This is a genomic window from Amycolatopsis sp. MEPSY49, from assembly GCF_051337345.1.
GTDB lineage: Bacteria > Actinomycetota > Actinomycetes > Mycobacteriales > Pseudonocardiaceae > Amycolatopsis.
Genome location: NZ_JBDLYJ010000008.1, coordinates 229,635 through 340,210 on the forward strand (window position 1 = coordinate 229,635; position 110,576 = coordinate 340,210).

Consider the following 110,576-nt stretch of genomic DNA (forward strand, 5'->3'; position numbering starts at 1 on the left):
GCCGCGTACTTCGTCGTCGCCGAGATGCTCGCCAATGTCACGAAGCACGCCGACGCGTCCACTGTGGACATCACTCTCGGCGGCACGGCTGCCCTGCTGTCCCTGGAGATCCGCGACGACGGCCGCGGCGGCGCCGACGAGCGGCGCGGCAGCGGGCTCGCCGGGATCCGGCGCCGTGCCGAGGCCTTCGACGGAACCCTCACCCTGACCAGCCCACCCGGTGGGCCGACCGTGCTGCGAGTGGAGCTGCCATGCGGGTCGTGATCGCCGAGGACGACGCCTTGCTGCGCGAAGGCCTGGCCCTGCTGCTGAAGACGGCGGGCATCGAGGTGGCCGCCACCTTCGACAACGCCGAGGGCTTCCTCGAGTTCGTCGAAGGCGACCGGCCGGACGCCGTCGTGATGGACGTCCGGATGCCGCCGACCCACCGCGACGAGGGCCTGCGCGCGGCCGTGCGCGCCCGCGAGATCCACCCCGGGCTGCCGGTGCTGGTGCTGTCGGCGCACGTCGAGACGAGCTACGCGGTCGAGCTGCTCGCCGACGGTGTCGGCGCGGTCGGCTACCTGCTCAAGGAGCGCGTCGGGAAGGTCGAGCGGTTCCTCGACGCGCTCGAGCGGGTCGCCAACGGCGGCACGGCGATGGACCCGGAGGTCATCGGCCAGCTGATGTCCCGCCGCCGCGCGAAGGACCCCCTCGAGGCGTTGACCGCGCGGGAACGCGAAGTGCTGGCGCTGATGGCCGAGGGCTACAACAACGGCACGATCGCCGAGCTGCTCGTCGTCAGCGACGGCGCGGTGCTCAAGCACATCCGCAACATCTTCGCGAAGCTCGGCCTGCCGTCCGACGAGGGTGGCGGGCACCGCCGGGTGCTGGCGGTGCTCGCCTACCTCGGCCGGGACGCGGGGTAGCGCTGGCACTACCCCGGATCCGGGTGCGCACGGCATCGATCCGGGCGCGGGGCGTTCGTAGTGTTCCCGGCATGACGAACACGAACGCACCCACCCGCACCGCCACCCCCGCCCTCCTCTGGGTGGTCCTCGCCGTCAGCGCCGCGGTCAACGCCGGCGGTTCGGTGACCGGCCTCGACTTCACGCTCCGGATGATCGCCGGCGGGATCGCGCTCGCCGCGACCGCCGGGTTGATCACCTACTACGTCCGGCGACGGCGACAGCGGTGCACACCGCGGCGACCCAGAACGGGTTCAGCCCGCCGGCGAGGATCGGGCCCGCCGTCGCGCCGACGTTCAGGGCCGCCGTCGCGTAGGAGCCCGCCATGGTCGGGGCGCCGGTGGCCGCACGGAGGATCCGCGTGATCACCGTGCCGCCGACCGCGAAGGCCAGCGCGCCCTGCGGGAACGCGAGGAACACGAGCGCCGCCGGAACCAGGGCGAGCACGACCCAGCCCCCGAGCAGCAACGACCCACCGAGGGCGACGACCCGGCCGGGCCACCGGTCCGCGAGCCGCCCTGCCGCGGTGATGCCGGCGAAGCACCCGGCACCGAAGAGGCCGAGCACCACCGGCGCGGGCGCGACGCCTTCGCTCAGCGGCGCCAAGTAGGCGAAGACACCGAAGGTGGCGGCGTTGACCAGCGCCGCCCGGAGCAGGACCGGGGCGAGCGGGCGGAGTTCGGCGAACTCGCTCCGCAGGTCGGCCACCCCGCCGGCGGGGGTGTCGGGGACGCGCGACACCGCGGCGAAGGCGGGCAGGCACAGCGCGGCGACGGTCCAGGTGGCCGTGGGCCAGCCGAGCAGCGCCCCGCCGGGGATGCCGGCGGCGCAGGCCAAGGTCGTCCCGCCGAGCAGGACGGCGAGCGCGCGTCCCGTGCGGTCCGGCGGCACGAGCGAGGTGGCCGCGGTCAGCGCGACGGCGAGGAACCCGGCGTAGGCGACGGCGGCGACCCACCGCGTGGCAAGCAGGACGCCGAACGACGAGGTCAGCCCACCGAGGACGTGCATCGCGACGAAGAGGGCGAGAAAGGCCCGCAGCGCGGTCCGGCGTCGCCAGCGCCGGGCGAGGGCGGCCATGAGCGGCGCGCCGGCCACCATCCCGAGGGCGAACGCGCTGGTCAGGTAACCGGCCTGCGCCGGCGTGACGTCGAACGCGGCGGCGATGCCGGGGACGAGCCCGGCGAGCATGAATTCGGACGTGCCCATGGCGAACACGCCGAGGGCGAGGAAGTACAGGGACACAGCGAAACTCCAGGGAACACGAAGGCAAGGGACGCTTTCGTGGTCACCCGGGAGCCCGGGGAAGGTGTGGGAGTTACCGGGCTGCCGGAGTGACCGGCAGCCCCGCCCTGGACGCTTCGGGGCTCGACATGGGACCGACCTTACCGGTTACGGTGAGCCGTGGCGGAACTCGAGGAGCTGGCGGAGACGGCCGCGGTGCTGGATCTGTGCCTGAAGCCGATCGCCGAGCGGCCGATCGACCTATCCGACCCGGGCTGGCAGGAGAAGCTGCGCACCGCCGAGCCACTGGACGAAGCCGGCGTCCGTGCCGAAGCAGAGGAAGCGCTGCGAGCGCTGCTCGGCCACTACGAGCACGGCGACGCCGGGACGCGAGCCGCCGTCCGCGCGGTGTTCGACCGCTGCCCGTCGTTCTCCTGGGCCGCCCACCTGCCGGGAGCGGGCTTCCGCACGCGGCTCCTGCACCTGTCGGCCCGCGACCACGGCCGGGACACCCGCGACGAAATCCTGGCACTGAGGGACATCCGCGCCGAGGCGACGGCGGCCGGGGTGGACCTCCGGCCGTTGCTGCGCGAAATCGCCGAACTCTCCAGCACGGTGGACAAGTACGGCATGGGCTCGATGCGCGACCTCCTGCTCCGCGCGGCGGACTGACGCAGGCCGGCTCGCCTGCCTGTGCCCCCAGCCCGGTCGTGAGCGTCCTCAGAGTGCGCGGAAGCTCGCCCGATAAGCCTGTGGACTGGTCCCCACCACCCGCTTGAACCGCTCCCGGAACGCCCCCGGCGACCCGAACCCCACCAACCCCGCGATCCGGTCCACCGGCTCGCCCGTCGACTCCAGCAGGTGCTGCGCCCGCCGGACGCGCGCCCGCAGCAGCCACTGCAACGGCGTCGTCCCCGTCTGCTCGCGGAAGCGGCGGTTCAACGTTCGCGTGCTCATCCCGACCTGCGCCGCCACCCCCGGCAGCGTCAGCTCCGACGCGCAGTTCTCCTCCAGCCACGCCAGCACCGGCTCCAGCTCCGACCCGCGCGGCGTCGGCGGCACGTCGTGCGCGATGAACTGGGACTGGCCGCCCTCGCGCTCCAGCGGCATCACCGACAGCCGGGCCGCGTCGGCCGCCACCGCCGATCCGTGGTCGCGGCGGATCAGGTGCAGGCACAGGTCCAGCCCCGCCGCCGCGCCCGCCGAACTCAGGAGCTGCCCGTTGTCCACGTACAGCACGTCCGGGTCCACCTCGACCGCCGGGAACAAGCGCGCCAGCTCGGGTGCCGCCGCCCAGTGGGTCGTCGCGCGCAGGCCGTCCAGCAGTCCCGTCTCGGCCAGCACGAACGCCCCCGAGCAGATCGACGCGATCCGCGCTCCGCGCGCCGCCGCCGACCGCAACGCCGAGATCACGTCCGCAGGCAGCGGCGGGTTCGCCGCCCGCCCCGGCACGATGATCGTGTCGGCGTCGGCCAGCCCCGACAGGTCCCACGGCGGGCGCAAGGTGAACATCCCCGCGTCCAGCTCCGGCGCGGGACCGCAGATCCGGACCTCGTACGCGGGCCGGCCACGCAGGAGGGTCCGCGAGAAGACCTCGATGGGCGTCGCCAGGTCGAACGGGACGACCTGGTCGAGCGCGAGGACCGCCACGATGTGCATGCCCCCACGATAGATCGTCCACTATGGACGGAGGCTGCGCAGCATCAGGTTCGCGAAGTGCTCGCCCACCTGCTCCCCCGACAGCTCGCCGTCGGCGTGGTACCACATGCCGAGCCGGTGGATGGCCCCGAAGTGGTAGTTGATCACCAGGTCGGCGGGCACGTCGGCGCGGAAGACCCCGGCCAGCTGGCCTTCGGCGACCAGGTCCCGCACGCGCTCGTGGTAGGTGCGCCGCTCGGCGCGCACCTGGACCTGCTTGGACTTCTCCAGCAGCGGGAACGACTGGAAGAACACCGTCGCCGCGTCGAGGTCGGCGATGCTCGTCACGACGACGTCCGCGACGATCGCGTGCAGCCGCTCCGGCAGCGGCAGGTCCGACTCCGCGATCGTCACCATCCGGCGCGTCTGCATCCGCAGCATCGCCGTGTAGATCTCGAAGAGCAGGTCGTCCTTGGACTCGAAGTAGTGGTACAGCCCGCCTTTGGTGACGCCGGCCTCCTCGACGATCTCGCGGACCGTCGTGGCCTCGAAGCCCTTCTCGGCGAACAGGCGCACCGCCGCCCGCACCACCTTGTCCCGCACGTTCATGTCGCCACCCTATGTGAGCGGGCGGGCCGGCCCGTGGCGCCCACGGACCGGCCCGGTCCTCACTTGCCCAGCAGGTTCACCTGCTCCGGAGTGGCGCGTTCACCGGTGTAGGCCGTGATGGCCCCGGTACCCCGGTCGGTGACCGACGGTGGCTGGATCACCGTCGTCGTGGTGTCCGGGTTGATCTTGAACACGTACGCGCCGGTGTAGCCGGCGTGCGAGTCCTTCGAGAACCCGAACGGCGTCAGCCCCGGCCCCTTCAGCTGCCCGGAGCTCATCGCGTCGACGACCTTCTGCCGCGTCGGGTCCGGCCCGGCGGCCTTCAGCGCCTGCGCGAACGTGTAGGCCTGCACCATCCCGTAGAACAGCGTGTTGGTGAGCGGCTCCTTCGGGATGTACTTGTCGTGGATGCCCTTGAAGTACGTGACCCACGGGTCGGACGTCTGCGCGACGTCGGGCAGGTAGCCGGTGCCGATCAGCCCGTCGAGCAGCTGCGCGCTCGACACGCTGGCGCCGCCGCGCTTGGCGAAGTCCTGCAGCAGCCCGGACAGCGTCGCCGGGTCCGCGCCGATGCTGCTGACGACGAACTGCGGCTTGTACCCGATCTTCGCCGCGGCCAGGATCGACAGCGCGGTGAACGCCGGGATGCACTCGCAGACGACGACCTCGGCGCCCGCGGCCTTCAGCGCGGACAGCTGCGGCGTGACGTCGGTGTTCGCGCTGTCGTAGCCCTGCCGGACGACGGTCTGGTCCTTGACGAACTGGTCGAGCCCGGCCTGGGTGTCGCGGCCGACGTCGTCGTTCTGCGTGAAGTACCCGATCTTCTTGCCCGCGAAGGTGTCCTTGATGAACTTGCCCTGGATCTTGCCCTCGCGCGTGTAGTCCACTTGGTAGCCGAAGGTCATCGGCGCCTTCTGCGGGTTGTCCCACGCCAGCGCGCCCGAGGACACCAGCAGGTCCGGCACGCCTTCGGTGTTGAGGTAGTCGACGACCTTCGAGTGCGTCGGCGTCCCGAGCCCGCCGACGATCGCGAACACCTTGTCCTGCAGCACGAGCTTCTTGACGACCTCGACGGTCTTCGTCGGGTTGTAGCCGTCGTCCTCGACCTTGTAGTCGATCTTGCGGCCGTTGATCCCGCCGCCGTCGTTGATCGCCTGGTACACCGCGCGGGCGCCGACGGAGATCTTGCTGTACCCGGGGGCGGCCGGGCCGGTGAGCGGCTGGTGCGTGCCGATGGTGACGGTGTCCTTCGTGACGCCGACGGCCGAGTCGGCCGCCTGCTGGCCACCGCCGTCGCTCTCCCCCGCGCCGCCGCACGCGGTCAGCGCCAGTGCGAGGGCGACGAACCCCGCGCCGTACCTAGTCGTTCTCATGGTTCTCCTTCTTTTCGGCGGGTCGACGGAGAAGTCCGCGCAGCTTTTGGAAACCACCCTGGATACCTCGGGGGAACGCGAGCACGACGACGATCAGGATCACGCCGTACACCGCCAGCGGGAGGTTGTTGGCCACGTCGGTGTTCAGGTGCAGGACGTCGGCGAGGTCCTCGGACCAGGCCTGGAAGTAGACGAGCGCGACCGCGCCCCACAGCGCGCCCCAGAGGGACCCGAGCCCGCCCAGCACGACCGCGGCCAGCAGGCTCAGCGACAGCGCGGGCGTGAACGAGCCGGGCGCGGCCGTGCCGAGCAGGAACGCCTGCAGGCCGCCGGCGAGCCCGCCGCAGACCGCGCTGATGAGGAACGCGAGGATCTTCGTGCGCCCGACGGCGATCCCGCTCAGCGACGCGGCGACCTCGTCGTCGCGCACCGCGCGGAAGTCGCGCCCGAGCCGGCCGCGCACGACGTTCACCACGAGCACCAGCGCGATGAGCACGCTGAGCCAGACGATCCAGGTCTGCCAGCGCAGCTCCGGGACCGCCACGCCGGACGGTCTGCTGTGGACGGTGAAGCTCAACCCGTTGCTGCCGCCCAGGAAGTCCTGGAACCGGCGGGTCAGCGCGGGCAGCCCGACGGCCAGCGCGAGCGTCGCGCCGGCGAGGTACGGGCCGCGCAGCCGGGCCGCGGCGGCCCCGGCCAGCAGCCCGGCGAGCCCGCCGGCGACCGACGCGAGCAGCAGGTCGGCCCACAGCGGGAACGACGGCACGTGCTTCACCAGCAAGGCGACCGTGTACGCGCCGATGAACATGAACGCGCCGTGCCCCAGGGAAACCTGGCCGGTGAGGCCGGTCAGCAGGGTCAGCCCGGCCACCGCGATCAGGTAGTAGCCGATGGTCGCGATCCGCAGGTTGGTGAACTCGTCGGTGACCAGGGTCAGCAGCACGACGGCGGCGAACGCGGCCAGCGCGAACAGGGTGTGGCGCAGCAGCGGCGGTAACGTCCGCTTCTTCGCCGCCGGTTCCACGCGGGTTTCCGGAAGACTCGTGCGCACCGTCATACCCGCCTCACCTTCGCCCGGCCGAACAACCCGCTGGGCCGCACGATCAGCACGACGACGAGGATCGCCAGTGCCGCGATCGTCACCATCTCCGGCCCCAGGTAACCGGACACATAGGACAGTCCGACGCCGAGCACGAACCCGCCGGCGATGGTGCCCAACGGGTTGTCGAGCCCGCCGAGCACGGCGGCGGTGAGGGCGTAGACGAAGACGCCGTCCAGGACGTTCGGGAAGAGGAACGGCGGGGTGGCGAGCAGCCCGGCCAGCGAGCCGACCGCCGCGGCCAGCCCCCAGCCGACGGTGAGCATCAGCCCGACCCGGACGCCGAGCGCGCGGGCGACGTCCGGGGCGAACGCGGCGGCCCGCATCCGCAGGCCCAGCGGCGTGTACTTGAACACCACCAGCACCAGCGCGGCGATGGCGAGCACCACCAGCACGACGAACAGGTCGTTGGCGGAGAACCGGCCGCGGAAGTCGAAGGCGTACGGGAACGCCAGCGGCTCGTTGGACCAGATCATGCCCGCGATCGCCTGCAGCACCAGCAGAAGCCCGAGCGTCACGATGATCGAGCTCAGCTCGGAGCGGTGCCGCAGCGGCCGGATCAGCAGCCGTTCGGTGGCGACGCCCAGCACGGTCCCGGCCACGATCGCGACGGCGAAGCCGAGCCAGTAGCTGCCCGTCGCCTTCGTCACCGAGTACGCGAGGTACGTCGAGATGAGGGCGAGGGCGGGCTGCGCGAAGTTCACCACCCGGGTGGCCCGGTAGATGATGACCAGCGCGAGCCCGAGCGCCGCGTAGACCGCGCCGGCGGAGATCCCGCCGAGGGTCAGGTCGAGGAATTCCTGCATACCGGACCGTTCTCTCCCTGGTGGTTGCTCAGAAACCGAGGTAGGCGTGGCGGAGGCCGTCGTCGGCCAGGAGTGCGGCCGCGGTGTCGACGGCGACGACCCGGCCCAGCGCCAGGACGTAGCCGCGGTCGGCGATGGACAGCGCGGAGTGCGCGTTCTGCTCGACGAGCACGACGGTGAGCCCGGTCGAGGCCCGCAGGTCGCGCAGGATCCCCATGATCCGGGCGGTGATCAGCGGCGCGAGGCCGAGCGAGGGTTCGTCGAGCAGCAGCAGGGACGGCCGGCTCATCAGCGCGCGGCCGATGGCCAGCATCTGCCGCTCGCCGCCGGACAGCGTCGACGCGGGTTTCGCCGAACGTTCTTCCAGCGGCGGGAAGAGCTCGTAGACCTCCTTGCGGGCGGCCGCGCGGTCGGCTCGGTCCCGCCGCCACAGCGCGCCCAGCCGGAGGTTCTCGTCGACGGTCAGCTCGGTGATGACGCCGCCGCCCTCGGGCACGTGCGCGACCCCGCCGCGCGCGATCCGGTCGGGGGCGAGCCCGGTCAGTTCCCGGCCGTCCCAGGCGATCCGGCCGCCGCGGGCGGGCTGCAGGCCGCTGATCGTGCGCAGCAGCGTCGTCTTGCCGGCGCCGTTCGCCCCGAGCACGGCGGTGATCCCGCCCCGCTCGACCTCGATGCCGACGCCGTCGAGCGCGCGGACGGCGCCGTAGGCCACGGAAAGCTCGTCGATCTCAAGCACTCGGTGCCTCCTCGGCGGGGTCGCCGAGGTAGGCCTCGGCCACGCGGGGATCGGCCTGGATCTCGGCCGGCGTGCCCGCCGCGATCACCTCGCCGAAGTTGAGCACCACGACCCGGTCGCACACCTCCATCACGAGGTCCATGTGGTGCTCGACGAGCACGACCGCCATCTGCCGCCGCAGCGACCGGATCAGCGTCGACAGCTCGGCGAGCTCGGCCGACGACAGCCCGCTCGCGGGTTCGTCGAGCAGCAGCAGGTCGGGCTCGGCCACCAGCGCCCGGGCGAGGGCGACGCGTTTTCGCACGCCGTAGGGCAGGACGCCGGGCAGCCGGTCGGCGAGGTCGGCGATCCCGAGCTCGCCGAGCGTGGCGCGGGCCCGGGCGGCCAGGCCTGCTTCGTCGCGCGCCGAGCGGCCGGCGCCGACGAGCGCGGGGAGGGCGCCGGTGCGGGCGTGGCGGCCCGCGCCGGCCATCACGTTCTCGAGCACGGTCAGCCCGGCGAACAGGCCGAGGCCCTGCAGGGTCCGGACGATCCCGAGGCCCGCGAGGTGTTCGGGGCGGTGCCGCACGAGGGGCTCGCCGCGCCAGACCACGCGGCCGGACTGCGGCCGGACGAACCCGCAGATGACGTTGAAGAGCGTGGTCTTCCCGGCGCCGTTGGGCCCGATGACGCCGACGACCGTGCCGGCCTCGACGCTCAGCCGGACGTCGTGGAGCGCGGTGAGCCCGCCGAACCGGACGGTGAGGCCGTCGACCACGAGCAGGTCCTCGCCGGGAAGGGTCTTCATCGACTCTCCTGTCTTCGTCCCACTATGTGGACTGTGCCGTACCGCGCGGTCGGTATGAAGAGGGTGGAGGGCGGCGCCGGTCGTGTCAAGGCACGAATCCACACGAAAAGGGCGGGAGCGCTCTTCAGCGCACCCGCCCTTTGCTTCCGGTCGTGCCGGGATCAGCCCGTGCTGGCCTGCGGCGTGATCATCGAGGAGGCGTCGAGCTTCGTCTGGACGACGCCCAGCTGCTGCAGCAGGTCCGGCACGCGCTGGATGCGGCGGGCATCCAGAGTGGACCCGAACGCCGGCATCACCATCAGGCTCGCGATGTCCTGGTCCACGTGGGCGTTGCGGACGACGAGCGGCTCGATCCGGCCCCGGTCGACCGCCGCGCGCGTGGCGTTGAGCATCGCGCGCTGGAACGCGAGCATCGTCTTCGGGTGGTCCTGGACCCACTTGCCGGTGGCGCCGAAGCCGGTGAGCGGGAAGGCCTGCGTGCTGCCGCTCGCGGCGTCGATGACCGGGAACGCCCCGGCCGTCTTGGCGGCCTGGGTGAGGAACGGCTCCGGCTGGTAGGCGGCGTCGACGCGGCCCTGCGCCAGCGCGGCCCCCATCTCCGGCAGCGGCATCGGGACCCACTGCACCTTGTCGAACGCGACGCCGTGGTCGCGCATCACCGACCGGGTCAGCACGTCCGACGCGGCGTTCTTCGAGCTGATGGCGATCCGCTTGCCGTTCAGGTCGCCCACCGACTTCACCGGCGAGTTGGGCACGGTGACCAGCTCGTTGCTGCGCGGGCTGGCCGAGGTCGCGTCGGTGACCAGCTTGACGTCGGTGCCGTTGTTCTTCGCCAGGAAAAACAGGGTGTAGGTCGACAGCGCGAGGTCGGCCTGGCCGCCCGTCATGCGGGTGAGGGACTCCTGCCCGCTGGCGGCGGTGTCGGCCTGCACGTCGAGGCCCTCCGCCTTGAAGTAGCCACCTTCCTGTGCCAGCCAGAACGTGGCGAGGTCGACGGTGGCGAAGACCGCGACCCGGATCGACGACTTCTCGACGGCGCCGCCGGAGGCGGTCCGCTGGCTGCACGCACTCACGAGTGCGAGGACGAGCGCGAGCACGGCGAACCGGCGGGTCGAGGCGCGTTTGCGCATGACACTCCTCGGAAAAGAACCACGGGGACCACGGATTCCGGCGTGAAAGCCGTTGATCGCCGGACTGTAGATGACGATTTCCCGGACCGCAAACACGTTGCCGAGAAATACCGCGCCGATGATCACCATCGGAAACAAACCAACGAAAAACCGGCACACAGCGTGATCGATGTCCGCCATCCGGCCCAGCCCACTGCAACGGATGATCGTCAGCGGCGTTCCTCCCGGCCGAGCCATCCGAAAACGGATAACCGGCCGCGGCGCGAATAACGGAAATCGAATCCGTCGTAACAGAAGGGGCCACCACGGAGACTCTGGGCGCGAAAAAAGAGGGGTGGAAACGATGAACGAATCCTGGAAGTACCGGCCGCCGATGCTCTCGCCCCGGTTCGCCCACGAGGTGGCGACCGTCGGCGACGACGTCTTCGTGCTCGGCGGCACGGACGGGAACGTCGGCTACAGCTCGGTGGAGACCCGCAAGCTGACCGGCAGCGGCGAGTGGCACTACGTCAGCCCGATGCCGTTCCCGCGGGGCAACCACGCGGCCGGCGTGGTGGACGGCTTCGTCTACGTCGCGGGCGGGATCGGGCCGGGCGACGCGAGCGTCGACGCGGTCGACCGCTACGACCCGGAACTCGACGAGTGGAGCCCGGCGCCGGCCCTGCCGGTGCCGCTGGCGGCGGCCGCCGCGGCCGGGCTCGGCCACCGGCTCTACCTCGCGGGCGGCGTGGTCGGGGACACCGACGCGGAAGAGCACGCCACGGACGCCGTCCTCGTCCTCGACCCGCGGGACGACCGGCCGCACTGGGTGCCGGTGGCCCCGATGCTCACGCCGCGGGCCCGCTTCCGGCTCGTCGCCGCCGGCGGCGGGCTGTACGCCATCGGCGGGCTGTCCAGCCGGCTGCAGGACGTGCTCGACTCGGTCGAGCGGTACTCGCCGGAAACGGACACCTGGGAGCCGGTGGCCTCGATGCACAAGCGGCGCGCGCTGCCGGGCGTGGCGGCCCTCGGCGACCGGATCGTGGTCGTCGGCGGCGGCCCGGCGGCCGGGGACCCGACCGCGCGCGACCGCACGACCGAGATCCTCGACCTGGGCACCGGGTTCTGGCACCTGCCGGGCACCCTGCTCCCCTACGGCCGGTCGTCGCTGGTCTGCGCGGCCGGCGCCCCGCACCGGGTCCTCGCGATCGGCGGCAGCGCGAACCTCTACGGCCAGCGCGTCACGGTGCCGGACGTGCTGTCGCTCAAGGTGCCCTGAGCGGTCAGCAGAACCAGCCGGCCTGGATCCAGCCGCGCTGGTTCACGTGGCCCATGGCGTAGCCCTCGGCCCAGTCGCCGCTGGGCGAGTACCGCGACAGCTCGAAGTGGTCGCCGCGGTAGAGGGTGCCGATGATGACGCCGGCGGGCTGCGTCCGGACGTAGAGGTCCTGGGCGCAGATCTCGTGCACGGTCCCGGCGCTCGCGGCGGGCGTGAAGGTGATCGCCGCCGCGGCGGCGAGGGCGGTGGTCAGCAGGGCGCGTTTCATCCGTTTCCCTTTCAGTTCAAGGTGAAGCAGTCGCGGAGGAGGAAGCCCCACTTGCTCGTGCCGTGCCAGAAGACGTCGGCCGAGTAGTGGTCGGCGGTGATGTACCGGACGCCGATGTAGTTGCCCTGGACGAGCGTCGCGATCGGGTCGGAGTGGCCCTGGCCGGGGGTGTAGTTGCCGAAGAGGGTGGCGGTCTGGCAGGTGATGTGCGCGGCCCGGGTCGGCACCCAGGGGTCGCCGATCGTGCCGCTTCCACTTTGGACGGTCGCGTGCGCGGGAGCGGCGGTGACGGCGGCAGCGGCGATGGCCAGCAGTGCCGCCGCGCGGATGCGTTTGAGCATTTCGGTCCTTTCCGGACAGAGGAAAGCGTTGTCGGGAAAGGACTACCTGGCGGCGGGGCGCGGCGGAAGACCACGGCGTGACCGCGCGTGCACAGTTCGGGTCCGGCTGTGCACCCGCTACTCCACGGCCGCCTTCGCCGGCGTCGCGAACCGGCGCAGCCCCGGCGTTCCCGCGCCCACCAGCGTCACCGCCACCACGCACAAGAGGCCGCCGCTGACCAGCGCGGCCGTTCCCGACGTCACCCCCGCCACCAGGCCGCCCCGCAGGTTGCCGAGGTCCGGGCCGGCCTGGCCGACGATCTGCTCCGCCGCCGCGACCCGGCCCAGCAGCTCGTCCGGCGTGTTGAGCTGCACCAGCGCCCCGCGCGACACCACCGAAACCGTGTCCGCCGCGCCCGCCAGCACCAGGCACGCCAAGCCCACCCACGGGTCCGGCGCGAGCCCGAACACCACCAGCGCCCCGCCCCACGCGGCCGAGCCGGCGAGCATCACCAGACCCGGCCGGGGCAGCCGGGTGAACGTCCCCGAAAACACCGACGCCGCCACCCCGCCGACCGCGATCGCCGACAGGAACAGGCCGAGCGTCCGCGGGTCGCCGGCGAAGCGTTCGGCGTTCACCAGCGGGAAGAGGCTGATCGGCATCGACAGGACCGTCGCCGCGAGGTCGGTCAGCAGCGCGCCCCGGACGACCGGCGTGCGCACCAGGAACGCCAGCCCGTCCAGCACCCCGCGCAGCCCGGGCCGCGAGGGCTCGCCGCCGGGCCGCATCGGCGGGAGGCCGAAGACGCCGTAGAACGCCATGGCGAACGTCAGCGCGTCGACGACGTAGCAGCCGCCGACCCCGAACCGGCCCAGCAGCAGCCCGCCCAGCGCCGGGCCGAGCAGCATCGCGCCCTGGAACGCGATCCGGTTCAGCGCCAGCCCGGCCGGCAGCTGCTCCGGCGTCAGGAGCCGCGGGACGAACGTGCGCGCCACCGGCCCGCCGCCCGCGACGAAGCACGACTGCACGGCCACCAGGCCCAGGACGAGCAGCACCGGCACGTCCCCCAGAAACCCCTGCACGGCAAGAAGGACCGAGCAGACCGCCTGCCCGGCGGTGGTGACCAGCGCGAACTTCCGCCGGTCGACGCGGTCCGCGAGCGAGCCCGCGAGCAGCCCGAACACCACCACGGGCAGGGCCTGCGCGAGCCCGACCACCCCGGTCCAGACCGTGCTCCGGGTCTGCTCCCAGACCTGGAACATCACGGCGACGAGCGTCATCTGCGAGCCGAAGCCGGAGAAGACGCGGCCCAGCCAGAGCCGCCGGAAGGCCGGCGAGACGCGCAGCGGAGTCAGGTCGACGAAGGCACGGGACAGCGACACCGCAAAACTGTAACAGTGCTTATGTAATTCGGAACTCCAGGATCGACCGGCCACCCGCGTCGGTCACGGAGTCCAGCGCCAGCCCGTGGTCCGACGCGAGGGCTTCGAACTCTTCAACGCGGCGTTCCCGCCCGCCGAAGATCACGAGCATGGCCAGGTCCATGTCAGTCCTGGCCTGCCGCCCGCCGACGGGCTCCACTACGACGATCCGCCCGTCCGGCGCGGCCGCCTCTACGCAGCGGGCCAGGATGCGGTGGGCGTGCTCGTCGTCCCAGTCGTGCAGGATGTCGACCAGCAGGTAGGCGTCCGCCCCGGCCGGGAGCGGGTCGAAGAAGCTCCCTTCCAGCACCGAAGCCCGTTCCTCGAGCCCGTGCTCGGCGAAGGTCGCGGCGGCCGCGGTGACGTCGAGGTCGACCAGCCGGCCCCGCGTCGACGGGTGCGCCGCGAGGATGCCCGCGAGCGCGGTGCCGGGACCACCGCCGACGTCGACGAACGTGGCGAACCGGCCCCAGTCGCACCCGGCCGCGAGGTGCGGGACACCGGCCCGCAGCCGGTGCGCCATCTGCCGGTCGAAGGACTCCCGCAGCGGCGGGTGCGCGGCGAGGTCGGACCAGAAGTCCCGCCCGTACCGGCGGTCGTAGCCGGCTTGCCCGGTGGTGACGCTGTGCAGGAGTTCGGTGAACGCCAGCTCGGCGCGCCCGCCGGCGGTGTCCAGGTTCAGCAGGACGGTCGTCAGGCTGTCACCGCAGAGGTTTTCGCCGAACTCCGTGGTTCGGTAGCCGGCGGGTGTCCGTTCGAAGAACCCGAGCGTCGCGAGGTGTCCGAGCAACAGCCCGAGCGGAATCGACGCCACTCCGAGGTCTTCCGCCAGCCGGTCGACGTTCTCCGGCCGGCGCAACCGGTCCGGTAGCCCGAGGGTCACCGCCACCCGCACCGCCATCGGTGTCGCGAGGCTCGCCATGCGCAGAATCGTGTTCGCGTCGTCACTCCCCATGACGACGCATGGTCGCAGCCCGGCGATTCCCTCCACAAGGGACGGCCGGTGAGCGGACGACCACCGGGAGCAAAGGGAAGCGGATTGGAAGTTCCCTCGGGCAAGATCGACCCGCATCCCGAAGCGTGAGGAGTCGAAACATGAAAGCCCGTGTTCTCCAGGCCGTCATCGGTACGGCCTTCCTGGCCGTCCTCGTCCTCGCGCCCGCCGCGCAGGCGGCCGAGACCCCGCCGCAGCCCGGCCCCTCGATCGGCGTCGGTCCCTACATCGGCGACTCGCCCAAGCCCGGGACGGCCAACGCGGAAACCAAGTAGGCCGCGCGCAGGACGGCGTCGCGCAGCAGCGCGCCGCTGTCCCGCTCGCGCGCGGGGGCGAGCACGAACCCCGCTTCCGTGTGCTCGCCCCAGCCCGCCATCGCGTGCGGCTCGCCGAAGCCGCGGATCGGGCACGGCAGCGGCGGCGCCACCGGCACGTGGGCGTCGCTGGCCAGCAGGCTGACGTCCGCGCGGGCCGCCTGCTCCGGCACCACCCGCGCGGCCCGGTCCGGCGGCGCCTGGTGCGCCACGACGAGTGCCCGCGGGACCCCCAGTCCCGCGGCCACCCGCCGCTGCGCCAGCCGGTAGGCCACCAGCGCGCCCAGCCCCGCGCCGAACAGCACGTGCGGGCGGGCGAGGACCGCCGCCAGCTCCGCCGCGAGGGCCTCGACGAGCAGCCACATGTCCCGGTAGGGGTGTTCCCCGCTGCGCTCGCCGCGGCCGGGCAGCTCGACGACGTGCACGGCGATCCGCGGATCGCGCCACGCCCGGTACCGGCCGGCTGCCTCCCCCGCGTCCGGGAAGCAGACGAACAGCAGCCGCTCGGCCTCGTCGGTGTCCACCCACGGCCTCCTTTTCCCTTCCCCCGCCGTTGCCGATCCGACCAAAGCAGGCCGCCCCGCGGCGGCGCGCGACCGTTGCTGCGGAGCGATGGCCGTGACTGCGGTCGGATCGGCAACGAGCTGCACAGTAGGGTCAGATATGGCACTTCCGTTCCGCTTCGGTCGGCCTTCTGGGGGCTACTCGTGCGCTACCGCCTGCTCGGACCGGTCACGGTCCTCGGCGACACGGGCGCCGTCCGGCCCGGTGGCCAGAAGCAGACGTCCGTGCTGGCCGCTCTCCTGCTGAACCCGAACCGCGTGGTCAGCGAAGACCGGCTCATCGACCTGACCTGGGGCGAGAACGCGCCGCCGAGCGTCCGCGGGCGGCTGCAGGTGCACATCTCGGAGCTGCGGAAGCTCCTCGGCCGCGACGCGATCGTCCGCCGCGCGCCCGGTTACGTCCTGGAGGTCGCGCCTGGCGACCGCGACCTCGACGTGTTCGACGACGAGGTCGCCCTGGCCAGGGCGACGTCCGGGCCGGCCGCCGTCACGCACTTGCGCGCCGCGCTCGCGCTGTGGGACGGCAGCCCGCTCGGCGGGGTGAGCGAAGCGCTGGCCGCGCACGAAGGCCCGGCGCTGGCCGAACGCCGGCTCGTCGTCCTCGAGGAGCTGTACGAGCAGGAACTGGCTTCCGGCCGGCACGGCGAAGTCGTCGGGGAGCTGCGCCGGCTCGTCGAGGAGCACCCGTTCCGCGAGCGGCTGCGGGCCGCGTTGATGCTCGCGCTGCACCGCTGCGGCCGCACGCCGGAAGCCCTCGACACCTACGCGCGGGCGCACGAGCTGCTCGTCGACGAGCTCGGCATCGAACCCGGCCAGGCCCTGCAGGACCTGCGCCTGCGGATCCTGCGCGGCGAAGGCGAGCCGGCGCCCGCCGCGGCCCCGGTCGTGCCGCGGCCCGCCGAGCTGCCGCTGGACGTCCGCGGGTTCACCGGCCGGGCGCCGGAGCTGGCCGCGCTCGACGAGCCCGGGGACGTCTGGGTGATCACCGGCACCGCCGGCGTCGGCAAGACCGCGCTGGCCGTGCACTGGGCGCACACCGCGCGGGCGCGCTTCCCCGACGGCCAGCTGTACGTCAACCTGCGCGGCTTCGACGCCGACGACGAGCCGCTCACCCCCGCCGCCGCGCTCGCCCAGCTGCTGCGCACCCTCGGCGTCGACCTGCGGGACGTGCCGCCGGGCATCGACGACCAGAGCAAGCTCTACCGCTCGCTGCTGGCCGACCGGCAGGCGCTCGTCGTGCTGGACAACGCCCGCGACGCCGCGCAGGTGCTGCCGTTGCTGCCGTCGTCGGGCCGGGTGCTGGTGACCAGCCGCCACCGGCTCGACGAGTTCGTCGCGCGCACCGGCGCCCGGGCGCTGGGCCTCGCGCAGCTGCCCGAGGACGACTCGCGCGCGCTGCTCACCGCGCTGCTCGGCGAGCGGGCCACGGCCGAGCCGGACGCGGCGGACGAGCTGGCCCGGCTCTGCGGGCACCACCCGCTCGCGCTGCGGATCGCGGCGGCGAACACCGGGGTCGCGAGCCTCGGCGAACTGGTCGACGAGCTGCGCGGCGACCCCCTGGCCCAGCTCGGCTTCGACGGCGACGAGGAAAGCGCCGTCGCGAAGGCGTTCTCGGTGTCCTACCAGGCATTGCCGCCCGGGCTGCGGCAGGCGTTCCGGCTGCTGGCGCTGGTGCCCGGAGCCGACTTCACGGCGATCGCCGCGGCGGCCCTGCTGGACGTCCCGGCCGAGGAGGCGGCCCGGCGGCTGCGCGGGCTGACCGCGGCGAACCTCATCGAGGCGCACGCGCCCCGCCGCTACCGGTTCCACGACCTCGCCCGGCGCTACGCCGAGCGGTGCGTCGGCGCCGACGAAGACGAGATCGCGCGGGAAAAGGCGTGGGAGCGGCTGTTCACCGGCTACTGCGCGGCCGCCGACGCCGCCGTCGCCCTGCTGGGCGCGCGGATCGTCACGCTGCCTCGCGAAGACGCCCCGGCGGTGCCGAGCCCGGTCGCGTTCGCCGACGCCGCGGCCGCCGTGGCCTGGCTGGACGTCGAGGCGACGAACCTGGCGGCGGCGCTGCGGCTGGCGGCGACGCGCGGGCCGTACCCGGCGGCGTGGTACCTCGCCGACGCGCTGCGGCGCTTCTTCCACGACCACGGCCGCCGCGCGGAGTGGCTGGAGCTGGCGCCGATCGTGCTGCGCGCGGCGCGCGACCACGGCGCCCAGCCCGCCGAAGCGCTGGTGCACCTGAGCGTCGGCGGCGCGTACTTCCGCGAGGGCCAGCACGAGGCCGGCATCCGGCATTCGGAGAAGGCGGTGCTGGCCAGCCGGGCCTGCGGCTGGCGCGAGTGCGAAGCGACGGCGGTCGCGAACCTGGGCTCGATGCTGGAGTGGACGGGCCGGCTGTCGGAGGCCGTCGAACACAGCCGGCGCGCGATCCAGCTGTTCCGCGAGCTGGCGAACTCCTCGGGCGAGGCGCTCGCGCTGAACTCGCTGAGCTGCCACTACCGCCAGCTGGGCCGGCTGGAGCAGGCGGAAGACTGCCTGTGCGAGGCGGTCGCGCTGTGCCGCCGGAAGGAATTGCGGTTCTGGGAAGCCGCGAACCTCGCCGACCTCGCGTGGGTGCTGCTGGAAACGGGCCGGTTCGACGAGGCGGGCGACGCGGCCGAGCGGTCCCTGACGGCGTTCCGCGAACTGGGTTCGAGCTTCGGCGAGGCGACCGCGCTCAACGCGTTGAGCGCGTTGCAGGGCGCCCGCGGCGACCACGCGGCGGCGACCCGGACGGCGCAGGATGCCCTGGACCACGTCCGCCGCGACGGCGACCGCCAGGTGGAGGCGGCGGCGCTGATCGCCCTCGGCCGCGCCTCGGAAGCCGGCGGCGACCTGGAGCTGGCGGAGCGGGTGCTTTCGGAGGCCCGCCAGCTGGCGGTGGAGTCGGGGCTGCGGGGCCAGCTGGCGGAGGCGTCGGCGACGCTGGCGTGGGTGCTGGCGGCGGCCGGCCGGGTCCCGGAGGCGGGCGAGCACGCGCGAACGGCGTTGGACGCGGCCCGCGCGGGCGGGTACCGGCTGCTGGAGGCCCAGGCCCTGCTCGGGCTGGCGGCGGTCGAGGGCGCGGCCGGCCGCTCGATGCTGGCCGCCGGGACGGCCCGCGAGGCCCGCGGGCTTTACCGGTCGGTCGGGCACGTCACGGGCGAGGCGCTGGCCGAACGGTTCCTGGCGGACCTCGCCCGCCGGGCAACGGGCTGAGCCGGTTCCCCCTCCCGGCGGCGGCCGGGCTGCTCCGGCCGGGAACTCCGGGCACGGCGCCACCGGATGAGCGGTGTTACCCACCGGCCGATGGCGCGACATACTGAACCCATGCCCCGTCCCAAACACGTCCCCGCGAGCGATCTCCGGCTCCCGGACGCGCTGCAGCCGGGGCGGCCCAAGGGCGACCAGCTGCGCGAGATCCTGGAAAGCGTCGCGACCGAGGCGGGGCCCGGGCGGCTGATGCCGTCCGAACGGTTCCTCGCCGAGCACTTCGGCGTCGCCCGCGGCACCGTGCGGCAGGAGATCAACCGCCTGGTCTCCGACGGCGTCCTCTACCGCCAGCACGGGACCGCCACGTTCACGGCCGAACGCCAGGTCGCGCACATCGACATGCTGACCTCGTTCACCGAGGACATGAAGGCACGCGGCGTCGTCCCGAAGACGAAGGTGCTGCACGCCGAGGTCGAGTCCGCGCTCCCCCGCCTCGCCGGCCGGCTCAACGTCCCCCCGGGCGCGCGCGTGTTCCACCTGGAACGGCTTCGGTACGTCGACGACGAGCCGTTCGCCGTCGAGCGCACCAACCTCTCGGTCGACCGGTTCCCGGGCATCGAGCTGTTCGACTGGGAGACGCAGTCCCTGCACCGCACGATCGAGGAGCGCTGGGGCGTCCAGGCGGAGTGGAACGACACGGCGATTTCGGCGGTCCTCCCGGACACCGGCGACGCCGAACTCCTCGGCATCGAGCCGAGCCAGCCGTGCCTGATCATCGAAGGCACGCTGCACGATCAGAGCGGTGGTGTTATCGAGGCCGGTCGGTCGTTGTACCGCGCGGACCGGTACACCGTCTTCACGCAGGCGCGGCGCAGCCCGGTCTGAGCGAGGTTCTTGTATCCCTTCCGGCACCCCGAAGCCGTCATTGTGACTACGGCTTCGGATCGGGGTGCGCGGGGGTCTGGGTCCTCGTCGGTGCCTGTTCTCGTGTCAGCTCGCTTGATGAGCTCGCAGCAGCTTGACGCAGTGCTCCACCAGCTTGTCGCCCGCGTCGGGCTCGAACAGCGTCACGTACGACTCGTACACGCCGTTGCGGTGGCCGTCCGCGTCGGGCAGGTAGCCCAGGTAACCGTCGGAGTAGCCGATCACCCGCGTGTGGCGGAACGGGCTGCCCTTGCGGATCCGCAGGCCCAGCGACGCGAACAGCTCGAACGGCGTGTGCAGCCAGGCGATCTCCCCCAGCGATACCACGCTGACCGGGACCTCCGCGCAGCCCGTCGGCCGGTCGGTGGCCGCCATCGCCGCCAGCATCGCGCAGCCCTCGTAGCGCGTCTGCGCGATCCGGACGGCCGGGTGGTCCTCGCCGTGGTGCGCCAGCTCTCGCTGCCACTCCCGCTCGGCCGACTCCCGCAGCTCCAGGCTGTCTTCCAGCGACGGCACATCGCGGTAGGGCAGGTGCAGTGCCGACCGCGTCAGCCGGACCGGGCCGGTCTCCGCGCCCGATGAGGCCGCCGCCAGTGTCCGGGCGATCGACGTCGCCAGGTGGCCGCCGAGCGTGCGGACTTCGTCGTGGTCGCGCCCGCGCCGGACGAACCGGGAGCTCGCGTCGCCCGCCGCGCCCTGCAGGAACGCCGAGACCGGCTGGCCGATCAGCGCCGCCAGCTCGCGCCGCGTCGCGCCCGGCCAGTCGGCCGACCACGTGAGGTTGTCGGGCCCGAGCACGGTCGGGTGGCTCGCGTAGTCGAACAGCAGCGCGGCCGGCGTACCGTCGTCGCGGCGCAGCTCCAGCACGCCGAACGACGTGTCGTGCGGGCCGTCGCGCCGGTAGCGGTTGCTGCCGACGGCTTCGGTCGACCCCGCGTGCCAGCGGGCCCGGACGCGGCCCCGGCACGCGCGCAGCCGCAGCGCCGCCCCGGTGACCGTCTCCGCCATGCGGCCGACCAGCCCGGCGTCGCGCCGCCCCGGCAGCCCCGGGTGCAGCGGGCCGGTCCAGCCCTCGGGCCCGGAATGCGTGTGCGACGCGCAGAGGACCACGCGCGCGGGGTCGATGCCGACCGCCGCGGCGACGGCGTCGGCCAGGGTGCGGGTGAGGCCGGCGTCGACCGCGAGCGCGTCGAGCGCCACCCACAGCACGCCCGGGTCGTCCTCGGTGGACAGCCAGATCAGCGACGCCTCGAGGTCGTCGTGCGTGCCGGTGGCGACGCCGTGCCGGGCCAGGTAGCCGCCGAGCGGGTGCCCGGGCCCCGGCGTGATCCGGACGTCCTGCGCGGCCAGCAGGAGCGCGGCGGTCACCAGGTCGATTCCAGGACGTCGACGACGCCGTCGCGGCCGGCGGCGCGGGCCACCCCGGCGAGCTCGGTGACGTCGTCGGTCGTGTGCAGCAGGACTTCCAGCAGCATCGGCAGGTTGAGCCCGGACACCAGCTGGAGGCGCGGGTGCACGGCGGCGAGCGCGCGGACGGCGTTGAACGGCGAGCCGCCGTGCAGGTCGGCGAGCACGAGCGCCTCTCCTGCCCCGCCGAGCAGCGCGAGCAGCCGGACGCCGAACTCCTCCGGGCTGTCGTGCGGGCTCAGCTCGCAGACCTTCAGCCGCGACTGCGGCCCCAGGATCATTTCGGCGGCTTCCCCCACGCCGGAGGGCAGCCGCCCGTGTCCGGCGAGGACGATCGGGACGGACATGGCGGTGTCTCCTAACCCTTTGCCGGGGCCGACGGCGCGAACCAGCCGAGCCACCCCAGGATGACCCCGGCGACGACGACGATGGCGATGATCCAGACGGGCCGCAGGCGGGCCTTGGCCGTGAGCAGGTACACCCCGGCGGTGACGAGGACCGGCAGCAGGAACGGGACGAGCTCGTCGAGCCGGTCCTGGATCGCGACGGCCTGCGTCACCGGCTGCCCCTGGACCGTCGTGGTCTGGCGGTAGGTCAGCGTGGTGACGACCTTGACGATCGACGGGATGAAGCCGCCGAGCACGACGAACCCGAGCACGGTCGCCCCCTGCGCCACGCGCGCGAGCGCGCCGGCGGCGAGGCGGCCGGCCAGCCGTTTCCCTTCGCGGTAGGCGAACCCGAACTGCCAGCGCCGGATCAGCGCGTAGGGCACGAGCACCATCACCGCGGCGAAGGCGGGGCCGAGCCAGTTGCCCTGCAGCGCCCAGGACGCGCCCATGGTGAAGACGATGCTGTTGTACAGCGCGAAGACGACGGTGTCGCCGATGCCCGCCATCGGGCCCATCAGCGCGACCTTGGTGCTCGCCGCAGACTTCGGCGTGCCGGCCTCTTCGAGGGCGACGCTGGAGCCGAGGATCAGCGGGCCGCCGACGAGCACGGAGGTGTTGAAGAACTGGAGGTGCCGCTGCAGGCCGGCGACGTAGTCGGCCTTCTCCGGGTAGAGCCGGCGCAGCGCCGGTTCCATCGAGTACGCGAACCCGAGGGCCTGCATCCGTTCGTAGTTCCAGGAGATCTGGCTCGACCAGAAGTACCGGCGGAAGACCCGCCGCAGGTCCTGCTTGGTCAGCCGGGCGTCCACAGTGGACTCTTCGGCGGCGCTTTCCGGGACCTCGATCGCCGGTTCATCGCGCTTGAGCGTCACGAACAGCATCGCGACCGCGACGCCGATCAGCGCGATGCCCAGCAGCGGCACGTGGAGGTAGGCGAACGCGACGAACCCGATGAGCAGCAGGTACCAGTACCGCGAGAGCTCCATCATGCCCAGCAGCAGCGCGAACCCGACGGCGGGCAGCAGCGACCCGGCGAGCGTCATGCCCTGCACGAACCCGGCGGGGATGCTCGCGGTGATGTCCTTGACGAGGCCGCCGGACGCGGCGAGCGCGGCGAGGAACGTCGGGATCGCGCGCACCGCCGCCCACGGCACCAGGCTGACCCAGTGGATCACCGCGAGGCCGCGGGCGTTGCCGTCGGCGGCGTACCCGTCGGCCCGGTGGACCAGTGCGGTGGTGATGATCTTGCCGACCGGGTCCAGCGCGGAGAGCAGGATGGCGGCGGGCAGCCCGACGCCGAGCCCGATGGCGACCTGCGCGGACGTGTCGCCGGCGGCGCCCGCGGCCAGCGCGGTGCCGACGATGGCGCCGGTCTGGTAGTCCGGAATGGTCGCGCCGCCGTAGGTGTAGACACCGAGGGCGGCCAGCTCCAGCGTGGCGCCGATCAGCAGGCCGAGCAGCGGGTGCCCGACGATCAGCCCGGCGACCGAGCCGGCGATGAGCGGGCGCTGGGCGTAGATGAGGAACGGGCCGAGCCCGTCGTAGGTGCAGTAGATCGCCCAGAGGGTCAGGGCCAGCGCGACGAGCATGCGGGGCTAAAGCCCTTTCCGGTCGAGCAGCGGGACGAATTCGGCGGGCTTGTCCTGCGGCATGAGCTGCGTGACGAGCGGGACGCCGGCGGCGGCGAGCTTGCGGTAGGCGTCGGCCTCGTCCGCGGTGACCGCGATCGAGCGCGTGACCATGGTGTAGGCGGTGCCCGGGCGCGGCGCGACGTTCCCGACGTTGACGGTTTCGGGCTTCAGGCCGCCCTCGACCAGCCGGAACGCGTCTTCGGGATCCTTGGCGAGGATCATGACGTCGGTCTCGAGCGTTGCTTCAAGGGTTTCGGCGACGGTGAGGACGTCGGTGGGCAGCCCGCGAGCAGCCTGCGGAAGCAGCATCCGCTGCAGGTCGTCCGCGGCGACGTCGTCGTTGCAGACGACCAGCCGGCGCACGCCGAGCCGCCGCGTCCACGCGACGGTGACCTGCCCGTGGACCAGCCGGTTGTCGATCCGGACGTGTACCCCCGCCATGCGTCTCCTCCCGGCCGGCAGCGTCCATACTGGTTCGTACCAGTAGTTGTGTCAACGCTGTCCGTGACCGGCAGTGTCGAACGACGGCTTCGCGCGGCCGACGGAAGGACCCCTCAGACCTTCCGTCGGCCCGCGAGCGCGAAGCCCCCCTCGGATTTACCCGGACCCTCCCATAAAGGTATATACCAGTATGGGCGTACGAGATCGACTGTCAAGACCTGCACCGATGATCGGTACGAAGATCATTTTCAATCGGTCGACCGAAATGCCGCAGAGGCCGGGTCGCCAGACGACGTGAATGACTCATTCATGTCGCCTGGCGACATGAATGAGTCATTCACTACGTCCAGCGGGCGGCGGCCGTGGGCGATTCACCCCAAGCTGTCCGCTCTTGTCAGTGACAGCCCATTCACGCCCCGCCTATCATCCTCAGTGGTCTAGACCGCACTTCTCGTCCCCTGCCGTACCGGGAAAGGCGGAACTCCCCCATGACCGCGAGATCCCTGCGTCTCGCCGCGCTCAGCGGCGCCCTCCTCATCGCCACCTCGCTGCTCCCCTCGGCCGCCGCCGCGGGTGACGGCACCGAGCAGCTCCCCGACCACCTGCGTCACCAGTCAGCCGCCGCAAAAATGTCCACCGTTTGCGACGGCGACGGCACCAGCGGCAAGCGCGTCCAAGCCCTCTACGTCCGCGGCAGCACCCAGGCCGACCGCTACAGCCAGTTCGTCGGCCAGTTCCAGACTTTCGCGAGCCAGATCGACGACGGTTTCGTCGAAGCCGCGTACCGGCTCGGCGGCGGCGTGCGGCACGTCCGGTACGTCACCGACTCCAGCTGCCGCGCCACCGTGAACAACGTGACCATCGCCCAGTCGGACATGGCCACCGTCGACACCATCACCAACGCCATCAAGGCGCAGGGCTACAACCGCGCCGACCGCAAGTACATCGTCTGGTACGACAAGGACGGCTGCGGCCTCGCCTTCGGCAACGGCGGCAACGACAGCCCCGGCTCGGGCAACCCCTACAACGCCGGCCCGCACTACGCCACCGTCGGCACCGGGTGCTGGTCCTGGCAGGCGACCGGGCACGAACTGCTGCACACCCTCGGCGCCGTCCAGGGCAGCGCGCCGCACTCCAGCGCCTTCGGCCACTGCTGGGACGACGAGGACATCATGTGCTACGACGACGGCGGCCTGCCGAACCCGCCCGGCACCCTCGTGAAGGTCTGCCCCGGCGCGCCGGAGAACCAGTTCGACTGCCTCGGTGACGACTACTTCAACACCAGCCCCGCGCCCGGCAGCTACCTGGCGACGCACTGGAACGTCGCGACGAGCGCCGTACCTCATCGCGAGCGGCACGCCCTACCCCGCCGGCACGATCACCGGGATCGGCGGCAAGTGCGTCGACGTGTCCAACAGCGGCACCGCCAACGGCACGGCCGTGCAGCTCTGGACCTGCAACACCACCCCCGCCCAGCGCTGGACCAGGCAGAACGGCACCATCCGCGCCCTCGGCAAGTGCCTCGACGTCTCGAACAGCGGCACCGCGGACGGTACGCTCGTCCAGCTCTGGGACTGCAACGCCACGGGCGCGCAGACCTGGCAGGCCCGCTCCGACGGGACGCTGCTGAACCCGCAGTCGGGCAAGTGCCTCGACGCGACCGGGAGCGCCTCGGCCGACGGCACCCGCCTGCAGATCTGGTCGTGCTCGGCGGCGGCCGGCCAGCGCTGGGTTATCTCGGGGTAAAACCCCGCAACCTGCCCGCGCTCCCGTCGTTATCCGCTTCGTCAGTCCAGGGGAGGAACCATGCCGGCCGTCACTTCGAACATCGTCCCGCTCCGGCACGCGCGCCCGGGCGTGGTCGCGTACGTGAAGAGCCCGGCCGAATGGTTCGTCTCCAACAGCGGGTGGATCCAGGGCAGCGAGGGTGTCGTGCTGGTCGACACCTGCGGCACCGAGCAGGCGACGCTGGAGCTGGTGCGCGACGTCCGCAAGTACGCGGGAGAGCAGGAACTGACCGTCGTCGTCACGCACGCGCACGGTGAGCACCACAACGGCGTCGGGGTCGCGCTGCGCGAGGGCGGGACGGCACTGGCCGCCCCCGGCAGCGTCGAGGAGGTCAAGGCCGGGCCGCAGACCTACGGCAACGTCTTCACCTACACCCAGTGGGGCGTGCTCGAACCGCCGGAGCCGGCCGTGGTCCGGCCGGTGCCCGGCTGGCAGCGGCTCGACCTCGGCGACGCGGTCGCCGACGTGGTCGCGGTGCCCGGCGTCGCGCACACCGCGGGCGACCTCGTGGTGCACGAGCCGCGCTCGGGCACGCTCTTCACCGGCGACCTCGTCTCCATCGGCGACACGCCGATGGCGGTGCACGGCTCGGTCCCGGGCTGGCTCAGCGCCCTCGACTGGCTGCAGGACACGTTCCGCCCGCGGACGCTCGTGCCCGGCCACGGCCCGGTGGCGACCCCGGGCCACAGCGCGCTGCACGCGATGCGCGTCTACCTCGAGTGGCTGCTCGAGGTGACCGAGCGCCAGACGGACTTCACGCGGCTGGCGAACCAGGCGTCGCTGCGCTGGCCGCACTGGCGCAACCCCGAACGGCACATCGGCAACCTGATGCGCGCGTACGCCGACCAGCACGGCCGCAAGCTCGACGTCGACCTCGCGGTGGACGCGGTTCTCGCCGCGGCCGGCGGCCGGATCGACCTGGACTGCGTGCTGGGCGGCGAACCGGTCCGCCGGATTTCCTAGAGCCGCACCACTTCCGGCGCCACCGGCGTGTCCCCGAGCCACGTGCAGGCGGGTACGCCGGTGCTCGTGGGCACCGGCACCGCCTTGCCCACCTTCACCACGGCCACCGGCCGCCCGCAGGCGACCAGGTCCAGCACCAGCAACGGCACGACGAGCAGTATTTTCCGGATCCGCATATCGGCTCACCCCGGTGTTGTCTCCACACTCCCACTCCGGCACACGGCGCCCGCGGCGGCGCGGTTCAGCGCGATCGGGTGTATTTCCGCCGGTGTCCGCGGCTCGGGTGAACGGGGGGACGACGGAAGGAATCCCCCGATGGAGTACCGGCTGGTGGCTACGCTGAGCAGGTCGATCGGAGGTGCGGTGGACACCACGACCCTGCTCGAAACGGCCGCTCGCGGCGACCAGGCGGCCTGGGACACCCTGGTGGACCGGTACGCGAGCCTGCTCTGGGCGATCGCGCGCGGCCACCGGCTCTCGGACGCCGACGCGGCCGACGTCGTCCAGACGACGTGGCTGAAGCTCGTCGAGAACCTCGGCAAGATCAAGGACCCGGACCGCCTGCCCGGCTGGCTCGCGACGACCGCGCGGCACGAGTGCCTCCGCCAGCTGCGCCGCGCCGGTCGCGAACGGCCGGCCGACGACCGGGACTGGCCGGACGAGCCGGCCGGCCACGCGGGCGTCGACGCGGCCTTGCTGCTCGACGAGCGCAACGCGACGCTGTGGCGCGCGCTGGCCACGCTGTCGGAGCAGTGCCGGCAGCTGCTCCGGGTGCTGATGGCGACACCGCCGCCGTCGTACACGGACGTGGCGGCCGCCCTCGACATGCCGGTCGGCAGCATCGGCCCGACGCGGCAGCGCTGCCTGGCCCGGCTGCGGGAGCGGGCCGGCGCGGCCGGGCTCGGAACGGAGGACCGGACATGACCGACGACGAGCTCATGGACGAGCTGCGCGCGGCCGCCGAGCAGGCGGACCCGGTGCCGGACCTCGTGCTGCGCCAGGCCCGCGCGGCGCTCGCCACCCGCGACCTCGACGCGGAGCTGGCCGAGCTCGCCTTCGACTCCGACCTCGAAGCGGCGGGCGCGGTCCGCGGCGGCGACGTCCGCCTGCTGTCGTTCGACTCGGCCCGGGTGTCGCTGGAGCTGCAGGCCGAGTACGAAGACGGCCGCGTCACGCTGCGCGGCCTGGTGACGGGCGCGACCGGCGACGCGGTGATCGAGGTGGCGGGCGAGCGGCACGTCCGGCCGATCGACCCGGACGGCTGGTTCACCGCGACGGGCCTGCCCCGCGGGGCGACGCGGGTGAAGGTGACGGCGGCGGACGGCACGACGGTCACCACCGGCTGGGCCGGCCTCTGACCCACCCGCGCGAGGCATCATGGAAGCGTGCGGATCACGGCCTGGTGGCGCGGAATCAGCCCGCGGCGGCGGCTGCTCATGGGCGGCGTCGGCGTGGCCGTGGTGGCCGTGCTCGTCGCGTCCGTCCTCGCCGCCACCGGGACGAGCGCCGCGCCGCAGTCCGGCGTCCCCGACCAGGGCAGGCCCGGGCCCGTGCTGCTCGTTCCCGGCTACGGCGGCGGCCAAGGCGCGCTGACCGAGCTCGCCGCCCGCATCCGGCAGACCACCGGGCGCTCCACCGAGGTCCTCACCCTGGCCGGCGACGGCACCGGTGACCTGCTCGAACAGGCCGGCGTCCTGGCCGAAGCCGTCGAGAACGCCTACGCGCGCGGAGCCCCTTCGGTGGACGTCATCGGCTACTCGGCCGGCGGGGTCGTGGCCCGGCTGTGGGTCAGCCGCGACGGCGGCGACCACCAGGCCCGCCGCGTCGTCACGCTCGGCGCGCCGATGCACGGCACCGGCCTGGCCGCGGCCGGCGGCGCGCTGGTCCCCGGCGCCTGCCCGACCGCGTGCGTCCAGCTGGCCCCGGGCAGCACGCTCATGCAGGAGCTGGCGAAGGAGCCGATCCCGGCGACGCTGCCGTGGCTTTCGGTGTGGACCGAACGTGACGAGACCGTCACGCCACCCGACTCCGCCCGCCTCGACGGCGCCGTCAACGTGGCCATCCAGCAGGTCTGCCCCGGCAACGCGGCCGGCCACGGCGACCTCCCGACCGACCCCGCCGTCACCGAGCTCGTCCTCCAGGCCCTCGGCACCGGCCCGCTCGAAGCGCCGACGGAGTGCCTCAGCTCGTGACGTCCTTCGTCGCGAAGTTCGCCCACGCGGCCCCGAAGAACACGACGATGTAGCCGGCCTGCAGCAGCAGCCCGTGGTCGATGTTGCGCCACAGCACGGGATCCCGGAAGAAGTCGATCCAGGACAGCCAGTAGTGCGTCGGCAGGTACGGCTTCACCGACGCGGCCGCGTCCAGGGTTTCCAGCACCGAGCTGGTGATCAGCACGGCCAGCCCGCCCAGCGCGGCCCCCAGCGCCGAGTCGCTCAACGTCGAGAGGAACACCGTGATCGCGGCGAACCCCAGCATCGACGTGACGATGTAGGAAACCGCGCCCAGCAACCGCAACCCGAGCCCGGACGAGCTGAGCGACTGCCCCGACAACGACGTCACGCCGGTCGGCTGCCCGCCCGGCCCGGCGACGCCCGGCGTCCCGCCGGTGCCGAACAGGATCACGCCGAGCACCAGCGACGTCAGCACGACGATCACGATCGCCGCGGTCACGTACACGGCCAGCGCGACCATCTTCGCGCCGAGCAGCCGCGTCCGCCCGACCGGGCGCACCAGCAGGTACCGCAGCGTGCCGCCCGACGCCTCCCCCGCGATCGAGTCGCCGGCCACCACCGCGACGGCGATCGGCAGGAACAGCGGCAGGACGAGCGCGAGCGCGGCCGCCGGGAACAGTGCGCCGTCGTTGACCACCGCCGACAGGAACGCCCCGCCCTGCCCGGGCGGCGGCGCGAAGTCGGCTGTCGCCAGGAAGACGCCGACGATCGCCGGCAGCAGGCAGAGCAGCAGCACGCTGACCCAGACCCGCGGGCGCAGCGCGAGCTTGCGCAGTTCGACGCCGATCACCCGGCGGCTCCGAACCGGTCCGAGCCCGGACCCGTCACGTCGAGGACGACGTCTTCGAGCGTCCGCTGCTCGGCGTGGATCGACGTCACGCGCACCCCCGCTTCGACCAGCAGCGCGTTCAGCGCGGCCGGGTCGCCGTGCCGGATGACCAGGCGGTCGCCGTCGCGGGCTTCGAGCTGACCGTCGAGCACCGCGGCCGCCGCGGCGGCGTCCGGCGTGCCGACCAGCACCCGGCCGGTCGCCGCCCGCAGCGTCGCCAGGTCCTCTTCGAGCACGAGCCGCCCGCGGTCGACGACGCCGACGCGCGTGCAGAGCTGCTCGACCTCGGCCAGCAGGTGGCTCGACAGGAACACCGTGGTGCCGGCCGCGTTCAGCTCGACGAGCAGCTCGCGGATCTCCTTGATGCCCTGCGGGTCGAGACCGTTGGTCGGCTCGTCGAGGATCAGCAGGCGCGGCTTGCGCAGCAGCGCGCCGGCGAGGCCGAGGCGTTGCCGCATGCCGAGCGAATACGCCTTGACCGGCCGCTGGTCCACTCCACCGAGGCCGACCTGCTCCAGTGCTTCGTCGATGCGACGCCGTCGAGTGCGCCGCCCGCCGCCGCGCCCGGCGGCGTCGAGCAGCGCGAGGTTCCGCCGTCCGGACAGGTGCGGGTACGCGGCCGGGCCTTCGACGAGCGCGCCGACCTCCGGCAGCACCTCGGCGACCCGCTTCGGGACGGGCTTCCCGAGCACCTCGATCTCGCCGCTGGTCGCGTACACGAGACCGAGCAGCATCCGGACGAGCGTGGTCTTGCCCGAGCCGTTCGGGCCGAGGAAGCCGTATCGGTCGCCTTCGCGGACGGCCAAGTCGACGGCGTCGACCGCGAGGGTGCTCCCGTACCGCTTGGTCAGCGCGCGCGTGACAATCATCGGCCGCTCCGGCGCAGCCTGGTCAGTTCCTCCGCGACGGTCTTCAGCACGTCCGGCGTCACCGTCCCGGCCAGCAGGTAGGAGCGGCGGAAGGTGGTCGATCGGACGATGGCCAGCGACAACGGCGTGATCGACAGCTGCACCACCGTCCCGGCGGCCAGCTTGGCCTGCACCGCGCCGGCCTTCCCGGCGGCGTCGGCGGCCGCGTTCCCGACCGCGCGCGGCACGGCGATGACCGCGAAGGCCGCGAGCCCGGTGCCGTAGAGCGCGGCGCCCTCGACGCCACCGAAGTCCGACGACACCACCGGGCGCCCGGCGAGCGTCGCCGGCAGCGGCACCTGGCCCAGCGCGCCGAGCGCGTTCGTGACGTCCGGGGCGCTCGCCACGGTGAACCCCGAACCGAGCACCGGCCGCGGCGCCTCGACGACCGGCGTCGTCTGCTCGAGCTGCTGGAACTCGGTGACCAGGATCGGCGCCTGCTGGCCGCGGGCGGTGACTTCGACGCGCACGGCCACGCCGGTCGCCGGGTCCGCCCAGACGTCGACGCGCCCGATCGTCGTGGCCGGGTCGGCGGGCACGAGCCGCAGCCCGGACGCGGCGACGCCGGCGACGTTGCGGCCCGGCAGCGCGCTCACCGGGTCGCCCTTCGCCGCCTTCAGGACCCGCCGCGCGAGTTCGGGCGGCAGCAGGTCCCCGGCCCGCGGCAGCCGGACGCTCGGTTCGCCGATCAGCTCGGTCAGCGTGTTGTCGCCGTAGTCCCAGGTGTATTCGCCGTCGGGCAGGCGGTAGACGTCGTGCTCGCCGGCCATGCCGAGGATGTCGACGCGGTACCGGTCGGGCCCGGCGTACCAGGCGCGCATGGGCGTCCGCATCGAGAAGAGCGCGGTGACGGGAGCGAGGTTCGGCAGTTCCGGCAGGGCCAGCGAACCGGCGCTTTCGGCGTAGCCCTGGTACGGCTTTCCGGCGGAGGCCAGCACGAGGTCGCGCAGCCGGGCGGGATCGACGCTCGCGCCGGCCGGGGCGAGCGCGGCGACGACCGACGGCACGGACACGAGCACCGCGGCCACGGCGGCGACGACCGCCCACCGGCGCCGCTTCGCGTGCCGCACCACCGAGGGCGTCATCCGGCATCACCTCTTCGTCCTTTGTACGCCATGGCCGCTACTGTCGAGGGGTGACGAATCCCGTTCATGCTGCGGTCCTGAGCTAGTCCCGCGCCGGACTCCCGCACACCCGCCCGTCTCGCGGGTGCTTCACCGTGCCCGCAGCAAGAACGGAAACCCCCTTTCCCGTGGCTCAGCTCGTCGTGCCCGGCGAACCCCCTCGCCGGCTCTTTTCCCCGCCATCCCGCCAGGCGGTCGTCGCCGACGACCGCCTCTCCGCCGACGCCGCCCTGCGTTCGGCGTCGGCCCTGCTCTGGCGCGGGGACTACCCCGCCGCCCGGCGGTTGCTCGACGCCGTGAACCGGCGGATCCCATCGCCACCACCGGACGACTACGCCCGCTACCGGGCTTGGCGCACCCGGCGGGCGCAACGGCTCTCACTCCTCTACGTGCCCTTGGACCCCGGCCACGTGCTCCCGCTGCGCCGGGCACCGGACGTCTCGGCCGCGTGCACCGCGGTCCACGGCCCGCTCGACGTCCCCGCGGCGATACCGCTGCGTGAGCTGCTCGGGGTCGTCGGCGCGGCGGAATGGCGGCGCCGGGGCATCGCGGTCACGGCCCTCGGCGCGCGGATCCACCCGCACTACGGCGTCTTCGCGCCGGTCCGCCAGGAGTACGTCGACCTGGTCGCGGCGGCGCCCTTGCCTTCGCGCACGCTGGCGTTCGACATCGGGACCGGCACGGGCGTGCTGGCCGCGGTGCTCGCCCACCGCGGCGTCGCCCGGGTGGTGGCGACGGACGCGGATCCCCGCGCCGTCGCGTGCGCGACCGAGAACCTGGCGCGACTCGGCTTCGGCGCCCGCACGGAAGTCGTGTGCACGGACCTGTTCCCGCCCGGCCGGGCGCCGCTGGTGGTGGCCAACCCGCCGTGGTTGCCGGGCCGCCCGCGCACGCCGCTGGATCACGCGGTTTACGACCCGGGCAGCCGGATGCTGCGCGGGTTCCTCGACCGGGCGCGCCGGCACCTGACGCCGGAGGGCGAGGCATGGCTGGTGCTGTCGGATCTCGCGGAGCACCTCGGGTTGCGGACGCGCGAGGAGCTGCTCGGCTGGATCGCGGCGGCGGGGTTGCGGGTGATCGGGCGGACGGAGACGCCGGCGCGGCACCCGCGTGCGTTGGATTCCGCGGATCCGCTGCACCGGGCGCGGGTCAACGAGGTCACGTCGCTCTGGCGGCTTGGTCCATAGTGGACACCGCGAGGGCCGGGGCGGGTGGCCGGACGACGTGAATGACTCATTCCTGTCGTCTGGTGACAGGAATGAGTCATTCACTACACCAGGAGGCCCGCGACCGCCTCCACGGCTTCCCGCGTCTCCCGGACGTTGTGGGCGCGGAAAACGGCCGCCCCCGCGTGCGCCGCGATAGCCGTCGCCGCGAGGGTGCCAGCCAAGCGGTCGTGGGCCTCCACGCCGAGGGTCTCGCCGATCAGGTCCTTGTTCGACAGCGCGACGAGCACCGGCCAGCCGGTCGCCACCAGGCGGTCGAAGTGCCGGAGCAGCGACAGGCCGTGGCGGGTGCTCTTGCCGAAGTCGAACGTCGGGTCGACGAGCACGCCGCCGCGCGGGACGCCGGCCGCGACCGTCCGCTCGGCCGCCGCGGTCAGCTCGGCGACCACGTCCGCGACGACGTCGTCGTAGCGGGGCCAGAACGGGCGGGCGGGCGTCGGCTCGGGGTACGGGTCCGTCCGCACCGGCATGCCCCCGACGTGGGAGCAGACGTAGCCCGTGCCGAACTCGGCGGCCACCTCGACCAGCTTCGGGTCGGCGCCGGCCCAGGTGTCGTTGAGCAGGTCGGCGCCGGCCTCGCAGACCCGGCGGCCGACCTCGTGGCGCCAGGTGTCGACGCTGATGACCAGGTCCGGGTGGCGTTCCCGCACCTCGGCGACGAACGGCACGACCCGGGCGCTCTCCTCGTCGACGTCGACCTCGGGGCCCTCGCCCGCTTTCACCCCGCCGATGTCGACGATGTCGGCGCCCGCCGCGACCGCGCGGTCGACGGCGTCGCGCGCGGCGTTCTGCGCGAACGTCGCCCCCTTGTCGTAGAAGGAGTCGGGCGTGCGGTTGACGATGGCCATGACCAGCGCGCGGTCGCCGGGCATGCGGCGGCCGCGGAAGACCGTCTCCGGCCGGGGTGACGTCATGCCCCCAACCCTGCCAGGTCACGGCTCGGTCCGGAACGCCGCGTCCGGGGCCGCTGTCCGGTTATCCTCGGCGCACACCGAGCAGGGGGAACGACATGACGAGCGGCGAGGGACCGGCCCGCAGCGAAGCCGAGACGATGATCGCCGAGGCCAAGAAGGCCTTGTGGGTGATGGTCGGCCTGCTGGCCTTCCTGTGGGTCGTCCAGCTGATCAACGCGCCGACCGGCTACGACCTGAGCCGCGAGTTCGGCATCGAAGCGCGCGACCCGGCGTCGCTGCCGGAAATCTTCAGCGCCCCGTTCTTGCACGGCAGCTGGGGTCACATCGAGGGCAACTCGGGGCCGCTGTTCGTGTTCGGCTTCCTCGCCGCCTACCGCGGCGTGAAGAAGTGGCTCGGCGTGAGCGTGCTGATCATCGTCGCCAGCGGTCTCGGCGTCTGGTTCATCTCGCCGTCGAACTCGGTCACGGTCGGCGCCAGCGGCCTGGTGTTCGGCTACTTCGGCTACATCATCGTGCGCGGCCTGTTCGACCGGCACCCGATCGACATCGTGATCGGGCTGGTGATGGCGTTGTGCTTCGCCTACCAGTTCGCGTCCCTGCTGCCGAGCGAAGAAGGCGTCAGCTGGCAGGGCCACCTGTTCGGCTTCGCCGGCGGCATCATCGGCGGCTGGCTGTTCCGCGACAAGCGCCCGAAGGCGGTCGCCTCCCCCGACCCGGCGACGACGCTGCTGCCCAAGAACTTCGGCTAGCCGAGGTCCGCGAGATCCAGGACGAAGCGGTAGCGGACGTCGTTGCGGGACAGGCGATCCAGGACCTCGTTCACCTGGGCCGACGGGACCACTTCGACGTCCGCGGCGACGCCGTGGCGAGCGCAGAAATCGAGCATCGCCGCGGTCGCGGGCCGGCCGCCGCTGCCCGCCGACGTCAGTTTCTTGCGGCCCACCAGCAGGTCCATCGCCTCGACCGTGAGCGTGCCGAGGTGCCCGACCTGGCTGAGGGTGCCGTCGAGCGCGACCAGGCGCAGGTACGGGCCGAGGTCGTGGGGCACCGCGATGGTGTCGATGACGACGTCGAAGCGGTCCTTGGCCGCCGCGAGCTGCCGGGGGTCGGTCGACACCAGCAGCTCACGCGCCCCCAGGCGGCTCGCGTCGGCGGCCTTCGCGGCGGAACGGCTGACGACGGTCGTCTCGGCGCCCAAGGCGACCGCCAGCTTGACGGCCAGGTGACCGAGACCGCCGAGCCCGACCACCGCGACCCGGGTGCCGGGCCCGGCGCCGAGCGCGCGCAGCGGCTCCCAGACGGTGATGCCCGCACACAGCAGCGGCGCGGCGGCCGCCGGGTCGAGGCCCACGGGGAGCCGGTAGGCGAAGTCCTCCCGCACGACGTACTCGCGGGAGAACGCGCCCAGCGTGGGGGAGCCGTCGTGGCGGTCGGTTCCGCCGTAGGTGAGCGTCGGGAATTCGGCGCAGAAGTTCTCCTGGCCGCGGCGGCACATCGCGCACGTCCCGCAGGAGTCGACGATGTTGCCGACCGCCACCGGGTCGCCGGGCGCGAACCGCGTCACCGCGGGCCCGGCGGCGGTCACGACGCCGGTGAACTCGTGGCCCGGCACCAGCGCCGTGTCCCGGGGGCCGCGCACCGCGTGCAGGTCCGTGTGGCAGACCCCGCAGTGGTCCACGCGGATCGCGATGTCGTCGTCGCGCAGGTCGCGCCGCTCGAGGGTGACGCGCCGGAGGGCCGGTTCGGTCGCGCCGGCCAGCCAGCCGGTCGTGGTTCGCATCGCAGCTCCTGACAACAGAACAGTCGGTTTGTTTCTTCGAAGCTAGCGCGCCCGGACCCGCAAAGCAAACCGACTGTTCTGTTGTAAGCTGCGTCGCATGGCCGACAAGCTGCTGACCGCCCGCGGAGCCGCCACGAAGCAGCGCATCGTGGACGCGGCGACCGAGGAGTTCGCCCGGTACGGCATCGCCGGGGCCCGCGTCGAGCGCATCGTCGAAGCGGCCCGGACCAACCGGGCCCAGCTGTACGCCTACTTCGGCAGCAAGGACGGGCTGTTCGACGCGATCTTCTTCGCCTCGCTGGAGCGGATCGTGAACGTGGTGCCGATCGACGGCGCCGACCTCGCCGGCTGGGCGGTCCGCCTCTACGACGAGTACCTGCGGCGCCCGGACCTCATCCGCCTCGCCACCTGGACCCGCCTCGAGCGCCGGCCGGCCGGTCACCTGGTGGCCGACACCGACCGGCTGGACGACCCCAAGCTGCGCGCCATCGCCGACGCGCAGGCCGCCGGGCTGGTCCGGCCGGGCGACCCGTTCGACCTGATGGCGGTCGTGATCGCGATGTCGATGGCGTGGTCGCCGGTCAGCAACGTCTACGCCGCCACGGAAGCGGAGCCCGCCGAGGTCCACGACCGGCGCCGGCAGCTGCTGCGGGAGTGCGTCCGAAGCGCCATCGCGCCCGCTTAGGCCCCGAAGGCGAACACCGCCGCGACGAACTGGTCCGGGTCGAAGTCCATCGCCTGGTGCGCCTGGCCAGGCAGCGGCACGACGTCGGCGCCGGGGACGCGCGCGGCCACGGCGTCGGCGGCCAGCCGCAGGTACTCCGGGCTCTCGGTGCCGGCGAACAGCCGGACCGGGATCGCGATCTCCCCCAAGCCCTCGCCGAACTCCATCGCCTCGACGACGTCCAGCTCCCGCGGGATCGTGTGCGCGGCGGCCACCCGCGCCCGCCAGACCGGCGTGCCGCGCATCGCTTCGACGTCTGCCTCGCCGAGCCGCAGCGCCTCCCGCAGGAAGATCCGCAGGATTTCCTCGGGGTCCTCGGCCGCTCGCATGCGGTCGCGCGCGTCCGCGCCGACGACGTGCTCGCCCGGCTTCGGCCGGGGTGGTTCGTAGGCCACGAGCCGCGTCACGGCGTCGGTCTTCCGGACGGCTTCCAGGGCGCACAAGGCGCCGTAGGAGTGCGCCAGGAGGTAGACGTCTCCCCCGGCGGCTTCGGCCACGGCGGCGATGTCCTCGCCTTCGCGCCCGATGGCGTACCCGGACGCCTCGTCCCGGCTCAGCCCGCGGCCGCGGCGGTCGACGAGGTGCAGGCGGTAGCGCTCGGCGAGCCGCTCGCGGACCGCCGACCAGCGGGTGTGGTCCGCGCCGGTGCCGTGCACGAGGACCATCGGCGGACCGGCACCCAGGGTTTCGAACCCGATGACCGTGCCGTCGGGCGACCTGACCGAACTCGACATGCGTCCGAGGCTAACGGCCGCTGTGAAGTCGCTGTGCATCCAGCTCGTTGCGCTGCCGAGCCGGCGCCCGTGTGGTGATCTGGGAGGGTGGCGATCACCTTCCTGAGGCCCGTGCTCGTGGGCGCGGCGACCGTGCTGGCGCTCGGCGCCGGCCTGGTCGCCGGCACGGACACGACCGCCGACGACGCCTACGCCGCGGGCACCACGCCGGCTCCCGTCACCACTTCCGCGCCGGCGAAAACCGTTTCCCCGGTCGGCGCGTTGTTCGCGAACGGGAGCCATTTCTGCACGGCGAGCGTCGTGCATTCCGGCGGTGGCGACCTGGTGCTGACGGCCGCGCACTGCGTCAAGGAAGGAATGGCGTTCGCACCGTCCTATCACGACGGTGTGGCGCCACTGGGAATGTGGACGGTCACCGGTGTCGCCGTCGCGGACGGCTGGACGTCTTCGGCCGATCCGGATCTGGATTTCGCGTTCCTGACCGTTCAGCAGCCCGGTAATCCGGCTTCGCTGGAAAGCCTCACCGGCGCGAACGTCCTCGGCACCGACCCCGGATTCGACCACACGATCACCCTCACGGGGTACCCCGACACGACGGATTCTCCGGTGGTGTGCACCGGAACGACGACGCGGTTCGACACTTATCAACTGCGCGTGGCGTGCCCTGGTTACCCGGACGGCACCAGCGGCGGCCCCTGGGTCACCGACGGCGCGGTCATCGGCGTCATCGGCGGCTACCAGCTCGGCGGCGACACCACGGACGTCTCCTACAGCGCGTACTTCGACGACGACATCGCGAAGCTGTACGCCTCGGTGGCCGGCTGAAACGCGAACCGGGCCCGCGTCCCTGGCGGAGGACACGAGCCCGGTTCACCTCTCGCGAACCCTCAGCAGGTCACGATGAGCCCGGTGAGCGCCGAGCACGTCTTCGACGCGCTGTCGTTGGCGCTGTTGGGATCCTGCGGCGAGCTGGCGGTGCGAACCGCCGTCGTGGTGTACGAGCCGAGCGCCAGCAGGCCGCCGTTGACGGAGAACTTCGCGGTCGCCGAGGCACCGGACGCCAGCGACGCGACGTCGCAGTTCACGTTCCGGGTGGTGCCGACGCGGGCGCAGCCGGTGCCGTTCGCGTACGACAGGCCCGACGCATACGTTGCCACCACGCGGATCCCCGACGCGGCCGACGGGCCGAGGTTCGTCACGGTCACCGTGTAGTCGATGCGCGCGTTCAGGCCGCCGTGGCCGGTGGCGCTGAGCCCGACCTTGACGTCGGCCACGGTGACCGGCTGGGCGATCGTGACGACCGGGCCGTCCGTGGATTCGAACGCGTAGTTGTCGCCGGCGAACTGGTGCCGCAGCGTGAACTCGCCGGGAGCCGCGGTTTCCTTGACGCGCAACGTGAAGGTCACGGTCCTGGTGCCACCCGGTTCCACATCCCCGACCGGCCCGCGGTAGCTGCCGTCGTACACGTAGCAATCGGCGGTCACGCCGGCGCACGACACCAGGTCGGCGACGTCGGTGAGCGCGACCGGTCTGGCGGAAATCGCCGCTTTCCCACCGGTGACCGGGAAATCGAGACCGTTGTGGATGGTCTCCGTGACGGTGAATGTCTGTCCCGGGAGCACGGTGGTGGGACTGACTTCGACAGAACTGGAGGGCAGGTCCGCGTGCGCGGCGGGCGCAATCGCGATGAACGCCGTGGCCATTGCGGCCACCGAGGACAGAATCGTGGTCCGTCGCCAGCTTCGTTGCATAGTCGTGATCTCGCTGTTCCAGTACGGGGAATGCCGCTCTGACAGATGCTGCGTGGTCTTGGTGGACAGTCGACGCTGATCAGTCGTCGCGATCCCGGCATTCGTTACCGCCATCCGGACGCGCCGCGGCACGGCCGTCAGGACGGACGCCAGCGGCCGTTCATCTCACCCGGGCGCGGCGGCGGGCCGGGCAGCGCGCGTTCTTTTCCCGCCTCCAGCCCCTCGATGAGCATCGCCAGGTACCGGCGGCGCAGCTGGGTGGTGCGCTCCGGGTCGTCGACGCGGATGGCCGCGCAGCACTCCAGGATCATGCCGAGGTCTTCGGTGACGGCGTCTTCGCGGAGCCGCCCGGTCCCGCGCGCCCGCGCGAAGAGGGCGGCCGACAGCTCGTTGGCGCGGCGCGCGTCGGCACCCATCTCCTCGGTCGGGGTGAACGTGCCGGCGAGGTGGACGGTCAGCGAGTGGACGTCGGCGTCCACGACCCGTTCGAGGAAGCCGGTGAGCGCCGTCCAGGCGTCCGGCTCTTCATCGGCGGCCTCGGCCTCGGCGATGTAGGTGCGCAAGCCGTCGTGGCAGAGCCGGCAGAGCAGGAGCTCCTTGCTCGGGTACCGCCGGTAGAGGGCGCTGATGCCGACGCCGGCGCGCTCGGCGACCTGCGAGATCGGCGCCTTCGGGTCCGCGAGGAAGACGTGGCGGGCGGCGTCGAGGATGACGACGTTGTTGCGGGCGGCCTGGCCGCGGCGGCCGGGCAGGGCTGTCTCGGGCATGCCCCGGAGATTAGCACTGGAACGGATCATTCCGGTCTGCTACAGTTCGGAACGAAGCATTCCGTTCCAGCAGGCCGACCCGAGGAGCCAGTCATGACCGTTCGCCCGTTCCGCGCCGAGGTCCCCCAGTCCGCCCTGGACGACCTGCGGGGCCGTCTCCAGCGGGCGCTGTGGCCGGACGACCTGCCCGCCGAGTACGGCGTCACGAACGAGCGGGTCCGCGCGCTGGCCGAGCACTGGCTGGAGAAGTTCGACTGGCGGGCGTTCGAGGCGAAGCTCAACGCGTACCCGCAGTTCGTGACGGAGATCGACGGCGAGACGATCCACTTCCTGCACGTCCGGTCGTCGCGGGCGGACGCGACGCCGCTGGTGCTGACGCACGGCTGGCCGGGCTCGATCGTCGAGTACCTCGACGTGATCGGCCCGCTGACCGAGCCGGAGTCGGCCGACGAGCCGGCGTTCCACCTGGTGATCCCGTCGCTGCCGGGCTTCGGGTTCTCGGGCCCGACGAAGGCGGCGGGCTGGGGCACGCACCGCACGGCGGCGGCGTGGGCGGAGCTGATGAGCCGCCTGGGCTACGAGTCGTACGGCGCGGCGGGCAACGACGCGGGTTCGATGATCTCGCCGGAGATCGGCCGGCTGGCGCCGGAGAAGGTCGTCGGCGTGCACGTCACGCAGCTGTTCTCGTTCCCGTCGGGCGACCCGGCGGAGATGGCGGACCTGAGCGAGGCCGACCAGGCGGCGCTGGCGCACCTGCAGTGGTTCTACGAGAACATGTTCTCCTTCAACACGTTGCACAGCCAGCAGCCGCACACGCTCGCGTTCGCGCTGGCCGACTCCCCGCTGGCGCTGCTGGCGTGGAACGCCCAGCTGTTCGGCGAGCACCTCGACGCGGACTTCGTGCTCGCGAACGTGGCGCTGTACTGGCTGACGGGCACGGGCGGCTCGTCGATCCGCTTCTACTTCGAGGACGCGCACTCGACGGTCCACCCGGAGGGCCCGACGACGGTCCCGACGGCCCTGGCGATGTTCGCGGGCGACTTCCAGTCGATCCGCCGCTTCGCCGAGAGAGACCACGCGAACATCGTCAGCTGGAACGCGTACGACGCGCGTTCCGGAAGCGGCGGCCCCCGCGACGCGGCCGGCCACTACGCGGCGCACGAGGCGCCGGATGTCCTGGTGTCGGACATCCGCGGGTTCTTCGCGAGCCTGAACCGCTGGCCGGTGCTGACGGCGGCGCACAACGCCCTGCGCACGGCGGTGGCGGGAGTGACGGACGGCGGGCTTCCGACCCCGTGCGCGGAGTGGACGGTGAACCAGGTGATCCACCACGCGGGCGGCGACCAGCAGGGCTACGCGGCGTTCATCACGGGAGAGCCGGGCCCGAACTTCAACCCGTTCGCCCCGTCGGGCGCGCTGGAAGACGCGCTGGGCTTCCTGGAGCCGACGCTGGCCGCGTCGTCGGCAGCGTTCGCAACGGTTCCCCGATCGGCAACGGAAGTCCCGACGCCCCTCCCCCAGGGCGCGCTCCCGGCCCCGGTGGCCGTGGGAGCGGCAGCGTTGGACGCGGCGGTCCACGCGTGGGACATCGCGGTGGCGACGGGTCAGGAGTCCCCGCTGACGCCGTTCTTGGCGGAGTCGCTGCTCCCGGTGGCTCGGGAGTTGGCCGAGCCGTTGCGAGGGTTCGCGTACGCGCCGGCGCTGGAGGGGTCAGCGGAGGACGACGCGGCTTCGCAGCTGCTGCGGTATCTGGGCCGCGATCCTCAGTGGACGGTGTGAAGGGCTGACGGCTGGGGCCGGGGAACCGCGAAGGGCGGCTCCCCGGCATGGCCGTTCCCCGGCCGCCGATGTTCGCAGGTGGGCCAAGGGTCGGCCTGCGGCAGCTTCCGGTCAGCTGGCCCAGGATGGCAGCGGCAACCACTCCCAGCCGCCCGGCTTAGGGCTCCCAGGAGAAACCCTTCTCAGCACCCGGTTCAGGGCCTCCCGCAGCAATCCCCCGCCAGCTGGCTCTGGGTCTCCTGGCAACAATCGTTCCCAGCCCGGCAATCCCACGAGCCGCGGCCGCACCGCCGCCGGCGCACCAAGCCTTTGGCCAGCAACAGCTTTCCTCCGCCCACTCCACCGAACCCGCCGCCGGTCAGCGCCGCGGTTCAAAGCCGTCCGACTCACCATCGCCGACCGACCACAAAACACCACCCCTCCGCAACCGAATACTCCCTCCAAAACCCTTTGCTCCCAGCCAAATCCCCTCCCTACCCTGAACCCCATGACGAACCGACCGTTCCGGTGGGACCTGGTGCGTCCCGACCAGGTCGGGACGCTCCTCGACCACACCGAAAAACCCCGCCTCTGGTTCCTCGAAGACCTCACCGAAGCCACCGCGAAAGTCCTCGCCCGCTGCGGCAACGGCGAACTCCACTTCGTCGGGCGCTCGCTCGACAGCATGCACGACCTCCTCGGCGGGGCTCTCGAACGCACCTCCTGGCACGATCGTGTCCACCAGCTCCCGATCTCGCTCAAGCCGCGACTGCGCTACAGCCGGCGAGACGTCGAAACCCTCAGGGAAAACCTCGCCGAAAACGGCATCACCCCCTACTCGCTCGCGCGCGGGACCCGGCCCACCGTCTTCGTCGATCTCGTCTTCGAAGGCGATACCTTCACCGAGCTCTACCTGCGGCTGCGGGACTGGATCGACGACGAACGCGAGGCCTGGCACGTCATCCGGCGCAAGCTGCGATTCCTCGGCGTCACCCTGCGGCAGCAGCCCGTCCGGCCCGATGCCTGGCGCTGGCAGGAAGACGCCGACTGGACGCGGGAACTGCCCGCCGCCGCCGTGCGGAACGTCTCGCTCGCGCGGGACGTCTGGTTCTACTTCGGTGACGACCAGCCGAAGCTGACCCCCTCCTTCCCGCGGCAGCGGTGGACCGATGAGACCGTCCGGACGCCCGATCACGGCAAGGCGACCCGGCGCGCGCTGGCCGAGGCTTTCGCTCTCGTCGAGGCCGGGCGGTCCGCCGAAACGCGGGATCGGCTTGTCCGGACCATCTCCGCCGAACCCGCGATCGCCGGGCCGTGGCTGCGGGCGCTCGTCACCGAACTGCGGCTCTGACCCACCCGGGTACCGTTGCCCCATGAAGCGCAAGGAGGTCGCCGTCCGGCGGGAGGAGATCCTGCTCGCCGTGCTCGACCAGGTGCGGCTGCGGGGCATCGCCGGGCTGCGGGCCGCCGACGTCGCCCAGACCCTCGGGGTCAGCACCGCGCTCGTCTTCTACCACTTCGGCACCCTCGAACGCCTCATCATCGAGGCCTTCCGGCACGCGGCCGAACGCAACCTCGCCGTCCTGCGCGACGAACTCGCGCAAAGCGGCCCGGCCGGGGAACGGCTGCGTGCCGTCCTCCTCCTCTACGGGCCGACCTCGCCCACCGCCGGGTGGCACCTGTGGATCGAGGCCGGCGCCGCCGCGATGCGGGACGCCGAACTGCGGGACGTCGTCCAGCGGCTCGACCTGCGGTGGCGCGACGCCGTCGTCTCGCTCATCACCGAGGGTGTCGCCGCCGGCGAGTTCCGCTGCCCCGATCCGCACGGTGCCGCGTGGCGGCTGACCGCCCTGCTCGACGGGCTCGCCGTCCAGTTCGTCGCTCGCGAAGGCACCGTCACCGCCGGCGACTGCGCCCGGTGGGTCGAGCAGGCGCTGGCCCACGAACTCGCCCTGACCGCGGAGGTCCGATGACCGAGCCGGCCCTGCTCGAAGTCGCGTGGACCGACCCGGTCACCGGGTGCCGCGGCTACCTGGTGATCGACCGGCTGGTCCGCGGCGTCGCCAGCGGTGGCCTGCGGATGCGCCGCGGCTGCACGCTCTTCGAAGTGCGCGGCCTGGCCCGGGGCATGACGCTCAAGGAAGGTCTCAACTACGACCCGGACGGCCGTTACGTCCCGCTCGGCGGCGCCAAGGGCGGCATCGACTTCGACCCGTACGACGAGCGCGCCCGCGACGTCGTCGCCCGCTACCTGCACACCATGCGGCCGCTGATCGAGCGCTACTGGACCATGGGCGAAGACCTCGGCCTGCGCCAGGACGTCATCGACGGCATCATCGCCGAAATCGGGCTGCTCAGCTCGGTCCAGGCGGTCTACCCGCTGCTCGAAGACCGCGACGCCGCGACCGAACGGCTGGCCGACGCCTTCCGCATCGAGGTCGGCGGCCTGGGGCTCGACGAGCTGGTCGGCGGCCTCGGCGTCGCCCAGGCCACGCTCACCGGGCTGGAGATGCTCGGGCTCGGTGGGCCCAACCGCGCGGTGGTCCAGGGCTTCGGCTCGATGGGCGGCGCGACCGCGCGGTTCCTCGCCGAGGCCGGGCTGCGGGTCGTCGGCGTCTCGGACGTGCGCGGGGTGGTGGTGAACCCGGACGGTCTCGACGTCGAGAACCTCTTGCGGCACCGCGACCGGTTCGGCGGCATCGACCGCGACCACCTCCGGCCGGGCGACGAGCTCCGGCCGCCGGAGGCGTGGCTCGACGTGCCGGCCGAGGTGCTCGTCCCGGCGGCGATCTCGTACTGCGTCGACAGCGACAACCAGGCCAAGATCGGCGCTAAGCTCATCGTCGAGGCGGCGAACATGCCCGTGACGGCCGACGCCGAGGAGCTGCTCGGCGCCCGCGGGATCCGGGTGCTGCCGGACTTCGTGGCCAATTCGGCGACCAACTCCTGGTGGTGGTGGACGCTGTTCGGCGACGTCGGTGCCGACGCCGACGAGGCCTTCGGCAAGGTCCGCACCCGGATGCGCGACCTCGTGACGGCGATGTTCGAGCGCGCCACCCTCGACGGGCTCAGTCTCCGCGCCGCCGCGCTGCAGCTGTCGGAGAAGAACCTCGAAGCCATCCAGGCCCGCTTCGGGAACGAATCCACCCCCTAGATAGTTGAACGCTCTATGAAACTCGGCATCTACAGCTTCGGCGACCGCGCGCCGGACCCCCGCACCGGCGAGCAGCTGTCCGTCGCGCAGACGCTGACCAACACCCTCGAACGCATCAAGCTCGCCGACGAGCTGGGCCTGGGCTTCTACGGCCTCGGCGAGCATCACCTCGACCAGTACGCGATCTCCAACCCGGGCACCGTCCTGGCCGCCGCGGCGAGCGTCACCACGCAGATCACCCTCAGCTCCGCCGTCACCGTGCTGAGCACCGAGGACCCCGTCCGCGTCTACCAGCAGTTCACCACCCTCGACCAGCTGAGCCACGGCCGCGCCGAGCTGCTCGCCGGCCGCGGGTCGTTCACCGAGTCCTTCCCGCTCTTCGGCAACGACCTCGGCGACTACGACGAGCTGTTCGAGGAAAAGCTCGCGCTGCTCCTGCACATCGACCGCGAAGACCCGCTCACCTGGTCCGGCAAGTTCCGCCCGCCGCTGGACAACGCGCGCATCCTGCCCCGCCCGTATGGCGACCACCTGCGCATCTCGATCGGCACCGGCGGCAACCCCGAATCGTCGATCCGCGCCGGGCTGCTGGGCCTGCCCGTCGTCTACGCCGTGATCGGCGGGCGCCCGGAGCGCTTCGCCCCGCTCGTCGACCTCTACCGCCAAGCCGGTGAAGCGGGCGACCAGCAGGACCTCCACGTCACCATGGGCGCCATCGGCTTCATCGCCGAGAAGTCCCAGGACGCCAAGGAAACCTTCTACCCGTACTGGCTCGAGACGATGAAGTACGGCGCGAAGGCCCGCGGCTGGGCGGTCCCGACCCGCGCCGAGTACGACTCCTACACCCACGACGCGCAGGCGCTGTTCGTCGGCAGCCCGCGGGAGATCGCCGACCGGCTGATCACCGTCGGGAAGCTCACCGGCGCCGACCGGTACGCGCTGCAGATGGACTGGTCGGGCGTGCCGCACAAGGACGTCATGCGCGCCATCGAACTGCTCGGCACCGAAGTGCTTCCCCTGGTGGAAAAGGAGTTCTAGACGTCGTTCCCGGCGACGAACCCGAACGTCATCGCCGGGCCGATGGTCGAGCCCGCGCCCGCGTAGCTGTGGCCCATCACCGCCGCGCTCGCGTTGCCCGCCGCGTACAGGCCCGGGATCACCGAGCCGTCGGGCCGGAGCACGCGGGCGCGGGCGTCCGTGCGCATGCCGCCCTTCGTGCCGAGGTCGCCGGGCACGATCTTGAACGCGTAGAACGGCGGCGCCCACAGCGGTGCCAGGCACGAGTTGGGCAGCACCAGCGGGTCGGTGTAGTAGTGGTCGTAGGCGCTCGCGCCGCGCCGGAAGTCACCGTCCACACCGGACCACGCGAAGCCGTTGAACCGGTCCACCGTGGACTTCAAGGCGGCCGGTGGCACGCCGATCGCCGAGCCCAGCGACTGGATGCTCGACGCCTTGAAGACCGCGCCCGACGCGTACCACGCGTCGGGCAGCGGCAGCAGCGGCAGGGTGTCGCGGAACAGGTACTTGTTCCGGTAGTTCTGGTCGACGACCAGCCACGCGGGAATGTCCGGCTCGGTGGGGTTCTTGTCGTACATGACGTGCACGACGTCGCTGTAGGGCGCGGCTTCGTTGACGAACCGCTTGCCCGCCTGGTTGACGATCAGGCCGCCGGGCAGCGTCCGCTCGGCCAGGCAGAAGTACGGGTCGCCCGGGATCGGGATGGCCGGGCCCCACCACGCGTCGTCCATCAGGTCCAGCGCCGCGCCGGCCCGCTGCCCGGCGCGATGGCCGTCGCCGGTGTTCTCCTTCGCGCCGACCGTCCACGCGGTGCCGATCGGCTGCCGCTGGTACTGCGCGCGCATCGCGGCGTTGTGCTCGAACCCGCCGGACCCGACGATCACGCCGCGCCGCGCGCGCACCAGCCCCTGCGGCGTCAAAACCCCGGTCACCGCGCCATTCTCGACGTTCAGGTCGAGCAACGGCGTATTGAGCAGCACCGGGACGTTCGCCCGCAGCAGGCCGACGCGCAGCCCGGCGGCGAGCGACTGCCCCATGGTGAGCGGCTTCTGCCCGGCCAGCGCGGCGGCCGTGCCGCGGGCGAGGCACGCGGCGGCGACCGCCGCGCCCTTCGCGTTGACCGCGGCCAGGTTCAGCCACTTGTAGTCGGTGCTGAACACCACCATGCCGGCCGGGGTGGCGAGGTACGGCGGGTTCAGGTTCGCGAGTTCGGCGCCGAGGAGGTTGCCGTCGAACTGGGCCGGCTCGATCGAGCGGCCGTTCGGCAGCCCGCCCGGCAGCTCCGGGTAGTAGTCGCTGTAGCCCTCCATCCACCGGAACCGCAGCGGGCTGTTCGCCATGACGAACGAAATCATCGCGGGGCCGTTGCGCAGGAACGCTTCCTGCCGCGCGGCCGGGACGTCCGGTCCGACGACGGCGGCGAGGTACTGCGCGGCCTTGGCCGGCGTGTCCGGCACGCCGGCGGCGAGCAGCACCGGGTTGTTCGGGATCCAGATCCCGGCGCCGGAGCGCGCCGCGGACCCGCCGAACGTCGGCGCCTTCTCCAGCACGACGACGCTGAGCCCGCGCTTGGCCGCCGTCAGCGCGGCGGTCATCCCGGCGGCGCCGGCGCCGACCACGACGACGTCGTACTCCGCCACGGTCGCGGCGGTCGCAAGCCCGGGGGCCATGGCGAGGCCCACGCCCGCCGCGGTGCCGCGCAGGATCTGGCGGCGGGTCAGCTCGGCATCCATGGCGCACATCGTGTCGGTCCACTCGGGAAACTGGAACAGGTTCTACCCGCTTGGAGCAGCGCGGTAGGCCACTGGTCCGAACCCGTGACGACATTCGCCGCACAAGTTGACGGCATCCTCAGGTTGTGGCTAAGTTGAGAGCAGTCTCAAGTTAATTCGAGGAGGACCTTTTGTCCAAAGTGATCGCCGTCCTGGGGGTCGGCCCGGGGCTCGGCCTGTCGATCGCCCGCCGGTTCAGCCGAGAAGGCTTCACGACGGCGCTGGTCTCGCGCACCGACACCCGGCACGCGAGCTACCGCGAGTCCGTGGGCGGCACCACGCACACCTACACCGCGGACGTGACCGACCCCGCCGAACTGGAAGCCGTTCTAGCGCGCATCGAAGCCGACGCGGGCGAGCTCGACACGGTGTACTTCGGCCCGGCGGACCTGTCCGGTCCCCGTCCCGTCCCGCTCACCGAAGCGGGCGCCGACGTAGTGCGCGCGCCGTTCGAGTCGATCGTGGTCCCGGCGGCGAGGCTCGTCGAAGCGGTCCTGCCCCGCATGCTCGAACGCGGTTCGGGCGCGCTGCTCTTCGCCGGCGGCCTGAGCGGCAAGTACCCGATGCCGATGCTCGGCAGTTTCGCGCCGGCGTCGGCGGCGTTGCGCATGTACGTCCTGACGCTGCACGCGGCCCTGCGCGAAACCGGCGTCTACGCGGGCGCGTTGACGATCGGCGGCCTCATCGAGCGCGGCGACATCCACCGGGAGTTCACGTCCCAGGACCACGGGTTCACCGCCGGGACGCTGAACCCGGACGACATCGCGGACGCGGCGTGGTCGCTGTACACCGACCGGAAGGAGGCCGAAGCGGAGTTCACCGCGATGGCGGCGGTCTAGCCTGGGGATCATGTTCACCCCCGGGGATCGTACCCAGCTCCGCGACGCCCTGGTCGACGCGGCCCGGTCGGACGAGCGCGTCACCGGCGCCGCGCTCACCGGCTCGGCCGCGCTCGGCGCCGAAGACGCGTGGTCGGACATCGACCTCGCCTTCGCCGTCGACGGCGACCCCGAGCCGGTGCTCGCGGACTTCACCGCGCGGATGTACCGCGAGCACGCCGCGGTGCACCACATGGACGTCGTCTTCGAACGGACCGTGTTCCGGGTCTTCCTGCTGGCGAACACCCTGCAGGTCGACCTGGCGTTCTGGCCGGCCGCGGACTTCGGCGCCACCACGCCGAAGTTCCGGCTGCTGTTCGGCACGGCGCGGGACCGTCCGGCGACCCCGCCGCCGGACGCGCGCCGGCTGATCGATCTGGCGTGGCTGCACGCCCTGCACGCGCGGTCGAGCATCGAACGCGGGCGCGGCTGGCAGGCCGAGTACATGATCGGCCGGGTCCGCGAGTACGCACTGGCGCTGGCTTGCCTGCGGCACGGCGTGCCCGCGGTCGAGGGCCGCGGCCTGGACCAGCTGCCCGCCGCCGTCGCGGGCCCGTTCGAGGCGACCCTCGTCCACGACCTCTCAGCACTCGAACGACCGTTCCACACCGTCGTCGAGCTGCTCATCGGCGAAATCGAGCACGTCGACACCGGCTTGGCTCAGCGGCTGGCGCCGCTCCTGCGAGAGATTTCCTAAGCCAGGTAAGCGAGTTCCGGGTGCGCGGCGACGTAGGCGTCGAGCAGCCGCCGCGCCACGGAGACCGAATCGACCAGCGGGTGCAGCGCGAACGCCCGCAGCGCCGCCGCGCGCGAACCCGTCGTCGCCGCTTCGATCGTCGCCCGCTCGACGGCCTTGACCGCCGTCACCAGGCCCAGCGCGTGGCCGGGCAGCGGCCCGGTGGCGAGCGGCCGCGCGCCGTTCGCGTCGACCTCGCACGGCACCTCGACGACCGCGTCCGCCGGCACGCCCGGGAGCGCGGATCCGTTGCGGGTGTTGAGGATCAGCGTCGTCCGCTCGCCGCGCGCGATGGCCCGCATCAACGCCAGCGCGACGTGCTCGTAGCCGCCGCCTTCGAGATCGTCACGCTCTCCTTCGCGTGTCTCGGCCATGTACGTCGCTTCACGCTCCAGCCGCGTGCGTTCCCACGACGCCAGCGAAGGTTCGGCGTAGAAGCCACGTTGCTGCTCCAGCAGCTGAGCGCCGCGCGACGCCGAACCGCCGGCTTCGCGCGCGAAGTAGTAATAGTGCAGGTACTCGTTGGGCACCGAGCCGAGCGCGCGCAGCCAATCCGCGCCGAAGAGCTTGCCCTCCTCGAAGGATTCGAGGGTCCCGGTGTCGGCGAGCAGCTCCGGCAGAACGTCCGACCCGCCGACCCGGACCGCGCGCAGCCAGCCGAGGTGGTTGAGGCCGGCGTAGTCGAACCACGCCGTCGCCGGGTCGATCCCCAGGGCCCGCGCGACGCGGCGACACAGCCCCACCGGCGAGTCGCAGATGCCGAGCACGCGGCCGCCGAGGTGCGCGGCCATCGCTTCGGTGACCATCCCGGCGGGGTTGGTGAAGTTGATGACCCACGCGCGCGGCGCCAGCTCGGCGATCGTCCGCGCGAGCTCGACGGCGACCGGGACCGTCCGCAGCCCGTACGCGATCCCGCCCGCGCCCACGGTTTCCTGCCCCAGCACGCCTTCCGCGTGCGCGATCCGCTCGTCCAGCCGGCGCCCGCGCAAGCCGCCGACGCGGATGGCGGAGAACACGAAGTCCACATCGGACAGCGCGGCCGTCAGGTCGGTGGTGGTACGCACCCGAGGCGCGTTGGCCACGCCGTGCGCCTGTTCGGCCAGGACCCGCTCGATCGCCGCCAGCCGCCCGGCGTCGACGTCGTGCAGGACCAGCTCGGTGCCGCCGCCGTCCGCCAGGAGCGCGCCGTGCACCAGCGGCACGCGGAACCCGCCCCCGCCCAGGATCGTGAGCCTCACCGCAGCACCTCGACGCCGGCCTCGCGCAGGACCGCGCAGGTCGGCTCGTCGGCCCCGGGCGTCGTGACGACGACGTCGAGCGCGTCCGGCCCGCACACCCGCGCCAGCCCGGTGCCGGGGAACTTGCCGGCGTCGGCGAGCAGCACCACGCGATCGGCGGCCGCGACCATCGCGCGTTTGACCGGCACCTCGACGACCGTCGAGTCCAGCACGTGCCCGTCGGCGCGGACGCCGCTGGTGCCGAGGAAGACGGTCCCGGCGCGCACCTGGCGCAGCGCGTCCTCGGTCAGGAATCCCACCATCGAGTGATAACTGCGCCGGACCACGCCGCCGAGGAGGACGAGCTGGACGTCGTCGGCGTCCTTCAGCTCTTCGTAGACGGCGAGGCTGCTGGTGATCACCGTCAGCGCGCGGTCACGCAGGTGGCGTGCCAGCCGGTGCGCGGTGGTGCCGATGTCGAGCAGCACGGTGTCGCCGTCGGCGACCAGGCCCGCCGCGCGCCGGGCGACGGCGTCCTTCTCGTCGGCGCGCTCGGCGGCCACGTGCGCGAACGGCTCGTCGCCGGCCGCCATCGCCCCGCCGTAGACGCGGGTCAGCCGGCCCTCGCGGCCGAGCCGCACCAGGTCCCGGCGCACGGTCGCCTGGCTGACGCCGAGCCGCTCGGCCAGCACGCCGACCGGCGCCGGGCCCTCCGCGCGGAGGGCCCGCAGGATCAGCTCGTGGCGACGCTGGGGCAGCATGCGGGGACGATAGCAGTCAAACCCGCTCACCAGCCGATCGAGTTTGCGCGGCTCTTGCGCATTTCGCGCATCTGAAGCACGCTCGTGCGCAACCTCGATCCCCGGAGGCGCCCGTGCCGGAAGAGTCCGTACCCGACATCGATGTCTTCCTGTCCGGCCTGCTGTTCTTCGACCTGGTCTTCACCGGGCTCGAGCACCCGCCGGCGCCGGGCACGGAGGTGTGGACGGGTGGCATGGGCTCCGGGCCGGGCGGCATCGCGAACTTCGCGGTCGCGCTGAGCCGCCTCGGCCTGCGGACGTCGCTGGCGGCCGCGTTCGGCACCGACGTCTACGGGCGCTACTGCTGGGACGTCCTGTCGCGGCAGGAGCACATCGACCTCTCGCGGTCGCGCCGGTTCCCGGAGTGGCACTCCCCCGTCACGGTCTCGCTGGCCTACGCCGGCGACCGCGCGATGATCACCCACGGCCACCCGCCGCCCGTACCGGTCGCCGAGCTGGCCGGGTCGCCGCCGCCGAGCCGCGCGACCGTCGCGCACATCGGCCTCGACACCGCCGAGTGGGTCCACACCGCGCACCAGGCCGGCAGCCTCGTCTTCGCCGACGTCGGCTGGGACCCCTCGGAGACGTGGTCGGCGACGCTGCTCGACCAGCTGGCCTGCTGCCACGCGTTCCTGCCCAACGACGTCGAAGCCATGCGCTACACCCGCACGGACAGCCCGGAAGCGGCGCTGGCGAAGCTCGCCGACCACGTCCCGGTCGCGGTGATCACCCGCGGCGCGGCGGGCGTCCTCGCGGTCGACGGCACCACCGGCGAGACGGCGGACATCCCGGCGCTGCCGGTCAACGTCCTCGACGCGACCGGCGCGGGCGACGTCTTCGGCGCGGGGTTCGTCGCCGCGACCCTGACCGGCTGGCCCCTGGCGGACCGGCTCCGGTTCGCGGGTCTGACGGCGAGCCTGTCGGTCCAGCACTTCGGCGGCGCGCTCGCCGCCCCGGGCTGGCACGAGATCGCCGAGTGGCACACGCGCACCCGCCTGCCGGACTACGCGTTCCTCGACGACGTCCTGCCGGCCGAGACGATCGCCGAGACGTCCCGCCGCGGCCCGGTGACGCTCGGCTTCGGCGACGACAGCTGGCGCTAGTGCACCCCCGCGCCGGCCGCTACACGACGTCGGGGCTGCGGACGTCCCTGCTGTCGGTGCCGGGCGCGGTGGGCGCCGAAGCGGTCGGGCTGCGGCCGGTCGGCGAGGTGATGGGCTGCGTGGTCTCGCAGTCGGAGGACCTGGTTTCGGGCCTGCGCCACGGCTACGCGACGGCGCTGGACCGGCTGCGCGCGGAGGCGACGGCGCTGGGCGCGGACGGCGTGCTGGCGATCGGCTGCACGGTCACCCGGGTGAGCGCGACGGTCCGCGAGTTCGTGGTGCTGGGCACGGCGGTCCGGGCCGTCCGCGGCAAACGGCCGCCCCGGCCGTTCACGACGGGCTTGCCCGGCCCGGACGTGGCGAAGCTGCTGCTGGCGGGCTGGGTCCCGGTGACGCTGGCGATCGGCATCGGCGGCGACCGGGCGTACGACCTCGCGATGACGGACCGCCCGGACTCGGAGGCACCCATGCCGACGGAGCTTGTGACGTGGGTCCGCGCGGCGGCGCGGGCGGAATTCCAGGCGGCGGTGCGGCAATCGGGCGCGGACGGCGGGTTGGTGACGTCGACGACGTTGCGCGCGTGGGCGTTGGGGAATACCGGAGCCGCGGCGGTGGCGAGCGTGTTCGGCACGGCGATCGCCCGGTTCGGCACCGGCCCCGCGCCGACGGCCACCCGCGGTGTCCTCCCGCTCGGCTGATCGCGACCTTCCGGACATACTCCGTGATCGCCCCGCGACCGCCGTCCGACCGCGCGAATCCGTGCCACGATGGGAGCTGAGCCGGTCGAAGGAGGTCAGCCAGTGCCCGAATGGGACGGTCGTGGCCTGCCGCCCGTCGCGCGGGCGCGCGTCGACCGCTTCGCCGCGTCCGGGCTCAAGACCTCCCTGCTCAGCGTGCCCGGCGCGGTCGGCGCCGAAGCCGCCGGCTTCACGCCCGTCGGCGAGGTCATGGGCTGCGTCGTCCAGCAGGTCGGCTGGGCCGGGCTGGGCGTGTGGGCCGACGACCAGGTCAAGCTGCTGGCGGACCTGCTGCGCCAGGGCTACACGACCGCGCTCGACCGGCTCGGGCAGGAAGCCACCGCCCTCGGCGCCGACGGCGTCCTCGGCATCGAGGTCACCATCACCGCCCTCGACGACGTCATGCAGGAGTTCACCGCCCTCGGCACGGCCGTCCGCGCCGAAACCCGGCAGCGCCCGCACCGCCTGTTCACCACCGACCTGCCGGGCCAGGACGTCGGCAAGCTCATGCAGGCGGGCTGGGTGCCGGTGCGCATGGCGGTCGGCGTCGCCGGGCGCGCGCACTTCGACTACAACATGCAGTACCAGGTCAACCCGCTGGCCGGGAACACCGAGGTCGACGCGCCGACGAAGGTCGTCACCGAGGTCCGCGGCGCGGCGCGCGCGGAATTCGCCCGCGCGATCCGCGACTGCGGCGCCGACGGCGGCATCGTCTCGGGCATGACGCTCCGGACGTGGCCGGTGCAGGAGATCGCGGTGGCCGGCACCGCGACCGTGACCGGCACCGCGATCGCCCGCTTCCACGAAGGCCCCGCCGCGCCCACCAGCGCGCTCAAGATCCTGCCGTTGAACCGTTCCTGAGGAGGCTTCGTGACCACCGCGGACCCCGCCGCGCAGCACATCCCCGAGGATGCGATGCGCCGGCTCGCCGAGATGCGACCGGGCCAGAAGACCAGCCTGTTCACCTCGGACCTGAGCGTCAACGAGTTCCTCCTCGTGCGCGAAGCCGGCTTCCGGCCGCTCGGGCTGGTGCTCGGTTCGAGCATCTACCACGTCGGGTTCCAGATGGGCCGGTGGAGCAAGAACCAGGAGCTGGACCGGCTTTCGCAGGCGATGTACCACGCCCGCGAGCTCGCGATGTCCCGGATGGAGGCGGAGGCGGACGTCCTGGGCGCCGACGGCATCGTCGCGGTCCGGCTGGAGATCGAGTTCAAGGAGTTCGGCAGCGACCTCGCCGAGTTCATCGCCGTCGGCACCGCGGTGAAGGCCGACGAACCCGGCGAATGGCGCAACAACACCGGAAAGCCGTTCACCTCCGACTTGTCGGGGCAGGACTTCTGGACGCTGGTGCAGGCCGGTTACGCGCCGCTGGGCATGGTGATGGGCACGTGCGTCTACCACATCGCGCACCAGCGGTTCCGGCAGATGATGGGCAACATCGGCCAGAACGTCGAGATCCCGCAGTACACGGAGGCGTTGTACGACGCGCGCGAGCTGGCGATGTCGCGGATGCAGGCCGAGGCGGAGCAGCTGGAGGCGGAGGGCATCGTCGGGGTGCAGCTGCTGTCGCTGCCGCACCGCTGGGGCGGCCACACGACGGAGTTCTTCGCGATCGGCACGGCGGTGAAGCCGTTGCGCGCCGACCACCACATCGCCAAGCCGCAGCTCGTGCTGCCCCTCACCGACTGATGGGCGGCGAGCTGGACTTCCACCTCGTGGCGGCGGCCCTGCGCACGGACCGCGCGGACGTCGAGTCCTACCACCGGGTCCTGTCGGAGACCCTCGGCAGCGCGCTGCCGCCGGGCATGGTCGAGGTCGACCGGCACCGCACGTTCGCCGACCGCGTGGCGGGCCGCGACGGGCAGGCGACGGCGGTGCGGGTCCGGACGCCGGACCGGGTGCTGGTCCTGAGCGCCGGCAAGCACGGCGGCGTCGCGGCGGAGATCCACCAGGTGGTGCGGGGCGTGGTGATCAGCCGCAAGGAAACCGCGATCGACGATTGGCTGGCGGCGTTGGCGCAGGAGTTGACGGCATTGGCGGCGAAGGACGCGAGAGCGCGGGACGCGCTCTCGCGTCTCCTCGGCGGTTAGCGCGGTCGCCGGCTAACCGTCCAAACGGGACCAGAACGCGGTCAGGGCGCGCGCCACCGGGTGCGGGTCCGTCACCGGCCACCAGTGCCCGGTACCGGCGAGTTCGGCGAGCTCGGCACCGGCGGCCTCGGCCGCGAACCGGTGCTGCGCGGGGGTTCCGCTGGCCTGGTCGACGTCGGCGAGGGCGATCAGGGCGAGCCCGGGCCGTTGCCGCGCCTTCGCGAGGCCGCGGCCCGCCTCGGCCATCACCGGCTGGGCGGCCGACCGCAGGAGCGAGAGCACCGCCCGCCCCATGCCGTCGTCCATCCCGGCGGCCACGCGTTCCGCGGCCGGACCGGTCATCCCGAGCGCGTTGACGACCGCCAGCCGCTGCTCGAACGTGCCGCCGAAGATTTCCTTCACCGACGCCTCGCCCGCGCCTTCCTGCTGCCACACCTGGGCCCGCGCGTGCCAGACGTAGTCCGGGGCGAAGAGGCCGAGTGCGTCCGATGCCCAGCTGCGGATCAGGTCCGGGCGGGTCATCGCGATCTGGACGACGTGCCCGCCGCCCCAGTCGTGACCGACGAGGTCGACGGGCTCCTTGAACTGCTCCAGCCGCGCGGCGAGCCAGTCGCGGTAGCCCTCGACGGTGGCGGAGAAGCCCTCCGGCGCGGGCACCCCGAAGCCGGGCGGCGACAGCGTCACGGCGTCGTCCCGGCCCAGTGCGGCGATCAGCGGCCCCCACACGCCGGTGTTCTCCGGATTGCCGTGCACGAGTACCAGGGGAACAGCCATCTTTCGCTCCTTACTTGCGTGCATGTACGCAAGTAAGTGTAGCAGTGGCCGGTAGGGGCGACCACGACCCGAAGCTACGGCGTGACGGCGAACGCCCCGCGCACCGAGCGCGTCGCCTCCCGGATGAGGGCAGGGACGTTGCGCACCGGGGGCTGGGCGATGAGCTGCAGCCCGGTCCCCCGGACCAGGGCGACGACCAGCACGGCGGCCGCGGCCGGGTTCGCGTCGGGCCGCACGGACCCGTCGGCGACGCCCTGGCGGACCACGTCCGCCAGGAGCTGCCGGAAGCCGGCGTCCCGGCGGGCGAACAGCGGGGCCAGCACGGGGTCGGCCGCGATCGCCTCGCCCCACAGCTGCAGGAACGCCCGCGCCGACGGAGTCCGCCGCACGACGTTGCGCAGGTACGCCTCGACGATCCGCACCAGGTGGTCCAGGCCGTCGCCCGCGTACTCGGGGACGTCGAACTGCTGCGCGGAGTCGAGCACGGCCTCGAGCAGCCGCTCCCGGCTGCCGAAGTGGTGGTAGACGATGCCGCGGCTGTAGCCGGCGGCTTCCCCGACCTCGGCGAGCGTGACGGCACGGGATCCGCTGCGCGCGATGAGCGCCATGGCCGCGTCAAGCACGCGCCGCTCGGTCTCGGCGCGTCGTTGCTCCTGCGTTCGCCTCGCCGGACGATCGGTCATGCGTCGTGCTCCCCTGCGTGGCGTAGTGGTCGACGAAGTGTGCCACGCTCCGCCGACCACCGCCCCGGCCGGACCTAGCCGACCGTCACCCGCAGGATCTTGTTGTGGCTGTTGTGCGGCGTGCTGTCCTTGTCACCGTCCACACTGGTCGCCAGCCACATCAGCCCGCCCGGCGCCGGCTCCACCGTGCGGAGCCTGCCGTACGTCCCGCTGAAGAACGTCCGGAAATCCGTCAGCGAGCTGCCGCTGATCACCGCCCGGTACAGCCGCGCGCCGCGCTGGCACGCCACGTACAGCGCGTCGTGGATGATCGTGATGCCGCTGCACGATCCCTGCGCCACCGGGTACGTCTTCTTCGGCGCGATGGATCCGCCGCACGAACCCGACGTCCCTTCGCACGACGGCCAGCCGTAGTTGCCGCCCTTCACGATCAGGTTCGTCTCGTCCATGATGCTGTTGCCGAACTCCTGCTCCCACAACCGGCCCTGCGAGTCGAACGCCAACCCCTGCACGTTCCGGTGCCCGTAGCTCCACACCGCGTTGTGGAACGGGTTGTCCGCCGGGATCGAGCCGTCCGGGTTGATCCGCAGCACTTTTCCGTTGGGGCTGCTGGTGTTCGACGCGTTGTCGCCGTTCTGCGCGTCGCCCGTGCCGGCGAACAGGTAGCGGCCGTCCGGGCTGAAGCGCAGCCGGCCGCCGTTGTGGAACTTGTTGCGCGCGATGCCGGTCAGCAGGACCTGCTCGGTGCTCGTGGTGAGCGAGTCGGCGGCCGGGTCGTACTTGATCCGCACGATCCGGTTGTCGTTCGGCGAGGTGTGCATGATGTAGAGCCAGTGGTCGGACGCGAACGACGCCGGGTTGATCTCCAGCCCGGTCAACCCGCCTTCGCCGTCGGTGCTCTGGACGTTCGGCACGGTCCCGATCGTCTTCTTCGCCCCGGTCTTCGGGTTCAGGTGGACGATGGCGTGCGCGTCACGCTGGTTGTAGAGGATCGTCCCGTCCGGCAGGGTCACCAGGCCCCACACGACGTCGTCGTCGGTGCCGACCTGCGTCGCCCCGCAGACCCCCTGCGACGGCGTGCAGCCCGACCCGCCGGTGGTCGTGACGTCCAGGACCGGCGTGCTCGGGTCGCTCAGGTTGCCGTTCGCGTCGACGGCCCGCACCTGCAGGTGGTAGGCCGTGTCCGGGGTCAGGCCGCCGAGCGTCGTGCTCGCGGTGTCGGAGGTGCCGATCTGGTTGCCGGAATTGAAGATCCGGTAGCCGGCGACGCCGACATCGTCGGTCGAGGCGGTCCACGCGAGACCGATCGACGTGCTGGTGACCGCGGTCGTGTGCACGTTCCCCGGCACCGACGGCGGATTGTGGTCGTCCGACGGCGGTGTCTTCACCGACAGGGTGCCGCTGGCCTGCGAGACGTTCCCGGCCGCGTCACGCGCGTTGACGTAGAAGCCGTACGTGCCGTTCGGGCCGAGGTTGCCGCAGGTGGCCTGGAGCGCTCCGGTCGTGCTGGCGCAGAGCTGGCCGTCTCGGTAGACGTCGTAGCCCACGACTCCGACGTCGTCGCTCGCCGCGGTCCACGAGACGGTCGCGCTGGTCGCGGTGACCGCGTCGAGGGTCGGCGTACCGGGCGGCGTCGGTGGTGTGACGTCCCCGGCCGACCCGTAGACGCCGAACTCCTGCAGCGAGTAGCCCTTCGACGCGTCGGTGCGGCAGCGTTTCGTGCCGTACACCCGGACGTAGCGGCCGGTGCCGTCGAGAGACGTCAGGTCTTCGACGCCACCCTTGCCCGTGGTGGTCGCGTAGATCTTGGTCCACGTGACGTGGTCGGCGGAGGTGTCGATCTCGTACGCCGTGGCGCAGGAAGCGTCCCACTGCAACCGGACGCGGCTGACGTGCGCGGCCGCGCCGAGGTCGACGTAGATCCACTGTGGATCGACACCGGCCGCGCTGGCCCAGCGGGTCGCGGAGTCGCCGTCGACCGCGTTCGCCGCCGGGCAGCACCAGCCCGACGACGACGCCGTCACCGGCTTGCCTTGTGACAACAGGGAATCCGCGGCCCCCGCCGGGGTGATCGTCGCGGCGACCAGCGCGAGCGCGATCGCCCCCACCCGAATCCGTCTGCCCATTACCGTCCTCCAGGAGTGCTGACGACGGCGGAGGTCGGAAAAAACCTTACGAGCGAGCGGACTGCGTGGTCAACCGGCATCCCGCTCAACGGGCAGCACCCGGCCGAGGAAACCGCGGATGTACCCGGCGATCGCGTCCAGGTGGGTTTCCAACGCGAAGTGGCCCGAATCGAGCAGGTGGATCTCGGCGTCGGGCAGGTCGCGGGCGTAGGCGCGGGCGCCGTCGGCGACGAAGATCTCGTCGTTGCCGCCCCAGACGGCCAGCAGCGGCACCCCGCTGGTCCGGAAGTACTCGTGGAACTTCGGGTACAGGCCGATGTTGTGGTGGTAGTCGGCGAGCAGCGCCAGCTGGATCTCGGCGCCGCCGGGCCGGTCGAGCAGGGCCTGGTCGTGCACCCAGACGTCCGGGCTGACCAGCGCCGGGTCGGGGACGCCGTCGAGGTACTGCGCCTTCGTGGCCTCGAGAGTCACCATGGCGAGCAGGTCGGCTTCGGTCAGCGTGCCGGCGGCCAGCTTCTGCGGCAGCCCCGGGCCGAGGCCGTCGACGTAGGCGTTGCCGTTCTGCGTGACGATCGCGGTCACCCGGTCCGGGTTCCCGGCCGCGATACGCAGGCCGACCGGGGCGCCGAAGTCCTGGATGTAGAGCGCGAAGCGGTCCAGGCCGATCTCGTCGAGCAGGCCGAGCGTGAGTTCGGCGAGGGCGTCGAAGGTGTAGGTGAACTCGGCCACCGGCGGCGCGTCCGACGCGCCCGCGCCGAGGTAGTCGGGCGCGACGACGTGGTAGCGGTCGGCCAGCGCCGGGATGAGGTGCCGGTACATGTGCGAGCTCGTCGGGAATCCGTGGAGCAGCACGATCGTGGGCGCGCCGGCGGGCCCGGCTTCCCGGTAGAAGAGCCGGTGCCCGGCGACGGTGGCGAAGCGGTGATGCACGGCGACCATGGGTCACTCCTCACGTCTCATGTTTATTGACTCATTTATCCATGAGACGTTCTAGACTGTCAACATGGGGACCGGACTTCGGGAGGCGAACGTGGTCACTGCGGCACCCGGCGAGGAGCGCTCGCCCGCGCTGGCGCTGGTCAACACGCGCCGGCTGAGCGCGGGTGGCGAGGTCGACGACCTGGCCGACGCCACCGGACGGCTCGGCCTGCCCGCCACACTCGGCGCGGACGAGCTTCGCCGCGTCACGGAGCTCCGCGCGGCTGTTCGCGAGCTGCTGGCGGCGTTGACGGAGGACCGCGCGCCGTCCGCCGACGCCGTCGAGACGGTGAACGCGGCCGCCCGCGCCGACGCCGCCGCGCCGCAGCTCGCCTGGCCCCGCCGCGAGTGGCGCAGCACCCGGCCGGGCAGCCTGGAGGAGGCCCTGGCGACGCTGGCCCGCGACGCGATCGACGTCGTCACCGGCGACCTCGCCCCGCTGGTGCGCCCGTGCGAGGCCCACGGGTGCGTGCGGTTCTTCCTCCGCGAGCACGCCCGCCGCCGCTGGTGCTCGACGACGTGCGGCGACCGCGTCCGCGCCGCCCGGCACCAGCGGCTGGTGGTCGAGCGGCGCGGGTAACGTGGCGCACATGGAATGGACGCTCGAAGTGGTCGTGGTGCCGGTGTCCGATGTGGACCGCGCGAAGGCCTTCTACGCCGACGGGCTCGGGTTCACGCTCGACCACGACCGGACGTTCGGCGAAGGCGTCCGCATCGTCCAGCTGACCCCGCCGGGCTCGGGCTGCTCGATCGTGTTCGGCCGGGGTGCTGTGCCGGAGATGCCGCCGGGCTCGCTCAAGGGGCTGCAGCTCGTGGTCAAGGACCTCCCGAAGGCGCACGCGACGCTGGTGGAGCGCGGCGTCGAGGTGAGCGGCATCGAGGTCTACGGCATGGGCGAGTGGGACGGGAAGGCCGACCTGGACAACGTCGGCTTCGTCCACTTCGCCGACCCGGACGGCAACGCCTGGACGATCCAGCAGATCTCGTCCCGCCGGTAACCCGCGCCCCAAGGCGGCCTTCGGTGCGTGAGACGCAACCAAGGCGGCCTTCGGTGCGTCGGACGCAACCAAGGCCACATTGGGGCGCTTGGGTCAGTCCACCAGGGCGCCGCAGCTGACGTTGACCGTCGAGGCCGTCATCGTCCTCGCCCGGTCCGAGGCCACGAACGCCGCCACCGCGCCCACGTCCGCCAGCGTCGCCGTGCGGCCCAGCATCGTCTTGCCCGCGATGCTCGCCTCGATCGCCTCGCGGCCCGCGAAGTCCGCCGGGAGCGTCTCCGGGATGCCGCCCGTCCGGAGCGTCACCGCGCGCACGCCGTGCGGACCCAGCTCGGCGGCCAGCTGCCGGCGCATCGCCTCGAGCGCGTGGAACGCGATCTGCAGCCCGCCCACCGAGAACTCGCGCACCGGCTCGCCCGCGCCGCCGAAGAACAGGAGCACGCCCGACCGCTGCTTGACCATGTGCCGGGCCGCCGCGCGGGCCGTCAGGAACTGCGTCCGGACCGCCGTCCGCACCGGGCGCTCGTAGTCGGCGAGGGCCATGTCGATCAGCGGCGTGCCCTGGACGTCGCCGTGGGTGATGAGGTTGAACGAGATGTCCAGGCCGCCCTCGGCGGCCACCGCGTCGGCGTGCTCGTCGACCGCCCGCTCGTCGAGGGCGTCCACCTCCGCTACCTCGGCCGCGCCACCGGCGGCGCGGATCCGCTCGGCGACCTCGTCGAGCCGCGCGCGCGTGCGGCCCGCGAGGAACACCCGCGCGCCTTCCTCCGCGAAGGCGGCGGCCACCGCCGAGCCGATCCGGCCGCCTCCGCCGTAGACGATCGCGTTCTTGCCGTTGAGCAGCGTCATGAGTCCCTCCGATGTCCGGGTTCACCGGTGCGTCGAACGGGACCCGCCGGAATCGACACGTCAGGGACGCGGGACGCCCATCGGGTTCGGCACCGGGACGACGCCCGCGTCGACGACCGCGCGGCTGAGCGGGACCGCCAGCTCGAGGAGCCGGTCCAGGTCCTCGCCCAGCGCGTCCACCGGCGCCGACGCGAGGCGGTCCGTGTCCTCTTCCAGCCGGGTGCGCACCGCCGTTCCCGCGTCCGTCAGCCTGCCGTTCGAATCCAGCAGGCCGCGGCCCCGCAGGCGCTCGGCGGCCGCAGTCCAGTCGTCCTCGGCCCAGCCTCGGTGCGGTTGGACGTCGCCGCGGCCGATCACTCCGTCGCCGATGTGGGTCAGCGTGGTCTCCAGGCCGGTCAGCGCGGCGTGGACCGCGGCCAGGACGTGGCCGTCGCCGCGGTGCTCGCGCAGCACCGTCGCCGCCAGCCAGAGCCGGCCCAGCACCCCGGCCGGCCGGGGCACCGCGGACCACGCCGCCGCCAGGGGCCGCCCGTCGAACCGGCACGCGGCGGCGGCCCGCTCCAGCAGCTCCGTCAGTTCGTCGTGCCCGGAGCCCACGACCCGGTCCAGCGCGGCTTCGACAGCGGCCAGGCGCGAGCTGAGCACGTCGTCCGGCGAGGCGAACGACCACGCGTCCGGCAGCGCCCGCGTCACCATCGCGGGGGCGAAGCCGAACAGCACGGACGTCGCCGGCACCGGGCCGATCGGGCCCAGCGGGGCGAGGCGGCCCGCGAAGTACCCCATCCAGTACCCCCGCAGGCCGGCCTCCTTCGCCGCGGCCGCCGTCTCCGGCGCGAAGTACACAACGGCGTGCAGGGGTTCGACGGCCGCCCAGAGCCGCCGCGCCGGTGAAGGTGTCATGCCGTCATTCTCAGCCCCAGGCGACCGGCAGCTCCCGCACCCCGTACACCAGCGTGTTGTGCTTGAAGTCCAGGGATTCGCGCGGCACCGCGAGCCGCAGGTCCGGCACCCGGCGGAACAACCGCGTCAACGCCTCTTGAAGTTCGACGCGCGCGAGCTGCTGGCCGATGCACTGGTGGGCCCCGAAGCCGAACGCGACGTGCGTGCGCGGCGAGTCGCGGTGGAAGTCGAGCTTGTCCGCGCCGGAGAACAGCTCTTCGTCGCGGTTCGCCGAGTTCAGCGCGGCGACGAGCCACTCCCCCGCCTTGACCGCGCGGTCACCGACCTGGACGTCGGCGGTCGCGTACCGCAGCACGCCGAACTGCACGACCGACAGGTACCGCAGCAGCTCCTCGACGGCGCGCTCCGGCGCCGACAGCACGACGTCGCGCTGGGCCGGGTGTTCCAGCAGCACGAGCGTGCTGAGCGCGATCATGTTGGCCGTCGTCTCGTGGCCGGCCACCAGGAGGCTGAGGCCCAGCACCACGAGCTCCTCCATGGTGAGCGGGTCGCCGGTGGTCTCGCCGCGGGAAATCAGCCTGCTGAACAGATCGTCCTGCGGATTCCGCTGTTTGTCGGTGAACAACTCCGCGAGGAACCCGGAAAGCTCGTCGTAGGCCTGCTGTCCCTCTTCGCGCGTGGTGTCGGTGCTGACGAGCAGCCCGCTCTGCCGCTGGAACCGCGCGCGGTCGGCGTACGGGACGCCGAGCAGCTCGCAGATCACCAGCGACGGGATCGGCAACGCGAAGTCCCGCACCAGATCGGCTTCCCCGGGCCGGGCGAGCATCGCGTCGAGGTGGCCTTCGACGAGCTCCTGGACGTAGCCGCGCATCGCCTCCACGCGCCGCACGGTGAACTCCGCGATCACCATCTTCCGGATGCGGGAGTGCTCGGCGCCGTCCAGCTGGATGATGGAGCCGGGGCTGACTTCCTCGTCGAGGTCGGCGTTCGGGCTGACGTGCACGGAGGACGCGCCGCGCGAGCTCATGGTGCGGTCGGCGAGCACCGCGCGGACGTCGCTGTACCGCGTCACCAGCCAGGCATCCATGCCGGCCGGGCAGCGCACCTGCGACGTCGGCGCGGTTTCCCGCAGCGTGGCGTAGGTTTCGGGCGGGTCGAACGGGCATCCGGCCGGTCGTGCCGTCGGGAGGGCCGGGGTTGCGGATGCTGCCGTCACGGCGGATCACACCTCTCATCCGGTGGTCTGGACACTTCCACCATGGAGAGAACGAGCGCCGTCGTGGGACGTTCGACCCACTTCCGACCCGGATGGCCTAGCGACCCCCGTACGCCCCACCGTTCACGTGCACCACCTGCCCGGTGATGTGCCCCGCCTCCGGGGACGCCAGGAACCCCACGGTAGCCGCGACTTCGTCCGGCGTGCCCGCCCGCTTGTCGAACGCGACCGACACCCGCGCCGCCACCCATTCGTCGGAAACCGTGCCGTGGAAGAACTCCGTGTCGAGCGTGACGCCCGGCGCCACCACGTTGGCCGAACCCGCCGCGCCCAGCTGCCGCGCCAGGTCGGTGTTCCACGCCTCGATCGCCGCCTTCGCCGCGCCGTACGAGCCCGAGCCCTGCTTCGCCGCGACAGACCCGAGCGTCACAACCCGCACGTTGTCCGCGAAGCGCGGCTTCAGCGCCGTGGTGACCAGTACCGCGGAAACGACGTTCGCCTCGAAGTTCGCGCGCCACGCGTCCGCCAGACCCGCGAGATCCCCGGGAGCCGGGGCCTCCCGGACGCGGTCGGTGTTGCCGCCCGCGTTGTTGACCAGGACGTCCACCCGCGAAGGCAGCTCCGCCAGCGCGGCCTGCACCGCCTCGGGGTCACTCGCGTCGAACGCCACCGCCCGCGCGCCCAGCTTCTCCGCCGCCGCTTCGAGGACGTCCTTGCGCCGGCCCGTGATGGTGACGCGCTCACCCGCCGCCGCGAAGCGCGCGGCGATCGCCAGCCCGATGCCCGTGCCGCCCCCGGTGACCACGACTTCCCGTTGTTCGCTCATGGCGCCATCTTCGCCGAGCGGACCACCGGCGCGAGCGGTTTTCCCGGCGACCGGGACACGAAACCGGATTCGTTAGGACACTTTACGAACAGGTCTTGACGCCGCGCGCCCACCCGGCGAACCTGGACGCACGCCGCAGTCATCGTCCGCCCACCCCCCTCCGGAGGCAGCATGACCCGGCGCGCGCTCGTGCTCGTCGTGACCCTGGTCCTCGCGTTGGCCACCGCCGGCACCCCCGCGGCGAACGCGGCCACCACGCAGCCCACGTTCCTCACCTTCTACGGCTGGTGGGACAACACCCCACCCGGCGGCGACATCTCCTACCCGCGGATCCACGACACCGCGGGCGGCAAGGGCACCTACGCCGACCCGATCACCTTCGCCACCAGCAGCGACGAGCTCAAGCCGGGCACCAAGGTCTGGGTGCCGCGGGTGAAGAAGTACTTCATCATGGAGGACGGCTGCGACGAGTGTTCCGACGACTGGAACAGCCAGGGCCCGAACGGCGGACCCGGCCTGCGCCACATCGACCTCTGGCTCGGCGGCAAGGGCGGCAGCGCCTTCGACGCGATCGACTGCGAAGACGCGCTCACGCACTACAACCCCGATAACACACCGGTCATGGAGCCGGTCGTCGTCGACCCGCCCTCGGACGAGCCCTACGACGCGACGCCGATCTTCAACACCAGCACGGGTGAGTGCTGGGGCGGCGCCCAGCCGAACACGACGGTCGGCCAGTACCGCAACAACTCCACCGGCACGTGCCTGGAAGCCCCGAGCAGCGGCACCACGCTGAAAGTGGCCGCCTGCACCGGCAGCGACGCGCAACGCTTCACCTTCCACGGCGCTTTCCTCGTCATCAACGACAAGTGCGCGGGCATCTCGGGCAGTTCGATCGTGCTGCAGACCTGCACCGGCGGCCCGGCCCAGCAGTGGTCGATCAACCCCGACGGCACCATCTCCGACATCCAGACGAGCACGAAGTGCTTCCGCGCCTCGGGCTCGACGCTCACCGCCGGCAGTTGCTCCGGCACCCAGGCTCGCTGGACGTTCACCGCGGCCGGCGCCCCGAGCGGCCTGAGCGTGACGCCGTCGTCGGTCTCGGTCGCGCCGGGCGCTTCGGCGACGGCCACCGTCAGCGCAACGGACGCCGTCACGCTGTCCGCGAGCGGCGTGCCCGCGGGCGTGACCGTGTCCTTCGCGCCGGCGTCGGTGCCGGCCGGCGGCACCTCGACCGTCACGGTCGCCGCCGCCGCGACCGCGAACCCGGGTTCGGCGACGGTCACCATCACCGGCGGCACGAAAACCGCGTCACTGGGCATCACGATCACCGGAGGCGCCGAAACCCTGCTCTCCCAAGGCAAGCCGGCGACGGCGTCGTCGACGGAGTCGTCGTCCTACCCGGCGGGCGCGGCCTTCGACGGCAACCTGACGAGCACGCGCTGGGCGTCCAAGGAAGGCTCGCCGAGCGAATGGCTGCGCGTCGACCTCGGCGCCACCAAGCAGGTCTCGCACGTCAAGCTGACCTGGGAAGCCGCGTACGGCAAGGCCTACGACATCCAGACGTCGGCCGACGGCGCGAACTGGACGACGATCTACCGCACCACGACCGGCAACGGCGCCACCGACGACCTCACCGGCCTGGCCGGCAGCGGCCGCTACGTGCGGATGAACGGCGTCACGCGCGGCACGTCGTACGGCTACTCGCTGTACGAGATGCAGGTGTACGGAACGGCCTGAGTTGCCAATCCGGCAACGCGATTTGCCTCCTCGGTGACGTCCTCCGCATGCTGGGGACGTCACCGAGGAGGAACCATGCCGCACGAGGGGCCCATGATCGTCGAAGACATGCTCAAGCAGGAGTTCTGGGAGGCGATGTACCAGCGCGACGAGCACCGGATCTGGAGCGGGAACGTCAACGTCAACCTCAGCTCCGAGGTCGAAGGGCTGACGCCCGGGCGCGCGCTCGACCTCGGCTGCGGCGAAGGCGGCGACGCGATCTGGCTCGCGAAGCGGGGCTGGACGGTCGACGGCGCGGACATCTCGACCGTCGCGCTCGCCCGCGCGGAAGAAGCGGGCAAGGAGGCCGGTGTCGACGTCCGCTGGCTGCACCGCGACATCCTGAAGTGGCAGCCGGAAGAGCAGTACGACCTGATCTCCGCGCAGTACATGCACCTGCCGCCGGACCTGCGCCGGGACGTCTTCACGGCGGCGGCCGCGGCGATCCGGCCGGGCGGGTCGCTGCTGGTCGTCGGGCACTCGCCGAAGGCCATGCGCGAGTTCGACGGCCAGAAGCCGCCGGAGGAGCTGTACTTCGAGCCGGAGGAGATCACGAACTACCTGGGCGACGCCTGGGAGTGGCTCGTCGAGACGTGCGAGACGCGCGGCGAGGGCCACCACACCGACGCCGTCTACCGGGCGAAGCGGCTCTGAAAAGGCACGAGGGCCCTGTCACGCGCCCTCGACGCGTGTGACAGGGCCCTCGCTCGGTGAAGTGGATCAGGCGAGCTCGAGGCCGTAAGCCTGCAGCTCCAGGGTGAGCGGGTAGAAGTAGCTGGTCACGGTGTCGCCGCCGGACAGCGTGCCGAGGCCCTTCTCGCCGTCGTAGGCCGGGCCGCCGGAGTCACCGTGGTCGGTGTGCGCGGTGGTGCCGAACTCGTGGTTGAGCACGCCGACGTCGAAGTTGACCGACTCGTCGACCGAGGTGACCTCGCCGCTGCCGCCACCGGTGGTCGAGCCCTGCTTCTGGATCTGCTCGCCGACGGTCGGCTCGGCCGCCGAGGTGATCTTCTGACCGGTGTTGATCTCGCCGGGGCCGGTGCCGTTCGGGCGGGTCAGCAGGCCGGAGTCGGCGCCGGGGCAGTCGCTCTCGACGACCTCGGCCCCGGAGACGTCTCCGCCGGACCAGGTGCCGCCGAGGTTGGTGCAGTGGCCCGCGGTGAGCAGGAACGGCTCGCCGCCGCGGGTCACGTTGAAGCCGAGCGAGCAGCGGCCCTGGCTGTTCTGGATGGCGTCGCCGTCCTGGATGTGCAGCTCGAGCTTGCCGGTGCGGTGCTCGACGCGGACGCTGTCGCCGTACTTCGCGGCGGCGGCGCTGACCTTGTCGGCGGTCTCCTTGCTGGCGGCGTCGTAGACCTTCACGACGACCTGGTTGGTCTTGGTGTCGATGCCCCACGCGGTCTGCGGGACGTTCTTCACCGCGTCGAGCTGGTTCTTGACGCCGGTGAGCGCGGCGAAGGTGTGCTTGACCTTCTTCGCGGTGAGGCCGGCGGCCTGCACCTGCTGCACGGCGGCGTCGTCGACGACGTTGACGACGGCTTTGCCGTTCTCGAGGTAGACACCGCCGGAAGCGGCGCCGAGCGCGTTCGCCACCTGGGTGGCGCTGGTGATGGCCTGGGCCTGCAGCTGCGCGAAGGCCAGCGGGGACGCGGTGGCCGCCGACGAGCAAACGCCCGCCGTCAGCGCGGCGGCCGACAAGACGGCGAAGGTCTTGAGGGCGGTCTTCCGGGGAGTCATCAACTTCCTCCAGGTTGCCGGTTCGAAGCCTGCGCCGGTCACTTTCGTTGCCGAGCAACCAACGCAACACCGACGAAGGTTGGTTAATAACCAGCAGAACCGGACATACCTCGCCTTCTGGACCGGTCGGCGGCAGCGACGTTGCTGCGTTCGGCGTAACAAAGCCCCGGTCGGCCGCGCGGCGGGGACCGACCGGCGCAGCCTCTCGGCCACCGAACGACGTGAATGACTCATTCATGTCGCCTGACGACATGAATGAGTCATTCACGTCATCTGGCTCCGGTCTAAGCGCCGGCTCAGCCCTTCGGCCAGCGAATGTGGTCCTCGTACCCCGGGTTCTTCTTCAGGTATCCGGCGATGAACGGGCACACCGGCACAATCGTCCGGCCCTTCGCGACGACGTCGTCGAGCGCGCCGGCCGCCAGCACCTTCCCCAGGCCCTGTCCCGAGAACGCGTCGTCGATCTCGGTGTGGGTGAAGACCGTCAGCTCGCCGCGCTCGTCGTAGTAGGCCGAGCCGGCCAGCTTCTCGTCGACCCACAGGTCGTAACGGCTCTCGTCGGGGTTGTCGGCCACTCGGGTCTCGGTCATCGGCACTCCTGTCGTCGCTGGGCCGGCCGGGGGAAGTGCCCGACCCGTTCGTGTGCAACCCCGGCTGCTCCTCTTGGCGGGCACCCGCGTCTTTGGTTGCCTCACGGGGTGCCCGAGCAGCCGTTCGCCCTCCCCGAGTTCTACATGCCCTACCCCGCGCGGCTGAACCCGCACCTCGACCGGGCCCGCGCGCACAGCAAGGCGTGGGCGCGCGGGATGGACATGATCGACGTCCCGCAGCACGGCAGGGTCGTCTGGACCGAGCACGACCTCGACTCCCACGACTACGCCCTGCTCTGCGCCTACACCCACCCGGACGCCGGCGCGGCCGAGCTAGACGTCATCACCGACTGGTACGTGTGGGTCTTCTACTTCGACGACCACTTCCTCGAGCTCTACAAGCGCACCGGCGACATCGAAAGCGCGCGCGCCTACCTCGACCGGATCGACCTCTTCATGCCTGCCGAAGGCAAGATCACCGCGACCCCGGAGAACCCGGTCGAGCGCGGCCTGGCCGACCTGTGGGACCGGACGGTCCCGCACCGCTCGGCCGCGTGGCGGCGCCGGTTCGTCGACAGCACGAAAGCACTGCTCGAAGAGTCGCTGTGGGAACTGGCGAACATCAACGAAGGCCGGCTCGCCAACCCCATCGAGTACGTCGAGATGCGGCGGAAGGTCGGCGGCGCGCCGTGGTCGGCGAACCTCGTCGAGCACTCGGTTCACGCCGAAGTCCCGGACGCGATCGCCGCGACGAGACCCCTGGAGGTCCTGCGCGACTGCTTCGCCGACAGCGTCCACCTGCGCAACGACCTCTTCTCCTACCAGCGCGAGGTGCAGGACGAGGGCGAGCTGTCCAACGGCGTGCTCGTGTTCGAGAAGTTCCTCGGCCTCACGACGCAGGAGGCGGTCGAGGCCGTCAACGACCTCATCACGTCGCGGCTGCACCAGTTCGAGCACACGGCGCTCACCGAGGTCCCCGCGCTCTTCGACGAGCACGGCGTCGACCCGGCGGCGCGCGCGGCGACGTTCGCCTACGTCAAGGGCCTGCAGGACTGGCAGTCCGGCGGGCACGAGTGGCACCTGCGGTCCAGCCGGTACATGAACGAAGGCGCCCTCGACGACCGGCCGCCGGCCGTGCGGATCCTCTCCTCGCTGCTCGCCACCGCGCCGCAGCGGCTGCGGGCCTACAACCACCCGCCGTTCAGCGAGGTTCGGGTGGCGCGGCCGGCCGTCGAGCCGCCGTTCCCGGTGCGGCTGAACCGGCACCTGGACGGATGTCGCCGCCGCAATGTCGACTGGGCGCGCACCACGGGCCTCCTCGACGGTGTCGTGTGGGACGAGCGGAAGCTGCGCGCCGCCGACCTGCCGCTCTGCGCGGCGGGCATCCACCCGGACGCGACGGCCGAGCGGCTCGACGTCACCAGCGACTGGCTGACCTGGAGCACCTACGCCGACGACTGGTTCCAGGAGGTCTTCGGCGCGACGCGCGACCTCGCCGCGGCGAAGGCGTGGCACGAGCGCCTGAAGCTCTTCATGGGAGACAGGCTTTCGCCGCTGAACCCCCTCGAAACCGCGCTCGCCGACCTCTGGCCGCGGACGGACGACCGCGACGCGGTGCGGCGGGCCGTCGAGTCGATGACCGGGAGCTGGCTGTGGCGGCTGGCGAACCTGGCGCAGAACCGGATCCCCGACCCCATCGACCACATCGAGATGCGGCGCCGGACGTTCGGCGCGGAGCTGTCGATGACGTTGACGGCACCGGGCGCGCGGCCGGCTCTCAAGAACCTCGCGGCCGACTACGGCGGCCTGCTCAACGACCTGTACTCCTACCGCAAGGAGATCCGGCACGACGGCGAGCTCGACAACGGCGTCCTGGTCGTGCGGAACTTCCTCGGCTGCTCGGAGGAGCGCGCCTTCGAAGTGGTCGCCGACCTGGCCGACGCGCGGCTCGCGGAGTTCCGCCACGCGGCGGACGCGTCGCTGCAGGACTGGCTGGCGGGCGTGGCGCACTGGCACGAGCACGCCGGCCGGTACACCGGCACCGAGCTGGGCCACCACCCGCGGTTCAGCGGGCCGACCGGGATCGGGACTTCGTCGCTGCGGATCTCGTCGCTGCTGCCCGCCGGCCGCTGAGGTGCCGAGCGACCGGCAGGTCCGATGCCGGCCGCGTCACCGGGCAGCGTTGTCCGCGCCACTCCGCCGGGCATTCACCGGGGCCGGGGGCGATACTCGACAGCGTGAGCGGCTTCAACCTGCGTTTCCTCGGCCATTCGACCGTCCGGCTCGAACTCGCCGGCCGGGCCGTGCTGACCGATCCCGTGCTCACCGCGCGCGTCGGGGGGCTCGTCCGGGTCGTGCCGCCGCCCCCGCCGGACGCCTACGCCGGCGTCGACCTCGTCCTGCTCTCCCACCTGCACGGCGACCACCTGCACCTGCCGTCGCTGAAGCTGCTCGGCGCGGGCACCCGGATCGTCGTCCCGCGCGGGGCCGGGGCCTGGCTCGCCAAGAAGGGCTTCCGGAACGTCGAGGAGATCGCGCCCGGCGAGACCCTCACCGAAGGCGCGCTGACGGTCACCGCCACCGAAGCCGTCCACTCCGGACACCGGTGGGGGCCGCGGCTGACCCACGGCCCGCAGAGCCCCGCGATCGGGCACCTCGTCGAGGGTGAAGGCGCGAAGGTCTACAACGCCGGCGACACCGACCTCTTCGCCGGGATGGCGGACTACGGCCCGGTCGACGTCGCCCTGCTGCCCGTCTGGGGCTGGGGGCCGAACCTCGGGCCGGGCCACTTGGACCCGGCCCGAGCCGCGCGAGCCGCCGGAATCACGCGAGCGCGCGCCGCCGTGCCGGTGCACTGGGGCACCCTCGCCGTCCCCGGCCTGACGCGGACCGCCCGGATGCGCCGGCTGCTCGCCGACCCGCCACGCGTGTTCGCCGCCGAAGTGAAAGCCGCCGGCGGCACCACCGAAGTGCTGTTCACCGAGCCCGGCGCCGAGGTCGTGCTCCCCGCGCCGACGGACCGCGCGTGAACTGGACCGACCCGGCCGCCATCGGGTACCCGGCCGTGTTCGGCGGCGTGCTGCTCGGCTCGATCATCCCGATCGTGCCCACCGGCGCGGTCGTCGGCGCCGCGGCCGCCGTCGCCACCACCACCGACCACCTGTCCCTGCCGCTGGTCATCGCGCTGGCCGTGCTCGGCGCGTACGTCGGCGACGTCGTGACGTTCGGGATCCCGCGCCTGGGCAGCGAAGCCGCCTTCCGCTGGATCAGCCGCCGCCAGCCCGCCGAACGGCTCGAGAAGGCCCGTGACCAGTTCACCCGCCGCGGCTGGCAGCTCGTCGTGATCGGCAGGCTCGTCCCGGCCGGCCGGATCCCGGTGCTGCTCGCGGCGGCCGCGTTGAGCTACCCGTGGCGCCGCCTGCTGCCCGCCGCGCTCGTCGCGTGCGTGCTCTGGGCGACCGCGTACAGCTTGCTCGGCATCCTCAGCGGGGGCATCTTCGACTCGCCGCTCATCGCGACCCTGCTGGCGACGGTGCTGGTCCTGCTGGTCACCGTCCTGCTGAACCTGATCTCCCGTCGGCGGCGCAAAACCAAGGAGCGAGTGTGACGACGACCGCGCCGAAGGGCCGGCTGCTGCGGGGCGGCCGCGCCGTCGCCCGCATCCTCCTGGTGTGGGCCGCGGTGACCGGGGCGCTGCGCCTGCTGGACGTCCTCCTGCCCGGCTTCCGGATGACGCACTGGTGGCAGCCCACGGTGTGCGCGCTGGTGCTGGGCGTGCTGGTCGCGTTCGTCTGGCCGCTGGCCATGCGGATCGCCTACCCGCTGGCGTTCTTCACGTTCGGGCTCTTCGGGTTCCTGCTGCTCGGCGCGGGCACCCTGGCGGTGTTCCGGACGATCCCCGGTGTCGAGCTGGTCGGCTTCCGGACGGCGGTGATCGTCACCGTCGCCATGGCCGGCGTCGGCGCGCTCATCTCGACGGCGCTCGCCGTCGACGAGGACGAGATCTTCTTCCGCCGCGCCGCCCGGCGCCGCCGTCGCCACACGCCCGCGCCCGGCGCCGCCGACCAGCCACCCGGTGTGGTGTTCCTGCAGATCGACGGGCTCGGATACGACACCGTCCGCCGCGCGGTCCGCGACGGCGACATGCCGACGTTCGCCGCCTGGCTCGCCGAAGGCAGCCACACGCTCACGCCGTGGCACACCGACTGGAGCTCCCAGACCGGGGCGAGCGTGTGCGGCATCCTGCACGGCTCCAACCACGACATCCTCGGTTTCCGCTGGTACGAAAAGGATCGCGACCACGTGATGGCGTGCGCGCACCCGGCCGACGCGGCCGAGATCGAACGCCGGCACTCCGACGGGCGCGGCCTGCTGTCGGGCGACGGCGCCAGCCGCGGCAACCTCTTCTCCGGCGACGCCGACCACGTCAGCCTCACCATGAGCTCGATCCCGGTGCTGGTGCCGAAGAAGCTGCGCCATCGCCGTCGCGACCGGCTCGGCGCGGGCTACTACGCGTACTTCGCGAACCCCGTCAACGCGCTGCGGACGTTCGTCGTCGCACTGGTCGACGTCTTCCGCGAAATCAACGCGTCGGTGCGTCAGCGCCGGGCCGGCGTCGTGCCTCGGATCCCGCGCGGCGGCTGGTACCCGCTCGCCCGGCCGGGCACGACGGTCATCGCGCGCGACGTCGTCGTCTCGGCCATCCTCGGCGACATGCTGGCCGGGCGAGCGGTGGTGTACGCGGACTTCCTCGGCTACGACGAGGTCGCGCACCACTCCGGCGTCGAGCGGTTCGACACGCTGTCGGTGCTGCGCTCGATCGACCAGCAGATCGCGCGGCTGCACCGGGCTTCGCGGCTCGCCCCGCGCCGCTACCACGTCGTCGCGCTGTCGGACCACGGCCAGACGCAGGGCCAGGCGTTCTCCGAGCGGTTCGGCGAGACGATCGAGGCGTACGTCGGCCGGCTGTGCGGCGGTTCGCCGTCCGCGACGGCGTATTCGGGTCGCCGCCGCCAGGCCGAGAGCTGGCAGATCAACGCGGCGCTGGCGGAGGCGACGAAGGGCGGCGGCCTGATCGCGCGCCGGCTGCGCGCCCGGGTGGAGGACGCGGAGTGCGCCGACGACCGGCCGCGCACGACGTCCGGCTCCCCCGGCGCGGTGACCCGCGTGGCGCCGGGCGTGGTGGCGGTGGTGTCCGGGCACGTCGCGATGGTGTCGTTCACCGAGCACGAGGGCCGCGTCGAGCTGGAGACGATCGAGCGCGAGTTCCCGGACCTGCTGCCGTCGCTGGTGGACCACCCGGGCGTCGGGTTCCTGCTGGTCCGCAGCCGCGAGTTCGGCCCGGTGGTGCTGGGCCGCGACGGCCTCCACCGGCTCGCTTCCGGTGTCGTCATCGGCGAGGACCCGCTGCTGCCGTACGGCCCGCACGCGGCGGACCTGATCCGGCGGGTGGACATGTTCCCGCACTGCGCGGACGTGATGATCAACAGCCGCTACGACCCGGACTCGGACCAGGCCTCGCCGTTCGAGACGCACGTGGGGTCGCACGGCGGGCTCGGCGGGCCGCAGCAGCGGGGGTTCGTGGTGCACCCGCGCGAGTTCGCGCCGCTGGGTGAAGTCGTCGGCGCCGAGGCGCTGCACCAGGTGTTCCGCGGGTGGCTGACCGAGCTGGGTCACCCGTCGCCCGTTCCCGACGCTGTTTCGGAGGTTGTTTCGTGAGTTTGACGGTGTACGGCGCTTCCTGGTGCTCGGACGTGAAGCGCAGCCGCGCGCTGCTCGACCGCGAGGGCGTCGTGTATTCCTATGTGGACGTCGAGGCGGACGCGGCGGCCGAAGCCCGGGTTCGCGAGCTGCAGGACGGCGCGCGCCGGATCCCGACGATCGTGTGGGACGACGGAAGTTTCCTGGTCGAGCCGTCCGACGACGAGCTGAGCGCGCGGCTGTGAAGCTGTTGCGCGACTTGCCGTTGGGCACGCGGGTCGTGGTGCGGTACCGGATCGAAGGCGGGTTCACCGACGCGCTCGGCACCCTGGTGGCGCGCGACTCGACGACGTGCACGGTGGAGACCCGGCGCGGCCCGGTGGTGGTCGAGTTGGCCGCGGTCACGCTGGCCAAGCCGGTGCCCCCGCCCCCGGTCCGGCAGTCGAGGTTCGACGCGTTGGTCGCCGAAGCCGAAGCGGTGTCGGTGGACGGCTGGGACTTCTCCTGGCTCGACGGCCGGGCCACCGAAGCCCGCCCGTCCTGGGGCTACCAACGCCTCCTGGGCGCACGGCTCGCCCAGGTCGAGGCGGCCCTGGACATCGAGACCGGCGGCGGCGAGGTGCTCGACGGCTGTCCTTCCTTGCCGCCCTTGATGGCGGCGACCGAGTCGTGGCCGCCGAACGTGGCTCGCGCTTCGGCTCGCTTGCGTCCGCGCGGGGTCGTGGTCGTGGCCACCGACGGCCTCCCGTTCGGTGACGACGTGTTCGACCTGGTCTCCAGCCGCCACCCCGTGACGACCGACTGGGCCGGGATCGCCCGCGTCCTGCGCCGGGGTGGTTCGTACTTCTCCCAGCAGGTCGGCCCGGCGAGCGTGTTCGAGCTGGTCGAGTTCTTCTTGGGGCCGCAGCCTCCCGAGGTCCGCAACAGCCGGCACCCGGACCGAGCCGTGGCGGCCGCCGGTGCCGCCGGACTGGAGGCCACGGACCTGCGGTCGGAGTCCCTGCGCACCGAGTTCTTCGACATCGGCGCGGTGGTCTACTTCCTGCGCAAGGTGATCTGGATGGTCCCGGGGTTCACGGTGGAGCAGTACCGGCCGCGGTTGAGGGAGTTGCACGAGCAGATCGAGCGGGACGGCCCGTTCGTCGCGCACACGACGAGGTTCCTCATCGAAGCCCGGAAGCCTTGACGATCGCCGCTTCGACGCCGTCCAGCAACAGCTCCACCCCCGCCTCGAACGACAGCCTGGCCTCGCGCTCCAAATAGGGCTCGTCGGAAACCTCGACCGATGGTCCCAGCCGGGCCACCGTCGGGAACCGCGCCGGCAAATCCGGTACCAGCTCACCCAGCAACGCCGACCGCGCACCCCACCAGTCCTCTTCGGACAGTCCCGTCTCGCGCGCCGCCTGGCGGGACTCCGCTGCCGCCTGGACCGACCCCCGGACCACGTTGAACAGCGCCGACACCACCCACCGCACCCGTGCCAGCGGCAACCCCGTGGCCGCCAACACGGACAGCAGCGTCTCCTGGACGTGGAACTCCCCCGGCCCGAGCACCGGCCGCGCCGGCGAGACCTGCAGCAGCCACGGGTGCCGCAGGTGCAGGTCCCACAGGGCGTCGGCCAAAGCCAAAGCCGCCGCACGCCAACCGTCAGACGATGGAAACGACGACGGCAGCTCCCCCAGCGTCCGGTCGTACATCAAGTCGACCAGCTCGGTCTTGCCCGGCACGTACGTGTACAACGCCATCGCCGTCCGGCCGAGGCGCTCGCCCACCGAGCGCATCGACAGCGCCGTCATGCCCTCGGCGTCGGCGATGTCGATCGCCGCCGCGACGATCGCCTCCACCGACAGCCCGGGCTTCGGCCCTGGCCCGGTGCGCGGCGCGACCACGCGCGGCCCCCACAGCAGCTCCATGGACCGCCGGGCGTCGCCCTGACCCGCGAAGACGACCACCTTGCCGACTCCTTACACCCTAAAGTATTGTACGCTGGACAATCACCTTACAGCCTAAAGTATCAAGAAGGACGGTATGACCTCACCCAGGCGGGCCGCCGACACCCACGACGTGATCGAGGTCCGGGGGGCCCGGGAGAACAACCTGACCGGCGTCGACCTGGACATCCCGAAGCGCCGGCTCACGGTGTTCACGGGCGTGTCCGGCTCCGGCAAGTCGTCCCTGGTCTTCGGCACCATTGCGGCCGAGTCGCAGCGGCTGATCAACGAGACCTACAGCGCCTTCCTCCAGTCGTTCATGCCGAGCCTGTCACGCCCGGACGTCGACCTGCTGGAGAACCTCAGCGCGGCCATCGTCGTCGACCAGGAGCGGATGGGCGCCAACTCGCGTTCCACGGTCGGCACCGCGACCGACGCCTACGCCATGCTGCGGATCGCCTTCTCGCGGCTCGGCGAACCGCACGTCGGCACGTCCGGCGCGTTCAGCTTCAACCTGCCCGAGGGCATGTGCCCGGCCTGCGAGGGCCTCGGCCGCGTCTCCGACCTCGACGTCAACGCGCTGCTCGACTTCGACCTCTCCCTGAACGACGGCGCGATCCAGGTCCCGGGCTTCACCCCGGACACGTGGTACGTGCAGACCTACCTCTCTTCCGGCTTCTACGACCCCGACGCGAAGATCCGCGACTTCACGCCGGAGCAGCTCGACGCCCTGCTGCACAAGGACTCCTGCAAGGTGAAGGTCGGCAAGACCAACGTCACCTACGAAGGTCTCGCGGTGAAGGTCCGCCGGCTCTACCTGCACAAGGACGTCGAGTCGCTGCAACCGAAGCTGCGCGCGTTCATCGAGAAGGCCGCCACCTTCAAGACCTGCGGCGAATGCGGTGGCGCGCGGCTGAACCAGGCCGCGCTGTCGGCCAAGATCGACGGCAAGAACATCGCCGACTGCGCCGCGATGCAGATCAGCGACCTCGCCGAGTTCGTCCGGAGCCTCGACGCGCCGTCGATCCGGCCGCTGCTGGGCAACCTGCGCGACACGCTGGACTCGCTCGTCGAGATCGGCCTCGGCTACCTCTCCCTCGACCGCGAATCCGCGACGCTCTCGGGCGGTGAGGCGCAGCGCGTGAAGATGGTGCGGCACCTGGGATCGAGCCTCACCGACGTGACCTACGTCTTCGACGAGCCGACCGTCGGGCTGCACCCGCACGACATCGAGCGGATGAACAACCTGCTGTTGTGCCTGCGGGACAAGGGGAACACGATCCTCGTCGTCGAGCACAAGCCGGAGACGATCCGGATCGCCGACCACGTCGTCGACCTCGGCCCCGGCGCGGGCGCCGACGGCGGCCGGCTCTGCTACACCGGCAGCGTCGACGGCCTGCGCGCGTCCGGCACGCTCACCGGCCGCCACCTCGACCACCGGGTCACCCTGCGCGCCCAGCCCCGCAAGCCCACCGGGCACGTCTCCATCACCGGCGCCAAGCTGCACAACCTGCGGGACGTCAGCGTCGACGTCCCGCTCGGCGTGCTGACCGTCGTCACCGGCGTCGCGGGTTCGGGGAAGTCGTCGCTCATCCACGGCTCGCTGGCCCACCGCGACGACGTCGTCGTGGTCGACCAGTCGGCGATCCGCGGCTCCCGGCGGTCCAACCCGGCGACCTACACCGGCCTGCTCGACCCCATCCGCACCGCGTTCGCCAAGGCCAACGGCGTCAAGGCGAGCCTGTTCAGCGCCAACTCCGAAGGCGCCTGCCCGCACTGCAAGGGGCTCGGCGTCATCTACACGGACCTGGCGATGATGGCCGGCGTCGCGTCGGTCTGCGAAGAGTGCGAGGGCAAGCGGTTCACACCCAAGGTGCTCACGTTCGAACTGCGGGGCAAGAACATCAGCGAGGTCCTCGCGATGTCCGTCGCCGAGGCGCGGGAGTTCTTCGGCACGGGCAACGCGCGGGTCGTCCTCGACCGCCTCGCCGACGTCGGCCTCGGCTACCTGACGCTCGGACAGCCGCTGACCACGCTTTCCGGCGGCGAGCGGCAACGGCTCAAGCTGGCGATCCGGATGGCCGAGAAGGGGTCGACGTACATCCTCGACGAGCCGACCACCGGGCTGCACCTCGCCGACGTCGACCAGCTCCTCGCGCTGCTCGACCGGATCGTCGACGCGGGCAACACGGTGATCGTCATCGAGCACCACCAGGCCGTGATGGCCCACGCCGACTGGCTGATCGACCTCGGCCCCGGCGCCGGCCACGACGGCGGCCGGGTCGTCTTCGAAGGGACCCCGGCGGCCCTCGTCGAGAACGCCTCGACGCTGACGGCCCGCCACCTGCGCGAATACCTGGGGAAGCCGTGAACCCGACCGGCCTGCTCGAAGTGACGGCGGTGCGGCGCCCGACGCCGCGCACCGTGCGCGTCACGTTCACCGGCGACGGGTTGCGGGAGCTGGACCCGTGGCCCGACCAGCAGCTCAAGCTCCTGTTCCCGCCGCCGGGCCGGCCCGTCCGGCTGCCGCCGGACGACGGCGACGTCATGCGCTGGTACCAGGCGTTCCTCGCGATCCCCGAGGACGAGCGGCCGGTGCTGCGCAGCTACACGGTGCGCTCGCGGGACGGCGACACGATCGACGTCGAGTTCGTGCTGCACTCCGGGCACACCGACGGCCCGGCGACGGCGTGGGCCCGGACGGCGGCTCCCGGCGCCGTCCTCGGCCGGTACGGCCCGGACGCCGCCTACCGCCGCCCACTGTCCACAGCGGACACCCTGCTGCTGGCCGGGGACGAGACCGCGGTGCCCGCCATCGCCACCATACTGTCCGAAGTGGACAACGCCGTCGCGTTCGTCGAAGTGGCCGACGCGGCGGAGGAGCAGCCGCTGCCGGTCCACTGGCTGCACCGGAACGGCGCACCGCACGGGGCGAAGCTGCTCGACGCCGTCCGCGGCGCCGCTCTGGGGCCGGGATCGGCGGCTTGGCTCGCGGGCGAAGCGGGGATGGTGCGGGCGCTGCGCCGCCACCTCGTGAACGAGCGGGGGCTCGACAAGAGCGTCATCGAGTTCACCGGCTACTGGCGCCGCAAGCTGACGCAGGACGACGCGCCGACCGCCGAGGATCTCGCCGACGCGCGGGAAAAACTGGGCGGCTAGTGGCAGACTCGGCCGGGTGCGCGCGGAACTGACGGCATCGGGCATCGACCCGGCTTCGGTGGTGGCGGCCGAGAACATCGGCGGCGGGACGTACAACACGGCGATCCGCCTGAAGCTCGCGGACGGACGGCGGCTGGTGCTGAAGATCGCGCCGTCCGGCCCGGGGCTCACCTACGAACACGACCTCCTGGCCACGGAAGCGGAGTACTACCGGCTGGCGTCGGGGCCGCTCCCGCCCGTGGTCGGGGCGGGGCCGGGCTTCCTGCTGATGACGGAGCTGCCGGGCGTCCCGTGGTCCCAGGTCGCCGACGGGCCGCGGCCGCACCGCGCGCTGGGCGAGGTCGTGGCCGGGCTGCACACCGCCACCGGCGACGGCTTCGGCTACCCGCAGGATCCCCTGCACCCGACGTGGCCGAAGGCGTTCACGGCGATGGCGGACGCGGTCCTGGCCGACGCCGTCCGCTACGGCGTCCACCTCCCGCGCCCGGCGGCGGAGATCGCGCACCTGGTCCGCCGGCACGAGCCGCTGCTGGAGCTGGTCGAGACGCCGGTGCTGGTCCACTTCGACCTGTGGGACGGCAACATCCTCCTCGACGACGGCCGCCTGTCCGGGATCATCGACGCCGAGCGCGCGTTCTGGGGCGACCCGGTGGCGGAGTTCGTCTCCCTGGGCCTGTTCCGCGACCTGGACCCGGGGTTGCTCGAGGGCTACCGCGCGGCGGGCGGCCCGGTGCGGTTCGGCATGCCGGTGTGGGCGCGGCTCGGGCTGTACCGGGTGTACCTCGACCTGATCATGCTGGTGGAGATGGTGCCCCGCAAGGACGACGACGCCGACCGCGCCCGTTTTATCCGGCACCGGCTGGCCGGTGATCTCGATACGCTGCAGCGTGCGCTCTGAAATCGTGGTCCCGCTGACCATCCGCGACCTCACGGAAGCCGACCTGCCGGAGTGCGGCTGGTCGGGGTCCCGGCTGCACCTCGAGCACGTGGCCCGGCAGCTCGCGCGCGTCCCCCTCGGCGAGGCGGAGTACCTGGCCGCGTGCGCGGCGCGGTCCGGGCTCCCCGTCGGCAAGGGCCTGATCGACTACCGCGCGAACCCGGAGGCGGGGACGATCGGGCAGCTGGCGGTGCACCCCGCCCTGCAGTCGTGCGGAATCGGCACCGCCCTGGTGCTCACCGCCGAAGAACGCATCCGCGCCCGCGGCCTGCGACACGCCGAACTGGGCGTCGAGGTGGACAACCCGCGCGCGCAGGCGCTGTACGAACGGCTCGGCTACACCGCGTACGGCAAGGCACCCGAGAGCTGGGACGAAGAGGCACCGGACGGCTCGACCCGCCGCTACGAGACCACGTGCGTCCTGATGCGCAAGCCGCTCACCACGTGACCGGGAGGCAGTGCACACCGTAGACCAGCATGTCGTCCTTGAAGGCCAGTTCCTCGACCGGCACCGCGAGCCGGAGCCCCGGGATGCGCCGGTACAGCGTCCCGTACACCACTTGCAGCTCCACCCGGGCCAGCGTCTGGCCGAGGCACTGGTGCACGCCGTACCCGAAGGCCACGTGGTGGCGGGCTTCGCGCGTCACGTCCAGGCGGTCGGGGTCGGCGAACACCGCGCCGTCGCGGTTGGCCGCGTCGCCCGCCGCGATGAGGCCCTCGCCCGCGCGGATCAGCTCGCCGCCGATTTCGATGTCCTCGACCGCCACCCGGCGACGTCCGGTGTGCGTGATGTTCAAGTAGCGCAACAGTTCCTCGACCGCCCGGCGCAGCAGGTCCGCGTCGCCGGCGCGTACCAGCTCGAGCTGCGAAGGGTGCTCCAGCAGCGCCACCGTGCCGAGCGCGATCATGTTCGCCGTCGTCTCGTGGCCCGCCACCAAGAGCAGCTGGCCCATCGACGCGACCTCTTCCGCGCTCATGCGGCCGGTCGCGTACTGGGACACCGCCAGCTTGCTCAGGACGTCGTCGCCCGGCGCGGACGCCTTGCGCTCGACCAGGCCGCCGAGGTACGCGAGCAGTTCTTCGGTCGCCTGGACGGCTTCCGCGGGCGTCGCCGTCCGGGACACCATCACCTTCGTGATGTCCTGGAACAGCTCCCGGTCCTCGTAGGGCACGCCGAGCAGCTCGCAGATCACCAGCGACGGCACCGGCAACGCGAACGCCGTCACCAGGTCGACCGGTTTCGGGCCGGCCAGCAGCTCGTCGACGAGGTCGTCGACGATGCGCTGGATCGCCGGCCGCAGCGCCTCCATCTTCTTCACCAGGAAGTCGCCGGTCAGCAGGCGCCGCTGGGCCGCGTGCTCGGCGCCGTCCATCGTGATGAACGACTTCGCGCGCTGCCGCCGGGCCGCCGAAGCCGCGCTCTGGTGCGGATAACCGGGCCGGTCGGAGTCGGCGCTGACCCGCGAGTCGCGCAGCACCGCGCGGACGTCGTCATAGCGCTTGACCAGCCACGGCGTGCTGCCGTTCCACAGCCGCACGCGCGATACCGGAGGCAGCTCGCCGAGTTCGACGGGCGGGTCGAAGGGACACTGCCGGGTCATCGGAAACGTGGGCACGCCGTCCACCGGATACCTCCCGAAGCTGCCGGAAATTTACATAGCTATGCTAAGCATCTTCCGGGGACTTCGCCACCGCCGGTCCGATATTGCCTTGCCGCCCCGCGGGGGCGGTGTCTACGTTCCGGTGATGCCTTCGCGACTGCTGGCGGTGACCTTCGAGGCGGACAACCCCGCCGAACCGGCACGCTTCTGGGCCGAGCTGCTCGGCCGGAAGATCGTCGAGGACGACGGCGGTGTGCTGCTACCGGGCGCGGGCACCCAGCTCGGCCTGCGGTTCGTACCGGGCCGCGCCGGCCGAACCGGCGCGAACCGGATGCACCTGCACCTGACCAGCGCCGACCTCGACGACCAGCGGCACACCGTGGCCAACGCGATCAAGCTCGGTGGCCGCCACGTCGACGTCGGGCAGCGACCCGAGGAGGGACACGTCGTCCTCGCCGACCCGGCGGGCTACGAGTTCTGCGTGATCGAGCCCGGCAACGGCTACCTCGCCGGCTGCGGCCCGCTGGGCGAGCTCACCTGCGCCGGCACCCGGCAGGCCGGCCTGTTCTGGAGCAAGGCGCTGGGCTGGCCCCTGGTGTGGGACCAGGGCGAGCAGACCGCGATCCAGTCACCGCGCGGCGGGACGAAAGTCGCCTGGGACGTATGGGACGGCACGCCCGTGGCGCCGAGCCGGCAGCGCTTCGAGCTGCTCCCGGCCGACGGCGGCCAGCGGGCCGCGGTCGACGCGCTGTTCTCCCTCGGCGCCACTCGGCGCGACACCCGCGACGACGGCTCCGTCGTACTGGCGGATCCGGACGGCAACGAGTTCCGCGTCCGGCCTGGGTGACCCCCGAAAGCGGCGGTCAAGCGAACACCAACGACACCAGCTCGTCCACGAACGGCTCGACCAACTCGGCCCCGGTCCGGTTCAAAACACTGTGGAACAACGCGACCCGCCCGTGCGCGCCCACGAACACCACCGCCGCCGCGCGGCCCGGTGTCACCCGAAGCGCGTGGCCGGCCTCGACGCACCGCTCGAACCCCGCCGTCAGCCGGTCGATCACGTCCAGCAACGGCCCTTCCGCACGGGCGCCGGGCTCCGGGCGGGACGCGCCGTTCGCGAGCATCAAGCGGTAATGACCCGGGTTCTCCATCGCGAACGCGCAGTACGCGTGAATCTGCGCCCGGACGCGGCCGACGACGTCGGTTTCGCCGAGCGTCTCCTCCGCCGCGCGCATCGATTCCGCGAGCCGCGCGTATTCGTGGTCCAACAGCCCGCGCACCAATTCCGCGCGGTCGGAAAAATGCTGGTAGATGCTGGCCGGGGCGATGCCGACCGCGCGGGCCACGCCGCGGATCGTCAGGCCGTCTTCCCCGCCGAGCTCGGCCAGCAACCGCCCGGCCGCCGCCAGGATCTCCCCGCGCAGCCGTTCGCCCTCACCCCAGCGGTTCCTCGTTCGGCCGTTTCCGGCTTCGACGCTCTCCGGCACCCGGCCATTCATACGCCCGGGTCTCCGGCGCCCGTGTTCCGGGGTCCCCGAAAGGACCCCGGAACGGACGTTCAGTGGTTGTTCACGAACTGCCGCGCAAGCGCTTCCCCGGCGCTCACGGCGTTGGCGTGGCTCTCGATCGGGGTCACCCGGGAATTCTTGAAGAACAGATAGGTGACGCCGGAATCGGTTCCGCCGTTCGACGGGTCGGGGTTGATCCCCAGCGAACTGGCCGTCGCGTACGACGCCTCGCCGATGATGTCGGTCGGCCCGGTGTCGCCGACCACGGCGTAGGTGACCTGGTTGTCGTAGATCACCGCCACGACGCCGGCGCCCGCGATGCCGAACTTCCGGTAGTCCCACGTGCTACTCGGGCTCGGCACGACCACGTACGGCAGCGTGGCCGCGTTCAGCGGCTTCCCGTCGGACTGGTGGAACGCGGTGTCCGCCTGGAAGCAGCAGTCGGTGTTCTCGTTGCACTGCGACGTCCGCTGACCGTCGCAGTCGATGTCCATGTCGGCCTTCCAGAAGACGGCGTCGGAGAGCCCGCAGACCGGGATCGTCCGGCTCGTCTCGGAATCCGTCTTGTACTTGCCGCTGGAGATCTGGCTGCACGACGTCAGCTTCGAAAGCAGCTCGGACGCGCTCGGTGCACCGCCACCACCCCCGGAGTCGCCGACGATCAGCGAGTCGACGTTCGGGCCGCCGTTCGCGGTCGTCGCGGTGGCCCGGACGGTGTGCGTGCCCGCGGCCAGCGTGGCCGTCACCGTCGTGGTGACCCACGTCGTCCAGGCGCCGGTCCCGGCGAACGACGGTGTCGCCACAGTCGTGCCGTCGACGGCGATCGTCATCGGCCGGGCGGTCGTCGTGCCGTTGGCGAACCGGAAGCCCAGCGACGTGCCGCCGGCCGCGGCGACCGAGACCGACCACTGGACGGCCGAGCCGGTCACGTTGTCGTAGTTGACGAATCCGGTGCCGGTGAACCCGGCGTGGTCGGAGTTGACCGCGCCTTGGGTGATGGTGGCGTTCTCGGCTTCGTAGGTGACTGTCGCGGCGTTCGCGGCTGCCGGTGCCGCCAGAAGGGCGCCGACGGCCGCGATCGCCATGGCGATCGCCCGGGGTCTGTGCATGAGGACCTCCGACAGTTAGGAAAGTTTCCTTACTGTCGGAAAACGCTAAGTCGACATACCGTCCCGGTCAATACGAACCTGTAGGGCCCGGTGGGCTCTCGTTGAGCGGGAACCCGTTCAGCGGGCCGACACCGTCCGATGTGGACTCAGGAGGCCAGCGCCGGGTACAGCCCCGCGAGGTCGCCCGACAGCCCGGCCCGGACGTTCCGGCTGACGTCGTCGGCGAGCACCTCGAAGCGGCCCTGCTCGACGCCGTCGAGGGCGAGCCCGGCCACGACCGCCGGGTCGACCTTCGGGCCGTCGACGTGCTTGGCCATGTCGGTGTCCATGTAGCCGACGTGCAGCGCGGTCACCCGCGTCTTCTGCGGCGCCAGCTCCAGGCGCAGCGCGTTGGTCAGCGACCAGGCCGCCGCTTTCGCCGCCGAGTACGCGGCGACCTGCGGCGAGGTGAACCACGAGAGCACCGACAGCACGTTCAGGACCGCGCCGCCGCCGTTGCGCTCGAGGATCGGCGCGAACTCGCGCGTCACGGCGAGGGTGCCGAAGTAGTGCGTGTCCATCTCGAGCTTGATGTCGTCGAGGGAACCGCCGAGCAGCGACGACCCGGTGGACGAGCCCGCGTTGTTGACGAGCAGCGTGACGTCGCCGGCTTGCGCGGCAGCCTCGCGGATCGACTCGGGGTCCGTGACGTCGAGCCGGAGCGGAACCACGCCCGGCAGGTCGACGGACTCAGGATTGCGCGCGGCGGCGTAGACCTTCGCCGCACCGCGCGCCAGAAGAGCGGCGGCGAACTGCCGGCCGAGCCCCCGGTTGGCTCCGGTGACCAGCGCCACCGCACCCGTGATCTCCATGACGAGCTCCTCTCGCGCCTGGCTTGCTCGTTGCAAGCTAGCTACGGCCGACTGTACGGCGTAGACTTGCTCGGAGCAAGCCAGGTAGGAGGGATCACACTCATGAGCCGCCGCATCACCTGGGAGGACGCCTCCTGCCCGATCGCCCGTGCCGCCGACGTCCTCGCCGAGCCGTGGACGCTGCTGATCCTGCGCAACGCGACCGCGGGCACCACCCGGTTCGAGGACTTCCGCACTCAGCTCGGCATCGCCGACAACGTGCTGACGACGCGGCTGGCGAAGCTCGTCGAGCGCGGTCTGCTCACCAAGCTCCCCTACCGCGACGGCGGCCGGACGCGGTACGAGTACCGCCTCACGAAGGCCGGCTCGGACGCGTTGCCGGTGCTGCACGCCCTCGGCGCGTGGGGCGACGCCCACACTTCGTCGGAAACCGCGCACGGCCCGATGCAGCTGGTCCACTGCGCCTGCGGCGAGCTGACCCGGCCGGGCGAGAAGTGCGACGCCTGCGGAAAACAGCTGGTCAGGGACGATCTGACGTGGCGCGGCTCATGGCTGTCCGATGGTGAGATACCCCTGGCGGACCCCGTCGGTTGGTAAATCACCGTTCGCCTTGCAGTACGAAAGTCGGGTCACAAGAGCCGCGCGAGTTTGTAAGTTCGACACCCAGCGCGCGCAAACCCGGCAAATTCCCCACGGCAAGGAGTCGTCCCGATGTCCCGGAAGTACCTGCTGCCCGGTGCCGCCGTCGCACTGGCGATGATCGCGACCCCGCTGACCGCCGCGCCCGCCATGGCGGCGCCGGAAGCGGCGACGATCGTCTACTACGACACCTCGGACGCCCCGACCTTCCGCGACGTGATCAACGCGGGCGCGGCCAACTGGAACGCGGCGGTGTCGAACGTCAAGCTCCAGGAGAGCTCCTCGGGCGCGTCGCTGCACTACACCGAGGGCAACGACCCGCGCGGCTCGTACGCCCAGACCGACGGCCACGGCAGCGGCACGATCTTCATCGACTACACGCAGGCCGAGCAGTACAACCAGACCCGCATCGCGGCGCACGAGACCGGCCACGCGCTGGGCCTGCCGGACCACTACGAGGGTCCGTGCTCGGAGCTGATGTCGGGCGGCGGCCCCGGGCCGTCGTGCACCAACGCGAACCCGAACGCCGACGAGTCCTCGCAGGTGGAATCCCTGTGGGCCAACGGCTTCACCGGCGCGCGCAAGGCGCCGACCCGCGTCTACGAAGTGACCATGCCGGTCAAGTGACCGGAGTTCGACGTCGTCGGGGGAGGCCGCACCGGGTACGCCCGGTGCGGCCTTCGTGCGTCACAGGCGCGACAGCAGGCGATCCCGCGCCACCTCGAGGTGGTCGGTCATCGCCTTCCTCGCCGCCGCCGCGTTCCCCGCGATCAGCGCGTCCACGATCACCCGGTGCTCGGTGATCGTCTGCTCGCCGAACGGCTGGTTGTAGTTCAGCCGGAAGAAGTGCAGGTGGCAGTGGGTCCGCGCGAACGCCTGCTCCACCGCCACGTTGCCGGCCAGGTGCAGGATCAGCTCGTGCAGCCGCTGGTCGTGCGCCGTCAACGCCTTGTAGTCGCTGTACGCGTCCACTGCCGGGGCGGCCGGGCACGTCGCCAGCTCGGCTTCGAGCAAAGCCACGTTCGCGTCCGACATCGCCGCCGCCGCCAAGGCCGCCGACGGCGGCTCCAGCAGCAGCCGCAGCGCGTACATGTCGTCGACTTCCTTGCGGTCGAGCAGTTCCGTCACCCGGTACCCGCGCAGCGGCAGCCGGCTGACCAGTTCCTCGGACTCCAGCCGCGCCAGCGCCTCGCGCACCGGCGTGCCCGACACGCCCAGCTCGCGCGCGATCTCGTCGATGTTGACGCGCGCGCCGGGCTCGATGCCGTCGTTCATGATCAGCGCCCGGATCTGCTCGTAGACGCCGTCGGCCAGCACCTGCCTGCTCGGCAGGGCTTCGAGCCTTCGTCCGGCGGCCACCCTGGCTCCCCTCGTGTCGTGCCTACAGGCTACTGCTTGCCCAGCACCGATCGGCTCTTCGACGCCATCTCCGCGAACACGTCGGCGTCGCGCTGGTGGGCGAAGTACGCCTCGAACAGCGGCCGCTCCGCGTCCTGCAGCGCCGCGCCGTTGCCGTAGACGACGGCGGGCACCAGTGTGCCGTCCTTGAGCATCGACGTGAACACCGAAAGGTCGACGCCCCGGCCTTTCATGGCCGTCGCGGCCGCGTCCATCGATGCCGGGATCGACGGGAAGAACATGCCGGACGCCCCGGCCGCCGACTGGCACTCAGGCGACCCCATGTAGGAAACCCATTTCCAGGTCAGGTCCGGGTTCTTCGTGCCGGCCCAGACGTTGTTCCCGTTCGAATTGGACAGCACCGCGCGCTTGCCCGTCGGCCCGAGCACGGTGGGCGCAATGCCGACCTTGACCCCGGGCAGCTTCGCGAACGTCCCCGCAGTCCACGAGCCCGCCGTTTCCATCGCCACCTTGCCGGAGCCGAGCAGGTCGGTGTCGCTGATGCTCGCCTGGCCGCCGGTGGTGAACGTGCCGATCTTCGGCGCGAACCCGCGGTCGGCCAGCGACCGCACCCAGCTCAAGGTCCTGGCGAACACCGGGTCGTCGTAGGTGAACGTCGTCGGCCACGACTGCTTGTCGGCCATCCGCCAGCCGGTGGTCATGGCGAACGAGCTCCACGTGGACTCGCCGATGAAGTCGCGGCTCGCCAGTTGACCGGTGCCGTAGGTGGCGACGTGGTCCTTGTCGAACCCGGGCTGGTCGCCGCGGACGCCGTTCCTGTCCACGGACAGGTGCGCCGCGACCTTCTCGAACGTGCCGCCGTCGTCGGGGTTCCAGGTCAGCTTCGCCAGGTCCGCGGGGGTGTAGCCGGCCTTGGTGATCGCGTCGGTGTTGTAGTACAGGCCGGTCGCGGACCAGTCGAGCGGCAGGCCGTACTGCTTGCCGTCGGTGAACTTCCACGCGTCGACGCCGACGGAGAACTTCTTCAGGTCGAACTTGGCGCGGCCGATCAGGTCGTCCAGCGGCAGCAACTGGTGCTGCGACGCGTAGGCCTGGAAGTACTGGACGCTGTTCTGGAACGCGTCCGGCGCGGTGCCGCCGACGAACCCGGCGGTCAGCTTGGTGAAGTAGTCGTCCACGTTGTACTGCGTGATCTTCACCGTGGTGCCGGGGTTCGCCTTCTCGAACGCCGACGCGCACGTCTGGTACGCCGCGGCCTGCTTGTCGTCCCAGGTCCACCAGTTGACCGTGTGGCCGCTCCCGCTCGCCGAGCCGCCACCGCAGGCGGCCGTCAACGCTCCGAGCGCGGCCACCAGACCGGCGGCCGCTACGCGCATCTTCATGTCAGCTCCCGTGGGGGTGGAGGATGGTCCGGAATCCTTCGAGCACTGCCTGAACGTCGTCGGCGCCACCGGCTTCGTGGCCGTTGTACTCCCAGACGGCGAGCCGTTTCGGTCCTTTGTAGACGTGGTAGGCGCCGAACACCGTGGACGGCGGCACGATGCCGTCCATCAGCCCGGCGCTGAACCAGGCCGGTGCCGTCGCCCGTGAAGCGAAGCCGACACCGTCGAAATAGGACAGCACTTCGAAGACCCGCGAGGCCGCGTCCCGGTGCTCGGCCAGGTATCGGGACAGTTCGACGTAAGGCCGTTCGCCGCCGATCAGACTGGCGCGCCGGAAGTCGCACAGGAACGGAGCTTGCGCGTGCAGAGCGGCGACGTCCGGGACAAGCCCCGCCGTCGCGAGCGCGATGCCGCCGCCCTGGCTGTTGCCGAGCACCGCCACCCGCGCCGGGTCGACCTGCTCCAGCGCCCTCGCCGCGTCGACCGCGCGGACCGCGTCGGTGAAGATCCGCCGGTACACGTACGTTTCGCGGCTGTCGATGCCGCGGGTCAGGTGGCCGGGGTACGCCGGTCCGCTGCCCACCGGGTCGGGCGTCACCCCGCCTTGGCCACGCACGTCGACCTGCAGGTGCGCGTACCCGGCCGACGCCCAGTGCAGCTCCTGGAGAGCGCTTCCCCGGCTGCCGCCGTAACCGTGGAACTGGACGATCGCCGGCAACGGCTCCTCGGCGCCGCGCGGCAGTCGCAGCCAGGCGCGCTGCGGATGCCCGCCGAATCCCGAGAAGGTCACGTCGAACACTTCGAGGGTGCGCAGGGGCGCCTCCACCGGCGTCAGCCGCAAGGCGAGGTCGTGGTCGCGGGCTTCGGTCAGCGTCGACGCCCAGAACTCGTCGAAGTCCGGCGGCGCCATGTAGTCGCTGCGGTACTCCCACAGCGCGTCCAGGGGCAGGTCGGTGAGCATCACAGTCCTTTCAGGACGGTCGATTCGCCGGTCCGCAGCCGCAGCACGGTTTCGCGGCCGCGGTAGCGCACCCGCACCGGCTCCGCCGGGTCGCCCGACAGCCGCCGCAGGACGGCGTACCGCAGTTCGCCGTCGCGCCACTCGACGTCGGCCGCGAGCCCGCCGCGGCACCGCAGTCCCCGCGCCTCCCCGCCAGGCCATTGCGCGGGCAGGGCCGGCAGCAGCGTGACGACGTCGTTTTGGCTCTGCAGGACCAGTTCCGCGAGCCCGGCCGGGAAGCCGTAGTTGCCGTCGATCTGGAACGGCGGGTGCGTGCTGAACAGGTTGGGCAGCAGCCCGCCCCACTCCGAGCCGTCGACCGGAGCATCGCGGTGGCGGTCGCCGGTGAACGGCTGGGTGGCCTCGCTCAGCAGCTTCCGCGCGGTCTCGCCGTCGCCCAGCCGCGCGCGCAGCGCGATCTTCCACGCCCACGACCAGCCCATCGCCCCCGGTCCGCGCCGGTCCATGACCCGCCGGGCCGCTTCCGCGAGGTCCGGCGTCGCGACGGCGTCGATCAGCCCGAGCGGGTAGAGCGCGACCAGGTGGGACAGGTGCCGGTGCGTCGAGTCCTCTTCGGGGAGGTCTTCGGCCCACTCCCCCAGCCGGCCGTCGGGCAGCACGGGCAGCGGACGCAGCCGTGGCAGCGCGGCCTCGATCTCGGCGTACAGCGGGTCGTGCGCCCCGAGCGCGTCCATCGCCGCGAGGCTGCGCTCGAACACCGCGCGGATCAGGGCGACGTCCATGGTCGCCGAGTGCGTCAGCGACTCCTTGGTCCCGGCTTCGGAAAGGAACAGGTTCTCCGGGGACGTCGACGGGCACGTCTCGAGAAAGCCGTCGCGTTCGACGAGCCAGTCCAGGCAGAACTCGGCGCAGCCGCGCAGCAGCGGCCACGCCGTCGTCGCCAGGAAGCCGAGGTCGCGCGTGAAGTCGTAGTGGTCCCAGGCGTGCTGGACGAGCCAGGCACCACCCAGCTGCCAGAGCGCCCACGACGGGTTGCCGTGCCCCATTCCGGGCGGCAGCGCCCAGCCCCACGGGTCGGTGTTGTGGTGGGCGACCCAGCCGCGGGTGCCGTACAGCTCGCGGGCGACGTCGGCGCCGGTGACCGCGAGCTTGCCGAGCAGTTCGAACAGCGGCTGGTGGCACTCGCCGAGCCCGGTCGTCTCGGCGGCCCAGTAGTTCATCTGGGTGTTGATGTTGATCGTGTAGTTCGACGACCAGGCCGGGCGGAGGTCGTCGTTCCAGATGCCCGACAGGTTCGCCGGCGGCGCCCCCGGCCGCGACGCTGACGCCAGGAGATACCGGCCGTACTGGAAAAGCACGGTCGCGGTGAGCTGCTCGTCCGTTCCGGACAGCAGTTCGGCGACGTCGTGGGTGCCGCCCCGCCGTTCCCCGATCCGGAGCGAAGACGCACTGAGCAGGGGCCACAAGTCGGCTTCGTGCGCCCGGCGCAGTTCCGCCGCGCCCGCCGCGATCGCTTGCTCGGCCAGCACGGCCGCGCGTCGCCGGTGTTCGTCCCGGGTGTGCTGGCGGTCGCCGATCCAGGCGTCGTACGCGCTGGTCGAACTGGCCAGGACGATCAGGACCCGCGTGTCGGTCCGGGCCACGCGGACGGCGACAGCGCCGAACGGGTCATAGCCCTGGACAGTCCCGTACCGCAGCGGCTCCTCGACCTGAGGTTCATGTCGGGGCGCGCCGTCGATCGGGAACTCGATGCCGAGGTCCAGGCCGTCCCGCGACACCTCCCGCAGCCGTGTCGACACATCGACGTCGACCTCGTTCAAACCGGACAGCGCGACGCACAGGACCTGCGCAGGCCGGCTCACCCAGACCGTTCGCTCGACGTCGCGGCCGCCGATGGTCAGCCGTTCGGTGGCGACGCCGTTGTCGAGGTTGAGCGTCCGGCCGTGAGAGGTGCCATCGGGCAGCGTCAGCCAAAGGTCCACATAGGGCAGGAACTCCTGGCTGTACGGGCCCTCGAAGCCCATCAGCAGGCTTTCGGCCCGCCGGAAGTCCTTCGCGAACACGGCTTCCCGCACCTCGGCGAGCCGCGCCGGTCCGGCGTCGACATCGGCCAGCGCGGCGGCCGGGCCGTCCGGGGTGCCGGACCAGACCGTGGCGTCGTTGACCTGGATCCGGGTGCGGCCGGCGCCGCCGAAGACCATCGCGCCGAGCCGGCCGTTGCCGACCGGCATCGCCTCGGTCCAGTCCGCGGCCGGGTCCGGCCAGGACAGCAGGAGATCCGTCATTTCAACCCCGTGAAGCCGATGGAATTGACCAGCCGGCGACCGAACACCACGAAGAGCAGCAGCATCGGCAGCGCGGCGATGAGCGTGGCGGCCATCAGGCCGGCCCAGTCCAGCGCCGCCTGCGGCGAGGACTGCTTGAACACCGCGAGCGCCAGGGTGAGCGGGCGCACGGTGTCGTCGCCTGCGACCAGCAGCGGCCACAGGTAGTCGTTCCAGGTGGTGATGAACGTCAGCAGCGCAAGAGTGGCGATCGGCGCGGCGCTCATCGGGAGGACGATCCGGAAGCAGACGCGCAGCGGACCCGCGCCGTCGATGATCGCCGCCTCTTCGATCTCGGTGCTGAGCCCGAGCATGAACTGGCGCAGGAAGAAGATGTTGAAAGCCGAGAAGAAGGCGGTCGGCAGGATCATCCCGCCGAAGCTGTTGAGCAGGCCCAAGTCCTTGATCAGCACGAAGTTCGGCAGCAGCGTGAGCACCTGCGGCACCATCAGCGCGCTCAGCAGCACCGCGAACACGGCGTTGCGGCCCTGCCACCGCAGCCGCGAGAAGGCGAACGCGGCCAACGCGGAGAAGAACACCGTGCAGACGGTGAGCAGCACCGCGTAGACGATCGAGTTCCGCAGCGCGAGCAGCAGGTCGATGGACGCGGCCGACCCGCCCTGCGCCGCGGCTTCGGCCGGGGACGCCAGGCCGAGCGCGCGTTCGAACGCGCCGAGCGTGAAGCCCACCGGGCCGGGCGACGACGGGTCCGTCGCCAGGGCGTAGTTGTTCGACAGCGCGGTCCGCACGATCCAGTAGAACGGGAAGATCGTGACGACCAGGACGAGCACGAGGTACGCCCAGGCGACGACCCGGCCCGGGGAGATCCGCCGCACGGTCCCTCCTAGTTGGTGTCGGACTCGCCGGCGCGAGCCAGCTTCAGCTGGGCGAAGGTGACGGCGGCCAGCAGCACGAACAGGGCCAGCGACATGGTCGCCGCGTAGCCGAAGTCGAACTGGCCGAACGCCTTGTCGTAGATGTACATCTGGAGCACCTTCGACGCGTTCGCCGGGCCGCCCTTGGTGGTCACCTGGACGATGTCGAAGATCTGGAACGAGCTGATCACCGTCAGCACCACGACCATCACCAGGATCGGCCGCAGCAGCGGGACGGTGAGCCGGCGGAACATCTGCAGCTCGCTCGCGCCGTCGATCCGGCCCGCTTCGTACACAGTGGACGGGATGGTCTGAAGCCCGGCGAAGATCAGCACCGCGTTGTAGCCCATGGACTTCCAGATGTTGAGCCCCGCCAGCGTCGGCACCGCCCAGGCCCCCGACCCGAAGAACAGCACCGGTTCCCCGATGACCTTCGTGAGCAGGAGGTTGACGATGCCGAGCTGCGGGTCGAGCATCCACGACCAGACGAGCGCGGTGACCACGCCGGAGATGAGAAACGGCAGGATCATCAGCCCGCGGATCGTGGCCGACACCGCGAGCCGGTGCAGGATCACCGCCGTCACCAGCGAAACCAGCACGCCCAGGACCACCGACAGCGCGACGAAGTAGACCGTCACGAGCAGGGAGTGCCAGAACTCGCCGTCGGCCACGAGCTGCTCGAAGTTGCCGAACCCGATCCAGCGCGGGTCGCTCAGGACGTGGAACTCGGTGAAGCTGAGGTACAGCCCGCGCAGGGTCGGGTAGGCGAAGAACACCGCGAACCCGCCGAGCGCGGGGCTGATGAGCAGCCACGCGATCGGCGCGTCCCGGCCCCTAGACGGTGATCTTGTCGACGTCGTAGACATAGCCTGCCTGGTTGCCGATCTGGACGGTGTTGGCCCCGGCCCGCAGGTACACCGGGACGGTGACGGTCTGCGGCGTGTTCCAGTCGTTGTCGTTGCTGCCGGCGACCGGCAGCGGGAACGACGTCCCGTTCACCGTGACGATGCCGGTCCGGCTGGAATCGCCGTCCACATAGGACAACTGCATCAGGTAGGTGCCGGCCTTGGCCGCCGTGACCGTCGGCAGCACGACGTACCCGCTGCCGCCGAGGTAGCCGACCTTCTTGCCGTTGCTGCACGCGCAGTCGTAGACGGTCGCGCCGCCCTGCGGGCTGCCGTTCTCGGCTTCGTAGGCCTTCGGGCCGTCGACCGCGGGGGTGGTGACACCGATCTTCTTGCTGGGTGCGGACGGCCTGCCGTAGCGCTGGTTGGCGACCACCGTGAAGTCGTAGTCCGTCGACGAACGGAGACCGGTGACCGTGGCGTTCGGGCCGCTGGTCGACGTCACCTTGCGGCCGTTCGCGAAGACGTCGTAGCTCTGCGCGCCTTTCGAGGCGTCCCAGGCGAGCGAGACGCTGGTGCCGGTGGCCGCGGTGCCGCGCACGACGGCCGGGGCCGCCAGGGCGGTGCGGTCGCGCGGGGTGACCTTGAACAGGCGGGAACCGTGCACCGGCAGGTCGGCCGAGGCGGAACTGACGGTCCTGTGTGCCCAGAGGTCGCGGATCTCGACCGGACCGGTGATCCCGAGCTGCGCGAAGTCCGCGGAGACGCGGGCCGGCGTCGCGGCGAGGTTGAACAGCGCCACGGTGTAACTGCCGTCGGCGTTGCGGTTGTACCAGACCTGCTGGTCGGTCGTCTGGCTCACCGGCTTGGCCGGGATGCCGGCCTGGTTGACCGCGATGACCTCGTCGTTGGTGAGCAGCTTGACGCCGTAGTCGTCGAGCTGGGTCAGGTCGTCGCCGAGGTAGAGCGGCGCGGCTTCGATCGCCCAGAGCGTCATGTAGCTCTGGCGCTCGGCTTCGGTGAGGCCGTCCATCTTGCCGCTGCCGACATCGACGGAGTCGAGGTTGTTCCAGTGACCGGGGCCAGCGTCGGGAATCCACTGCACGACGTCGTTCCAGCGCTGCTTGACCGAGTTGTCCCAGGTCACGAGGGTGTCGCAGTAGCACTCGACGTCGGTGTCGACGCGCCAGCCGTTCGTGTTGGCCTGCCAGACGTCGGCCTGGCGGTGGCTGAGCGCCCACGAGATCACGAACTCCATCGGGCGGCCGGTCTTGGCGATGGCCTTGTGCCACGCTTCGACGTCGGAGGTGTTGGTGTAGTTGTCGCCGCCCTTGAAGGAGCCGGGGCCGACGCCGTCGAGCTTGAGGAAGTCGACGCCCCAGCCGGCCAGCAGCCGCGCCACGGAGTCCACGTAGGACTGGGCGCACGGGTTCGTGAAGTCGATCTTGTAGGCGGAGTCCCAGCCGTTGGTCTTGCGCAGGTCGGGGTAGACCAGGTCCCGGGTGTGGCAGTTCGTGGTCCCCGCGATGGGGGAGTTGCCGTCGTTGTAGGCCTTCAGGTCGAGTCCGACGGCCAGGTACGAGCCGAGCTTCAGGCCCTTCTTGTGGACGTAGTCGGCGACGTACTTCATGCCGTCCGGGAACGTCGTCGGGTTCACGACCGGGCGGGCGTTCTCGTCGAAGCCGTTCGACCAGCCCGCGTCGATGTTGACGTAGGTGTAGCCGTGCTGCTTGAACTTCGCGGCGAGGACGTCGGCCTGCTGGAGGACGTGGGCCTCGGTGAGCCAGCTGGCCGGGCCGGTCGGGTTGACGCCCGGGTAGTTCGTCGACTCCAGGCTCCAGCTGCTCCAGCCCAGGTAAGGCTTCTGGGCCACCGGTTGCTGTTGTTCGGCCGCTGCCGCCGCGGGGGCCGTGAGCAGGCCGGCGATCACCGTCAGGCCGGCGAGGGCACCCAGGGCCCGTCTGCCGCGTGCTGCCATGACCACTCCTTCGAGGTCGGGGGAGACATCGGACGACCACGGTTCATTTAGTGGGAACCATGGATCCTATAGGATCGACGACGGCTGATTCTTGCTGTTCGAGCGCGTGAATGTCAACGACTACACGGGACAGAGATCGGACGAATCCGAACTGTCGGGAGTGGCGGCTAGGTTCGGGGGATGCTGACCACGCTGGCCGTCGAGAACTACCGCTCGCTGCGCGACCTGGTGCTGCCGCTGTCCGGCCTGACGGTGGTGACGGGCCCGAACGGCAGCGGCAAGTCGAGCCTGTACCGCGCGCTGCGGCTGCTGGCGGACGCGTCCCGCAACGGCGCGGTGGCGGCGCTCGCCCGCGAGGGTGGTCTGCCGTCGACGTTGTGGGCCGGTCCGGAGAACGGCGCGCGCCCGGGCAAGCGAGTCCAGGGCACGGTGCGCACGAAGCCGGTCGGCCTCCGGCTGGGGTTCGCGGGCGACGAGTTCGGCTACGCGCTCGACCTGGGCCTGCCGGTCCCGGGCGAGACGATGTTCAACCTGGACCCGGAGTTCAAGCGCGAGGCGGTGTGGGCGGGACCGGTTTTGCGCCCGGCGGCCCTGCTGGCGGACCGGGCGGGTCCGGCGGTCCGCACGCGGGTCTCGTCGGGCGGCTGGGGTTCCGAGACGTTCCGGATCCGGCTGACGGACAGCATGCTGAGCGAGTTCGCGGACCCACGGGCGTGCCCGGAGCTCCTGGTGATCCGCGAGCGCATCAGGTCCTGGCGCTTCTACGACCACTTCCGCACCGACGCGGCGGCCCCGGCCCGCCAGTCCCGGGTGGGCACGCGAACGTTCGTCCTGTCACACGACGGCGCGGACCTGGCATCGGCCCTGCAGACGATCATCGAGATCGGCCGCGCTTCGGAGCTGGCGGCGGTCGTGGACGCGGCGTTCCCGGGTTCACGGGTGTCGGTGGAGTCCCAGGACGAAGTGTTGTCGATCCGCTTCCACCAGCACGGACTGTTGAGGCCGCTGTCGGCGGCGGAGCTGTCGGACGGAACGCTGCGCTTCCTGCTGTGGGTGGCGGCGTTGCTGACCCCGCGGCCACCGGAGCTGCTGGTACTGAACGAGCCGGAGACATCCCTGCACCCGGACTTGCTGCCGGCATTGGCGGCGCTGATCGCCACGGCGGCGAAGGAGATGCAGCTGGTGGTGGTGTCGCACGCGTATTCGCTGATCCGGGCGTTGTCGGAGGTTTCCGAGGTGGGAGCGTTGGAGCTGGAGAAGGAGGGCGGCGAGACAAAGCTGGTGGGCCAGGGGAGGTTGGACCGCCCAAGCTGGCACTGGCCGAGCCGCTGACCCCGAGCCGCAACGACATGAAAGGGTCATTCATGTCGCCTGACGACATGAAAGAGTCATTCATGACATCCGGCATCCCACCGGCAGTCGGCAGCCAGCACCCACCGGCACCCAGCAGCCGGCACCCCACCGGCAGCCGGCAAGGAAACCCGACCACGAGCTAACCAGACCTCCCCCGCCCCTCATACCAAGCCGCAGTTCAGTCGACAATCCAAACGGAGGGGCGGGCGAGGTCGGACCCGTAAAGCCGGGTTCTCCGCCGCGGCAAAAGCAAAAGCAAAAACTGTCCTCGCCGGACGGGCAGGCTCCGGGATGACCGGGGCTTTCCGAGTCTCGTCACCTCGTCGAGGTGGGCCGCTGGATGGTCATCCCGTCGCCTGAACGAGGCCTATCACTTTGAGCCGGGCCCGCAAGCCCGGCATGATCCCTCGCCTCGGGCAGTCCGTTGCGGGCCCGGCTCAAAGTGATTTGACGGCCTCAGGCGACGGGATGACCACCCAGCTTCTTTTTTCTGGGCTCAGCGCCCGCTCGTGCTCTCCCTTACCTCCAGCGCGAACGGTGTCTGGATGTCCTGCGGTGGCAGCCCCTTGTCCCCCGTGACCCGCCGGTGCACCAGGTCGATCGCCGCCTCGGCCAACGCCGTCTTGTCCGGGGCGATCGTCGTCAGCGACGGCAACGAAAACGCGCTCTCCTCGTTGTTGTCGAACCCCACGATCGCCACGTCCTCCGGCACCCGCAGTCCCAGCTCCGCCACCGCCCGCAACGCGCCGATCGCGAGCAGGTCGTTGAAGCAGAACACCGCGTCCGGCGGCGCGGCCGAAGCCAGCAGGGACTTCATCGCCGCCGCACCCACCGATCGGTGCCACTTCTCCGCCGGCGCCACCAGCGTGTCCGAATAGGACAGACCCGCCGCGGCCAAGCCCGCCCGGTACCCCGCGAGACGCTGCGAAGACGTCCCACGAGAAGGGTTTCGGCCGATGGCCGCGATCCGCGTCCGGCCCAGAGACGCCAGGTGCGACACCGCCGTCTGCGCCGCCAGGACGTTGTCGATCGCCACGTGGTCGATCGGCACGTCGACCGCGTGCTCGCCCAGCATCACCAGCGGGATCTCCCCCGGCGAGGGGAAATCCGCCGCCTCCAGGGCTTCCGGGTGCACCAGCGCGCCGTCCACCAGGTGCGGCCCCAGCGACGACAGCGTCTCGCGCTCCCTGGACCGCGTCCCCTGCGTCTGCTCGATCAGGACGCTCCAGCCGCGCTTCTGCGCCGCCGTGATGACCAAGCCGGCCAGCTCGCCGAAGTACGGGATCGACAGCTCCGGCACCATCAGCGCCAGGAACCCCGTGCGCCCGCGGCGCAGGTTCCGCGCGCCGACGTTGGGCCGGTAGCCCGTCGCCGCCAGTGCCTCCTCGACCCGCCGGCGGTTCTCCGGCTTGACGAAGGCATAGCCGTTCACCACGTTGGACACGGTCTTCACCGACACTCCGGCGAGCGTGGCGACGTCCTTGAGCGTCACGGTCACGGGCGGCTCCTTCGAGATAGTGAGCACGAAGTGTAGCGAGGATTTGCCGGTTTACAACGTTGTTCCAACGATGTAAAAAGTACCTCAAGGCTCCCGCGGTGAAGTGGATCACCCCGGTGAGCGGGCCACCACCGTCGCTGCCCGAGGAGTCACCGTGCCTCTGCCCACCCGTCCCCTTCTGGTCCTGGCCACCGCGGCCGCCGCCGCGCTCACCATGACCTCCTGCACCAGCCGGGAAGAAACCCCCGCGGCCCCGTCGAGCGGTGGCGGACCCGCCGCCAGCGCCCAGTCGGTCGCCCCGAGCGCCGACGGCTGCACCATCGACAAAACCGGTTACCCCAAGGTCGATCTCAAGACCGCGGTGGTCGGTTTCTCACAGTCCGAAAAGGAAGCCAACCCCTTCCGGATCGCCGAGACGCAGTCCATCAGGGACGAAGCCGCGAAGCTCGGCATCGCGAACGACAAGCTGCTCGTCACCAACGCCCAGAGCGACCTCAACCGGCAGATCAGCGACATCAAGTCGCTGCTCGACCGGGGTGCGCAGCTGCTCATCGTCGCGCCGCTGAACTCCGACGGCCTCCAGCCCGCCCTCGACGCGGCGAAGGCCAAGAAGGTCCCGGTCGTCACGATCGACCGCAAGGTGACGTCGCAGCCGTGCACCGACTACCTGACCTTCATCGGCTCGAACTTCGTCGAGCAGGGCAAGCGCGCCGCGCAGGAGACCGCCCGGGTCACCGGCGGCACCGGCAAGGTCGCGATCCTGCTCGGCTCGTCCGGCAACAACGTGACGACCGACCGCACCAAGGGCTTCAAGGACGAGCTCGCGAAGACGGCCGGCCTGAGCGTGGTCGCCGAGCAGACGGGTGAATTCGACCGGTCCAAGGGGCAGGCCGTGATGGAGCAGCTCATCCAGAGCCACCCGGACATCACCGCCGTCTACGCCGAAAACGACGAAATGGGCGTCGGCGCGGTCAACGCGCTCAAGACCGCCGGCAAGACGCCGGGCAAGGACGTCAAGGTCATCTCGATCGACGGCACCCGCAACGCCGTGCAGCTGATCGCCGACGGCAGCTACAACGCCGTGATCGAGTCCAACCCGCGCTTCGGCCCGCTGGCCTTCCAGACGCTGCAGAAGTTCGAGGGCGGCGAGGCCATCCCGGCCAGCATCGTGATCACCGACGACCAGTACGACGAGACCAACGCGGCCCAGAAGGTCGGGAACGCGTACTGATGACGGCAGCCACCGAAGAGGACGTCGCCATGACGACCACACCGGTGCTCGAGGTGGCCGGGGTGACCAAGCGGTTCCCCGGCACCCTCGCGCTCGACGACGTCAGCTTCGCGCTGCGACCGGGCGAGGTGCACGCGCTGGTCGGCGAAAACGGCGCGGGCAAGTCCACGTTGATCAAGGTGCTCACCGGCGTCTACCAGCCCGACGAGGGCGAAGTGCGCCACCTCGGCGAGCCGGTGGTGTTCAAGCGGCCGATCGACGCGCAGCGGGCCGGGATCTCCACGATCTACCAGGAGGTCAACCTCGTCCCGCTGATGAGCATCGCCGGCAACGTCTTCCTCGGCCGCGAGCCGCGCACGAAGGCCGGTCTCGTCGACTGGTCGAAGATGTACGCCGACGCCCGCGAGCTGCTCAAGGGCTACGGCATCGACGACGACGTCAAGCGCCCGCTGCACACCCTCGGTGTCGGCGCGCAGCAGATGGTCGCGCTCGCCCGCGCGGTCTCGACCGACGCGAAGGTCGTCATCATGGACGAACCGACGTCGTCGCTCGAGCCGCGCGAGGTCGAAACGCTCTTCGAGGTGCTGAACCGGCTGCACGCCGAAGGCATCGCGATCGTCTACGTGAGCCACCGGATGGACGAGCTGTACCGGGTCTGCGAGAGCGTCACCGTGCTGCGGGACGGCCGGGTCGTCCACAGTGGACCGTTGAAGGACCTGCCACGCATCGAGCTCGTGTCCAAGATGCTCGGCCGGGAGATCAAGCAGATCCGCGAAGAGGGCGTCACGGCGTTCGGCGAGGAACACGACGTCGAGCGCGAGCCGCTGCTCAAGGCCGAAGGCCTGTCCGGCATGCGGAGGCTGCACGACGTCTCGGTGAGCATCCGGCCCGGCGAGGTCGTCGGCCTCGCCGGCCTGCTCGGCTCCGGCCGCAGCGAGACCGCCCGGGCCATCGTCGGCGCGTTCCCGCTCGACGGCGGATCCGTGCTGCTGGCCGGGAAACCGCTCAAGAAGGGCAAGATCAAGGCCGCCATGCGGGCCGGGATCGCGCTGCTGGCCGAGGACCGCAAGACCGACGGGATCATCCCCAACCTGTCGGTCCGCGAGAACATCGTGCTCGCGGCCTTGCCGACGCTCTCGCCGTTCGGCCTGGTCAGCAAGACCAAACAGGACAAGATCGTCAAGATCTTCATGGAGCGCCTGCGGATCAAGGCCGCCAGTCCCGAGCAGAAGGTGTCGGAGCTGTCCGGCGGCAACCAGCAGAAGGTGCTGCTCGCCCGCTGGCTCGCCACCGGCCCGAAGATCCTGCTCCTCGACGAGCCGACGCGCGGCATCGACGTCGGCGCGAAGGCCGAGGTACAGGCGCTGATCGACGAACTCGCGCAGGAAGGGCTCGGCGTGCTGCTCATCTCGTCCGAACTCGAAGAGCTGATCGACGGTTCCGACCGCGTGGTCGTGCTGCGCGACGGCTCGGTCGTCGGCGAGCTGACCGGCGACCGGATCACCGAGGAGAACGTCCTGACCGCCATCGCAGCCGAGGGTGACAACGATGTCTAGCGCCACCCTGACGAGAAGCCCCGACCGCGCGAAAGTCACCGCGTGGCTGCAGAACTACGGCGTCTACCTGGCCGTCGTGGTGCTGCTGCTGTTCAACGTCGTGTTCACCGAGAACTTCCTGTCCGCGGCCAACTTCCGCACCCAGCTGGTGCAGGCGGCGCCGGTCTGCATCGTCGCGCTCGGCATGGCGCTGGTGATCGGCACCGAGGGCATCGACCTGTCGGTCGGCTCGGTGATGTCGATCGCCGCCGCGCTCATCCCGCTCTACCTGGGTGCGGGGCCGATGATGGCGATCGTCGTCGCCGTCATCGCCGGGGTCGTGTCCGGCCTGTTCAGCGGCTATCTGGTGGCTTACCTGGGCATCCAGCCCATCATCGCGACACTCGCGCTGCTCGTCGGCGGTCGCGGGCTCGCGCTGGTCATCGCGCACGGCCAGCTCGTCCAGCTGCACAACCAGGACTTCCTGGAGCTGGGCACCGGCGACTTCCTCGGCGTGCCGATCATGGTGATCGTCGCGGGCGTGCTCGCGGTGCTGGCCGGCTTGGTCGTGCAGCGCACGACGTTCGGGCGGCACCTGGTCGCGGTCGGCGGCAACCGTGCCGCGAGCACCTTGGCCGGCCTGCCGGTGAAGCGTGTGCTCATCAGCGTCTACGTCATCTCCGGGGCCCTGGCCGCGATAGCCGGTGTGCTGGCGACTTCGCGGCTGGCGGCCAGCGATCCGAGCGACGTCGGCCTGCTCATGGAGCTGTCCGCGATCACCGCGGTCGTCGTCGGCGGCACGCCGCTGACCGGCGGCCGGGTCCGCGTGCTCGGCACCGTGTTCGGCGCGCTGCTCATGCAGCTCGTCCAGGCCACCCTGATCAAGCACAACCTGCCGGACTCGACCGCGCAGATGGTCCAGGCGGCCATCATCGTCGTCGCGGTCTACGTCGCGCGCGAGCGGAGCAGCCGATGACAGCACAGTCCGCCACTCCGGTTCCGGCGCGCAACGCCGCGTTCGCCGGCGTGCTGCAGCGCCAAGGCGCGGCCGTCGTGCTCGTGCTCGGCATCTTCGCTTCGTGGTTCGCGTTCCCGCACTTCGGCACCGCGGACAACCTGCGCAGCCTCGTGCTGCAGGGCTCGTTCCTCGCGGTGATCGCGCTGGGCATGACGTTCGTGATCATCTCCGGCGGCATCGACCTGTCGGTCGGCTCCAACTACGCGCTCGGCGGCGTCCTCGCCGCGTACGGCGCGCAGTACGGCCTGGTCGTCGCGATCCTGTTGCCGCTGGCCGTGTGTTCGCTGATCGGCTTCATCAACGGCTTGCTCATCGCGCGCACCGGGATGGCGCCGTTCATCGTGACGCTGGCGTCGCTGCTGTTCGCCCGAGGACTTTTGCTGGCCCTGACGTCCGAAGGCGCGACGACGTACAAAGTGGACCCGGGCTCGGCGTTCCTCTGGCTCGGCCAGGGCACGATCTTCGGCATCGGCGTCCCGGTGTACATCACGCTCGTGCTGTTCGCGCTCGGCGGGCTTCTGTTGCGCCGCACGCGGTTCGGCCAGTCGGTGTTCGCCATCGGCGGCGCCGAGCAGTCCGCGCTGCTGATGGGCCTGCCGGTGGCCCGCACCAAGATCAGCCTCTACACGCTCAGCGGCGCGCTCGCCGGGTTCGCCGGCGTGCTCACCGCCGCGTACCTGCAGTCCGGCGTCACGGTGATCGGCGTCGGCACCGAGCTCGACGCGATCTCGGTCGTCGTCATCGGCGGCACGCTGCTCACCGGCGGCGCCGGGACCATCATCGGCACGCTCGTCGGCGTGCTGCTGCGCACGCTGATCCAGAACGTCATCAACCAGATCGGCACCCTCGACTCCAACTACCAGACGGTGGTGAGCGGGGCCTTCCTGCTCGTCGTCGTGGTGATCCAGCGCGCCCTCGCGCGCTCCCGGACCCGCTGAGCCCCGTTCCCCCCGACAGGAGGTCTCAACGATGTTCCACCCTGCCCGAAAAACCCGGAGATGGCTGACCGCGGCCGCGGCGTTCGCCGTCGCGGTGGCCGGCCTCGGCACCGTGCCGGCGGCGAGCGCCGCCGACGCGCCCCAGTGGCAACGGCTGACGCCACCGCTGTCCACGCCGTGGACGAAGGACGTCTCGCCCACCAACGCCCTGCCCGACTACCCCCGCCCCCAGCTGACCCGCGACAAGTGGCAGAACCTCAACGGTGTCTGGGAGTTCGCCAAGGCGACCCCGGGTGAGGCCGCGCCGATCGGGAAGACGCTCGGCGAGCGCATCCTCGTGCCGTACCCGGTCGAGTCCGCGCTGTCCGGGATCATGCGCCACGAGACGAACATGTGGTACCGGCGCACGTTCGAGGTCCCGAAGACCTGGCAGATCGGCAAGGGACAGCGGCTGCAGCTGCACTTCCAGGCCGTCGACTACGACGCGACGATCATCGTCAACGGCAAGACCGTCGCCCGCCACACCGGCGGCTACGACGCGTTCACCGTCGACGTCACCGACGCGCTGACCACGGCCAGGACCCAGGAGCTCGTCGTCGGCGTCGCCGACCCGAACGACCAGGGCGGGCAGCCGATCGGCAAGCAGCGCCAGCCCGGCGACGGCATCTTCTACACCCCGACCTCCGGCATCTGGCAGACCGTGTGGATGGAGCCGGTGACGGCCGCGCACATCGACCGGCTCGACGTCACCCCGGACGTCGCGACCGGCTCGGTCACGGTGAACGCCGTGGTCGGCGGCCCGGTGCGCCAGCGCGTCGAAGCCGTCGCCTACGACCACGGCCGCCCGGTCGGCCGAGTGTCCGGCGACGCGAACAAGCCGTTGAAGCTCAAGGTGGACCGGCCGCACCTGTGGTCGCCGGACGACCCGTTCCTCTACGACCTGCGCGTGCGGCTCGTCCCGTCGGGCGACGAAGTCGGTTCGTACTTCGGCATCCGGTCGATCAGCGTCGGCAAGACCGCCGACGGCAAGCAGCGGATGCTGCTCAACGGCAAGTTCGTCATGCAGGTCGGCCCGCTCGACCAGGGCTTCTGGCCGGACGGCATCTACACCGCGCCGACCGACGCGGCGCTGAAGTTCGACCTGGAGCAGGAGAAGGCGCTCGGCTTCAACATGGTGCGCAAGCACATCAAGGTCGAGCCGGACCGCTGGTACTACTACGCCGACAAGCTCGGGCTGATGGTCTGGCAGGACATGCCGGCGATGAAGGACGACGTCGAGCCGTCGGCCGCTTCGCGCGTCAACTACGAGTCCGAGATGAAGCGGATGATCGACCAGCACCGCAGCTTCCCGTCGATCGTCACCTGGGTGCCGTTCAACGAAGGCTGGGGCGACTACGAAGTCGGCCGGATCGCCGATCTCGTCAAGTCCTGGGACCCCTCGCGGCTGGTGAACGCCGAATCCGGCGTCAACTGCTGCCGGTCCGAACCGGACAGCGGCAAGGGTGACATCTACGACGACCACACCTACACCGGTCCCGGCACGCCGATGCAGACCGGGACGCGCGCGGCGGTCGACGGCGAGTACGGCGGGCTCGGCCTGAAGGTCGCCGGGCACGAGTTCGACGCCGCGGGCAGCTTCGCCTACGAGATGGAGCCCGACAGCGCGACGCTGACCCGGCGCTACGGCGAGCTGCAGCAGCGCCTGCTGCTGGTCGCCCAGCGGTGCGGCGTCTCGGCCGGCGTCTACACGCAGACCACCGACGTCGAGAAGGAGGTCAACGGCTTCTTCACCTACGACCGGCAGGTGAAGAAGATGGACTTCGCGGCGGTCCGCGCGGCGAACCTCGCGGTGATCAAGGGCGCGACCGGCGCTCCCGTGTCCGGGCCTTCGGTTCCGCAGGGCACGCCGGGTATCGACGGCATCGCGGCGTACCCGTTCGACGAGAACGCGGGCACGGTGGCCGAGGACGTCGTCGGCAGCCACGACGCCACGCTCGTCGGCGGCGCGTCCTGGACGGCGGGCAAGAGCGGTTCGGCGCTGGCGGTGAACGGGTCGGGCCAGTACGCCGACACGGGTGCCGCGCTGGTGAACACCGAAGGCAGCTACAGCGCGGCGGCGTGGGTGAAGTTCAACGCCGTGGGTGACGGCTTCCAGACGATCGTCAGCCAGGACGGCCCGAGCAACAGCGCGTTCTTCCTGCAGTACTCCGGCCAGGACCACCGGCTCGCGATGAGCTTCGTCGGCACGCGGGCCCTGGCGCCCACGGCCCCGGAGGCGAACCGCTGGTACCACGTGGTCGGCGTCCGCGACGCGGCTTCGGGCACGTTGAAGCTGTACGTCGACGGTCAGCTGGCGGCCACGAAGAGCGTCTGCCTCGGCGACGCGTCGACGGGCAACACGGTGATCGGCCGCGGCAAGTACGGCGGCGGCCCGGTCGACTACCTCAACGGCGCGGTCGACCAGGTCCACGTCTACGACCGGGCGCTGTCCGACGCGGACGTGAGCGCGTTGTACGCCAGCGGTAAGTAATCGTTTGTCCGGAATGGCCGCATCGGGAGATCCCCGGTGCGGCCATTCCGCGTTCTTGCGCCGAAAACGGCGTAACGACAACGAAAGGAGCGTCGATACGGGACTGAACCGAACTTCTTGGGGGAGGCCCGATGGGCTCGAAGGTCCGGGCGGCAGCCGTGTGCGCCGCCGTCTCCGCACTGGTCGCCACCGGCGCGACCGTGCTCACCGCGGCGCCGGCCGCCGCTTCGACGATCACCGAAAGCACCGCCGGCTCGTGGGCGTACGTCGACTCGGCCGCGCCGCGCACCAGCTTCACGAACCCCGCGGGCGACCTCCCCGTGGGCGCGCACACCTACGCGAACGGCGTCAGCCACGTCTCGAAGGCCTACGTGACGTTCGACCTCTCGGCCCTGCGCGGCAACCGGCTCGAGCGGGCGGGGGTGTCCATCGACGAGACCGCCGTCGCCGACTGCTCGACGCCTCGGGCGACCCAGCTGTGGCTGACCGAGCCGGCGAAGAAGCCGACGTGGAACAGCCAGCCGGCCGAGCTGGTCCAGGCGGGCGGGCCGATCATCGACACGTCCTGCCCGGCCCGCGGGGTGTTCTGGAACGCCACCGCGGCCCTGCAGAGCGCACTCGACGCCGGGCAGAAGACCGCGACCCTGGCCATCCGGCTGCCGGACGACCAGCAGAACGACCCGAAGTTCGGCCGGGCCTACAACCCGCACGCCACGCTGAGCATCACCTACAACCGGGCGCCGCTCAAGCCCGCGCAGCTCACGGTGAACACGTCCGCGTGCACAGCGAAACCGGTCGTCGCCGGTGCCGGTTCGACCCACCTCGGCGCCGCGGTCACCGACCCCGACGGCGACTTCGGCACGGCCGAGTGGGCGCTGTGGCCGGTCGACCACCCCGAGCAGCGCGTGACGATCCAGAACTCCTTCACCGGGGACGGCGTCTCGCTCGACGTGCAGGGCCGCCTGGCCGACGCCACGACGTACGCGTGGCAGGTCCGCGTGCTCGACCGCACCGACGCGGGTCCGTGGAGCGCCGTCTGCAAGCTGACCACCGACTTCGTCCGGCCGGACAAGGCGCCGGTGGTGACCTCCGCGGACTACTACGAAGTCGGGCTCGGCACGGGCGGGACGGGCATCCCCGGCTCGTTCACCTTCACCGCCAACGGCGTCGCGGACGTCGTCGGCTACTACTACGGCCTCTTCGACACCCCGGGTTCCTACGTCCCGGCCACGCGCAAGGGCGGCCCGGCCACGGTGACCGTGGTGCCCCAGCAGAGCGGCCCGCAGTACCTGTCGGTGTGGAGCGTCGACGCCGCGGGCGCTCGCTCCGACCGCACCGACTACCGCTTCTGGGTGGCGTCGAACGAGCCCGGCGTCGCCTGCACACCATGGGACGCGTACGTCGGCGAAGCACGCCAGTGCACGTTCACCCCGAACGGGCCGTCCCCGGCGACCGCGTACGTCTACCACCTCGGCCAGGACGACGACCGGACCGTGCCCGCCGGGCCGGACGGCACCGCGACGGTCACCGTCGTGCCGACCGATTACGAGCAGCCGTACCCGGAGCTCACGGTGCGGGCGAAGCTGGCGAACGGCTACGTGACGGGCCCGTCGACCACGTCGTTCTCGGTCGAGGCCGGCGAACCCGAAATCACCCCGCTCACCGCGAACCCCGTACAGGGGCGGCCCGCGCAGTTCCGGGTGCACGCCACGCTGCCGGGGGCGGCATCGGTGACCTACCGCTGGCAGGACCAGGAGTGGGCCACCGCGCCGGTCGACGAGAACGGCGACGCGACCGTGACCGTCACGCCGGCGACCGCGTCCTGGGGCACGTTCATCGCGCACAACACCACCGCGGCGGGGATCCGCTCCGGCGACGGCTGGGTGAACCTCGACGTGGCCTCGAACCAGCCCGCCGTCACGAGCGCCGAGTACCCCGCGAACGACGTGGGCAGCGCGGTGGGCACCCCGGGGACGTTCGTGTTCTCCTCGCCCGTGGCGGGCGCGGTGAGCTACGGCTACGAGTTCGACGGCGGGCCCTCCGGCACCGTCGCGGCGGGCCCGTCCGGCACGGCTTCCGTGGTGTTCACCCCGACCCGGCGGTATCCGAACTCGGTCCGGGTGACCACGACGTTCGCCGACGGCGTGGTGTCGGCGGCGACCGTGTACACGTTCACCGCCAGGTCCGCGGCGCCCACCGTGACCTGCGACACCGGCGCCGACTCGGTCCGGCCCGAGCAGCACGTCCAGTGCTCGGTGCAACCGCTGCAGGCGAACCCGGCGAGCTACGGCTACGCGATCGGGTCCGGCGCCGAGACGGTGGTGCCCGCGTCCGCGGACGGCACCGCGTCGTTCGGCTTCGACGTGCCGGCCGATCAGCCGAACGCCGCGTACCTGACGCTGCGGACGTGGAGTGTGAACGCGGCGGGCGTCCGGTCGGACGAGACCACCACCCTGTTCTACGTGTGGACCGTGCCGGGGTCCGCGCGCGCGGTTTGACCTGGAGCCCGCTCCAGCCGCTAACGTCGGTTCCATGAGCGAAGATCGTTTCGAACGCGGCAAGCGGGCCCTGGTCGACCTCAACGGTGCAGAAACCGCCCAGCGCGTGCTGGACAGCCTGGCAGACATCTCGCCGAAGCTCTCCGACAGTCTCGTGTCGTGGGGCTTCGGCGAGATCTACACGCGGCCGCAGCTCGTGCCGCGGGACCGGCAGCTCGTCACGCTCGGCATGCTCACCGCGCTCGGCGGGTGCGAGCCGCAGCTGGAGGTGCACGTGAACGCGTCACTCAACGTCGGGCTGAAGCCGGAGGAGATCGTCGAAGCGCTGCTGCAGTCGGCTGCCTACTGCGGCTTTCCCCGCGCTCTCAACGCGACCGCCGTCGCGAAGAAGGTCTTCGCCGAGCGCGGACTGCTGCCGGTGGCGGACGCGTGAGGGTCGTCCTCTTCGGCGCGACCGGCATGGTCGGCCGGGGCGCGCTGCGGGAGTGCCTGCTCGACGAGCGCGTCGAGGCGGTACTGGCGGTCGGCCGGTCCCCCCTCGGCGAGACGCACCCGAAGCTGACCGAACGCGTCGAGGAGGATCTGTTCGCCCTCGAGCCGATCACCGGCTACGACGTGTGCCTCTTCTGCCTCGGCGTGTCTTCGGTCGGCATGGCGCCGGCGGAGTACGAGCGGATCACCTACGAGCTGACCCTTTCGGTCGCGCGGAAGCTGCCCGAGGGCACCACGTTCGTGTACGTCTCGGGCCAGGGCACCGACAGCACCGAACGCGGCCGGGTGCGCTGGGCGCGGGTCAAGGGTGCCACCGAGAACGCGCTCGCGAAGCTACCGCTGCGGACGTTCGCCTTCCGCCCGGGCTACATCCAGCCGATGCACGGGATCACGTCCAAGACCACGTTGTACCGGACGCTCTACCGCGTCGCGATGCCGCTGTACCCGCTGCTGCGGCGGCTGTTCCCCCGCTTCGTGACGACCAACGAAGAAATCGGACTGGCGATGCTGGAAGTCGCCGAGAACGGTTACGAGAAGGCCGTCCTCGAGAACACCGACATCGTCACCGCCGCCGCGCGACGAGACCGGCCAGCAGGTTCGTGAGGTTCTCCGCCACCACGGCCTCGAACCCCGGCGCACCACCGGCCTCGGCCGTCGCCAGCGCCACCGCTTCCGTCGGGTTCGCGTAGGGCCACGCCCCCGACACCACGACCACGACGGCCCGGGCGAACACCCGGGCCGCTTCCGCGGACAGCTCCGGGACGCCGGCGCGCACCAGCGACGCCAGCCGTTCGAGGTTCGCGGCCGCGCGGAGCTTGAAACCGCGCGCGAACTCCACGGAGATGTTGCGCTCCAGCACCGGGGCCATCGCGCTGATCAGCTCGCACAGCAGCCGCCGCTCGGCCAGCGTCGCCGCGATCGTCCCGGCGATCCGCTCCTCCCGCGCGGAGGGAAGCTCCCCGAACGCCAGCTCGTCGAGCCACGCCGTCCACGCCGTGTCGAGGACCTCGAGGAAGACCGCCTCGCGGCTGTCGAAGTAGCGGAGCACATTGGACTTCGCGAGCCCGACGCGGCAGGCCAGCTCCCGCAGGCTGATGTCGGCGACCAGGCGCTCGGCCAGCAGCTCCCGCGCGGCGGCGAGGATCGCGGTGCGGCGCGCCTCGACCTGCTCCGGCCTCCGGGCCCGCTGGAATCCGGCGCTCATGGCGCCGACAGTATCCCCCTCAGCTGCGGCTGGCGGCCTCGCGCCGGGTCTTGACCCGCCGGTAGCTCCAGATCAGCAGTGCGAAGAGGATCACCGACGACAGGATCAGGCTCGACCCGGTGCTCCAGCCGGCGAACGGCAGCGACTTCACCGTGCCCCAGACGATCCCCGCCGCCAGCAGCGCCAGCCCGGCCAGCACCGAGCCGGCGATCCGCAGCGGCGACGACACGCTCTCCTCGGCCGCCTTCATCGCGCGGTCGCGCACCGGGTCGACGTACTTCTCGAGCGCCGGGAACTCCGACGCCAGCAGCAGGAGCCCGGCGAGCACGAGCAGCAGCCCGGGGCCGGGCAGGACGAGCAGCAGCACCCCGACCACCAGCAGGATGGCGCCGGCCACCGTGATCAGGATCCGCTTCGCCTGTTTGCCGAGACCCACCGGGCGTCTCCCCTCGTTTCGTCCGATTCTTCCTGGTCGCGGCCTCGCGTGCCACTCACGAGGGCCCGTGCCCTGGCCGCGGCCACGGTCAGGCCCGCCAGCGCGACCACGCCGAGCGCGACCACGAGCCCGGGCCAGACGTGGAGCACTTGGGCGTAGGTACCCCGCCGGCCGGCGAATACCCACCCGAGCAGCTGCGGCAGGCACGCCAGTGGGACGAGCGGCAGCAGCGGCGGCACGATCCGCCACCAGCGGGGCTTCCGCCGGGCTCGTCGGACACCCAGGATCGCCAGGCCCACCGCGATCAACGCCAGCGCGGCCAGGACCCGGTCGGCGACCACCCCGGCGGGCAGCGCGGGCTCCGGCGCACCGCCCTCCAGCAGGCTCGCGAGGTCCTGGGCCAGCAGCTCGGCCTCGTTGTCCAGCGCCATCCCGGTGTTCGCCACCACGGCGACGCCGTACCCACCGGGCAGCAGCACCTGCGCGGCGGTGTGGGTGAACCAGTCGCCGGTGTGCGACGTCCGGCCGTCGCGAACGCTCCAGCCCAGCGCGTAGTCGTGACCTGGTGCGGGCGTGTGCGCCAGCGCGGCCGACGCCGGCGAGACCACACCACCGCCGTCCCGCTGCGCTCGCAGCCACTTCGTCAGGTCTTCGGCGGTGCTCAGCACGCCGTGGCTGCCACCGGTGAACCAGTCCGGTTCGGGCACCGGGACCTCGAACCC

113 protein-coding genes and 1 pseudogene (2 of these 114 cut by a window edge) are annotated in these 110,576 nt (G+C 71.7%); 56 read left to right on the forward strand and 58 right to left on the reverse strand.

Annotation, left to right across the window (positions count from 1 at the left end):
• Together ABFJ78_RS32155 and ABFJ78_RS32160 are read left to right on the forward strand one after the other, a co-directional pair.
• Positions 1-264: the 3' portion of a sensor histidine kinase gene (locus tag ABFJ78_RS32155; RefSeq protein WP_436390385.1), read on the forward strand. Its footprint begins 936 nt before the window's first position; 264 of the gene's 1,200 nt are visible here — the last part of the coding sequence; its start codon lies beyond the left edge, outside the window; it ends in the stop codon at positions 262-264.
• On the forward strand, positions 252-908 hold the full coding sequence (locus ABFJ78_RS32160) for a response regulator (protein WP_436390387.1): 657 nt from the start codon (positions 252-254) through the stop codon (positions 906-908). The genes ABFJ78_RS32155 and ABFJ78_RS32160 overlap by 13 nt, the downstream gene beginning before the upstream one ends.
• Before the next feature lie 234 nt (positions 909-1,142).
• Here the strand turns inward: ABFJ78_RS32160 and ABFJ78_RS32165 are convergent, their stop codons facing one another.
• Positions 1,143-2,189 (reverse strand): MFS transporter, encoded by a 1,047-nt coding sequence (locus ABFJ78_RS32165; protein ID WP_436390389.1) that lies wholly within the window; start codon positions 2,187-2,189, stop codon positions 1,143-1,145.
• Positions 2,190-2,348: 159 nt separating this feature from the next.
• Here ABFJ78_RS32165 and ABFJ78_RS32170 point away from each other — a divergent pair, with 159 nt between their 5' ends.
• A complete protein-coding gene (locus ABFJ78_RS32170; RefSeq protein ID WP_436390391.1) occupies positions 2,349-2,840 on the forward strand; it encodes a hypothetical protein in 492 nt (163 codons plus the stop codon).
• Positions 2,841-2,888: 48 nt separating this feature from the next.
• On the opposite strand, the gene ABFJ78_RS32175 is transcribed toward ABFJ78_RS32170, so the two are convergent.
• The 8 genes from ABFJ78_RS32175 to ABFJ78_RS32210 form a co-directional block, all read right to left on the reverse strand.
• Complete coding sequence (locus ABFJ78_RS32175; RefSeq protein WP_436390393.1) at positions 2,889-3,827, reverse strand: GlxA family transcriptional regulator; 939 nt, start codon at positions 3,825-3,827, stop codon at positions 2,889-2,891.
• Between the two features lie 21 nt (positions 3,828-3,848).
• Positions 3,849-4,415 (reverse strand): TetR/AcrR family transcriptional regulator, encoded by a 567-nt coding sequence (locus ABFJ78_RS32180; protein ID WP_436390395.1) that lies wholly within the window; start codon positions 4,413-4,415, stop codon positions 3,849-3,851.
• Between the two features lie 59 nt (positions 4,416-4,474).
• Positions 4,475-5,788, reverse strand: a complete 1,314-nt coding sequence (locus tag ABFJ78_RS32185; protein ID WP_436390397.1) for an ABC transporter substrate-binding protein — start codon at positions 5,786-5,788, stop codon at positions 4,475-4,477.
• A complete protein-coding gene (locus tag ABFJ78_RS32190) occupies positions 5,775-6,845 on the reverse strand; it encodes a branched-chain amino acid ABC transporter permease (RefSeq protein WP_436390399.1) in 1,071 nt (356 codons plus the stop codon). The genes ABFJ78_RS32185 and ABFJ78_RS32190 overlap by 14 nt, the downstream gene beginning before the upstream one ends.
• A complete protein-coding gene (locus ABFJ78_RS32195; protein WP_436390401.1) occupies positions 6,842-7,693 on the reverse strand; it encodes a branched-chain amino acid ABC transporter permease in 852 nt (283 codons plus the stop codon). Before ABFJ78_RS32195 ends, ABFJ78_RS32190 begins: the two co-directional genes overlap by 4 nt.
• A gap of 28 nt (positions 7,694-7,721) precedes the next feature.
• Positions 7,722-8,429: an ABC transporter ATP-binding protein gene (locus tag ABFJ78_RS32200; RefSeq protein WP_436390403.1), complete on the reverse strand. Its 708-nt coding sequence runs from the start codon at positions 8,427-8,429 to the stop codon at positions 7,722-7,724.
• Positions 8,422-9,216, reverse strand: a complete 795-nt coding sequence (locus tag ABFJ78_RS32205; protein ID WP_436390405.1) for an ABC transporter ATP-binding protein — start codon at positions 9,214-9,216, stop codon at positions 8,422-8,424. The genes ABFJ78_RS32200 and ABFJ78_RS32205 overlap by 8 nt, the downstream gene beginning before the upstream one ends.
• Before the next feature lie 161 nt (positions 9,217-9,377).
• Positions 9,378-10,346 (reverse strand): ABC transporter substrate-binding protein, encoded by a 969-nt coding sequence (locus ABFJ78_RS32210; protein WP_436390407.1) that lies wholly within the window; start codon positions 10,344-10,346, stop codon positions 9,378-9,380.
• A gap of 42 nt (positions 10,347-10,388) precedes the next feature.
• Between ABFJ78_RS32210 and ABFJ78_RS32215 the strand changes: the two genes are divergently transcribed.
• Positions 10,389-10,616, forward strand: coding sequence for a hypothetical protein (locus tag ABFJ78_RS32215; protein WP_436390409.1), 228 nt, complete (start codon positions 10,389-10,391; stop codon positions 10,614-10,616).
• Between the two features lie 73 nt (positions 10,617-10,689).
• Complete coding sequence (locus ABFJ78_RS32220; RefSeq protein ID WP_436390411.1) at positions 10,690-11,604, forward strand: Kelch repeat-containing protein; 915 nt, start codon at positions 10,690-10,692, stop codon at positions 11,602-11,604.
• A gap of 4 nt (positions 11,605-11,608) precedes the next feature.
• Here ABFJ78_RS32220 and ABFJ78_RS32225 read toward each other — a convergent pair whose 3' ends face one another.
• The 4 genes from ABFJ78_RS32225 to ABFJ78_RS32240 form a co-directional block, all read right to left on the reverse strand.
• On the reverse strand, positions 11,609-11,872 hold the full coding sequence (locus ABFJ78_RS32225; protein ID WP_436390412.1) for a hypothetical protein: 264 nt from the start codon (positions 11,870-11,872) through the stop codon (positions 11,609-11,611).
• A gap of 11 nt (positions 11,873-11,883) precedes the next feature.
• A complete protein-coding gene (locus ABFJ78_RS32230) occupies positions 11,884-12,213 on the reverse strand; it encodes a hypothetical protein (RefSeq protein WP_436390414.1) in 330 nt (109 codons plus the stop codon).
• Positions 12,214-12,330: 117 nt separating this feature from the next.
• On the reverse strand, positions 12,331-13,575 hold the full coding sequence (locus ABFJ78_RS32235) for an MFS transporter (protein WP_436390416.1): 1,245 nt from the start codon (positions 13,573-13,575) through the stop codon (positions 12,331-12,333).
• 19 nt (positions 13,576-13,594) lie between these two features.
• Complete coding sequence (locus ABFJ78_RS32240; protein WP_436390418.1) at positions 13,595-14,569, reverse strand: methyltransferase; 975 nt, start codon at positions 14,567-14,569, stop codon at positions 13,595-13,597.
• 140 nt (positions 14,570-14,709) lie between these two features.
• On the opposite strand from ABFJ78_RS32240, the gene ABFJ78_RS32245 reads away from it, so the two are divergent.
• Positions 14,710-14,883: a hypothetical protein gene (locus ABFJ78_RS32245; RefSeq protein ID WP_400884729.1), complete on the forward strand. Its 174-nt coding sequence runs from the start codon at positions 14,710-14,712 to the stop codon at positions 14,881-14,883.
• Here ABFJ78_RS32245 and ABFJ78_RS32250 read toward each other — a convergent pair.
• A complete protein-coding gene (locus ABFJ78_RS32250; RefSeq protein WP_436390420.1) occupies positions 14,832-15,446 on the reverse strand; it encodes a thioesterase II family protein in 615 nt (204 codons plus the stop codon). The genes ABFJ78_RS32245 and ABFJ78_RS32250 overlap by 52 nt on opposite strands.
• 183 nt (positions 15,447-15,629) lie before the next feature.
• On the opposite strand from ABFJ78_RS32250, the gene ABFJ78_RS32255 reads away from it, so the two are divergent.
• Together ABFJ78_RS32255 and ABFJ78_RS32260 are read left to right on the forward strand one after the other, a co-directional pair.
• Positions 15,630-18,713, forward strand: a complete 3,084-nt coding sequence (locus tag ABFJ78_RS32255; RefSeq protein WP_436390422.1) for a BTAD domain-containing putative transcriptional regulator — start codon at positions 15,630-15,632, stop codon at positions 18,711-18,713.
• 111 nt (positions 18,714-18,824) lie between these two features.
• Positions 18,825-19,592: a GntR family transcriptional regulator gene (locus tag ABFJ78_RS32260; RefSeq protein ID WP_436390424.1), complete on the forward strand. Its 768-nt coding sequence runs from the start codon at positions 18,825-18,827 to the stop codon at positions 19,590-19,592.
• Between the two features lie 105 nt (positions 19,593-19,697).
• Here ABFJ78_RS32260 and ABFJ78_RS32265 read toward each other — a convergent pair whose 3' ends face one another.
• The 6 genes from ABFJ78_RS32265 to ABFJ78_RS32290 all read right to left on the reverse strand — a co-directional run bounded on the left by ABFJ78_RS32265 (position 19,698) and on the right by ABFJ78_RS32290 (position 24,670).
• Positions 19,698-20,999, reverse strand: coding sequence for a hypothetical protein (locus ABFJ78_RS32265; protein WP_436390426.1), 1,302 nt, complete (start codon positions 20,997-20,999; stop codon positions 19,698-19,700).
• Positions 20,996-21,385, reverse strand: a complete 390-nt coding sequence (locus ABFJ78_RS32270; protein ID WP_436390427.1) for a PTS sugar transporter subunit IIA — start codon at positions 21,383-21,385, stop codon at positions 20,996-20,998. The genes ABFJ78_RS32265 and ABFJ78_RS32270 overlap by 4 nt, the downstream gene beginning before the upstream one ends.
• An 11-nt stretch (positions 21,386-21,396) precedes the next feature.
• Positions 21,397-23,016, reverse strand: a complete 1,620-nt coding sequence (locus tag ABFJ78_RS32275) for a PTS system mannose/fructose/sorbose family transporter subunit IID (RefSeq protein WP_436390428.1) — start codon at positions 23,014-23,016, stop codon at positions 21,397-21,399.
• Between the two features lie 6 nt (positions 23,017-23,022).
• Complete coding sequence (locus tag ABFJ78_RS32280) at positions 23,023-23,499, reverse strand: PTS sugar transporter subunit IIB (RefSeq protein ID WP_436390429.1); 477 nt, start codon at positions 23,497-23,499, stop codon at positions 23,023-23,025.
• 712 nt (positions 23,500-24,211) lie between these two features.
• Positions 24,212-24,406, reverse strand: a complete 195-nt coding sequence (locus ABFJ78_RS32285) for a hypothetical protein (RefSeq protein WP_436390430.1) — start codon at positions 24,404-24,406, stop codon at positions 24,212-24,214.
• Positions 24,407-24,538: 132 nt separating this feature from the next.
• Positions 24,539-24,670 carry a hypothetical protein gene (locus ABFJ78_RS32290; RefSeq protein ID WP_436390431.1) on the reverse strand — a complete coding sequence of 44 codons (132 nt, stop codon included), beginning with the start codon at positions 24,668-24,670 and terminating at the stop codon, positions 24,539-24,541.
• Positions 24,671-24,762: 92 nt separating this feature from the next.
• On the opposite strand from ABFJ78_RS32290, the gene ABFJ78_RS32295 reads away from it, so the two are divergent.
• Both ABFJ78_RS32295 and ABFJ78_RS32300 read left to right on the forward strand, forming a co-directional pair.
• Positions 24,763-25,245 (forward strand): RICIN domain-containing protein, encoded by a 483-nt coding sequence (locus tag ABFJ78_RS32295; RefSeq protein ID WP_436390433.1) that lies wholly within the window; start codon positions 24,763-24,765, stop codon positions 25,243-25,245.
• A gap of 60 nt (positions 25,246-25,305) precedes the next feature.
• Positions 25,306-26,250, forward strand: a complete 945-nt coding sequence (locus ABFJ78_RS32300) for an MBL fold metallo-hydrolase (protein WP_436390435.1) — start codon at positions 25,306-25,308, stop codon at positions 26,248-26,250.
• Here ABFJ78_RS32300 and ABFJ78_RS32305 read toward each other — a convergent pair.
• The gene (locus ABFJ78_RS32305) at positions 26,247-26,426 is read right to left on the reverse strand and encodes a hypothetical protein (protein WP_436390437.1); all 180 of its coding nucleotides are present in this window, start codon (positions 26,424-26,426) and stop codon (positions 26,247-26,249) included. The two genes, ABFJ78_RS32300 and ABFJ78_RS32305, sit on opposite strands and share 4 nt — an antisense overlap.
• 187 nt (positions 26,427-26,613) lie before the next feature.
• On the opposite strand from ABFJ78_RS32305, the gene ABFJ78_RS32310 reads away from it, so the two are divergent.
• Genes ABFJ78_RS32310 through ABFJ78_RS32320 form a run of 3 tightly spaced genes read left to right on the forward strand, consistent with a single transcriptional unit; the run spans position 26,614 to position 28,442 of the window.
• Complete coding sequence (locus tag ABFJ78_RS32310) at positions 26,614-27,174, forward strand: RNA polymerase sigma factor (protein WP_436390439.1); 561 nt, start codon at positions 26,614-26,616, stop codon at positions 27,172-27,174.
• The gene (locus tag ABFJ78_RS32315) at positions 27,171-27,608 is read left to right on the forward strand and encodes a hypothetical protein (protein WP_436390441.1); all 438 of its coding nucleotides are present in this window, start codon (positions 27,171-27,173) and stop codon (positions 27,606-27,608) included. The genes ABFJ78_RS32310 and ABFJ78_RS32315 overlap by 4 nt, the downstream gene beginning before the upstream one ends.
• 27 nt (positions 27,609-27,635) lie before the next feature.
• Entirely contained in the window at positions 27,636-28,442 is an 807-nt protein-coding gene (locus ABFJ78_RS32320; RefSeq protein ID WP_436390443.1) for an esterase/lipase family protein, read from the forward strand.
• On the opposite strand, the gene ABFJ78_RS32325 is transcribed toward ABFJ78_RS32320, so the two are convergent.
• Genes ABFJ78_RS32325 through ABFJ78_RS32335 form a run of 3 tightly spaced genes read right to left on the reverse strand, consistent with a single transcriptional unit; the run spans position 28,432 to position 31,306 of the window.
• Positions 28,432-29,274 (reverse strand): ABC transporter permease, encoded by an 843-nt coding sequence (locus tag ABFJ78_RS32325; RefSeq protein ID WP_436390445.1) that lies wholly within the window; start codon positions 29,272-29,274, stop codon positions 28,432-28,434. The two genes, ABFJ78_RS32320 and ABFJ78_RS32325, sit on opposite strands and share 11 nt — an antisense overlap.
• Positions 29,271-30,182, reverse strand: a complete 912-nt coding sequence (locus tag ABFJ78_RS32330; protein ID WP_436390447.1) for an ABC transporter ATP-binding protein — start codon at positions 30,180-30,182, stop codon at positions 29,271-29,273. The genes ABFJ78_RS32325 and ABFJ78_RS32330 overlap by 4 nt, the downstream gene beginning before the upstream one ends.
• The gene (locus tag ABFJ78_RS32335) at positions 30,179-31,306 is read right to left on the reverse strand and encodes a hypothetical protein (protein WP_436390449.1); all 1,128 of its coding nucleotides are present in this window, start codon (positions 31,304-31,306) and stop codon (positions 30,179-30,181) included. Before ABFJ78_RS32335 ends, ABFJ78_RS32330 begins: the two co-directional genes overlap by 4 nt.
• Before the next feature lie 167 nt (positions 31,307-31,473).
• Between ABFJ78_RS32335 and ABFJ78_RS32340 the strand changes: the two genes are divergently transcribed.
• Positions 31,474-32,532 carry a methyltransferase gene (locus ABFJ78_RS32340; protein ID WP_436390451.1) on the forward strand — a complete coding sequence of 353 codons (1,059 nt, stop codon included), beginning with the start codon at positions 31,474-31,476 and terminating at the stop codon, positions 32,530-32,532.
• A gap of 83 nt (positions 32,533-32,615) precedes the next feature.
• Here ABFJ78_RS32340 and folP read toward each other — a convergent pair whose 3' ends face one another.
• Positions 32,616-33,485, reverse strand: a complete 870-nt coding sequence (folP, locus tag ABFJ78_RS32345; protein WP_436390452.1) for a dihydropteroate synthase — start codon at positions 33,483-33,485, stop codon at positions 32,616-32,618.
• Between the two features lie 95 nt (positions 33,486-33,580).
• Between folP and ABFJ78_RS32350 the strand changes: the two genes are divergently transcribed.
• Complete coding sequence (locus tag ABFJ78_RS32350; RefSeq protein WP_436390454.1) at positions 33,581-34,234, forward strand: rhomboid family intramembrane serine protease; 654 nt, start codon at positions 33,581-33,583, stop codon at positions 34,232-34,234.
• Here the strand turns inward: ABFJ78_RS32350 and ABFJ78_RS32355 are convergent.
• The gene (locus tag ABFJ78_RS32355; protein ID WP_436390456.1) at positions 34,231-35,265 is read right to left on the reverse strand and encodes an NAD(P)-dependent alcohol dehydrogenase; all 1,035 of its coding nucleotides are present in this window, start codon (positions 35,263-35,265) and stop codon (positions 34,231-34,233) included. The two genes, ABFJ78_RS32350 and ABFJ78_RS32355, sit on opposite strands and share 4 nt — an antisense overlap.
• Positions 35,266-35,362: 97 nt before the next feature.
• On the opposite strand from ABFJ78_RS32355, the gene ABFJ78_RS32360 reads away from it, so the two are divergent.
• Positions 35,363-35,950, forward strand: a complete 588-nt coding sequence (locus ABFJ78_RS32360) for a TetR family transcriptional regulator (RefSeq protein ID WP_436390458.1) — start codon at positions 35,363-35,365, stop codon at positions 35,948-35,950.
• Here ABFJ78_RS32360 and ABFJ78_RS32365 read toward each other — a convergent pair.
• The gene (locus ABFJ78_RS32365) at positions 35,947-36,723 is read right to left on the reverse strand and encodes an alpha/beta fold hydrolase (protein WP_436390460.1); all 777 of its coding nucleotides are present in this window, start codon (positions 36,721-36,723) and stop codon (positions 35,947-35,949) included. The two genes, ABFJ78_RS32360 and ABFJ78_RS32365, sit on opposite strands and share 4 nt — an antisense overlap.
• A gap of 87 nt (positions 36,724-36,810) precedes the next feature.
• Here ABFJ78_RS32365 and ABFJ78_RS32370 point away from each other — a divergent pair, with 87 nt between their 5' ends.
• Positions 36,811-37,548: a trypsin-like serine peptidase gene (locus ABFJ78_RS32370; RefSeq protein ID WP_436390462.1), complete on the forward strand. Its 738-nt coding sequence runs from the start codon at positions 36,811-36,813 to the stop codon at positions 37,546-37,548.
• Positions 37,549-37,610: 62 nt separating this feature from the next.
• Here the strand turns inward: ABFJ78_RS32370 and ABFJ78_RS32375 are convergent, their stop codons facing one another.
• A complete protein-coding gene (locus tag ABFJ78_RS32375) occupies positions 37,611-38,435 on the reverse strand; it encodes a hypothetical protein (protein WP_436390464.1) in 825 nt (274 codons plus the stop codon).
• A 176-nt stretch (positions 38,436-38,611) separates the two neighbouring features.
• On the reverse strand, positions 38,612-39,241 hold the full coding sequence (locus tag ABFJ78_RS32380; RefSeq protein ID WP_436390466.1) for a TetR/AcrR family transcriptional regulator: 630 nt from the start codon (positions 39,239-39,241) through the stop codon (positions 38,612-38,614).
• Between the two features lie 93 nt (positions 39,242-39,334).
• On the opposite strand from ABFJ78_RS32380, the gene ABFJ78_RS32385 reads away from it, so the two are divergent.
• From ABFJ78_RS32385 to ABFJ78_RS32405, 5 genes are all read left to right on the forward strand, one after another.
• A complete protein-coding gene (locus ABFJ78_RS32385; protein ID WP_436390468.1) occupies positions 39,335-41,020 on the forward strand; it encodes a TIGR03086 family metal-binding protein in 1,686 nt (561 codons plus the stop codon).
• A 487-nt stretch (positions 41,021-41,507) separates the two neighbouring features.
• The gene (locus ABFJ78_RS32390) at positions 41,508-42,350 is read left to right on the forward strand and encodes a hypothetical protein (protein ID WP_436390470.1); all 843 of its coding nucleotides are present in this window, start codon (positions 41,508-41,510) and stop codon (positions 42,348-42,350) included.
• 22 nt (positions 42,351-42,372) lie between these two features.
• On the forward strand, positions 42,373-42,972 hold the full coding sequence (locus ABFJ78_RS32395) for a TetR/AcrR family transcriptional regulator (RefSeq protein ID WP_436390472.1): 600 nt from the start codon (positions 42,373-42,375) through the stop codon (positions 42,970-42,972).
• Positions 42,969-44,153, forward strand: a complete 1,185-nt coding sequence (locus ABFJ78_RS32400; protein ID WP_436390474.1) for a Glu/Leu/Phe/Val dehydrogenase dimerization domain-containing protein — start codon at positions 42,969-42,971, stop codon at positions 44,151-44,153. The genes ABFJ78_RS32395 and ABFJ78_RS32400 overlap by 4 nt, the downstream gene beginning before the upstream one ends.
• A 15-nt stretch (positions 44,154-44,168) precedes the next feature.
• Positions 44,169-45,191, forward strand: coding sequence for an LLM class flavin-dependent oxidoreductase (locus tag ABFJ78_RS32405; RefSeq protein WP_436390476.1), 1,023 nt, complete (start codon positions 44,169-44,171; stop codon positions 45,189-45,191).
• On the opposite strand, the gene kstD is transcribed toward ABFJ78_RS32405, so the two are convergent.
• Positions 45,188-46,903 carry a 3-oxosteroid 1-dehydrogenase gene (gene kstD, locus ABFJ78_RS32410; RefSeq protein ID WP_436390478.1) on the reverse strand — a complete coding sequence of 572 codons (1,716 nt, stop codon included), beginning with the start codon at positions 46,901-46,903 and terminating at the stop codon, positions 45,188-45,190. The genes ABFJ78_RS32405 and kstD overlap by 4 nt on opposite strands.
• Positions 46,904-47,082: 179 nt before the next feature.
• Between kstD and ABFJ78_RS32415 the strand changes: the two genes are divergently transcribed.
• Positions 47,083-47,781 carry an SDR family NAD(P)-dependent oxidoreductase gene (locus tag ABFJ78_RS32415; RefSeq protein WP_436390729.1) on the forward strand — a complete coding sequence of 233 codons (699 nt, stop codon included), beginning with the start codon at positions 47,083-47,085 and terminating at the stop codon, positions 47,779-47,781.
• A 10-nt stretch (positions 47,782-47,791) separates the two neighbouring features.
• The gene (locus ABFJ78_RS32420) at positions 47,792-48,517 is read left to right on the forward strand and encodes a nucleotidyltransferase domain-containing protein (RefSeq protein WP_436390480.1); all 726 of its coding nucleotides are present in this window, start codon (positions 47,792-47,794) and stop codon (positions 48,515-48,517) included.
• Here ABFJ78_RS32420 and ABFJ78_RS32425 read toward each other — a convergent pair.
• Positions 48,514-49,794 (reverse strand): 6-phospho-beta-glucosidase, encoded by a 1,281-nt coding sequence (locus tag ABFJ78_RS32425; RefSeq protein WP_436390481.1) that lies wholly within the window; start codon positions 49,792-49,794, stop codon positions 48,514-48,516. The genes ABFJ78_RS32420 and ABFJ78_RS32425 overlap by 4 nt on opposite strands.
• Positions 49,791-50,534, reverse strand: coding sequence for a DeoR/GlpR family DNA-binding transcription regulator (locus ABFJ78_RS32430; protein ID WP_436390483.1), 744 nt, complete (start codon positions 50,532-50,534; stop codon positions 49,791-49,793). The genes ABFJ78_RS32425 and ABFJ78_RS32430 overlap by 4 nt, the downstream gene beginning before the upstream one ends.
• A gap of 113 nt (positions 50,535-50,647) precedes the next feature.
• Between ABFJ78_RS32430 and ABFJ78_RS32435 the strand changes: the two genes are divergently transcribed.
• The 5 genes from ABFJ78_RS32435 (at position 50,648) to ABFJ78_RS32455 (ending at position 54,503) form a co-directional block, all read left to right on the forward strand.
• Positions 50,648-51,676 carry a carbohydrate kinase family protein gene (locus ABFJ78_RS32435; protein WP_436390485.1) on the forward strand — a complete coding sequence of 343 codons (1,029 nt, stop codon included), beginning with the start codon at positions 50,648-50,650 and terminating at the stop codon, positions 51,674-51,676.
• Positions 51,676-52,374 (forward strand): heavy metal-binding domain-containing protein, encoded by a 699-nt coding sequence (locus ABFJ78_RS32440; RefSeq protein WP_436390487.1) that lies wholly within the window; start codon positions 51,676-51,678, stop codon positions 52,372-52,374. Before ABFJ78_RS32435 ends, ABFJ78_RS32440 begins: the two co-directional genes overlap by 1 nt.
• 102 nt (positions 52,375-52,476) lie before the next feature.
• Entirely contained in the window at positions 52,477-53,274 is a 798-nt protein-coding gene (locus ABFJ78_RS32445) for a heavy metal-binding domain-containing protein (protein ID WP_436390489.1), read from the forward strand.
• A 9-nt stretch (positions 53,275-53,283) separates the two neighbouring features.
• Positions 53,284-54,102, forward strand: coding sequence for a heavy metal-binding domain-containing protein (locus ABFJ78_RS32450; protein ID WP_372669481.1), 819 nt, complete (start codon positions 53,284-53,286; stop codon positions 54,100-54,102).
• Positions 54,102-54,503, forward strand: a complete 402-nt coding sequence (locus ABFJ78_RS32455) for a hypothetical protein (protein WP_436390491.1) — start codon at positions 54,102-54,104, stop codon at positions 54,501-54,503. The genes ABFJ78_RS32450 and ABFJ78_RS32455 overlap by 1 nt, the downstream gene beginning before the upstream one ends.
• 12 nt (positions 54,504-54,515) lie before the next feature.
• Here the strand turns inward: ABFJ78_RS32455 and ABFJ78_RS32460 are convergent, their stop codons facing one another.
• From ABFJ78_RS32460 to ABFJ78_RS32475, 4 genes are all read right to left on the reverse strand, one after another.
• A complete protein-coding gene (locus tag ABFJ78_RS32460) occupies positions 54,516-55,277 on the reverse strand; it encodes an alpha/beta fold hydrolase (RefSeq protein ID WP_436390493.1) in 762 nt (253 codons plus the stop codon).
• Between the two features lie 74 nt (positions 55,278-55,351).
• Positions 55,352-55,960, reverse strand: a complete 609-nt coding sequence (locus tag ABFJ78_RS32465; protein WP_436390495.1) for a TetR/AcrR family transcriptional regulator — start codon at positions 55,958-55,960, stop codon at positions 55,352-55,354.
• 74 nt (positions 55,961-56,034) lie between these two features.
• Complete coding sequence (locus tag ABFJ78_RS32470; protein WP_436390497.1) at positions 56,035-58,086, reverse strand: PQQ-dependent sugar dehydrogenase; 2,052 nt, start codon at positions 58,084-58,086, stop codon at positions 56,035-56,037.
• 69 nt (positions 58,087-58,155) lie between these two features.
• Positions 58,156-59,025, reverse strand: a complete 870-nt coding sequence (locus tag ABFJ78_RS32475) for an alpha/beta fold hydrolase (RefSeq protein ID WP_436390499.1) — start codon at positions 59,023-59,025, stop codon at positions 58,156-58,158.
• A gap of 64 nt (positions 59,026-59,089) precedes the next feature.
• Between ABFJ78_RS32475 and ABFJ78_RS32480 the strand changes: the two genes are divergently transcribed.
• Positions 59,090-59,644, forward strand: coding sequence for a CGNR zinc finger domain-containing protein (locus ABFJ78_RS32480; protein WP_436390501.1), 555 nt, complete (start codon positions 59,090-59,092; stop codon positions 59,642-59,644).
• Between the two features lie 10 nt (positions 59,645-59,654).
• Positions 59,655-60,062 carry a VOC family protein gene (locus tag ABFJ78_RS32485; protein WP_436390503.1) on the forward strand — a complete coding sequence of 136 codons (408 nt, stop codon included), beginning with the start codon at positions 59,655-59,657 and terminating at the stop codon, positions 60,060-60,062.
• A gap of 93 nt (positions 60,063-60,155) precedes the next feature.
• Here ABFJ78_RS32485 and ABFJ78_RS32490 read toward each other — a convergent pair whose 3' ends face one another.
• The 4 genes from ABFJ78_RS32490 to ABFJ78_RS32505 all read right to left on the reverse strand — a co-directional run bounded on the left by ABFJ78_RS32490 (position 60,156) and on the right by ABFJ78_RS32505 (position 63,853).
• Positions 60,156-60,911, reverse strand: a complete 756-nt coding sequence (locus ABFJ78_RS32490) for an SDR family NAD(P)-dependent oxidoreductase (RefSeq protein ID WP_436390504.1) — start codon at positions 60,909-60,911, stop codon at positions 60,156-60,158.
• 60 nt (positions 60,912-60,971) lie between these two features.
• The gene (locus tag ABFJ78_RS32495) at positions 60,972-61,811 is read right to left on the reverse strand and encodes an SCO6745 family protein (protein ID WP_436390506.1); all 840 of its coding nucleotides are present in this window, start codon (positions 61,809-61,811) and stop codon (positions 60,972-60,974) included.
• A gap of 10 nt (positions 61,812-61,821) precedes the next feature.
• Positions 61,822-63,027, reverse strand: coding sequence for a cytochrome P450 (locus ABFJ78_RS32500; protein ID WP_436390508.1), 1,206 nt, complete (start codon positions 63,025-63,027; stop codon positions 61,822-61,824).
• A 97-nt stretch (positions 63,028-63,124) separates the two neighbouring features.
• Positions 63,125-63,853 (reverse strand): SDR family oxidoreductase, encoded by a 729-nt coding sequence (locus tag ABFJ78_RS32505; protein WP_436390510.1) that lies wholly within the window; start codon positions 63,851-63,853, stop codon positions 63,125-63,127.
• Positions 63,854-64,024: 171 nt separating this feature from the next.
• On the opposite strand from ABFJ78_RS32505, the gene ABFJ78_RS32510 reads away from it, so the two are divergent.
• Positions 64,025-65,593 (forward strand): discoidin domain-containing protein, encoded by a 1,569-nt coding sequence (locus ABFJ78_RS32510; protein ID WP_436390511.1) that lies wholly within the window; start codon positions 64,025-64,027, stop codon positions 65,591-65,593.
• 75 nt (positions 65,594-65,668) lie between these two features.
• Positions 65,669-66,286, forward strand: coding sequence for an SAM-dependent methyltransferase (locus ABFJ78_RS32515; RefSeq protein WP_436390513.1), 618 nt, complete (start codon positions 65,669-65,671; stop codon positions 66,284-66,286).
• A 66-nt stretch (positions 66,287-66,352) separates the two neighbouring features.
• Here the strand turns inward: ABFJ78_RS32515 and ABFJ78_RS32520 are convergent, their stop codons facing one another.
• Both ABFJ78_RS32520 and ABFJ78_RS32525 read right to left on the reverse strand, forming a co-directional pair.
• Positions 66,353-67,369, reverse strand: a complete 1,017-nt coding sequence (locus ABFJ78_RS32520; RefSeq protein WP_436390515.1) for a S1 family peptidase — start codon at positions 67,367-67,369, stop codon at positions 66,353-66,355.
• Positions 67,370-67,665: 296 nt separating this feature from the next.
• Positions 67,666-67,959 (reverse strand): GNAT family N-acetyltransferase, encoded by a 294-nt coding sequence (locus ABFJ78_RS32525; RefSeq protein ID WP_436390517.1) that lies wholly within the window; start codon positions 67,957-67,959, stop codon positions 67,666-67,668.
• A 144-nt stretch (positions 67,960-68,103) separates the two neighbouring features.
• On the opposite strand from ABFJ78_RS32525, the gene ABFJ78_RS32530 reads away from it, so the two are divergent.
• The 7 genes and pseudogenes from ABFJ78_RS32530 to ABFJ78_RS32560 all read left to right on the forward strand — a co-directional run bounded on the left by ABFJ78_RS32530 (position 68,104) and on the right by ABFJ78_RS32560 (position 74,845).
• Positions 68,104-70,092, forward strand: coding sequence for a terpene synthase family protein (locus ABFJ78_RS32530; protein WP_436390731.1), 1,989 nt, complete (start codon positions 68,104-68,106; stop codon positions 70,090-70,092).
• Between the two features lie 104 nt (positions 70,093-70,196).
• Positions 70,197-70,988, forward strand: coding sequence for an MBL fold metallo-hydrolase (locus ABFJ78_RS32535; RefSeq protein ID WP_436390519.1), 792 nt, complete (start codon positions 70,197-70,199; stop codon positions 70,986-70,988).
• Complete coding sequence (locus tag ABFJ78_RS32540) at positions 70,985-71,566, forward strand: DedA family protein (RefSeq protein WP_436390521.1); 582 nt, start codon at positions 70,985-70,987, stop codon at positions 71,564-71,566. Before ABFJ78_RS32535 ends, ABFJ78_RS32540 begins: the two co-directional genes overlap by 4 nt.
• A complete protein-coding gene (locus ABFJ78_RS32545; protein WP_436390523.1) occupies positions 71,563-73,677 on the forward strand; it encodes a phage holin family protein in 2,115 nt (704 codons plus the stop codon). Before ABFJ78_RS32540 ends, ABFJ78_RS32545 begins: the two co-directional genes overlap by 4 nt.
• A complete protein-coding gene (locus tag ABFJ78_RS32550) occupies positions 73,674-73,904 on the forward strand; it encodes a glutaredoxin domain-containing protein (RefSeq protein ID WP_436390525.1) in 231 nt (76 codons plus the stop codon). The genes ABFJ78_RS32545 and ABFJ78_RS32550 overlap by 4 nt, the downstream gene beginning before the upstream one ends.
• Positions 73,901-74,104: pseudogene (locus ABFJ78_RS32555) on the forward strand (putative acetyltransferase); the annotation flags it as partial. The gene ABFJ78_RS32550 and the pseudogene ABFJ78_RS32555, both read left to right, overlap by 4 nt.
• A complete protein-coding gene (locus tag ABFJ78_RS32560; protein WP_436390733.1) occupies positions 74,078-74,845 on the forward strand; it encodes an SAM-dependent methyltransferase in 768 nt (255 codons plus the stop codon). The pseudogene ABFJ78_RS32555 and the gene ABFJ78_RS32560, both read left to right, overlap by 27 nt.
• On the opposite strand, the gene ABFJ78_RS32565 is transcribed toward ABFJ78_RS32560, so the two are convergent.
• Positions 74,823-75,611, reverse strand: a complete 789-nt coding sequence (locus tag ABFJ78_RS32565) for a TetR/AcrR family transcriptional regulator C-terminal domain-containing protein (RefSeq protein WP_436390526.1) — start codon at positions 75,609-75,611, stop codon at positions 74,823-74,825. The two genes, ABFJ78_RS32560 and ABFJ78_RS32565, sit on opposite strands and share 23 nt — an antisense overlap.
• 76 nt (positions 75,612-75,687) lie before the next feature.
• Here ABFJ78_RS32565 and ABFJ78_RS32570 point away from each other — a divergent pair, with 76 nt between their 5' ends.
• The 4 genes from ABFJ78_RS32570 to ABFJ78_RS32585 are packed head-to-tail and all read left to right on the forward strand — an operon-like array spanning position 75,688 to position 80,134.
• Entirely contained in the window at positions 75,688-77,961 is a 2,274-nt protein-coding gene (locus tag ABFJ78_RS32570) for an ATP-binding cassette domain-containing protein (RefSeq protein ID WP_436390528.1), read from the forward strand.
• Positions 77,958-78,749: a siderophore-interacting protein gene (locus ABFJ78_RS32575; protein ID WP_436390530.1), complete on the forward strand. Its 792-nt coding sequence runs from the start codon at positions 77,958-77,960 to the stop codon at positions 78,747-78,749. Before ABFJ78_RS32570 ends, ABFJ78_RS32575 begins: the two co-directional genes overlap by 4 nt.
• A gap of 16 nt (positions 78,750-78,765) precedes the next feature.
• Positions 78,766-79,647 (forward strand): phosphotransferase family protein, encoded by an 882-nt coding sequence (locus ABFJ78_RS32580; protein ID WP_436390532.1) that lies wholly within the window; start codon positions 78,766-78,768, stop codon positions 79,645-79,647.
• Positions 79,637-80,134 carry a GNAT family N-acetyltransferase gene (locus ABFJ78_RS32585; protein WP_436390534.1) on the forward strand — a complete coding sequence of 166 codons (498 nt, stop codon included), beginning with the start codon at positions 79,637-79,639 and terminating at the stop codon, positions 80,132-80,134. The genes ABFJ78_RS32580 and ABFJ78_RS32585 overlap by 11 nt, the downstream gene beginning before the upstream one ends.
• On the opposite strand, the gene ABFJ78_RS32590 is transcribed toward ABFJ78_RS32585, so the two are convergent.
• Positions 80,124-81,287: a cytochrome P450 gene (locus ABFJ78_RS32590; RefSeq protein WP_436390735.1), complete on the reverse strand. Its 1,164-nt coding sequence runs from the start codon at positions 81,285-81,287 to the stop codon at positions 80,124-80,126. The two genes, ABFJ78_RS32585 and ABFJ78_RS32590, sit on opposite strands and share 11 nt — an antisense overlap.
• Positions 81,288-81,432: 145 nt before the next feature.
• On the opposite strand from ABFJ78_RS32590, the gene ABFJ78_RS32595 reads away from it, so the two are divergent.
• Positions 81,433-82,134, forward strand: coding sequence for a VOC family protein (locus ABFJ78_RS32595; RefSeq protein ID WP_436390536.1), 702 nt, complete (start codon positions 81,433-81,435; stop codon positions 82,132-82,134).
• Positions 82,135-82,150: 16 nt separating this feature from the next.
• On the opposite strand, the gene ABFJ78_RS32600 is transcribed toward ABFJ78_RS32595, so the two are convergent.
• From ABFJ78_RS32600 to ABFJ78_RS32610, 3 genes are all read right to left on the reverse strand, one after another.
• A complete protein-coding gene (locus ABFJ78_RS32600) occupies positions 82,151-82,714 on the reverse strand; it encodes a TetR/AcrR family transcriptional regulator (protein WP_436390737.1) in 564 nt (187 codons plus the stop codon).
• 134 nt (positions 82,715-82,848) lie between these two features.
• Complete coding sequence (locus ABFJ78_RS32605) at positions 82,849-83,907, reverse strand: glycoside hydrolase family 75 protein (RefSeq protein ID WP_436390538.1); 1,059 nt, start codon at positions 83,905-83,907, stop codon at positions 82,849-82,851.
• Positions 83,908-84,053: 146 nt separating this feature from the next.
• Positions 84,054-84,758 carry an SDR family oxidoreductase gene (locus tag ABFJ78_RS32610; protein ID WP_400902248.1) on the reverse strand — a complete coding sequence of 235 codons (705 nt, stop codon included), beginning with the start codon at positions 84,756-84,758 and terminating at the stop codon, positions 84,054-84,056.
• Between the two features lie 102 nt (positions 84,759-84,860).
• Between ABFJ78_RS32610 and ABFJ78_RS32615 the strand changes: the two genes are divergently transcribed.
• The gene (locus ABFJ78_RS32615; RefSeq protein WP_436390540.1) at positions 84,861-85,355 is read left to right on the forward strand and encodes a winged helix-turn-helix transcriptional regulator; all 495 of its coding nucleotides are present in this window, start codon (positions 84,861-84,863) and stop codon (positions 85,353-85,355) included.
• Positions 85,356-85,469: 114 nt separating this feature from the next.
• Positions 85,470-86,024, forward strand: a complete 555-nt coding sequence (locus tag ABFJ78_RS32620; protein ID WP_436390542.1) for a snapalysin family zinc-dependent metalloprotease — start codon at positions 85,470-85,472, stop codon at positions 86,022-86,024.
• A gap of 60 nt (positions 86,025-86,084) precedes the next feature.
• On the opposite strand, the gene ABFJ78_RS32625 is transcribed toward ABFJ78_RS32620, so the two are convergent.
• Genes ABFJ78_RS32625 through ABFJ78_RS32655 form a run of 7 tightly spaced genes read right to left on the reverse strand, consistent with a single transcriptional unit; the run spans position 86,085 to position 95,121 of the window.
• Positions 86,085-86,756 carry a GntR family transcriptional regulator gene (locus ABFJ78_RS32625; RefSeq protein WP_436390544.1) on the reverse strand — a complete coding sequence of 224 codons (672 nt, stop codon included), beginning with the start codon at positions 86,754-86,756 and terminating at the stop codon, positions 86,085-86,087.
• Positions 86,757-86,785: 29 nt separating this feature from the next.
• Positions 86,786-88,138 carry an ABC transporter substrate-binding protein gene (locus ABFJ78_RS32630; protein ID WP_436390546.1) on the reverse strand — a complete coding sequence of 451 codons (1,353 nt, stop codon included), beginning with the start codon at positions 88,136-88,138 and terminating at the stop codon, positions 86,786-86,788.
• A gap of 1 nt (position 88,139) precedes the next feature.
• Complete coding sequence (locus ABFJ78_RS32635) at positions 88,140-89,099, reverse strand: acetylxylan esterase (protein WP_436390548.1); 960 nt, start codon at positions 89,097-89,099, stop codon at positions 88,140-88,142.
• Complete coding sequence (locus tag ABFJ78_RS32640; protein ID WP_436390549.1) at positions 89,099-91,384, reverse strand: glycosyl hydrolase family 95 catalytic domain-containing protein; 2,286 nt, start codon at positions 91,382-91,384, stop codon at positions 89,099-89,101. The genes ABFJ78_RS32635 and ABFJ78_RS32640 overlap by 1 nt, the downstream gene beginning before the upstream one ends.
• Complete coding sequence (locus ABFJ78_RS32645; protein WP_436390551.1) at positions 91,381-92,259, reverse strand: carbohydrate ABC transporter permease; 879 nt, start codon at positions 92,257-92,259, stop codon at positions 91,381-91,383. Before ABFJ78_RS32645 ends, ABFJ78_RS32640 begins: the two co-directional genes overlap by 4 nt.
• Positions 92,260-92,267: 8 nt before the next feature.
• Positions 92,268-93,164, reverse strand: a complete 897-nt coding sequence (locus tag ABFJ78_RS32650) for a carbohydrate ABC transporter permease (protein ID WP_436390553.1) — start codon at positions 93,162-93,164, stop codon at positions 92,268-92,270.
• Positions 93,133-95,121 carry a fibronectin type III domain-containing protein gene (locus tag ABFJ78_RS32655; protein WP_436390555.1) on the reverse strand — a complete coding sequence of 663 codons (1,989 nt, stop codon included), beginning with the start codon at positions 95,119-95,121 and terminating at the stop codon, positions 93,133-93,135. The genes ABFJ78_RS32650 and ABFJ78_RS32655 overlap by 32 nt, the downstream gene beginning before the upstream one ends.
• Before the next feature lie 180 nt (positions 95,122-95,301).
• Between ABFJ78_RS32655 and ABFJ78_RS32660 the strand changes: the two genes are divergently transcribed.
• Positions 95,302-96,453 carry an AAA family ATPase gene (locus ABFJ78_RS32660; RefSeq protein WP_436390557.1) on the forward strand — a complete coding sequence of 384 codons (1,152 nt, stop codon included), beginning with the start codon at positions 95,302-95,304 and terminating at the stop codon, positions 96,451-96,453.
• Between the two features lie 517 nt (positions 96,454-96,970).
• On the opposite strand, the gene ABFJ78_RS32665 is transcribed toward ABFJ78_RS32660, so the two are convergent.
• Positions 96,971-97,972, reverse strand: coding sequence for a LacI family DNA-binding transcriptional regulator (locus tag ABFJ78_RS32665; RefSeq protein WP_436390559.1), 1,002 nt, complete (start codon positions 97,970-97,972; stop codon positions 96,971-96,973).
• A gap of 154 nt (positions 97,973-98,126) precedes the next feature.
• Between ABFJ78_RS32665 and ABFJ78_RS32670 the strand changes: the two genes are divergently transcribed.
• The 8 genes from ABFJ78_RS32670 (at position 98,127) to ABFJ78_RS32705 (ending at position 108,817) form a co-directional block, all read left to right on the forward strand.
• Positions 98,127-99,203, forward strand: coding sequence for an ABC transporter substrate-binding protein (locus ABFJ78_RS32670; RefSeq protein ID WP_436390561.1), 1,077 nt, complete (start codon positions 98,127-98,129; stop codon positions 99,201-99,203).
• Positions 99,203-100,759 (forward strand): sugar ABC transporter ATP-binding protein, encoded by a 1,557-nt coding sequence (locus tag ABFJ78_RS32675; RefSeq protein WP_436390563.1) that lies wholly within the window; start codon positions 99,203-99,205, stop codon positions 100,757-100,759. The genes ABFJ78_RS32670 and ABFJ78_RS32675 overlap by 1 nt, the downstream gene beginning before the upstream one ends.
• On the forward strand, positions 100,752-101,714 hold the full coding sequence (locus tag ABFJ78_RS32680) for an ABC transporter permease (protein ID WP_436390565.1): 963 nt from the start codon (positions 100,752-100,754) through the stop codon (positions 101,712-101,714). Before ABFJ78_RS32675 ends, ABFJ78_RS32680 begins: the two co-directional genes overlap by 8 nt.
• Positions 101,711-102,694, forward strand: a complete 984-nt coding sequence (locus ABFJ78_RS32685; protein WP_436390567.1) for an ABC transporter permease — start codon at positions 101,711-101,713, stop codon at positions 102,692-102,694. Before ABFJ78_RS32680 ends, ABFJ78_RS32685 begins: the two co-directional genes overlap by 4 nt.
• Positions 102,695-102,725: 31 nt before the next feature.
• Positions 102,726-105,224, forward strand: coding sequence for a LamG-like jellyroll fold domain-containing protein (locus ABFJ78_RS32690; protein WP_436390568.1), 2,499 nt, complete (start codon positions 102,726-102,728; stop codon positions 105,222-105,224).
• 131 nt (positions 105,225-105,355) lie between these two features.
• Positions 105,356-107,722 (forward strand): DNRLRE domain-containing protein, encoded by a 2,367-nt coding sequence (locus tag ABFJ78_RS32695; protein ID WP_436390570.1) that lies wholly within the window; start codon positions 105,356-105,358, stop codon positions 107,720-107,722.
• Between the two features lie 34 nt (positions 107,723-107,756).
• Complete coding sequence (locus ABFJ78_RS32700) at positions 107,757-108,155, forward strand: carboxymuconolactone decarboxylase family protein (protein WP_436390571.1); 399 nt, start codon at positions 107,757-107,759, stop codon at positions 108,153-108,155.
• The gene (locus ABFJ78_RS32705) at positions 108,152-108,817 is read left to right on the forward strand and encodes an epimerase (RefSeq protein ID WP_436390573.1); all 666 of its coding nucleotides are present in this window, start codon (positions 108,152-108,154) and stop codon (positions 108,815-108,817) included. The genes ABFJ78_RS32700 and ABFJ78_RS32705 overlap by 4 nt, the downstream gene beginning before the upstream one ends.
• Here the strand turns inward: ABFJ78_RS32705 and ABFJ78_RS32710 are convergent.
• The 3 genes in view from ABFJ78_RS32710 to ABFJ78_RS32720 are tightly spaced (at most 19 nt apart) and all read right to left on the reverse strand, a layout consistent with a single transcriptional unit that may run on beyond the window.
• Positions 108,777-109,418: a TetR/AcrR family transcriptional regulator gene (locus ABFJ78_RS32710; RefSeq protein WP_436390575.1), complete on the reverse strand. Its 642-nt coding sequence runs from the start codon at positions 109,416-109,418 to the stop codon at positions 108,777-108,779. The two genes, ABFJ78_RS32705 and ABFJ78_RS32710, sit on opposite strands and share 41 nt — an antisense overlap.
• 19 nt (positions 109,419-109,437) lie before the next feature.
• The gene (locus ABFJ78_RS32715) at positions 109,438-109,854 is read right to left on the reverse strand and encodes a PGPGW domain-containing protein (RefSeq protein WP_436390577.1); all 417 of its coding nucleotides are present in this window, start codon (positions 109,852-109,854) and stop codon (positions 109,438-109,440) included.
• Positions 109,821-110,576 carry the 3' portion of a serine hydrolase domain-containing protein gene (locus tag ABFJ78_RS32720; protein WP_436390579.1) on the reverse strand. The gene runs 672 nt beyond the window's last position, so the window shows 756 of its 1,428 coding nt (coding positions 673-1,428); its start codon lies beyond the right edge, outside the window; it ends in the stop codon at positions 109,821-109,823. The genes ABFJ78_RS32715 and ABFJ78_RS32720 overlap by 34 nt, the downstream gene beginning before the upstream one ends.

Excerpts from the sequence above, each read along its gene's own strand:
- ABFJ78_RS32160 (WP_436390387.1), top strand. The coding sequence starts at position 252 with ATGCGGGTCGTGATCGCCGAGGACGACGCCTTGCTGCGCGAAGGCCTG.
- ABFJ78_RS32175 (WP_436390393.1), bottom strand. The coding sequence starts at position 3,827 with ATGCACATCGTGGCGGTCCTCGCGCTCGACCAGGTCGTCCCGTTCGAC.
- ABFJ78_RS32180 (WP_436390395.1), bottom strand. The coding sequence starts at position 4,415 with ATGAACGTGCGGGACAAGGTGGTGCGGGCGGCGGTGCGCCTGTTCGCC.
- ABFJ78_RS32185 (WP_436390397.1), bottom strand. The coding sequence starts at position 5,788 with ATGAGAACGACTAGGTACGGCGCGGGGTTCGTCGCCCTCGCACTGGCG.
- ABFJ78_RS32190 (WP_436390399.1), bottom strand. The coding sequence starts at position 6,845 with ATGACGGTGCGCACGAGTCTTCCGGAAACCCGCGTGGAACCGGCGGCG.
- ABFJ78_RS32195 (WP_436390401.1), bottom strand. The coding sequence starts at position 7,693 with ATGCAGGAATTCCTCGACCTGACCCTCGGCGGGATCTCCGCCGGCGCG.
- ABFJ78_RS32205 (WP_436390405.1), bottom strand. The coding sequence starts at position 9,216 with ATGAAGACCCTTCCCGGCGAGGACCTGCTCGTGGTCGACGGCCTCACC.
- ABFJ78_RS32210 (WP_436390407.1), bottom strand. The coding sequence starts at position 10,346 with ATGCGCAAACGCGCCTCGACCCGCCGGTTCGCCGTGCTCGCGCTCGTC.
- ABFJ78_RS32220 (WP_436390411.1), top strand. The coding sequence starts at position 10,690 with ATGAACGAATCCTGGAAGTACCGGCCGCCGATGCTCTCGCCCCGGTTC.
- ABFJ78_RS32225 (WP_436390412.1), bottom strand. The coding sequence starts at position 11,872 with ATGAAACGCGCCCTGCTGACCACCGCCCTCGCCGCCGCGGCGGCGATC.
- ABFJ78_RS32230 (WP_436390414.1), bottom strand. The coding sequence starts at position 12,213 with ATGCTCAAACGCATCCGCGCGGCGGCACTGCTGGCCATCGCCGCTGCC.
- ABFJ78_RS32240 (WP_436390418.1), bottom strand. The coding sequence starts at position 14,569 with ATGGGGAGTGACGACGCGAACACGATTCTGCGCATGGCGAGCCTCGCG.
- ABFJ78_RS32245 (WP_400884729.1), top strand. The coding sequence starts at position 14,710 with ATGAAAGCCCGTGTTCTCCAGGCCGTCATCGGTACGGCCTTCCTGGCC.
- ABFJ78_RS32260 (WP_436390424.1), top strand. The coding sequence starts at position 18,825 with ATGCCCCGTCCCAAACACGTCCCCGCGAGCGATCTCCGGCTCCCGGAC.
- ABFJ78_RS32270 (WP_436390427.1), bottom strand. The coding sequence starts at position 21,385 with ATGTCCGTCCCGATCGTCCTCGCCGGACACGGGCGGCTGCCCTCCGGC.
- ABFJ78_RS32275 (WP_436390428.1), bottom strand. The coding sequence starts at position 23,016 with ATGCTCGTCGCGCTGGCCCTGACCCTCTGGGCGATCTACTGCACCTAC.
- ABFJ78_RS32280 (WP_436390429.1), bottom strand. The coding sequence starts at position 23,499 with ATGGCGGGGGTACACGTCCGGATCGACAACCGGCTGGTCCACGGGCAG.
- ABFJ78_RS32285 (WP_436390430.1), bottom strand. The coding sequence starts at position 24,406 with ATGGCGTTGGTGATGGTGTCGACGGTGGCCATGTCCGACTGGGCGATG.
- ABFJ78_RS32290 (WP_436390431.1), bottom strand. The coding sequence starts at position 24,670 with ATGTCCTCGTCGTCCCAGCAGTGGCCGAAGGCGCTGGAGTGCGGCGCG.
- ABFJ78_RS32300 (WP_436390435.1), top strand. The coding sequence starts at position 25,306 with ATGCCGGCCGTCACTTCGAACATCGTCCCGCTCCGGCACGCGCGCCCG.
- ABFJ78_RS32305 (WP_436390437.1), bottom strand. The coding sequence starts at position 26,426 with ATGCGGATCCGGAAAATACTGCTCGTCGTGCCGTTGCTGGTGCTGGAC.
- ABFJ78_RS32315 (WP_436390441.1), top strand. The coding sequence starts at position 27,171 with ATGACCGACGACGAGCTCATGGACGAGCTGCGCGCGGCCGCCGAGCAG.
- ABFJ78_RS32330 (WP_436390447.1), bottom strand. The coding sequence starts at position 30,182 with ATGATTGTCACGCGCGCGCTGACCAAGCGGTACGGGAGCACCCTCGCG.
- ABFJ78_RS32335 (WP_436390449.1), bottom strand. The coding sequence starts at position 31,306 with ATGACGCCCTCGGTGGTGCGGCACGCGAAGCGGCGCCGGTGGGCGGTC.
- folP (WP_436390452.1), bottom strand. The coding sequence starts at position 33,485 with ATGACGTCACCCCGGCCGGAGACGGTCTTCCGCGGCCGCCGCATGCCC.
- ABFJ78_RS32350 (WP_436390454.1), top strand. The coding sequence starts at position 33,581 with ATGACGAGCGGCGAGGGACCGGCCCGCAGCGAAGCCGAGACGATGATC.
- ABFJ78_RS32355 (WP_436390456.1), bottom strand. The coding sequence starts at position 35,265 with ATGCGAACCACGACCGGCTGGCTGGCCGGCGCGACCGAACCGGCCCTC.
- ABFJ78_RS32360 (WP_436390458.1), top strand. The coding sequence starts at position 35,363 with ATGGCCGACAAGCTGCTGACCGCCCGCGGAGCCGCCACGAAGCAGCGC.
- ABFJ78_RS32365 (WP_436390460.1), bottom strand. The coding sequence starts at position 36,723 with ATGTCGAGTTCGGTCAGGTCGCCCGACGGCACGGTCATCGGGTTCGAA.
- ABFJ78_RS32380 (WP_436390466.1), bottom strand. The coding sequence starts at position 39,241 with ATGCCCGAGACAGCCCTGCCCGGCCGCCGCGGCCAGGCCGCCCGCAAC.
- ABFJ78_RS32385 (WP_436390468.1), top strand. The coding sequence starts at position 39,335 with ATGACCGTTCGCCCGTTCCGCGCCGAGGTCCCCCAGTCCGCCCTGGAC.
- ABFJ78_RS32390 (WP_436390470.1), top strand. The coding sequence starts at position 41,508 with ATGACGAACCGACCGTTCCGGTGGGACCTGGTGCGTCCCGACCAGGTC.
- ABFJ78_RS32395 (WP_436390472.1), top strand. The coding sequence starts at position 42,373 with ATGAAGCGCAAGGAGGTCGCCGTCCGGCGGGAGGAGATCCTGCTCGCC.
- ABFJ78_RS32400 (WP_436390474.1), top strand. The coding sequence starts at position 42,969 with ATGACCGAGCCGGCCCTGCTCGAAGTCGCGTGGACCGACCCGGTCACC.
- ABFJ78_RS32405 (WP_436390476.1), top strand. The coding sequence starts at position 44,169 with ATGAAACTCGGCATCTACAGCTTCGGCGACCGCGCGCCGGACCCCCGC.
- kstD (WP_436390478.1), bottom strand. The coding sequence starts at position 46,903 with ATGGATGCCGAGCTGACCCGCCGCCAGATCCTGCGCGGCACCGCGGCG.
- ABFJ78_RS32420 (WP_436390480.1), top strand. The coding sequence starts at position 47,792 with ATGTTCACCCCCGGGGATCGTACCCAGCTCCGCGACGCCCTGGTCGAC.
- ABFJ78_RS32430 (WP_436390483.1), bottom strand. The coding sequence starts at position 50,534 with ATGCTGCCCCAGCGTCGCCACGAGCTGATCCTGCGGGCCCTCCGCGCG.
- ABFJ78_RS32455 (WP_436390491.1), top strand. The coding sequence starts at position 54,102 with ATGGGCGGCGAGCTGGACTTCCACCTCGTGGCGGCGGCCCTGCGCACG.
- ABFJ78_RS32460 (WP_436390493.1), bottom strand. The coding sequence starts at position 55,277 with ATGGCTGTTCCCCTGGTACTCGTGCACGGCAATCCGGAGAACACCGGC.
- ABFJ78_RS32465 (WP_436390495.1), bottom strand. The coding sequence starts at position 55,960 with ATGACCGATCGTCCGGCGAGGCGAACGCAGGAGCAACGACGCGCCGAG.
- ABFJ78_RS32470 (WP_436390497.1), bottom strand. The coding sequence starts at position 58,086 with ATGGGCAGACGGATTCGGGTGGGGGCGATCGCGCTCGCGCTGGTCGCC.
- ABFJ78_RS32475 (WP_436390499.1), bottom strand. The coding sequence starts at position 59,025 with ATGGTCGCCGTGCATCACCGCTTCGCCACCGTCGCCGGGCACCGGCTC.
- ABFJ78_RS32480 (WP_436390501.1), top strand. The coding sequence starts at position 59,090 with ATGGGGACCGGACTTCGGGAGGCGAACGTGGTCACTGCGGCACCCGGC.
- ABFJ78_RS32485 (WP_436390503.1), top strand. The coding sequence starts at position 59,655 with ATGGAATGGACGCTCGAAGTGGTCGTGGTGCCGGTGTCCGATGTGGAC.
- ABFJ78_RS32490 (WP_436390504.1), bottom strand. The coding sequence starts at position 60,911 with ATGACGCTGCTCAACGGCAAGAACGCGATCGTCTACGGCGGAGGCGGC.
- ABFJ78_RS32495 (WP_436390506.1), bottom strand. The coding sequence starts at position 61,811 with ATGACACCTTCACCGGCGCGGCGGCTCTGGGCGGCCGTCGAACCCCTG.
- ABFJ78_RS32505 (WP_436390510.1), bottom strand. The coding sequence starts at position 63,853 with ATGAGCGAACAACGGGAAGTCGTGGTCACCGGGGGCGGCACGGGCATC.
- ABFJ78_RS32510 (WP_436390511.1), top strand. The coding sequence starts at position 64,025 with ATGACCCGGCGCGCGCTCGTGCTCGTCGTGACCCTGGTCCTCGCGTTG.
- ABFJ78_RS32515 (WP_436390513.1), top strand. The coding sequence starts at position 65,669 with ATGCCGCACGAGGGGCCCATGATCGTCGAAGACATGCTCAAGCAGGAG.
- ABFJ78_RS32520 (WP_436390515.1), bottom strand. The coding sequence starts at position 67,369 with ATGACTCCCCGGAAGACCGCCCTCAAGACCTTCGCCGTCTTGTCGGCC.
- ABFJ78_RS32525 (WP_436390517.1), bottom strand. The coding sequence starts at position 67,959 with ATGACCGAGACCCGAGTGGCCGACAACCCCGACGAGAGCCGTTACGAC.
- ABFJ78_RS32530 (WP_436390731.1), top strand. The coding sequence starts at position 68,104 with ATGCCCTACCCCGCGCGGCTGAACCCGCACCTCGACCGGGCCCGCGCG.
- ABFJ78_RS32570 (WP_436390528.1), top strand. The coding sequence starts at position 75,688 with ATGACCTCACCCAGGCGGGCCGCCGACACCCACGACGTGATCGAGGTC.
- ABFJ78_RS32590 (WP_436390735.1), bottom strand. The coding sequence starts at position 81,287 with ATGACCCGGCAGTGTCCCTTCGACCCGCCCGTCGAACTCGGCGAGCTG.
- ABFJ78_RS32595 (WP_436390536.1), top strand. The coding sequence starts at position 81,433 with ATGCCTTCGCGACTGCTGGCGGTGACCTTCGAGGCGGACAACCCCGCC.
- ABFJ78_RS32605 (WP_436390538.1), bottom strand. The coding sequence starts at position 83,907 with ATGCACAGACCCCGGGCGATCGCCATGGCGATCGCGGCCGTCGGCGCC.
- ABFJ78_RS32610 (WP_400902248.1), bottom strand. The coding sequence starts at position 84,758 with ATGGAGATCACGGGTGCGGTGGCGCTGGTCACCGGAGCCAACCGGGGG.
- ABFJ78_RS32615 (WP_436390540.1), top strand. The coding sequence starts at position 84,861 with ATGAGCCGCCGCATCACCTGGGAGGACGCCTCCTGCCCGATCGCCCGT.
- ABFJ78_RS32620 (WP_436390542.1), top strand. The coding sequence starts at position 85,470 with ATGTCCCGGAAGTACCTGCTGCCCGGTGCCGCCGTCGCACTGGCGATG.
- ABFJ78_RS32630 (WP_436390546.1), bottom strand. The coding sequence starts at position 88,138 with ATGAAGATGCGCGTAGCGGCCGCCGGTCTGGTGGCCGCGCTCGGAGCG.
- ABFJ78_RS32635 (WP_436390548.1), bottom strand. The coding sequence starts at position 89,099 with ATGCTCACCGACCTGCCCCTGGACGCGCTGTGGGAGTACCGCAGCGAC.
- ABFJ78_RS32640 (WP_436390549.1), bottom strand. The coding sequence starts at position 91,384 with ATGACGGATCTCCTGCTGTCCTGGCCGGACCCGGCCGCGGACTGGACC.
- ABFJ78_RS32650 (WP_436390553.1), bottom strand. The coding sequence starts at position 93,164 with ATGTCTACGACGTCGACAAGATCACCGTCTAGGGGCCGGGACGCGCCG.
- ABFJ78_RS32655 (WP_436390555.1), bottom strand. The coding sequence starts at position 95,121 with ATGGCAGCACGCGGCAGACGGGCCCTGGGTGCCCTCGCCGGCCTGACG.
- ABFJ78_RS32660 (WP_436390557.1), top strand. The coding sequence starts at position 95,302 with ATGCTGACCACGCTGGCCGTCGAGAACTACCGCTCGCTGCGCGACCTG.
- ABFJ78_RS32675 (WP_436390563.1), top strand. The coding sequence starts at position 99,203 with ATGACGGCAGCCACCGAAGAGGACGTCGCCATGACGACCACACCGGTG.
- ABFJ78_RS32680 (WP_436390565.1), top strand. The coding sequence starts at position 100,752 with ATGTCTAGCGCCACCCTGACGAGAAGCCCCGACCGCGCGAAAGTCACC.
- ABFJ78_RS32685 (WP_436390567.1), top strand. The coding sequence starts at position 101,711 with ATGACAGCACAGTCCGCCACTCCGGTTCCGGCGCGCAACGCCGCGTTC.
- ABFJ78_RS32690 (WP_436390568.1), top strand. The coding sequence starts at position 102,726 with ATGTTCCACCCTGCCCGAAAAACCCGGAGATGGCTGACCGCGGCCGCG.
- ABFJ78_RS32695 (WP_436390570.1), top strand. The coding sequence starts at position 105,356 with ATGGGCTCGAAGGTCCGGGCGGCAGCCGTGTGCGCCGCCGTCTCCGCA.
- ABFJ78_RS32700 (WP_436390571.1), top strand. The coding sequence starts at position 107,757 with ATGAGCGAAGATCGTTTCGAACGCGGCAAGCGGGCCCTGGTCGACCTC.
- ABFJ78_RS32710 (WP_436390575.1), bottom strand. The coding sequence starts at position 109,418 with ATGAGCGCCGGATTCCAGCGGGCCCGGAGGCCGGAGCAGGTCGAGGCG.